The 115,343-nt window shown below is 35.5% G+C and carries 96 protein-coding genes (1 of these 96 running past the window's edge); 56 read left to right on the top strand and 40 right to left on the bottom strand.

The window, feature by feature from the left end; all coding sequences use genetic code 11:
* The 3 genes from ULVI_RS12850 to ULVI_RS12840 form a co-directional block, all read left to right on the top strand.
* On the top strand, positions 1 to 1,275 hold the 3' portion of the coding sequence (locus tag ULVI_RS12850; protein WP_068593202.1) for a helix-turn-helix domain-containing protein. 279 nt of this gene lie to the left of the window's left edge; 1,275 of the gene's 1,554 nt are visible here — the last part of the coding sequence; its start codon lies beyond the left edge, outside the window; its stop codon occupies positions 1,273 to 1,275.
* Positions 1,276 to 1,296: 21 nt separating this feature from the next.
* Positions 1,297 to 2,454, top strand: coding sequence for a tetratricopeptide repeat protein (locus ULVI_RS12845; RefSeq protein ID WP_068593201.1), 1,158 nt, complete (start codon positions 1,297 to 1,299; stop codon positions 2,452 to 2,454).
* Between the two features lie 152 nt (positions 2,455 to 2,606).
* Entirely contained in the window at positions 2,607 to 6,506 is a 3,900-nt protein-coding gene (locus ULVI_RS12840; RefSeq protein ID WP_068593200.1) for a fibronectin type III domain-containing protein, read from the top strand.
* A 75-nt stretch (positions 6,507 to 6,581) separates the two neighbouring features.
* Here the strand turns inward: ULVI_RS12840 and ULVI_RS12835 are convergent, their stop codons facing one another.
* The 6 genes from ULVI_RS12835 to ULVI_RS12815 all read right to left on the bottom strand — a co-directional run bounded on the left by ULVI_RS12835 (position 6,582) and on the right by ULVI_RS12815 (position 10,695).
* The gene (locus ULVI_RS12835) at positions 6,582 to 7,070 is read right to left on the bottom strand and encodes a nuclear transport factor 2 family protein (RefSeq protein ID WP_068593199.1); all 489 of its coding nucleotides are present in this window, start codon (positions 7,068 to 7,070) and stop codon (positions 6,582 to 6,584) included.
* Between the two features lie 79 nt (positions 7,071 to 7,149).
* The gene (locus ULVI_RS12830; RefSeq protein ID WP_068593198.1) at positions 7,150 to 7,875 is read right to left on the bottom strand and encodes a head GIN domain-containing protein; all 726 of its coding nucleotides are present in this window, start codon (positions 7,873 to 7,875) and stop codon (positions 7,150 to 7,152) included.
* Between the two features lie 36 nt (positions 7,876 to 7,911).
* On the bottom strand, positions 7,912 to 9,672 hold the full coding sequence (locus tag ULVI_RS12825; protein ID WP_068593197.1) for a PspC domain-containing protein: 1,761 nt from the start codon (positions 9,670 to 9,672) through the stop codon (positions 7,912 to 7,914).
* Positions 9,669 to 10,007 carry a PadR family transcriptional regulator gene (locus tag ULVI_RS12820; RefSeq protein ID WP_068593196.1) on the bottom strand — a complete coding sequence of 113 codons (339 nt, stop codon included), beginning with the start codon at positions 10,005 to 10,007 and terminating at the stop codon, positions 9,669 to 9,671. The genes ULVI_RS12825 and ULVI_RS12820 overlap by 4 nt, the downstream gene beginning before the upstream one ends.
* Before the next feature lie 15 nt (positions 10,008 to 10,022).
* On the bottom strand, positions 10,023 to 10,196 hold the full coding sequence (locus ULVI_RS15455; RefSeq protein ID WP_157632628.1) for a hypothetical protein: 174 nt from the start codon (positions 10,194 to 10,196) through the stop codon (positions 10,023 to 10,025).
* Entirely contained in the window at positions 10,180 to 10,695 is a 516-nt protein-coding gene (locus tag ULVI_RS12815; protein WP_068593195.1) for a DUF4870 domain-containing protein, read from the bottom strand. The genes ULVI_RS15455 and ULVI_RS12815 overlap by 17 nt, the downstream gene beginning before the upstream one ends.
* Before the next feature lie 255 nt (positions 10,696 to 10,950).
* On the opposite strand from ULVI_RS12815, the gene ULVI_RS12810 reads away from it, so the two are divergent.
* The 4 genes from ULVI_RS12810 (at position 10,951) to ULVI_RS15695 (ending at position 13,252) form a co-directional block, all read left to right on the top strand.
* Positions 10,951 to 11,412 (top strand): DUF4442 domain-containing protein, encoded by a 462-nt coding sequence (locus tag ULVI_RS12810; RefSeq protein ID WP_068593194.1) that lies wholly within the window; start codon positions 10,951 to 10,953, stop codon positions 11,410 to 11,412.
* 74 nt (positions 11,413 to 11,486) lie between these two features.
* Positions 11,487 to 12,074, top strand: a complete 588-nt coding sequence (locus ULVI_RS12805) for a hypothetical protein (RefSeq protein ID WP_068593193.1) — start codon at positions 11,487 to 11,489, stop codon at positions 12,072 to 12,074.
* Between the two features lie 55 nt (positions 12,075 to 12,129).
* Positions 12,130 to 12,930, top strand: coding sequence for a TIGR00266 family protein (locus tag ULVI_RS12800; protein WP_068593192.1), 801 nt, complete (start codon positions 12,130 to 12,132; stop codon positions 12,928 to 12,930).
* Between the two features lie 124 nt (positions 12,931 to 13,054).
* Positions 13,055 to 13,252: a hypothetical protein gene (locus ULVI_RS15695; RefSeq protein WP_068593191.1), complete on the top strand. Its 198-nt coding sequence runs from the start codon at positions 13,055 to 13,057 to the stop codon at positions 13,250 to 13,252.
* A 43-nt stretch (positions 13,253 to 13,295) separates the two neighbouring features.
* Here ULVI_RS15695 and ULVI_RS12790 read toward each other — a convergent pair whose 3' ends face one another.
* The 8 genes from ULVI_RS12790 to ULVI_RS12755 form a co-directional block, all read right to left on the bottom strand.
* Positions 13,296 to 14,237: a hydrogen peroxide-inducible genes activator gene (locus tag ULVI_RS12790; RefSeq protein WP_068593190.1), complete on the bottom strand. Its 942-nt coding sequence runs from the start codon at positions 14,235 to 14,237 to the stop codon at positions 13,296 to 13,298.
* A 140-nt stretch (positions 14,238 to 14,377) separates the two neighbouring features.
* Positions 14,378 to 14,794, bottom strand: coding sequence for a DUF2141 domain-containing protein (locus ULVI_RS12785; protein ID WP_068593189.1), 417 nt, complete (start codon positions 14,792 to 14,794; stop codon positions 14,378 to 14,380).
* Between the two features lie 481 nt (positions 14,795 to 15,275).
* A complete protein-coding gene (locus ULVI_RS12780; RefSeq protein ID WP_068593188.1) occupies positions 15,276 to 16,610 on the bottom strand; it encodes a DUF58 domain-containing protein in 1,335 nt (444 codons plus the stop codon).
* Positions 16,611 to 16,684: 74 nt separating this feature from the next.
* Positions 16,685 to 17,731, bottom strand: a complete 1,047-nt coding sequence (locus ULVI_RS12775) for an AAA family ATPase (protein ID WP_068593187.1) — start codon at positions 17,729 to 17,731, stop codon at positions 16,685 to 16,687.
* Positions 17,732 to 17,733: 2 nt separating this feature from the next.
* A complete protein-coding gene (locus ULVI_RS12770) occupies positions 17,734 to 18,921 on the bottom strand; it encodes a DUF4350 domain-containing protein (protein WP_068593186.1) in 1,188 nt (395 codons plus the stop codon).
* The gene (locus ULVI_RS12765; protein WP_068593185.1) at positions 18,911 to 19,642 is read right to left on the bottom strand and encodes a hypothetical protein; all 732 of its coding nucleotides are present in this window, start codon (positions 19,640 to 19,642) and stop codon (positions 18,911 to 18,913) included. The genes ULVI_RS12770 and ULVI_RS12765 overlap by 11 nt, the downstream gene beginning before the upstream one ends.
* Complete coding sequence (locus ULVI_RS12760; protein ID WP_068593184.1) at positions 19,632 to 20,558, bottom strand: hypothetical protein; 927 nt, start codon at positions 20,556 to 20,558, stop codon at positions 19,632 to 19,634. Before ULVI_RS12760 ends, ULVI_RS12765 begins: the two co-directional genes overlap by 11 nt.
* Positions 20,548 to 21,507, bottom strand: coding sequence for a stage II sporulation protein M (locus ULVI_RS12755; protein ID WP_068593183.1), 960 nt, complete (start codon positions 21,505 to 21,507; stop codon positions 20,548 to 20,550). The genes ULVI_RS12760 and ULVI_RS12755 overlap by 11 nt, the downstream gene beginning before the upstream one ends.
* A gap of 35 nt (positions 21,508 to 21,542) precedes the next feature.
* Here ULVI_RS12755 and ULVI_RS12750 point away from each other — a divergent pair, with 35 nt between their 5' ends.
* Complete coding sequence (locus ULVI_RS12750) at positions 21,543 to 22,268, top strand: RDD family protein (RefSeq protein WP_068593182.1); 726 nt, start codon at positions 21,543 to 21,545, stop codon at positions 22,266 to 22,268.
* Positions 22,265 to 22,888 (top strand): trimeric intracellular cation channel family protein, encoded by a 624-nt coding sequence (locus ULVI_RS12745; RefSeq protein ID WP_068593181.1) that lies wholly within the window; start codon positions 22,265 to 22,267, stop codon positions 22,886 to 22,888. Before ULVI_RS12750 ends, ULVI_RS12745 begins: the two co-directional genes overlap by 4 nt.
* Positions 22,889 to 23,394: 506 nt before the next feature.
* Here ULVI_RS12745 and ULVI_RS12735 read toward each other — a convergent pair.
* Positions 23,395 to 24,126, bottom strand: a complete 732-nt coding sequence (locus tag ULVI_RS12735) for a peptidylprolyl isomerase (protein ID WP_068593179.1) — start codon at positions 24,124 to 24,126, stop codon at positions 23,395 to 23,397.
* Positions 24,127 to 24,128: 2 nt separating this feature from the next.
* Here ULVI_RS12735 and ULVI_RS12730 point away from each other — a divergent pair, with 2 nt between their 5' ends.
* Both ULVI_RS12730 and ULVI_RS12725 read left to right on the top strand, forming a co-directional pair.
* On the top strand, positions 24,129 to 24,770 hold the full coding sequence (locus tag ULVI_RS12730) for an NUDIX hydrolase (RefSeq protein ID WP_068593178.1): 642 nt from the start codon (positions 24,129 to 24,131) through the stop codon (positions 24,768 to 24,770).
* Between the two features lie 104 nt (positions 24,771 to 24,874).
* Complete coding sequence (locus tag ULVI_RS12725) at positions 24,875 to 25,678, top strand: lysophospholipid acyltransferase family protein (protein WP_068593214.1); 804 nt, start codon at positions 24,875 to 24,877, stop codon at positions 25,676 to 25,678.
* 33 nt (positions 25,679 to 25,711) lie between these two features.
* Here the strand turns inward: ULVI_RS12725 and ULVI_RS12720 are convergent, their stop codons facing one another.
* Positions 25,712 to 26,590 carry a lysophospholipid acyltransferase family protein gene (locus tag ULVI_RS12720; protein WP_068593213.1) on the bottom strand — a complete coding sequence of 293 codons (879 nt, stop codon included), beginning with the start codon at positions 26,588 to 26,590 and terminating at the stop codon, positions 25,712 to 25,714.
* A 54-nt stretch (positions 26,591 to 26,644) separates the two neighbouring features.
* Here ULVI_RS12720 and ULVI_RS12715 point away from each other — a divergent pair, with 54 nt between their 5' ends.
* Together ULVI_RS12715 and ULVI_RS12710 are read left to right on the top strand one after the other, a co-directional pair.
* Positions 26,645 to 27,292, top strand: a complete 648-nt coding sequence (locus tag ULVI_RS12715; protein WP_068593177.1) for a rhomboid family intramembrane serine protease — start codon at positions 26,645 to 26,647, stop codon at positions 27,290 to 27,292.
* Positions 27,293 to 27,303: 11 nt separating this feature from the next.
* Positions 27,304 to 27,993 carry an SIMPL domain-containing protein gene (locus tag ULVI_RS12710; RefSeq protein WP_068593176.1) on the top strand — a complete coding sequence of 230 codons (690 nt, stop codon included), beginning with the start codon at positions 27,304 to 27,306 and terminating at the stop codon, positions 27,991 to 27,993.
* On the opposite strand, the gene ULVI_RS12705 is transcribed toward ULVI_RS12710, so the two are convergent.
* Positions 27,994 to 29,106: a TlpA disulfide reductase family protein gene (locus ULVI_RS12705; protein ID WP_068593175.1), complete on the bottom strand. Its 1,113-nt coding sequence runs from the start codon at positions 29,104 to 29,106 to the stop codon at positions 27,994 to 27,996. It lies immediately after the preceding gene.
* A 136-nt stretch (positions 29,107 to 29,242) separates the two neighbouring features.
* Here ULVI_RS12705 and ULVI_RS12700 point away from each other — a divergent pair, with 136 nt between their 5' ends.
* On the top strand, positions 29,243 to 31,609 hold the full coding sequence (locus tag ULVI_RS12700; RefSeq protein ID WP_068593174.1) for a cell surface protein: 2,367 nt from the start codon (positions 29,243 to 29,245) through the stop codon (positions 31,607 to 31,609).
* Here ULVI_RS12700 and ULVI_RS12695 read toward each other — a convergent pair.
* On the bottom strand, positions 31,606 to 32,835 hold the full coding sequence (locus ULVI_RS12695) for a Pycsar system effector family protein (RefSeq protein WP_068593212.1): 1,230 nt from the start codon (positions 32,833 to 32,835) through the stop codon (positions 31,606 to 31,608). The two genes, ULVI_RS12700 and ULVI_RS12695, sit on opposite strands and share 4 nt — an antisense overlap.
* A 127-nt stretch (positions 32,836 to 32,962) precedes the next feature.
* Between ULVI_RS12695 and ULVI_RS12690 the strand changes: the two genes are divergently transcribed.
* Together ULVI_RS12690 and ULVI_RS12685 are read left to right on the top strand one after the other, a co-directional pair.
* A complete protein-coding gene (locus ULVI_RS12690) occupies positions 32,963 to 36,673 on the top strand; it encodes a metallophosphoesterase (protein ID WP_068593173.1) in 3,711 nt (1,236 codons plus the stop codon).
* Positions 36,674 to 36,749: 76 nt separating this feature from the next.
* Complete coding sequence (locus tag ULVI_RS12685; protein WP_068593172.1) at positions 36,750 to 40,427, top strand: metallophosphoesterase; 3,678 nt, start codon at positions 36,750 to 36,752, stop codon at positions 40,425 to 40,427.
* Here the strand turns inward: ULVI_RS12685 and ULVI_RS12680 are convergent.
* Positions 40,417 to 41,277 (bottom strand): hypothetical protein, encoded by an 861-nt coding sequence (locus ULVI_RS12680; RefSeq protein ID WP_068593171.1) that lies wholly within the window; start codon positions 41,275 to 41,277, stop codon positions 40,417 to 40,419. The two genes, ULVI_RS12685 and ULVI_RS12680, sit on opposite strands and share 11 nt — an antisense overlap.
* A gap of 43 nt (positions 41,278 to 41,320) precedes the next feature.
* A complete protein-coding gene (locus tag ULVI_RS12675; protein ID WP_068593170.1) occupies positions 41,321 to 41,812 on the bottom strand; it encodes a Dps family protein in 492 nt (163 codons plus the stop codon).
* 231 nt (positions 41,813 to 42,043) lie between these two features.
* Between ULVI_RS12675 and ULVI_RS12670 the strand changes: the two genes are divergently transcribed.
* From ULVI_RS12670 to ULVI_RS12525, 30 genes are all read left to right on the top strand, one after another.
* Complete coding sequence (locus ULVI_RS12670) at positions 42,044 to 44,479, top strand: SLBB domain-containing protein (protein ID WP_082830872.1); 2,436 nt, start codon at positions 42,044 to 42,046, stop codon at positions 44,477 to 44,479.
* Between the two features lie 8 nt (positions 44,480 to 44,487).
* Positions 44,488 to 45,582 (top strand): Wzz/FepE/Etk N-terminal domain-containing protein, encoded by a 1,095-nt coding sequence (locus ULVI_RS12665; RefSeq protein ID WP_068593168.1) that lies wholly within the window; start codon positions 44,488 to 44,490, stop codon positions 45,580 to 45,582.
* A gap of 47 nt (positions 45,583 to 45,629) precedes the next feature.
* Entirely contained in the window at positions 45,630 to 46,424 is a 795-nt protein-coding gene (gene cysQ, locus ULVI_RS12660; protein ID WP_068593167.1) for a 3'(2'),5'-bisphosphate nucleotidase CysQ, read from the top strand.
* Between the two features lie 6 nt (positions 46,425 to 46,430).
* Entirely contained in the window at positions 46,431 to 46,886 is a 456-nt protein-coding gene (locus tag ULVI_RS12655; protein ID WP_068593166.1) for a DUF2061 domain-containing protein, read from the top strand.
* A 5-nt stretch (positions 46,887 to 46,891) separates the two neighbouring features.
* Entirely contained in the window at positions 46,892 to 47,488 is a 597-nt protein-coding gene (gene cysC / locus ULVI_RS12650; RefSeq protein ID WP_068593165.1) for an adenylyl-sulfate kinase, read from the top strand.
* A gap of 3 nt (positions 47,489 to 47,491) precedes the next feature.
* Positions 47,492 to 48,397: a sulfate adenylyltransferase subunit CysD gene (cysD, locus tag ULVI_RS12645; RefSeq protein WP_068593164.1), complete on the top strand. Its 906-nt coding sequence runs from the start codon at positions 47,492 to 47,494 to the stop codon at positions 48,395 to 48,397.
* 13 nt (positions 48,398 to 48,410) lie between these two features.
* The gene (locus ULVI_RS12640; protein ID WP_068593163.1) at positions 48,411 to 49,667 is read left to right on the top strand and encodes a sulfate adenylyltransferase subunit 1; all 1,257 of its coding nucleotides are present in this window, start codon (positions 48,411 to 48,413) and stop codon (positions 49,665 to 49,667) included.
* 99 nt (positions 49,668 to 49,766) lie between these two features.
* Complete coding sequence (locus ULVI_RS12635; protein WP_068593162.1) at positions 49,767 to 51,101, top strand: MATE family efflux transporter; 1,335 nt, start codon at positions 49,767 to 49,769, stop codon at positions 51,099 to 51,101.
* Positions 51,088 to 52,230, top strand: a complete 1,143-nt coding sequence (locus ULVI_RS12630; RefSeq protein ID WP_068593161.1) for a polysaccharide pyruvyl transferase family protein — start codon at positions 51,088 to 51,090, stop codon at positions 52,228 to 52,230. Before ULVI_RS12635 ends, ULVI_RS12630 begins: the two co-directional genes overlap by 14 nt.
* A gap of 52 nt (positions 52,231 to 52,282) precedes the next feature.
* The gene (locus tag ULVI_RS12625; RefSeq protein ID WP_068593160.1) at positions 52,283 to 53,413 is read left to right on the top strand and encodes an O-antigen ligase family protein; all 1,131 of its coding nucleotides are present in this window, start codon (positions 52,283 to 52,285) and stop codon (positions 53,411 to 53,413) included.
* A gap of 8 nt (positions 53,414 to 53,421) precedes the next feature.
* Positions 53,422 to 54,372 (top strand): GNAT family N-acetyltransferase, encoded by a 951-nt coding sequence (locus ULVI_RS12620; protein ID WP_068593159.1) that lies wholly within the window; start codon positions 53,422 to 53,424, stop codon positions 54,370 to 54,372.
* Between the two features lie 2 nt (positions 54,373 to 54,374).
* Entirely contained in the window at positions 54,375 to 55,151 is a 777-nt protein-coding gene (locus tag ULVI_RS12615; RefSeq protein WP_157632625.1) for a polysaccharide deacetylase family protein, read from the top strand.
* Positions 55,142 to 56,149, top strand: a complete 1,008-nt coding sequence (locus ULVI_RS12610; protein ID WP_068593157.1) for a glycosyltransferase — start codon at positions 55,142 to 55,144, stop codon at positions 56,147 to 56,149. Before ULVI_RS12615 ends, ULVI_RS12610 begins: the two co-directional genes overlap by 10 nt.
* A 71-nt stretch (positions 56,150 to 56,220) precedes the next feature.
* Positions 56,221 to 56,976: a hypothetical protein gene (locus ULVI_RS12605; RefSeq protein ID WP_068593156.1), complete on the top strand. Its 756-nt coding sequence runs from the start codon at positions 56,221 to 56,223 to the stop codon at positions 56,974 to 56,976.
* Positions 56,966 to 57,607: a hypothetical protein gene (locus ULVI_RS12600; RefSeq protein ID WP_068593155.1), complete on the top strand. Its 642-nt coding sequence runs from the start codon at positions 56,966 to 56,968 to the stop codon at positions 57,605 to 57,607. The genes ULVI_RS12605 and ULVI_RS12600 overlap by 11 nt, the downstream gene beginning before the upstream one ends.
* Positions 57,604 to 58,311 carry a sulfotransferase family 2 domain-containing protein gene (locus ULVI_RS12595; protein ID WP_068593154.1) on the top strand — a complete coding sequence of 236 codons (708 nt, stop codon included), beginning with the start codon at positions 57,604 to 57,606 and terminating at the stop codon, positions 58,309 to 58,311. The genes ULVI_RS12600 and ULVI_RS12595 overlap by 4 nt, the downstream gene beginning before the upstream one ends.
* A gap of 9 nt (positions 58,312 to 58,320) precedes the next feature.
* Entirely contained in the window at positions 58,321 to 59,007 is a 687-nt protein-coding gene (locus ULVI_RS12590; RefSeq protein ID WP_068593153.1) for a hypothetical protein, read from the top strand.
* 32 nt (positions 59,008 to 59,039) lie between these two features.
* Positions 59,040 to 60,539, top strand: a complete 1,500-nt coding sequence (locus tag ULVI_RS12585) for a polysaccharide biosynthesis protein (protein WP_068593152.1) — start codon at positions 59,040 to 59,042, stop codon at positions 60,537 to 60,539.
* Positions 60,540 to 61,556 carry a glycosyltransferase gene (locus ULVI_RS12580; protein ID WP_068593151.1) on the top strand — a complete coding sequence of 339 codons (1,017 nt, stop codon included), beginning with the start codon at positions 60,540 to 60,542 and terminating at the stop codon, positions 61,554 to 61,556.
* 42 nt (positions 61,557 to 61,598) lie between these two features.
* Complete coding sequence (locus tag ULVI_RS12575; RefSeq protein ID WP_068593150.1) at positions 61,599 to 62,693, top strand: glycosyltransferase; 1,095 nt, start codon at positions 61,599 to 61,601, stop codon at positions 62,691 to 62,693.
* Complete coding sequence (locus tag ULVI_RS12570) at positions 62,690 to 63,700, top strand: polysaccharide biosynthesis protein (protein WP_068593149.1); 1,011 nt, start codon at positions 62,690 to 62,692, stop codon at positions 63,698 to 63,700. Before ULVI_RS12575 ends, ULVI_RS12570 begins: the two co-directional genes overlap by 4 nt.
* Before the next feature lie 85 nt (positions 63,701 to 63,785).
* A complete protein-coding gene (locus ULVI_RS12565) occupies positions 63,786 to 64,139 on the top strand; it encodes a cupin domain-containing protein (protein WP_157632624.1) in 354 nt (117 codons plus the stop codon).
* Positions 64,132 to 65,253 (top strand): polysaccharide biosynthesis C-terminal domain-containing protein, encoded by a 1,122-nt coding sequence (locus ULVI_RS12560; RefSeq protein WP_068593147.1) that lies wholly within the window; start codon positions 64,132 to 64,134, stop codon positions 65,251 to 65,253. The genes ULVI_RS12565 and ULVI_RS12560 overlap by 8 nt, the downstream gene beginning before the upstream one ends.
* A 60-nt stretch (positions 65,254 to 65,313) precedes the next feature.
* On the top strand, positions 65,314 to 66,450 hold the full coding sequence (gene wecB / locus ULVI_RS12555; protein ID WP_068593146.1) for a non-hydrolyzing UDP-N-acetylglucosamine 2-epimerase: 1,137 nt from the start codon (positions 65,314 to 65,316) through the stop codon (positions 66,448 to 66,450).
* A 1-nt stretch (position 66,451) separates the two neighbouring features.
* On the top strand, positions 66,452 to 67,675 hold the full coding sequence (locus ULVI_RS12550; protein WP_068593145.1) for a glycosyltransferase family 4 protein: 1,224 nt from the start codon (positions 66,452 to 66,454) through the stop codon (positions 67,673 to 67,675).
* Positions 67,672 to 68,538, top strand: coding sequence for a sulfotransferase family protein (locus tag ULVI_RS12545; RefSeq protein WP_068593144.1), 867 nt, complete (start codon positions 67,672 to 67,674; stop codon positions 68,536 to 68,538). Before ULVI_RS12550 ends, ULVI_RS12545 begins: the two co-directional genes overlap by 4 nt.
* A gap of 13 nt (positions 68,539 to 68,551) precedes the next feature.
* Positions 68,552 to 69,124 (top strand): sugar transferase, encoded by a 573-nt coding sequence (locus tag ULVI_RS12540; protein ID WP_317039843.1) that lies wholly within the window; start codon positions 68,552 to 68,554, stop codon positions 69,122 to 69,124.
* Between the two features lie 2 nt (positions 69,125 to 69,126).
* The gene (locus ULVI_RS12535) at positions 69,127 to 70,260 is read left to right on the top strand and encodes a DegT/DnrJ/EryC1/StrS family aminotransferase (RefSeq protein ID WP_068593143.1); all 1,134 of its coding nucleotides are present in this window, start codon (positions 69,127 to 69,129) and stop codon (positions 70,258 to 70,260) included.
* A 27-nt stretch (positions 70,261 to 70,287) separates the two neighbouring features.
* A complete protein-coding gene (locus ULVI_RS12530; protein WP_068593142.1) occupies positions 70,288 to 72,321 on the top strand; it encodes a polysaccharide biosynthesis protein in 2,034 nt (677 codons plus the stop codon).
* A 52-nt stretch (positions 72,322 to 72,373) separates the two neighbouring features.
* A complete protein-coding gene (locus tag ULVI_RS12525; RefSeq protein WP_157632622.1) occupies positions 72,374 to 73,684 on the top strand; it encodes a capsule assembly Wzi family protein in 1,311 nt (436 codons plus the stop codon).
* Between the two features lie 8 nt (positions 73,685 to 73,692).
* Here the strand turns inward: ULVI_RS12525 and rfbA are convergent, their stop codons facing one another.
* From rfbA to ULVI_RS12500, 5 genes are all read right to left on the bottom strand, one after another.
* Positions 73,693 to 74,565: a glucose-1-phosphate thymidylyltransferase RfbA gene (gene rfbA / locus ULVI_RS12520; RefSeq protein ID WP_068593140.1), complete on the bottom strand. Its 873-nt coding sequence runs from the start codon at positions 74,563 to 74,565 to the stop codon at positions 73,693 to 73,695.
* Positions 74,566 to 74,584: 19 nt separating this feature from the next.
* On the bottom strand, positions 74,585 to 75,661 hold the full coding sequence (gene rfbB, locus ULVI_RS12515) for a dTDP-glucose 4,6-dehydratase (protein WP_241780991.1): 1,077 nt from the start codon (positions 75,659 to 75,661) through the stop codon (positions 74,585 to 74,587).
* A 46-nt stretch (positions 75,662 to 75,707) separates the two neighbouring features.
* The gene (locus ULVI_RS12510; RefSeq protein WP_068593138.1) at positions 75,708 to 76,997 is read right to left on the bottom strand and encodes a nucleotide sugar dehydrogenase; all 1,290 of its coding nucleotides are present in this window, start codon (positions 76,995 to 76,997) and stop codon (positions 75,708 to 75,710) included.
* 16 nt (positions 76,998 to 77,013) lie between these two features.
* Positions 77,014 to 77,985, bottom strand: a complete 972-nt coding sequence (locus ULVI_RS12505; protein WP_068593137.1) for an SDR family oxidoreductase — start codon at positions 77,983 to 77,985, stop codon at positions 77,014 to 77,016.
* A gap of 205 nt (positions 77,986 to 78,190) precedes the next feature.
* Positions 78,191 to 78,619 (bottom strand): FKBP-type peptidyl-prolyl cis-trans isomerase, encoded by a 429-nt coding sequence (locus ULVI_RS12500; RefSeq protein WP_068593136.1) that lies wholly within the window; start codon positions 78,617 to 78,619, stop codon positions 78,191 to 78,193.
* A gap of 209 nt (positions 78,620 to 78,828) precedes the next feature.
* Between ULVI_RS12500 and ULVI_RS12495 the strand changes: the two genes are divergently transcribed.
* The 3 genes from ULVI_RS12495 (at position 78,829) to ULVI_RS12485 (ending at position 83,600) form a co-directional block, all read left to right on the top strand.
* Positions 78,829 to 80,394, top strand: a complete 1,566-nt coding sequence (locus ULVI_RS12495; protein WP_068593135.1) for an NAD(P)/FAD-dependent oxidoreductase — start codon at positions 78,829 to 78,831, stop codon at positions 80,392 to 80,394.
* A gap of 103 nt (positions 80,395 to 80,497) precedes the next feature.
* On the top strand, positions 80,498 to 81,697 hold the full coding sequence (locus tag ULVI_RS12490; RefSeq protein WP_068593134.1) for a sensor histidine kinase: 1,200 nt from the start codon (positions 80,498 to 80,500) through the stop codon (positions 81,695 to 81,697).
* A gap of 337 nt (positions 81,698 to 82,034) precedes the next feature.
* Positions 82,035 to 83,600, top strand: a complete 1,566-nt coding sequence (locus tag ULVI_RS12485) for a hypothetical protein (protein WP_068593133.1) — start codon at positions 82,035 to 82,037, stop codon at positions 83,598 to 83,600.
* A gap of 47 nt (positions 83,601 to 83,647) precedes the next feature.
* Here the strand turns inward: ULVI_RS12485 and ULVI_RS15595 are convergent, their stop codons facing one another.
* Both ULVI_RS15595 and mnmE read right to left on the bottom strand, forming a co-directional pair.
* Positions 83,648 to 83,800 (bottom strand): hypothetical protein, encoded by a 153-nt coding sequence (locus ULVI_RS15595; protein WP_197463513.1) that lies wholly within the window; start codon positions 83,798 to 83,800, stop codon positions 83,648 to 83,650.
* A gap of 1 nt (position 83,801) precedes the next feature.
* Complete coding sequence (gene mnmE, locus ULVI_RS12480) at positions 83,802 to 85,199, bottom strand: tRNA uridine-5-carboxymethylaminomethyl(34) synthesis GTPase MnmE (protein WP_068593132.1); 1,398 nt, start codon at positions 85,197 to 85,199, stop codon at positions 83,802 to 83,804.
* Positions 85,200 to 85,289: 90 nt separating this feature from the next.
* Here mnmE and ULVI_RS15745 point away from each other — a divergent pair, with 90 nt between their 5' ends.
* Positions 85,290 to 85,412, top strand: a complete 123-nt coding sequence (locus ULVI_RS15745; RefSeq protein ID WP_262485583.1) for a hypothetical protein — start codon at positions 85,290 to 85,292, stop codon at positions 85,410 to 85,412.
* A gap of 53 nt (positions 85,413 to 85,465) precedes the next feature.
* Here the strand turns inward: ULVI_RS15745 and ULVI_RS12475 are convergent, their stop codons facing one another.
* Positions 85,466 to 87,976 carry a LamG-like jellyroll fold domain-containing protein gene (locus tag ULVI_RS12475; protein ID WP_068593131.1) on the bottom strand — a complete coding sequence of 837 codons (2,511 nt, stop codon included), beginning with the start codon at positions 87,974 to 87,976 and terminating at the stop codon, positions 85,466 to 85,468.
* Between the two features lie 220 nt (positions 87,977 to 88,196).
* Here ULVI_RS12475 and ULVI_RS12470 point away from each other — a divergent pair, with 220 nt between their 5' ends.
* Positions 88,197 to 88,565, top strand: coding sequence for a DUF4870 domain-containing protein (locus ULVI_RS12470; protein WP_068593130.1), 369 nt, complete (start codon positions 88,197 to 88,199; stop codon positions 88,563 to 88,565).
* A 69-nt stretch (positions 88,566 to 88,634) separates the two neighbouring features.
* On the opposite strand, the gene dnaN is transcribed toward ULVI_RS12470, so the two are convergent.
* From dnaN to ULVI_RS12440, 6 genes are all read right to left on the bottom strand, one after another.
* Entirely contained in the window at positions 88,635 to 89,753 is a 1,119-nt protein-coding gene (dnaN, locus tag ULVI_RS12465; protein WP_068593129.1) for a DNA polymerase III subunit beta, read from the bottom strand.
* 142 nt (positions 89,754 to 89,895) lie between these two features.
* Positions 89,896 to 91,575: a gliding motility-associated ABC transporter substrate-binding protein GldG gene (gene gldG / locus ULVI_RS12460; protein ID WP_068593128.1), complete on the bottom strand. Its 1,680-nt coding sequence runs from the start codon at positions 91,573 to 91,575 to the stop codon at positions 89,896 to 89,898.
* Between the two features lie 5 nt (positions 91,576 to 91,580).
* Complete coding sequence (locus ULVI_RS12455) at positions 91,581 to 92,228, bottom strand: hypothetical protein (RefSeq protein ID WP_068593127.1); 648 nt, start codon at positions 92,226 to 92,228, stop codon at positions 91,581 to 91,583.
* A complete protein-coding gene (gene gldF, locus ULVI_RS12450; RefSeq protein ID WP_068593126.1) occupies positions 92,225 to 92,938 on the bottom strand; it encodes a gliding motility-associated ABC transporter permease subunit GldF in 714 nt (237 codons plus the stop codon). The genes ULVI_RS12455 and gldF overlap by 4 nt, the downstream gene beginning before the upstream one ends.
* Positions 92,939 to 92,987: 49 nt before the next feature.
* A complete protein-coding gene (locus ULVI_RS12445; RefSeq protein WP_068593125.1) occupies positions 92,988 to 93,284 on the bottom strand; it encodes a putative quinol monooxygenase in 297 nt (98 codons plus the stop codon).
* Positions 93,285 to 93,299: 15 nt separating this feature from the next.
* Positions 93,300 to 94,130 carry an SAM hydrolase/SAM-dependent halogenase family protein gene (locus ULVI_RS12440; RefSeq protein WP_068593124.1) on the bottom strand — a complete coding sequence of 277 codons (831 nt, stop codon included), beginning with the start codon at positions 94,128 to 94,130 and terminating at the stop codon, positions 93,300 to 93,302.
* A 122-nt stretch (positions 94,131 to 94,252) separates the two neighbouring features.
* Here ULVI_RS12440 and ULVI_RS12435 point away from each other — a divergent pair, with 122 nt between their 5' ends.
* The 3 genes from ULVI_RS12435 to ULVI_RS12425 all read left to right on the top strand — a co-directional run bounded on the left by ULVI_RS12435 (position 94,253) and on the right by ULVI_RS12425 (position 104,939).
* A complete protein-coding gene (locus tag ULVI_RS12435; protein ID WP_068593123.1) occupies positions 94,253 to 95,206 on the top strand; it encodes a PhoH family protein in 954 nt (317 codons plus the stop codon).
* 65 nt (positions 95,207 to 95,271) lie between these two features.
* Positions 95,272 to 96,222 carry a phosphoribosylaminoimidazolesuccinocarboxamide synthase gene (locus tag ULVI_RS12430; RefSeq protein ID WP_068593122.1) on the top strand — a complete coding sequence of 317 codons (951 nt, stop codon included), beginning with the start codon at positions 95,272 to 95,274 and terminating at the stop codon, positions 96,220 to 96,222.
* Between the two features lie 401 nt (positions 96,223 to 96,623).
* The gene (locus tag ULVI_RS12425) at positions 96,624 to 104,939 is read left to right on the top strand and encodes a T9SS type A sorting domain-containing protein (RefSeq protein ID WP_068593121.1); all 8,316 of its coding nucleotides are present in this window, start codon (positions 96,624 to 96,626) and stop codon (positions 104,937 to 104,939) included.
* A 50-nt stretch (positions 104,940 to 104,989) separates the two neighbouring features.
* Here the strand turns inward: ULVI_RS12425 and ULVI_RS12420 are convergent, their stop codons facing one another.
* Positions 104,990 to 106,261, bottom strand: coding sequence for an acyloxyacyl hydrolase (locus ULVI_RS12420; protein ID WP_068593120.1), 1,272 nt, complete (start codon positions 106,259 to 106,261; stop codon positions 104,990 to 104,992).
* A gap of 108 nt (positions 106,262 to 106,369) precedes the next feature.
* Between ULVI_RS12420 and ULVI_RS12415 the strand changes: the two genes are divergently transcribed.
* The gene (locus ULVI_RS12415) at positions 106,370 to 107,725 is read left to right on the top strand and encodes an alanine/glycine:cation symporter family protein (RefSeq protein WP_394330942.1); all 1,356 of its coding nucleotides are present in this window, start codon (positions 106,370 to 106,372) and stop codon (positions 107,723 to 107,725) included.
* On the opposite strand, the gene ULVI_RS12410 is transcribed toward ULVI_RS12415, so the two are convergent.
* The 5 genes from ULVI_RS12410 to ULVI_RS12390 all read right to left on the bottom strand — a co-directional run bounded on the left by ULVI_RS12410 (position 107,722) and on the right by ULVI_RS12390 (position 114,136).
* Positions 107,722 to 108,624: a hypothetical protein gene (locus tag ULVI_RS12410; protein ID WP_068593119.1), complete on the bottom strand. Its 903-nt coding sequence runs from the start codon at positions 108,622 to 108,624 to the stop codon at positions 107,722 to 107,724. The two genes, ULVI_RS12415 and ULVI_RS12410, sit on opposite strands and share 4 nt — an antisense overlap.
* Positions 108,625 to 108,658: 34 nt before the next feature.
* Positions 108,659 to 110,092 carry an MBOAT family O-acyltransferase gene (locus tag ULVI_RS12405; protein WP_068593118.1) on the bottom strand — a complete coding sequence of 478 codons (1,434 nt, stop codon included), beginning with the start codon at positions 110,090 to 110,092 and terminating at the stop codon, positions 108,659 to 108,661.
* Between the two features lie 130 nt (positions 110,093 to 110,222).
* On the bottom strand, positions 110,223 to 111,692 hold the full coding sequence (locus tag ULVI_RS12400; protein ID WP_068593117.1) for a hypothetical protein: 1,470 nt from the start codon (positions 111,690 to 111,692) through the stop codon (positions 110,223 to 110,225).
* 75 nt (positions 111,693 to 111,767) lie between these two features.
* Positions 111,768 to 112,841 carry a DNA topoisomerase IB gene (locus ULVI_RS12395; protein ID WP_068593116.1) on the bottom strand — a complete coding sequence of 358 codons (1,074 nt, stop codon included), beginning with the start codon at positions 112,839 to 112,841 and terminating at the stop codon, positions 111,768 to 111,770.
* A 209-nt stretch (positions 112,842 to 113,050) separates the two neighbouring features.
* Complete coding sequence (locus tag ULVI_RS12390; protein ID WP_068593115.1) at positions 113,051 to 114,136, bottom strand: M42 family metallopeptidase; 1,086 nt, start codon at positions 114,134 to 114,136, stop codon at positions 113,051 to 113,053.
* A 169-nt stretch (positions 114,137 to 114,305) separates the two neighbouring features.
* Here ULVI_RS12390 and ULVI_RS12385 point away from each other — a divergent pair, with 169 nt between their 5' ends.
* Complete coding sequence (locus ULVI_RS12385; RefSeq protein WP_241780994.1) at positions 114,306 to 114,938, top strand: DUF4294 domain-containing protein; 633 nt, start codon at positions 114,306 to 114,308, stop codon at positions 114,936 to 114,938.
* Positions 114,939 to 115,343 lie beyond the last annotated feature (405 nt).

The raw sequence follows: 115,343 nt of genomic DNA, 5'->3' as shown, positions 1-115,343 counted from the left end.
GCTTCTGAAGCTGCCTATGTAAAAGCTCTTATTTCAATCTCGATTGCTACATATTGCCGCAATTCTGGAATGAATGATCTTTCTGAAGAATACCTTTCTGAAGCAAAAAGGTCTGTACCTAATATCACCAACATAGACGAACAGAAAATAATCAATGCAAAGCTATTAAACGAAAAAGCAATACGGCTGAAGCACCTTGAAACGGTAGAAAAAGCACTTCCTTATACAAACAAAGCTAGAAGATTATTAGAGGGACTTAACAATCCGATTCCAAGATTGTTAGTAGGACAATACAATAAAGTAGGGGAGCAGTACCTCAATACTTCCAAAAAGGATAGTGCCCGTTTTTTTTATTCCGAAGCAATGATCTTATTACAGAAAAGTAATCTTCAAAATTCTGCGTTAGAAGCAGAAACCCTATTAGGATTAGGGACACTTGCCGTTGCGAACGACACTACCGATGGGGCGAAAAAAATAATTCTTCAGGCACTAAACATGCCTGTGGTTGAGCCTTCCGTAAAAGTATCGCTTTTCGAAACACTTTCAGTAATAGCACAACAGGAAGAAGATAGTAGCACAGGGCAATGGTCTAAAAATGAGCAGACTCGTTTAAATGCAACCATGGTTGCTTCAGAACGAAATGTTAGAAATACCATCATTTCTCATATTGAAGAAACACAACAACAGAAAACACACCAAGAAGAAAATAAGTACTATTATATTGGCGGCATTCTGTTTGGAGTGTTAGTTTGTGCATTGTTTGTGTATTATTTGTACAATAAAAAACTAGACCGAGAATATGAAAAATTTGAAAAGATAATTCGGGATATTGAAAATGAGAAAAGGCTAAAGACGAACCATTCGGTACAAGAAGTAAGTACCGTATCCCGAGGAATTTCTATTCCTGCCGAAACGGAAGCAACGATCCTAACTAAATTAAATGCCTTCGAAAATTCGACCAAGTATACCAAAGAGAACATGTCGTTGGCGTTATTGGCAAAGCAAATGGATACTAATACGAAATATGTTTCAGAAATTATCCATCGACATAAGAGCAAAAATTTTAATACGTACATTAACGAATTACGAGTAAATTACATCATTCAATTGCTAAAAAACGATCCTAAATACCTTTCGTATAAAGTAAGTTATCTTGCTGAAACCTGTGGATTTTCTTCGCATAGTGCTTTTACAGTGGTGTTTAAATCGATCACAGGTATTACGCCTAAACAATTTATTTCTTTTTTAAAGAAAAGTGAAAAAGTAGCTTCCTGATCTTTTTGTATCTTCCCCGAAATGATCAAAGTGTTTCAGTATAAAAAAATACCGGTTTTACTAATTTTCCTAGCGGTGCTGTCATCTGTAAGTCACCTTTCAGCACAAACCAGAACCCAATTAGAGTCGCTTCTAAAGGAGGCGAATGTAAGTACGTACAACGATCCTAAAAACGCCATCGCTAAAGGACATGAACTCTATAAACTTGCTGAACACAACTCAGATTTTCAAGTAGGGGCATTGCTTACCATTGCGAATGCGTACGCTGTTTTAAAAGATCACGAAAAAGTATTTCATTATGCATTAAAAGCCGATTCTATTGCGGAGCAGCATAAAAACTATACCGACCAGATAAAAGTACTTGGTTTTATAGGCGGACAATACCAACGCTTAAAACTAGGAAGTCGTGCCCTCAATTACCTGGATCGTGCCTACGAATTGTCTGTGGCACACCCCTTGCCAGATTCCATTCAGTACCTTAAGGGAAATATTGCGTTCGTAAAAGGGCTTATACAGCGTGATAACTTGGGGTGTGGTTATGCATTACCAAATTTTGAAGAAGCTGTTGAAGTATTTAAGAAAAGCTTAGAAAAACCCTCTCTTAATGCAAGTGTGGCCATCGCATTAAATAGAGTAGGGGATTGTAATTTTGAGCTAAAGAATTTTAAAGCAGCTCAAACAAGTTACTCAGATGCCATTACATATGCTTCCCGAATTAACTCGAAACTAACAATCGCATATTCTAAATTAGGACTTGCCAAATTACATTTTGAAAATAAAGAGCATACAGAAGCGATTGGTATTCTGAAAGAAGCGGTGGAGATTGTTTCAGAAATGAATGATGTGGGAATTAACAGTCAGTTATATGAAGCTATCGCAAAAAATTATTTTGAGTTGAACGATATTGAAAATTACAATACATACAATGCACTTTACTTTTCGGAAGAAGAAAAATTGGTTTCAGAAGAAAAAAAATCATTAAATATTGTTGCTAAAGAAATGGCTTCAGAAAGCAGGAAAAAGCGAGAAGAAAAAAGGAATACCTATACCTATCTTTTTTTGTGTTTAGGAATTTTTTCTGTGTTAATAATCCTATTTATTGCTCTAAAATTAATTAGGAAACGCAGAAAATTGAATGAAAAAAAGCGAAATGCAGAAAAAGCTTCTAAATTAAAATAAATCTTCATATAATATTAATAATCAGAGTTTTATGTAAATTTTTATATTTTTAAATATCGTGAATATTCACGATATTTAAAAATATAGTCCTTTATAATAAGGTAAATGTTGTTTAGGTTTACCATCGAGATAAAAATTTAAAACCTGTTACGATGAAACAATTAATTACATTATTTTTTGCCATTTGTGTCTCCTCATTCGGAACTTTCGCGCAATGCGATATTTCTGAATTTTTTGACACCTATGAAAATAACGAGGTTCCAGTAGACTGGACCATGGTAAACAATACCGATGGAACATCTGCCTACGGGAGGGTGACCTCAAACCCAGCAGCACCAAGTCCGGGTAAGTATTTTAGAATGTACAGCGGAAATGCCACGACTGGAGATCTTATATTTATTTCTCCCATGGAAGCCACCACTGCCGATGGAAACCACCGCGTAAAGTTTTATTCGCAGGGAACTACCGACTCTAGTTTAATCGTTGGGACGACTAGTGCAGGAGATGGTAGTGGAACCTTTACACCTATTGAAACAATTGTTTTATTAGGCGTAAGTAACGACGATTGGGAGTTACAGGAAATAATTATTCCTGCAGGAACCGATCAATATTTGTTTTTTCAGCATAATTTAGGGTCTACTTTCGATCAAGTAAATATCGATAGTGTGTGTTTAGAAACCATTCCAACTTGTCTTGAAGTTGATAATGTTACTGTTACAAATCCGACACAAACAACCATCGATCTTTCTTGGGAAGAAAGTGGTACAGGAGAAGACAACTGGGAATATGTGGTGCAGGAAGCCGAAACAGGCATTCCTACCGGAAATGGTACACCGTATACCTCTACAAATACCAATCCTTCAGTAACTGTAACAGATCTGGACTCTAATACACAATACGAAGCCTATATACGTTCCGATTGCGGAGAAGGTGATTATGGCGCTTGGATACTTTCAGAAACAACCATACGCACCTCATGTGCTCCCTTAACCGCTAATTTCTGCGAAGATTGGGCTGGTTTGCCAGAAAATGAAGTACCACTTTGTTGGACTGCGGTAGATGATCCTAATACCAGCGGACATGTGTACATCGATTACGAATTTTCAGGGTACAATAAAAACATGCTTGAATTGTATGCTGTAAGTTTAACCCAAGGAGACCTTATCGCGATCTCTCCAGAGGTGTCTGCTTTTGCGACCGATGGAGCCCATCGACTAAAATTTACTGCTGGATCTTCTACCGATGCTCCCGATATCCTTGAAGTAGGAACGATCGATGGCGACGGAAACTTTGTAGAGATTACTTCATTAACCCTTACCACTAACAGAGATACCGAATATGTGGTAACCCTTCCCGATAACGGTCACGAGAATTTCGCATTTAAACATAGCGGACAGATTAATAAATTTTTATGGATCAACACGGTATGTGTTGAAGACTTACCTTCTTGTCTGGAAGTTGTAGAAGTTACTGCATCGAATGTCGATTTTGACTCGGCTGATATTTCTTGGACCGCCAGTGAGTCTGCCGAAACTAGCTGGGAATATATCGTTCAGGAAGCTGCATTGCCGGCACCAGATGCTGCTACTAGTGGTATCGAAACAGACGTTACTTCGGTAAATGTGGATTTAGCGCAGAACACCGCCTATATTGCCTACGTTCGTGCCAAATGTACTGCAGATGATTTTGGAGCGTGGATTGCTTCTAATGAGTTTACATCTTCATGTGCCAGTTTTATAGCTGAATATCAATTTGGTTTTGAAGGCCCCAATGTTTCAGGTGAAGATGTTAAACCATGTTGGTCAATCTATGATACTAGCGTGGGTGATTTTAAAACTTACGGAAATTCTTTCGACATCGACCCGTACGATGGCGATCTTATGGTACGCATGTTCTTTGCAAGTACAGCAGATCCAGAAGGGCTAGCATTGATAACTCCTGAGTTTTCAGATCTGAGTACCGACAAGCAGATTCGTTTCAGAATGAATAACAGAGCCAATAATGAAGCCGATTTTAATATTATAGTGGGTACGGTCGCAGACCCTTCAGACCTGTCTACTTTTGAAGTATTGGACGATACTAGTTTGAATCAATCAACCATTGTAGCAGCTACTTGGACCGAATTTACAATCGATCTTTCTGGATACGACACTACATTAAATCATAGATACATTGCATTTAAACCGCAGCACTCTGGGACAGGGCCATGGCAGTATGTATTTTTAGACGATTTTAATTATGAGTACGCGGTCCCTTCGGGATTAAATGACGAACCTGAAACTGCTGCGATACTCACCGCTTCCGATGATTACACATGTGCTAATGCAATTACTGGAAATTATGAAGGAGCAACCCAATCTGAAGAGTATGTATGTACCGCACCAGATTATAGTGATTATAACGATCTTTGGTATCGTTTTACTCCAGAAACTTCTGGGTTATACGCTTTTCGCTTAGATGCTCCAAATGCTGATGAAATGAATATGTTTGTGTTCGAAGGTTCTACGGTAGAGCTCACTCCGATTTCCTCAGGATGTTCTACACGATATACCGCAAGAGAATTAAATGCCGGAGAAACCTATTTTGTAGCGATTGCTAGCAACGAACCCTTAGCAGAATTTTCACTATGTGTGTCTAAATTCCCTGAAGTTCCTGCGAATGATGAAATTACAAATGCTTTGGTATTACTGGAGTCAGATGATGATACCTGTAACAATGCAGTTTCAGGATATACGGCTTCTGCTACCTATTCAGACGATTCAAATTGTACCGACAGTAATGTGGATGTATGGTATACTTTTGTCCCAGAACAAACTGGAGAATATACCTTTAGAAGAAGATTTTTAAACGGAGCGAATCCTACCAGAGTAAGTGTTTACGAAGGAACTCCAGGCAACTTAACACCTTTAACGGAGGGCTGTGGAGAATTGAGAGTGCTGGCCGATCTTGTTGCGGGAGAACAGTATTATGTAGCTGTATCAAGTGCGGGATCATCCATTCCAATTTATTTTACCTTATGTGGTTATAAATCACCACCAGCGCCAGAAAATGATTCTTGTGACACTCCTATGGAGCTAAACGTAGGAACAACGTTCGAAGAGAACGAAATGGTGGCAACCATCACTTCTGGAACGACCGATTTAGATACTACCCCATTTCCTTCATGTGGAACGTTAGAATTTGATATCTACGGTCGCGATGTTTGGTTCTCTGTAGTTGTACCGCCATCAGGTAATTTTACAGTAGAGACCCGTTTTCAAGATGATTCATTGCTTTCAGATACCGTTATGGAAGGATTTACGGGTGAATGTGGAATCGATACATTAGAAGACGTTCTTTACGATCTGCCTCCTAATGGCATGCTACATTGTAGCGATCAATTTGTAATTGGAAGCAATCAATTTGCTGGAATTCGATACACAAATTTACAGCCTGGTGAAACCATTAAAATTCGAGTATGGGGATGGGCACGTCAGTTTGGTGATTTTAAAATTTCAGCATACGACACTACTCCTGAATGTAATTCTCCAGACGATGTTACCATTACAGATGTAACAGAAACTACAGCAACTGTAAGTTGGACCGAGCCAACTCCTGAGCCAATAGGCGGATACGAGTATATTGTACAAGCAGTAGACACTGGATACCCTGGAGCTGCATCAGGAATTACAACTGGAGGAACCGAAGTTTTCCTAACCGACCTCACTCCCGAAACTGCGTATGAAGTATATGTAAAATCGAACTGCGACACCAACGGAAGTGCGTGGGCAGGACCTTTTACGTTTACTACCGATGTTGAATTAGGAATTTCAGAATTCGATACGACAGTTGTCACTTTCTATCCGAATCCAGTCACCGATGTTCTTAATTTCTCTAGTGAGAAAACCATCGATCGTATTGAAGTGTATTCATTAACGGGACAAAAAGTGTTTGCCACAACTATAAATGCAACCTCTGGGAGGATCAATTTATCTGATCTTAGTAGCGGGTTGTATTTACTGCAAGCCACAGGTAACGGTACTACACAAACGGTAAAGCTAGTCGTGCAATAAAATTGTTCGTATACTATTTAAAAAAACCACCTCATTAATGTTGAGGTGGTTTTTTATTTTGAAAGAACAGCTATTTTAGTTATTCGCTGCTTTATGGTCGAAACTATAGACTCGTTTTAATTTCCAATCGCCCTCTTTAAGAATCCAAAGGCTCGAAAATTTTGCGTAGCCAGTTTTATGATTTTCTTCGGAAGGAGTTTCCCTGTAAAACCAATGTTCCCCACGTTGCAAAGCACCATAGATTTCATTATTCATTTTCAACGGAAAGACCTCTAAACTACCAACCTTCAGTTTTCGGGTTATCTTATTTTCTGAATCTCCACAGATGTTTTTAGCAATCGCCTTTAAAAACTCTTCTTTATTCTGAATACCTCCTATATCGTGATAAAACTCCAGATCTTCGGAAGTAATTTCCTCTAATACTTTATTATTGCACTGATTGAAACCTACTTCAAATAGCATACTGTCTTGTTTCTGAAGCTGAATAAACAGCTCTGAAGTTTGAGAAATTTGTGTGAACCCCATTATGGGTAGCAGGTAGATAAAAATGATATATGATTTCATAAAGTAAGAAAATTAAAAAATCCGCTTTATACCGGTCGATAGCAAGTGGTATAAAACGGATTTAGGGTTGGTTAGCAATTTATTGCATTTTTCGAATTCGATCTGCAGATCGATCACTTTGAGCGATAATCTTCGGCTCTCCATAATAATTTATATCGGCTCCACTAGTAGCTTTCACTTCGAGGGTTTCTTTTACGTGAACTGTAACATCAGACCCACTAGAAGCTTCCGCATTGCAGGAAACAACAAAGAGATCTTTAGCATCCAGTTCACTTCCACTAGATGCATCTGCCTGAAGATTGACTGCTTTTCCAGAAAGAACAAGGTCTGCACCACTACTTGTTTCTGCAACAACTTCTTTGGCAAAAATTTCTACTTGTAGGTTAGATCCACTACTCGCATCAAAGGTGAGGTAGTCATTCTCTAATACAGAATTTACAATAACATCGGCACCACTACTAGAAGCAACCTTTGAGAGTTTAACATAAGTAACATGCACTTTTTTCGATTTTGAATGACCAATATTTCGGCTTGAGGTCACATGCAGTTTGCCATTTGTTACTTCTGTTTCAATAAATTCTAACAGGTTTTCATCAGCTTCTACCACGATTTTATTTTCGGTTCCTTCCGTAAGTAAAACATCTAATCCGGCACTTCCTTTTACTTCATCGAAATTTGATGTTACGGTTCGTTCTTCAGTAATAACATTTCCATTTCCATTCTCTTGACCTAGATTAATATCGAATTGGCAGGAGGTTGTTAGTGCCACTAGGACCACTACGAGGGTTATTTTTATTGTTTTCATAATTATAGAGATATGTGGTTGTTTTTCTTTTATCTATTAGTTCACACTATCGGTAATGATCACGTTATACTCTTCATCTGGTTCCATTGGGGTGGGAGGTGTAGGTGTTGTGTCATCATTAAATTGTGCATTAACTTCTTGTTTCCAGTTTTCATTTTCAGAAGCGTCATCCTCTTCAAAATTAAATGTATCGTCGTCCATTTCATTAAAGTCTGAGTCTGGACAATCAAGGCACTCTGTTTTATCTTTCAGAATACGTACATAATATCCTTCGTCGTTATTGTTTAAAATATCGTTGTACCGGGAGTCATTCCTATGAAAAGAATACGTGTTTTCATCGGCTTGTAATATGGTCCCGATAGGAAGGTATAAAATCACCTCTACTTCCTGATCGCGATATTTATGGATGGGATCTGTGACTAGGAACCCGTCAAGTAACAAGGTATTATTTTCTAATGAGTAGTTGTATTCGATCGCTTCAGCCCGGGTGCGAGCCGTTTTAATGCTAATACCTTCTGCGCTTTTACGAATAATAAGTTTCCCCGTAGAATCATTCGTAGAACGAACTATTAATCGCACATCGTTGCTGTAAAGTACTCTTTGGTCGGCATTGTTGTATTTCAACTCAAAGTCTCCGTGTCGGTGTACATCATACTCATATTGCGTATCAGCTCTCATTGCTAATTTTAGGGTATCACCCGTTTTAATTGGGATTAGAGCTTCAGAAATTACATCGCCATTATACGCTGTTGAGGTGGCTTGCTTTACTCCCCATATTCCGAGTCCGATTAGTGAGAAGATCCAAACAACAAATAATACAATTTTAGCCGTTCTTCCTATAGATTTTAAATTGCTTACTAATAATTTCATTCCAAGAATGAATAATACGAAGAAAGGAATTCCTACAGCGAAAAGGACCAATAGCGAGAATAGCCAAACTGGCATACCCGTTGTATCGTACAGTGTGATATAATCCATCATGTCACCACTTCCCCAAAGATCGATAGACCCAAAAGTGAATAGTCCAATAATAAGACCTATAAGTGTTGAAAGAGATGTAATAACTAAAATCACTCCAATAAACTTGACAAATATTTTTAATAAAGTAAGAAGGATACTACCAAGCGTTTCGAAAAAACCGGATGCACCGCTTTTTACTTTTTGCCCGTATTTGTCGTAATCTGCGTTTTTTATATTATCCGCAACAGATTCATATCCTTCTTTGAACTTTTTTTCAATATTGGAAATATTAATGGGTTGCCCAGTCATTTTCAACTTGTCAGATGTAGTAACTGCTGCAGGTACAAGGATCCAGAACAGGATGTAAACCAAGATAAAGAAACCACTAGTAGCGATCGTTAATAAGATCCAGATGAGACGAATCCATATAGCATCGATACCTACATAATGTGCCATTCCCGACGATACTCCACTAATAAATTTGGTGTCGATGTCACGGAACAATTGTTTGTGTCCGGCATTGGATTTCGATTTTCGGTAGGAAGGTGGTACGGTATCTTCAAAAAGTTCTTCGTCTACGGCGTAGTCTTCGGGCTGTCCCATAACGGCAATAACCTCGTCTAGTTCTTTTAAAGATATTACTTGAGAATTTGTTTCTATTTTTTCTGAAAACAATTCGGCAATACGCGCTTCGATATCACGAATAATTTCTTCACTTCCCTGTGGTTCTGTAAGGGATCTTTTTATGGCGTCAAGATAGCGTTGTAATTTTCCGAAGGCATCTTCATCGATGTGGAAAAAAGTTCCGGCTAAATTAATATTGATTGTCTTTTTCATTTCTTGGTTGTTGAGGTGGTTACTTTATTCACAGCTTGTTGCAGTTCGCTCCAGGTAGTGTTTAATTCTTTTAAAAATAACATACCTGTTTCGGTAAGTTCATAGTACTTGCGTGGGGGTCCGCTGGTGGATTCTTCCCATCGATAGGAAAGCAGTCCTGCGTTTTTTAAACGTGTTAATAGTGGGTAAATGGTCCCTTCAACGACAAGCATTTTTGCGTCTTTTAAGGTTTCAAGAATATCACTCGTATAGGCCTCTCCACTTTCAAGGATAGAAAGGATGCAATATTCAAGAACCCCTTTTCGCATTTGCGCTTTTGTGTTTTCGATTTTCATGTGGTTTCTATTATATTATTTTACTTGAGATGCCTGTACGATATAAGTGGTTTGGAAGCATTCTGATTGGGGAATGTCCTGCACTATCTGGCGTGTCTCGTTTTTAGAGATGAGTGTATCGTTTTCTTTTAAGTCTCCACCTAAAATACTCACAACCACGGCTAAAAGTAATTCAATTAGTGTGCTCATTTTTTGATTGATTTAGTTCCGAAGGTACTTCGGGATTGGTTTTGATGAATGGTATGCTTAATGGGTATTTATATATTTCTCCTTTTGCGGCATGCATGGTTGCAGATATTACTGCGTATAGTTCTAGAACAAAAAGTCCGAAAAGCAAGGTAACAACAGTACAGAATAGGATGATGTAACCAGTAAGGTTCTCTATTTCATTAAAGGTACTTTCTTCCCAATGGTGGTCTATGGATTCTATTAAAGCAATAAAATCTGAAGCAAATAGTAGAAAGAAGGGGAGACATAACAATCCAATTATAAGCGTATATAATAAAACACTTAACTGAAAGTTGATTGCTTGTTTTCCATGAACATCGACAAAAGGTTTTTCTTTATTTGTTGACCATAATAATAATGGAGCAAAAAAATTGGCGAATGGAAAAAAGTACTTTAAAAAGGTCGACACATGTATAAATGCGCTGAGTGTTTTTTGATTTTCTGAAACAGTAGTGTCCATAGTTTATTAATTTCTTATACAAATATATGTCTTAAAAAAGGTAGTATGTTACGCATAGTACTATAATTAACATTTTTTTAACAAATTGAACCGTTCATAAAATGAAGCGTTTCCAGTTAAAATTGCAAGAGGGATAGAAGCAAGCTACCGTGTAGCGCGGATAGCCCGACCTGTTGTAACGAGAGTGAAAACAGGTCTTGCCCTAAATATCTTTATTATAATTTAGATTTAATTATCTTCGTTGAAAAAATAAACATGGCGTTGTCTCCTAGTAATATCAATACATTCTTATTGTTTAAATTACCTTCTGCGTTTTTTACTGGTGTTCGAGTAAAATCTATTTCTGAAACTGCTTGCGTTACTTCTGTGAAGCATCGATGGATTAATCAGAATCCCTTTAAATCGATGTTTTGGGCGGTTCAAGGGATGGCGGCAGAACTAAGTACTGGAGCTATGGTAATGGCAAAAATTAAAGAGAGTAATGAGCGTATCTCTATGTTGGTTGCTAATAATAAGGCCACATTCACCAAGAAGGCAACAGGACGAATTACATTTACGTGTAATGATGGACACCTAGTTTCTGAAGCGATATCAAAAACGGTTGCTACAGGAGAAGGACAAACGATTTGGATGAAAGCTATTGGAGTAAATTCTGATGGTGTGACGGTATCACAGTTTGATTTTGAATGGACTATTAAGAAAAAAGGGAATAAATAGTCTTTAATAATTAATAGGTTTATTAATTCGTTTTTATAAATTTTAAGCAGGATTCCTCTTATTAAAATGCAATTATGAAAGTTATTTTAAATTTTTATCTATTCCTTTTTATAAGTGCATTCATGCATGCTCAAAATTCTAATTTGAGTTTGGAAGTAAGTTACCCACTTCCTGTAGACGATAATTTTGTAGGACGAAATTACAATGGAATTGCCAATCTTGGTGTGAAATATATTTTTGCAGATGCTCGTTCTTTCGACTTTGGTGCTTCTTTAGATCTTGGTGCGTTGACAAGTTCTAAAGAACGTCGCGTTCAGGGTTTTAATGTGTTTGCTTTATTTATACAACCACGTGTTTTTGTCGCGTTAGATTCTGAAGCTATACCAAAATTTCATCCGGCTTTGGGTATTGGGTATAGCATTCTCGTTTTTCATGTAGCTAGAAATGAATTCACAGATCCTAATTTTCCTGAACCGATAGATACTACCCAATCTAATGAGGGTGTAAATGTGAATGCTTCTTTAGCGTATGATATAACCGATAGGTTCTATGCTCAGATTCAGTACGATTTTTTGAAAGTTTCCTACGACGGAAACCTTCCCGATTTAAAATATAACAGAAACGTCAACCTTTTTAAGATAGGGGTAGGATATCGACTGTAACATTTTTTGTATTTCTTCAACCTATAAGCAAGTAACCTTATAAAATTTTTTGAAAATGAATGCACACGAAATAGATTATGTTATCTACGGAGAGGAAATGCAATACGTAGAAATTGAACTGGATCCGAATGAAGGAGTAATAGCGGAAGCTGGTAGTTTTATGATGATGGACAATGGTATTAAAATGGAAACAATCTTCGGAGATGGTTCTGCGAAAGACACCAGTGTTATGGGTAAGATATTTGGAGCTGGAAAACGATTGCTTACCGGAGAAAGTTTATTTATGACGATGTTCTATAACACAATACCTGGTAAAAAGCGAGTAAGTTTTGCGGCTCCTTATCCTGGGAAAATTATTGCGATCGATCTTACCCGTTTCAACGGAAAATTTGTGTGTCAAAAAGATGCCTTTCTCTGTGCGGCGAAAGGAGTATCTATTGGAATTGAATTTTCAAAAAAACTGGGTAGAGGTTTATTTGGAGGTGAGGGATTTATTATGCAAAAGCTGGAAGGTAATGGAATGGCGTTTGTTCATGCAGGAGGAACCACAGCTGTAAAAGAACTGGCGCCTGGAGAAACCATGAAAGTAGACACTGGTTGTATAATTGGATTCGATCACAGCGTACATTACGACATTGAATTTATTGGAGGAATAAAAAATACGCTCTTTGGTGGTGAAGGTTTTTTCTATGCAACACTCACTGGACCCGGAACAGTATATATTCAATCATTACCGTTTAGTAGATTGGCAAAAAGAGTATGGGCAGCAGCACCAAAAGGAGGAGGAAAAGATAAAGGCGAAGGCAGTATTCTAGGTGGGTTAGGAGACCTATTAGATGGCGATAATAGATTTTAACATATAAAATAAACTGTTTGTCGATAAAATGTCAAAATATTTCGTTATTTTTAAAGAACTTAATTTTTAAAAGACACGCGTATAGAAGAAAGCTACTTAACTAATAATTAAATTCAATTTAACTATGGCTAGAGCGATGTTTGATTACACGAAAGCCGTGCTATCTAAAGTAAGCTTCGATGTAAACTTATTTTGTAAAGAGTTAAAAAAAGCACTTACTCGACTCCTTCCTTACGAAATAGAGGAATTAAAGATTTGGGTTGATCTACTTATTAAAAAACACCCACAATTAAACCAATGTCTAATTTACCTTAAAACATAAAAAAAATGCCTCCTTTAAAGAGGCATTTTTTAATTTTAGATTTTTACTTCGCTTTTACGGGGCTTATTATTTTTACATCTTGAAAGGCGATTGCGCCTCGCACAACGCTGGCGATAGTATCGTACAGCGCATTAATAATTTGTAATTTTAATTCACTTTTACTATAAATAATACTTACTTCACGTGCTGGAGAAGGTTCATTAAAATAGCGTAGATTCTTATTTTGATGTTCTTTTACATCTAATGTATGCAGGTAAGGCAGTAGTGTCATGCCCAAACCTTCGTCAGAAAGTTTTATAAGGGTCTCGAAACTTCCACTTTCTAATTGAAATTTATCATCTACACTTAATTTAGATGCTTTGCATAGATTTACCACTCCATCTCTAAAACAATGTCCGTCTTCTAACAATAAAATATCTTCAATTTCTAAATCTACACTGTCTATTTTTTTCTTTTCTGCCAAACGATGTGTTGCTGGAATATAACCTACAAAAGGCTCATAATATAAAACACGCTCTTTAATTTTATCTTGATATAGAGGTGTCGCTGCAATGGCAGCATCCAAATGCCCTTCATTAATTTTAGTGATAATATCGTCTGTATTGAGTTCTTCGATCTTTAGATGTACTTTCGGAAACTTTGTAGTGAAAGTTTTTAGAAACATTGGTAATAATGTTGGGGTAATTGTAGGGATAATTCCTAATTTAAATTCACCACCAATAAAACCCTTGTCTTGATCTACCACATCTTGCATGCGGTCGGCTTCATTTACAATATGATGGGCTTGTTCTACAATCTTTTTTCCGATGGAAGTAAGTTCGATCGGTTTTTTGCTTCGATCGAAGATCTGAATATCCAACTCATCTTCCAATTTCTGAATCTGCATACTTAAAGTAGGCTGCGTAACAAAGGTTTTTTGAGCGGCTTTTGTAAAATTTTGATGCTCGGCTACAGCAAGCACATATTTTAATTGTGTAATAGTCATAAAGAACACTAATTTGAACGACCAAAGATACAAAATTCAATCAGTATAACTTATAGTAGACTACTTTAATAAAGATTTTATCGATCTAAAAACGATGCAGCTTTTAGACATACTGCATCGTTTTAAATTGGTTTTAAAATTTACATTCTAATTTCAAGTTCTAATGCTTTTTTTCCTACTTCAAATTTAGCGGTTTCCCATTGCGGAGGACCGAAACTCATAACATTGTTAGAAACTCCATAAGGTTCTTTAGGCATTCCATTGGGCTCAAAGTCCATTTGTTTGTTGCTGTTTTTGTCGTGGAATAAAGTAATTCCATAAGTACCTTCAAGAACATTTGTAAATGTGGCAGTTGCTTTTCCATTTTTTATAATTCCTTCTACAGTTTGCTGGGGTTTTTTTAGAAAATTCTCTTGAGAATCATAGAGTCCGATTAGAACACTTCCCTTAGAGCTTTGAATAGGAACCATTACTGTAATTGTAGTTCCTTCAGAAGTGACTTGCGCTTTCATAATAAATGTAGTAATAAGTAATGCGAGTGTGATGATTGTTTTCATATCTGTTGTTTTTAAGAAGTTATTTATTTCTGAAACAAATATGCCACAGAAAATGTTTCCGAAGTAATACAACTAACCCAATCGTTGAATTCGTAGAGTGAAATGTAAAATAATGACTAATGATTAATGAATAATGAATAAGGAGTAAGGAATAAGAGAGAAGAAATAATAGAAAAAGCCAACTAGATTGATGCTGTCACACTGAGCCTGTCGAAGTGGGTATGAAAATGTAATGAACAATGAGCATTGAATATGGAATAATGAATAAGCAATAAGAGATAAGGAAGAAGAAATAATAGAAAAAGCCAACTAAATTGATGCTGTCACACTGAGCCTGTCGAAGTGCAAATGAAGATGTAAAAATATAAAATAAGGAATAAGGAATATAATGCAATACGATACTTAAAGGTAATGAGAGGGTACCAGAAACCCTATGAGTAGCAATTAGAACAAGTGTTCCCCGATAGATGAGAATTATAAGTTATAAAAGTCCTCTTGCTTTTATCTCTAAATATTTATTAATGGTATTTACAGTAAGGTTTTCGGGAGCAGTTAAAATGGTTTGAATACCGTATTTATGTAATTCGTTTACAATAAGTTTTTTTTCGAAAACAAATTTCTCTGCGATGGTTTTTTCAAAAATGCCGTGGGTGTCTTTGGCAGGTTTCGATAAGAATGTTTGTAATTCGGTATTTTCAAAAAGAATCACCACTAACAAATGAATTTTATTAATAGCTTGTAAATACGCCAATTGGCGGTGCAGTGCATCCATCGTTTCAAAATTGGTGTAGAGTAAAAACAGACTGCGTTGCTTTATTTGACGCTTAATATCGATATACAAACGAGAGAAATCACTTTCAGAAAAATCGGTTTCTACATTGTATAGTGTTTCCAAAATAAGATGCATTTGTGCTTTTCTTCGTTTGGCCACGACACGATCCTCAACCTTTCGAGAAAAGGTAAACATACCAGCTTTGTCGTGTTTTTTTAGTACAATATTCGAAATAACAAGCGTGGCATTAATGGCATAATCTAATAAACTCAGCTGGTGAAACGGCATTTTCATTACACGACCCTTATCGATCACCGAATAAACTGGTTGTGATTTTTCGTCTTGAAACTGATTCACCATCACCTCATTTCGCTTTGCGGTGGCTTTCCAATTAATATTTCGCACATCATCTCCTGGAATGTATTCTTTTATCTGTTCGAACTCCATTGTGTGCCCAATGCGCCGAATTTTTTTAAGTCCGAATAACCTCAATTTATTGGTAAAGGCGATAAAATCGTATTTTTTTAATTGCAGAAACGACGGATAGTTAGGCACCATCGCTTCGGCAGAAAATTGCTGTCTTCTTGCGACCAAGCCTAAAAGTGATGATGAAAAGATATTGAGGTTCCCAAAGTGATATTCACCGCGTTCGGTAGGGCGTACGGTATAGGTAAATTTCTTTGCTTCGGAAGGCTTTAAAACTGAATGAATAGTGAAATCCCTTTGTTGCCATTGTACCGGAAGTTCATCTATAATTTTGAGTGATACTGGGAACTGAAACCGATTGGTTGCTGTTAGTTCGATCGTATTATCATCTCCATTAGATAATTTTTCTGGTAGTATTCTATTTGCTTGAATACCAATTTCGTTGCGATACAACAACAGCACATCGAAGGCGAGCAGTGCCATGAGAATTCCGAAGAAAATTTTTGTGATTCCGAAAATGTTTTCAAAAAAGTAAGCAAATACGAATAGTACCGCAATACCGAAGAAGGCGATAAAAAAGCGTTTTTGCAGATAGATACTTTTAAGAAAGGGTTTCATTTATTAAAATTAGGGATTAGAGATTAATGATTAGGATGAATATTTCTTATTAATTCTGCGGTTCAATCTTCATGTTATCTAGGAATTTCGATCGCTTCTAGAATTTGCTGTACTACTTTATCGGTTGTGGTGCCTTCCATTTCTCGTTCTGGAGTAAGCATCATTCGGTGGCGCAATATCGACGGAGTTACTTTTTTAATATCGTCTGGTGTAACAAAATCACGTCCGTTGATTGCTGCTGCAGCTTTCGATGCATTCATAATTGCTAAAGAAGCCCGAGGTGAAGCTCCTAAGTACAGATTTGCATTGGAGCGAGTATTGTCAACGATTGAAGCAATATAGCGCAACAGATTGTCTTCGATTATAATTTTTTTAATAGTTCTTTGGTATTCGGCAATTTGCGCTGCAGTTAGTACGGGTTGAATTGTGTCTAATACCAGTTTGTTTTCTCGGTGGTGTTCGTTTTCTAAGATTTTAATTTCTTCTTCTAAAGAAGGATAGTCTACATTAATTTTAAATAGGAAACGATCTAATTGTGCTTCGGGTAGGGCATATGTTCCTTCTTGTTCGATGGGGTTTTGTGTGGCAAAAACCAAAAACGGAGCTTCCATTTTATATTTGGTACCATCCATCGTGATTTGGCGTTCTTCCATAACTTCAAATAATGCCGCTTGCGTTTTTGCTGGAGCACGATTGATCTCATCGATAAGAATAATGTTCGAAAAAACGGGTCCTTTCTTATATTCAAACTCGCTACTTTTTACATTGAATATGGAAGTTCCTAAAATGTCGCTCGGCATGAGGTCTGGTGTAAATTGTATTCTACTAAAACCCACATCCATTGTACGTGCCAATAATTTAGCGGTTACTGTTTTGGCGACTCCCGGAACACCTTCAATCAAGGAATGTCCATCACTTAATATCGAAATGATAAGCATTTCAAGCATTTGATGTTGCCCTACAATCACTTTACCAAGTTCACCTTTAATTTTTTCGACCGCATCTTGTAGCGCAGTTAAATCGATTCTCGACTTGAATTCCTGTGCGGAAGTTTCATTAGGGGTAATTGGAGTCTCTGGTGTCGTTTTGTTTTCTTCTGAATTGTCGTGTAGTTCTTCCATCGTTATAGTTTGAAGTCTTCAATGAGTTTATTAAGCCTAATGAGGTCCTGCTCGTTATGAAGCGATTTCTCTTTTAGATACTTTATTTGTTTAATTAATTTTTCGGTTTCCTCTTTATTATTTCCACTTTTTAGGGCGAGACGTTTAATAAATGTTTCGTCCAGTTCGTCGGTGTTAAGATAATAGCGGGATCGTATGGTTTCTAAGAAATAAGTAATTTTTTTAGCGATGATGTTTCCGTAGTCTTTATGTTGAAAATAAAGGTCCCCAATAGTTTTGGTAAATTCTATCGAAGTGTTCTGCAGTGGTTCCACGACTTCAATAATACGTTGCTCTCTCTTTCCACGAAAAATCACGAACAATAGCAGTCCTGCCATGAGTACATAGTAACTCCAAGTAAGTACTTTTTGATTAAAAATAAAACGCATTTTTGAAGTCACTACTTTTCGTCCCGATTTTAAGTAACCGTCCCAATAAATATGGTCGGCTTTAATGTAAGAGGCTACAGCTGCTGTATAAGTTTCATTCCCGTGAAGTAGGTAGTAATTCGAAAATGTCTCGGGCAGAGTATGTAATAAGAAAGTTCCTTTTCCGTAAGGCAATCGAATAAAGTTAAGCTCTTGTAGGGTAGGGGCATCTGTTTTAAAATAACCCAACGCTTCTGTTTTTAAAGTATCTAGTACGGTAAATACCGATTTATACACTCCTTTTTTATAGGTTACCGAATCTTTCTTTTTCTCTGAAGTATTAAAAAATGTTGGTTGTAAGCTTTCTTCGATAAGTTTGTAATTGGCTTCGGTACGAATATTTAGGGAGTCTTCGAAGACATACCCAAAATCCCGCGCCGAGATAAAAACGGTGTTTCCAGCATCGACATAAATTTTTAATTCTTCCAGTTGTTTATCGTCGATATACAGGTTGTCGTTGATAAAAATATAGGCAGAATTATCAACGTAGGTGCGTTGTTTCAGAAATTCGAAAGGGTCTTTTTCTATGCGTTCTATTGGGACATCTTGAAATAGCGCAGTTAGTTCTTCAAAGAAAATATGGCTTCCGAAGGGAATTTTATCTTCCGAAGTAAAACTAGGGTTCCAATTAATTGGTTTTGGTCGCGACACTTCTATAAAGAAGACCGATAATATGGCAATTCCAAAAAGGACTAATATGTTACGGGACCGTTTATCCAGCATTCGAAAGTCCTTTAGTAAGTTGATCGAAGTCTTTTTCTACCACATGAAATCTACTTTTATCTATTTCGAATTCACCATACCACACGTAATCGTATACATGCGATACTCTTTTAAATGAGTTTTTTAGCGTTTCATTTTCGATTTCTTGGTAATAATCGGAATTGGTTTTATCGAAATGCCAGTGTATTATATTGTGTAGCGACAATTGTTTTAAAGACCGAAGGTACATATAACGAATGGCAAGGCGATAGTTTTTTGTAGCTAGTGCTTCTTGAATATAGCGATCTAGATCTATGTTGTCTATATGTTCTTCTTGAATGTTTAATGGAGCTACGAGCTTTTTTTTATTTCTGAAAAATGACGTGGCATCGTTTCCTACCAATACGCGAACTAAAATATAGATTACAAGTGCAATGAGCAGTGCGTATACGATGATTTCTAAGACAGCAAGGGTTTCGGGACTAAGTTGTATTCCGAATAGGTCTGCAATCCAGCTAAAAAAACCGTTTAGCAATCGCACGAGTAGGTTCTCTGCTTCTCCTTCCATCTTGTCATAATCGAAATCGTTCCCTTTGTACCGTTCTTTTAAGGATACCGGAAACTGTTTCAGTCCCACTTGAGAGCTATCGATCTTTATTTGCAAAGAATCCTGTACTGCTGCGTGTACCGAGAATCCTTTCAGAACAAATAAACCTAGTATATATGAAATTTTATTCTTCAATGCCGATCTGATCTATTTTAGTACGCAGATTTTGATTGTAAGTCTCTTCATGTAACGAGAAATATAAAACCCCATTTACGAATTGCGAAAGTGACTGATTGAAGCAATATACGATCATAAATATCGATAAAGCGAGTGTCCATACTACAGTTGCAAATGGAGATTCTGCTAGTTCTATTCCCGATTCGATAGAATGAAAAGCATAGATTCCAATTAGTATGCCGGGAACCATAAGGACAACTCCCATTAGTGCAAAGAGCAATAAGGTAACTACTAGATTAACGAGTACGCTTTTCCAGAAGTACCGAGTTACTTGTCTCCAGCCTTCTCCAAAGGCATCGGTCACACTTAGTTTTTGATAGAACATTGCCATAAAAGAAACACCCATCCATGCGGTAAAGCCCAACATAAGTCCGTAATAAACAAGTGATCCAATAAACGGAATGATCGAAATAATTACGCCAGCAATAAAAACCCCCAAATACATAAGTCCCATGAGAAGCATAAATAAAAGGATTTTTCCGAGATTTTCAACCACAATCGAAAAGACTTGTCTTTTATCGATTTCCACGGTTTTTTTTTCTTGATATTTTATCATGTATACGGCAGCAAGACTATAATTGAGTAGCGCGGTAACAATAAGCAATAAGACAAATCCAATAGCCCCGAACCCGATGTACATCATGTCGTTAAAATTTTCTTCTACTAGCCCGGGGGAACTGCTAGCTCGAAAATTACCAACGAATCCAGTGACCATTAAATAGCTCACTCCTAGAAAACCGAAGATAAATATTCCGTTGTATCGAATAAATATATTTAGGAAACTTTTTAAGTTGAGTTTAAAGAAATCGAAATACACCGAAATTAATTCTCCGATGTCTCTTACCTCTTTTAGTTCTATAAATTTAAGACGCATATTTTCTATTCAAAATTATGGGGTATACGATATAGTAAAAAACAATGAGTGCTAGAGAGCATCCTATTATCGTCATTGCTAGCCAAACAGGCATGTTACTGTATCGCGTAATAAAACCTTCTATAAACCCTGCAATAATAAAAAAAGGAATGGTACTAATTAAAATTTTTAGCCCGTCTTTTGCTCCTTTTACAAAAGAAACTCTTCTTGAAAATGTTTTTGGAAACAAGATGCTGTTTCCCATTACCATTCCTGCACATCCCGCAATTACAATAACCGATATCTCTATGGTGCCATGCAACCAAATTGTTTTAGAAGCTTCAAACAACAAGTCACGATTATAGAAAAAAGTAAAGAAAGCCCCTAACATCACTCCGTTGCTAAATAAAATATATCCGGTTCCAATAGAGGTAACAACGCCAGCGGCATAAGCGAACATAGCAACACGAATATTATTTACGGTGATCCCTATAAAGGTTCCAAATTCGCCTCCGCTTTTATAAATAGCTGTAGGATCTCCATTGTCGATGTTATTTATAGTTTCGTTCACATAATTATCTCCTAGAATAAGGCGTACGAATGAGTCGTCGTTTACGGTAGAGATCACCCCGATCGCCGTAGCAATAGCAAAGAGAAGGAAAGAATAAAATAACATTCCTTGATGTTGTCTAAAAAACAAGGGAAACTCATATTTCCAGAAAGATACAATTCGATTTTTCGATTCTTTTCGGTTGCGATATATCTGTTGATGCGCTTGTGAAGCAAGGGAATTTAAGTACAGTAAGGTCTTACTTTCAGGATAATACGTTTGTGCGTATGCAAGGTCGTTAGTAAGTTGAATATAATAATCGGCTAAGTGATCGGGATTTATTTGCGAATTAAGTGTGATTGCCTTTTCAAAAGCAATCCATTTTTCCTTATTTTGCCTAACGAATGCTGCTTCCCGCATAGAAATTTTTGATAAATATAAACACTTGCTTTCAAATGGCAAACTTAGCAATTAATACCACGCAAAATGTAAACCTTGATTATAAGGTTGTGACAGTTGGAGAACGCATTCTTGCATTTTTAATCGATCTTTTTTTATTTTTTGTTTATCTCTATGTGGTTGAATTAATTACCACCACTTTGGGGTATACGTTTACAGACGATTGGACTATTCTAGGATTCCGACAATTGCTCATGCTACCTATATTTTTCTATTCGTTGTACATGCATATTTTATTTAATGGGCGTACCGTTGGAAAAATGTTTTTAAAAACCAAAGTGGTTAAATTAGATGGAAGCCCTGTGCAGTGGTCGAATTACCTTACCTTATGGATGCTTCGTCTTATCGATATCTGGATGTTCATGGGGTCTATAGGGTTGCTATTCATTTTATTTTCTGAACGGAAACAACGGTTGGGAGACATGGCAGCTGGTACAGTGGTAATTAGCACTAAAAACAAAGTAAAGATCACTCACACAATGCTCGAAGACATTTCTGAAGATTACCAACCAACCTTCATGAATGTCACACAGCTCACCGATAAAGACGCACGCTTAATAAAAGAGGCCTATCTCACATCATTAAAAACAAGTGATTATAAAACATTAACCACCCTTCGAAATAAGATTGAATCTGTTTTGGACGTATCTTCGCCGTTGTATGATAAACAATTTATCGATACCATTTTAAAAGATTATAATCACTTTACACGAAACATGTGAGTTTATTTGTATTCATCGACATTCTTGGAACCGTTGCCTTTTCTATTTCGGGAGTTTTAATAGCACTAAAAAAGCGAATGGATCCATTCGGAATATTAATTATTGCTTTTGTTACTGCGGTAGGTGGGGGAACATTACGCGATGTACTTATCGATGCGAATGTTGCGTGGATGCGTAATCTTACCTATGTATATGTAATTTTTGCATCTTCAGTAGTTGCTGTAATTTTTAGAAAAAAGTTAGGATACATTCGTAGATCCCTGTTTCTATTCGATACAATCGGGATTGCCTTGTACACCATCGTGGGAGTTGAGAAAGGAGTTGCTTCGGGGTTTCCTCCACTTATCTGTATTGCATTAGGAACAATGACAGCGTGTTTTGGAGGTGTGATACGAGATATTTTGTGTAATGAAATTCCAATAATTTTTAGAAAAAATATTTATGCAACAGCATGTATATTGGGAGGGCTTACTTATTTTCTACTCATGAAAACGTCTCTATCACAAAATCTTATCGTAATTCTTTCGGGTTCTGTAGTAATTACAATTCGTTTGTTAGCAGTTACGTTCGATTGGTCACTCCCGAGTATTTATGGAAAAAAAGAAATGGAAGAACAATAATTATATGCCCAGAATCAAGATGCACGAGGTATTATTGTTGCAGCCTCTTTAATTTTCTAAATTCTTTATTTTTTACCTTGAGATAAGATTGATTTCTGTCACAAAGTCCCGTTATAAGATCTGACGCGTTTTTTGTTTGTGAAGAAAAGTGTGATGATCGTCGTGTATATACTAAATACGATTTTCCCATTTCAAACATATAACCACAACTTTCTCCATGAGCTCTAGAGAAAACTTGAATGGTCTTTGCTTCAGCGGCAATTTTATATGTGTTACTAATTTCGAAAGTATATAGTATCAAATCCCCAGAAGAGTGATTTTTCCTAGTATTTAATGGTTTAATGGCAATTACTTTTCCTGCAAAAATAGCATCAGAGGTATTAAATGATGTCGCAATTTTTTTTCGCTAATGATTCTTTTTCTGAAGTGCAGGTACAGGCTACAGAGGTTACTATTGGAAGAAGTAGTGCGATGGTTAATAGTACCTTTGTAATGTTCATAGTATTTTAATTTAATACTTCTACTTCAATAAATACGTTTACTAAGGGCCATTCCCCGTCGTCTTGTTTTAAATTAGCAATTTTTTCGACCACATCCATTCCTTGAGTTACTTTTCCGAAGACCGTATAATTACCGTCGAGATGACTGGTAGACGTTTGGGGACCCAAAAAAATAAAAAATTCGAAAGGCATGGATTTTTTATCCGGATTTTCGCGGTATTCTTTAGCTCCCGATATGCTTCCGTAGGTATGATTGTATTTAATTTCTGAAGGGATAAGATAGTCGTTTCCTATCGCATTTCGTTTTCTCGGCACCGAAACATCATCACTATTTCCCCCTTGAATAATAAAATTAGGGACAACTCTATGAAATTGAGTTTCCGTAAAATAACCCTGTTTTATGAGATATATAAAATTAGCTCGATGCAGCGGAGTATCTTTATAAAGTTCTAATGTTATTTCTCCCAGTCGAGTAGTTAGTTTCACCTTAGTTTCTGGATGATCGTTACCATATTTGGTGAGAAATTCACTCACATTCTCATTCGTAATTTTTTCGTACGAATCATTATTAATTATTTTTTCTTCGGAATTTTTTTCTTCTGAAATCACTTCGTTGGAAGAAGCATCTTTTTTTACTTCTGAAGCTGTATGCTCTTTTTCGGCAGTAGCCTTTTTCTTATCTTCACAGCTTGTTGTACTAAGAAGAGCTACCATTAATATGAAAGTCAAAAATCGCATAGATGGAATTTAATGAATTTAAAAGTCGGATTGTAAAAATAGCAAAAATGGAGCTTCCGGGCGAAATCGTACAACATAAAATGGCTCCTATTGAACGTATCCAAGAACTTAAAAATCAAGCGAGATTAAAACAGACGGCACGAAAAGCAGGAGTGATGGCGTTGTTTTACCCTAACAATGATGGAGAAACATTTCTTATTTTAATTCTTAGAAAGACCTATAAAGGCGTTCATTCTGCTCAAGTAGGTTTTCCCGGTGGTAAAGTAGAACTAGAAGATACCGATATAGAACAAACCGCCTTACGAGAAACGGAAGAAGAAGTAGGAGTGCCACAAAATGCAATTGCTGTAGTAAAAAAATTAACAGAGATATTCATACCTCCCAGTAATTTTTTTGTGCAACCATTTATTGGGATCACAGAAGCAACACCAAAGTTTATTCCGCAGGAAGAGGAGGTAGAAGCTCTTATAGAAGTTCCGTTACAACATTTTATGGATGATAATATTTTAATCACTAAAAAAATTACGACATCCTATGCGGTTGATATAGAAGTTCCTGCATACTTATTAAACGAGCATGTTGTTTGGGGAGCTACCGCAATGATGTTGAATGAAGTTCGTGAAATGCTAAAAGAGGTGCTGTAAGGCGTTAAATTTGTATCTTTGAATTTCGGCTTTATTGCAACCTCACCATTTTACGGAATATGCTGCATGACGCCGATCGAATTTTGATCACAGAAAAACAGTATATGGGGCTCTTCAAGAAAAATCCATTTGGACATATTCTTTTTTTAAAATTATGGTTAATCCGCATTTTAGGGGCATTAACGCATCGGCGGTTTAAAGGTTTTAATAAACTGGAAATTGATGGCAGTGAAATTATTAAAAACCTTCCCGACACCAATGTATTATTTGTATCGAATCATCAAACGTATTTTGCAGATGTGGTTGCTATGTTTCATGTATTTAATGCGAGTCTAAGCGGAAGACAGGATAGTATAAAAAATATTGGGTACCTCTGGAGGCCAAAACTAAACATGTACTTTGTAGCTGCAAAAGAAACAATGCAGTCTGGATTATTACCTAAAATCATGGCATATGCAGGTTCTGTAAGTATTGAAAGAACTTGGAGAGCGAAAGGAGAAGATGTTAATAGACAGGTGAAATTAAGTGATGTGAGCAACATTACAAAGGCATTAAATGATGGGTGGGTAATTACCTTTCCGCAAGGAACTACGAAACCGTGGAAACCAATAAGAAGAGGAACCGCACATATTATAAAAAAGAACAAACCCATTGTTGTCCCCATTGTAATCGATGGTTTTAGACGCTCGTTCGATAGAAAAGGCTTGCGTATAAAGAAGCGTGGAATTTTGCAATCAATGGAGATTAAAGAACCGTTAGATATCGATTACGAAAACGATACCGTTCAACAAATCGTAGAAAAATTAGAATACGCTATCGAGCAGCATCCTTCATTTTTAAAAGTAATCCCGCAAGAGACATTGCAATCTGAGGAAGAGCTTAACAAAGAACGACAATGGCGTTACTAGAATAGGTAAACTAAGCGAACACTAAAAAAGGGGCTAATTTTCGGTTTTGCGGTATTTCCAACGTCTATGCGACCAAAGATAATATTCAGGATGTTTACGAATTTGAGCTTCTAATTCATTTAAAAAAAGTCTCGTAATCTCAAAATCTTCTTTCGTGTTAGGATCTTCCGCTAATGGAATAAACCGGACAGAGTAAAAACCACGTTTCACTTTTTCTACTTTAAAATAAACAGTTGCGAAATCTAACTTTTTCGCTAACGATTCGGTCCCTGTATATACGGGTACATCGATGCCCATAAATAGATCTCGGTGACCATTTGCATCGGGTCGTGGCGATTGGTCTGATATAATTAAGGTTACAGATAAAATATCTTTTTTTACACTTCGGTATAATGCTGGAATAACATGTTTACTTTTTATAAGTGTAGCGCCAAACCGTTCTCGTAGATTTTTTACAAACGAATCAAAATATGGATTTTCAATTTTCTTATAAACAGCATAATTTTTATAACTATTTTGATTATTTAAAACACCACTCCATTCCCAATTAGCGTAATGACCACTCATTAATAAGACGCTCTTTTGTTTTTTATGTAGCTCTTTAAGTACTTCGAGATTTTCGAATGTATATCTTTTACCAAGTTCTTTTTCTGTAATAGTCATCCCTTTAATAGCTTCAAAAATAAGGTCGCAGAGATGTTTGTAGAATTTTTTACATATTAGGTTTCGTTCAGCTTCTAATTTCTCGGGAAAGGCTAGTTGTAAGTTTTGCTTAATTACCTTCTTTCGATATCCTACTATATAGTAAAGTAAGAAGTAAAGCATGTCAGATTTTAAGTACAATAACCAAAATGGCATTTTTGAAATAAGCCAGATAATTGGATACACTAAAAGATAAAGTTGCCGTTGCATGGGTAAATTTACGGCAAATCTACCTAAATTTATTCCTAAAATAATTGATCTGTTATGCCCAACATACATATTGCCGTTATCATTATTATTGCTGCCAACGTAATTATCTCACTAAAAGGAATTAACGACTATGCTTTTTTCGAAAAGTACAAGTTTAACATTGCTGGCATTCGTCGAGGAGAACAGGTCCGCATGTTCACTTCAGGGTTTTTACACGTAGATTACAATCATTTATTATTTAATATGCTTACGCTGTATTTTTTCGCTGGAGTAGTGATTCATTATGTAGGCGTAACCAAATTCGTAATTATATACTTGGCTAGCTTATTGGTTGGAAACTTGGTATCCTTCTTTTTTCATAAAGATGAATATCACTACAGTGCTGTAGGAGCTAGTGGAGCTGTGATGGGGATTTTATACGCAGCGATCCTTTTTATTCCCGATCAGAATTTATATTTATTCTTTGCAATTCCTATTCCTGCTTGGTTATTTGGTTTGGCGTACTTATTGTATTCTATCTACGGAATGAAAAAAAGAATAGGAAATATCGGACATGACGCGCACATTGGAGGAGCTATCGCCGGCTATGCACTAACTCTGTTGTTTGTACCTTCACTACTGCAAACCAGCCTTTGGATTGTCGCTTTATTGGCGGTTCCTATTATCATACTAGTGATTTTAACGCAACTAGGAAAACTTTAAATTTAATTACTATGAAAAAAACAGCTTTAGTACTAATACTTTTAATAACAACAATTATGAATGCACAAACCCCTAATCCAACTTCCACGGTTGACGTAAGCGGAGAAGGAGTAGTCAATGTCACCCCCGATGAAGTAACTATTCGTGTTCGTGTTGAAAATACTGGGAAAAATACGACCGTTGTTAAACAACAAAACGATCGAACTGTAAATGATGTTTTAGCTTTTTTAAGATCTATGGGAATAGAAAACAAAGATGTACAAACACAGTATGTAAATCTTCAGAAGAATTACGAATACAATACGAAGACCTATAACTACGCTGCCAATCAGTCTATTTCTATAAAAGTTCGAAACTTAAGTAAATACGAAGATATAATGAATGGTTTGCTTGAAAGTGGGATTAATAGAGTAGATGGTGTTTCGTTTTCTTCATCAGAAAAAACCAGGTTAGAATCTCAAGCACGTAAAAAAGCAATGCTCGATGCCAAACAGAAGGCTACAGAATATGCCTCTGCTCTAGATCAAGAAATTGGGAAAGCTGCTTCAATAAGTGAGTTTCAACAAATAAACAACGGTCCTCAACCTATGTTTAGAACTTCAATGATGGTAGAATCTGATGCTTCTGGAGGGCAACAAACGCTAGCTCCTGGCGAAATGGAAATCAAAGTTCGTGTAAATGTGAGCTTCTACTTATATTAATTACTGTCCAAGCAAAGAAGCGATTTTTGCTTCCAAGGCAGGACCCCTTAAGTCTTTATCTATGATCTTTCCGGTTTCATCTAATAAAAAGGTGGCCGGAATAGATCGTATGTTATATTGTCTTGCAATAGGACCTTGCCAAAATTGAAGATTAGAAACGTGATACCAATCCATATTATCGTCTTCGATAGCTTTTAACCACTTGTCTTTTTGCCCCGGACGATCTAGAGAAACACTTATAATGTTAAGTCCTTTATCGTGGTATTTTTCGTAAACACGAACAACATTAGGATTCTCGATACGACACGGCTTACACCATGAAGCCCAAAAGTCGATAATGGTATATTTTCCCAGTGCATCCTTAAGAGCAAGAGTTTCGCCATTAGGAGTGGGCGCACTAAAATCTGGAGCCATACCCCCAACATCGGTTAATGCTAATCCATCAAGAACTTCTTTTACTTTAGAAGCTAATGGAGTTGCCGCTATTCTCGGTGTAAAATTATCTACAATTTCGTTAGCTTCGGAAGGAGTTATTTCCTTACGATTTAGCATTTCTGAAAGTAGCATTACTGAAAACAATGAATTGTTATTTTCCTCTAAAAATTTCTTTTTAAATGCTTTGTCTTCGTTTACTAACTGAAGGTTTTCTTGTTGAATTGCGGCTATCTGCTCGTTGTCTTGATTCGATCTTGCATTTTTAAAACGCTCTACGTTGGCTTGACGTTTTTTATTAAGTTCGAGTGCTTCTTGAGAAAAATTACGAAATCCTTCATTTTGCATTCCTCCAGTTACGTAAGAAGCATTTACACTATCTTTATACACAGTAGCTTTCATGTCTACATTTTCGGGGAAGTAGAGCACAGTAGCTTGTGTTCCTTCAGGACGTAAAAAATGAATGGCTAACGTTTCAGATTTTGGATATGTACCAGAAAAAGAACCTTCTGTTACCGAAAGTGTATCAATAACTTCCGTCTTATTATCAGTCACTTTAAAGACCATGATGTTGGTTCCATCTTCATAACCTTCCGCAGTACCATTAAGCGAAAAGCTGTCAGATTCAGAATTACATGAGATGAGTGCAATAGCAGTAAGAAGTAAGAGTAACCGTTTCATATTTGTTAATTTTTATGCAAAAATACAGGTATTTAGTTTTCAAAAAAATTAGCATTCTCAAATTATTGTTAATTCTTTTAATGGCACCCGACAAATAAAGGTATAATGAGTATTTTTACTAAATAATTACCTCGCAATGAATACAAATAAAGGGGACTTCCCTCTGGACATCGTAGTAAGTTTCAATAAACTTTTTGGACTCTATAGGGCTCATTTAAAGTCGGACAATCCTGTATTGGTCTCAAGAGCCGAAGCGATGCTGACTATTGCGGAAAAATATCCTATACTTTCTGAAGGCTTAAAAACAAGGAAGGATATCGATCAGTATAGAGAACAGATCGATATTATTTTAGAAGATGTTTTTAGTTCGGTACTTTCTTCTAACGAAATTAAGATTGCTAGTCTTCCCTACAATGAATATATTTTTAAAGCCTCTGCACGTTACAACAAAATTATCGCAGCTGCAGGAAAAGATTTTCAATTAGAACTAAATAATTTTTCTGAAGACGAATATTTTGTACTTGGATGTAGTATTATTCTAGGGATTTACTACGGAAAAATTATAGACTTTAAAAGACCTTTTTATTACAGCATACCCGATGAAAATGGAATAAATAAGAGTTATCGTGTTCTTTATAATGCTGACTTTGTTGAAGTTGAAAAGACAAGTAAAGCGATCGATATTACGGAAGAAGATATAGATGAATTGCTTGAAAATTTTGATAATGTTGCTCTTTGGAAAGAAAAATTCCCTCCCGGGAGCTGGATTTTTAAAGGATTTGTAATAGCAAATATGTTCGATGTAACGATGGATGTGTCATTGTCCGACTTTAAAGCGAATTTATTACGAAGAGAAGTTCATGGAGGTACTTTAAATAAAGAGTTTGAACGTATTTTTAGAGCCATATTCAACCTTCCAGAATTACGTATTGGATTTTCAGACTTTAATAGTGAAGATGAGACTTTCGAGCGCATGTTGTATAAAGACATTGATAGTTTTATTTTAAAAGGACAGCGCAGTCAACATACTAAAGATGCGTTATGCGATGCCTCTTATTATACGCTCTTTAAACAGCATGATTTTTACTGTATTACCGATACCGAGCGATATCACAAGTTATATCCTAAAAATATTCTGTATAAGAAACTATTAGATCAAGGAGTTCGGAGTGCGATTTTGGCTTCTATCGTAGAAAATGAAGAAGTTGTAGGAGTTTTAGAATTAGTGTCGCCAAACGCAAATGAGCTAAATACAATCAACGCTAATAAGTTAAAAGATGTAATGCCTTATTTAGAAGATTCGGTAATACGATCTAAAGAGCGTCTTGATAACGATTTGGAACTTATCATTCAAGAAGAGTGTACAGCCATTCATTCAAGTGTGCATTGGAAATTTAGAAAAGAAGCGAAACGTTATTTAAATTCGATAGCGAATAACAATCCGTCGTTTTTTCGTGAAATTGTTTTCGATGATGTATATCCGTTATATGGACAGATCGATATTAAAGGCTCTTCCGAAGCAAGGAATGTGGCCACAGTAAAAGATCTTATTCTTCAATTAGAACATATTCAGACAATAGTAAAAAGCATCTTTCAAGTTGAAGGATTTCCTATATACGAACAACTTGAATTTAGAGTTGAAAAATACCTCAAAGAATTAAATGAAGACTTTCAAGTTGATAGTGAACGACAGGTTTTAAAGTTTTTAAATACAGAGATCATTCCTTTATTTAAGCATCTTTCTAAAAAGAGTGAAACTCTAAAAGGATTAATCGATGAATACAATGAGAAAGTAGATAACCAAAGCGGTTTTATTTACCAACATCGTAAAGACTACGATGAGTCTGTAATGCTTATCAACAAGCGAATGGCTTCTATTTTAGATAGAAAGCAAGTGGATGCTCAAGCCATGTATCCACATTATTTTGAACGTTTTAAAACCGATGGAGTAGAGCACAACCTGTATATTGGAGAGTCGATTACCAAGAAAAAATCATTCCATAAAATTTATCTTTATAACCTTAGATTGTGGCAATTACAAGCTATGTGCGAAATGGAGAATAGTTACTATAAATTAAAGGAACGCCTCGCTATACCATTAGATGTTGCATCTATGATCTTAGCATTTAATAGTCCGTTGTCACTGCGTTTTCGTATGGATGAGAAACGATTTGATGTGGATGGCACTTACAATGCGCGTTATGAAGTAGTTAAAAAACGAGTAGATAAAGCTAATATTAAAGGGACAGATGAGCGTGTAACACAAGCTGGAAAGATCTCGATAATTTATTCACAGAAGGAAGATGAAAAAGAGTATTTAAAATACATTTCATTTTTACAATCTAAAAAACAACTTCTAGATGACGAAGAAATTGTTGAGTTAGAAGATCTACAAGGCGTTACTGGTTTAAAAGCAATTAGAGTAAGTGTTCTTTACACACGTGGAAAAGACGCGAAAGAATACTATACTTATGAAGATTTAATCGCCCAGTTAGAAGCTTAATTAGTTGGTTTCTCTATAATTTGCTGGACTTCTGCTACCGTAAGATCGGCAAATGCAAACGAAACTCCAAAGGCAAGAATAGACACTACAATTCCAACCACGAAAGTAGTATACGTAAGGCGTAGAATTCTGTATTTTCTATCTAGTACTTTTCCCAGAAAGTAAAGATCTTTTGTAAGAGATTTGTAAATATAATCTCGGTCTTTTAAGAGTTCATCGATCGCCCATTGGTATTGAGATAATTCCATTTTATGAAAATTACCAAAAAAGGTAAGATTCACACTTTTATTTTCAACGTCCTCTTTAGTGAATTCTCCTCGGGTCACATTTGGGCGGGTTGCAATAACAGCGAGAATCATTGTAATGGTACTAGATACAATAAAAATAGTAGTAGGCCACAGCAAATAAGGGTTGGTGTCGAATTTAGAAAATAAATTACCAATAGTCACCGAAATTATAATCGCATTTACCGATAACAAAATGTTCGCTTTGGTATCTGCAATATCACTTAACTTAATGTGGTTTCTTAAAGCAGTTCTATAAAAGGTCTGAATTCCCCGATCTGGGCTTGCATCTTTGTACTTTACTTTTAACTGCGCTTTTAATTCTTCTTTTTTTAATTTCTTTTTATACTTCTTTTTGGCCTCCATAAGTGTCGCAAGATTTTCTTGCTTCACGGGTTGCCAATTATTTAATGCATAATCGGTATAAAATTTATGTTTTTCAACGAACATTTTAATATTTTCATTACGCCATTGGCGTCCTGTAAAATCTTTCACACCTTGAAACTGATACTCTTGTCTTAAAAACTCACTAGCTTCTTCGAAATAATCTTTTCCAAGATGTGAAGAATCCGCATCACGAATCATTTCTTCCAACTCATTTGTGGGAACGGTATCTTTAAATTTTGTGGCAAGAATACATTTTTCAACACCTTCAATAATGTCTTTTTCTACATTCTTAGAAGAGAGAAATTCTCGCGCTATTTTTGCACTTTCTTCTTCATGTCCTTCTCGTTTCACAATGTACCCTGTGTCGTGCAATAAAGCCGCTAGTTGTAGGATTGTAGCATCTTTAACATTAATTTGTGAATGTTCAATAATTTCATTTATACTTTTATAAACGCGTTTAGAATGGGTATAATTATGGTATACAAAGGTACTAGGCAACTTTTCCTTAAAGAGTTGTTGAATGTATTGGTCGGTTGCTTCAATAATTTCGCTCATAAATGCATTTTTGAGAAACCAAATTACAAAAAATAAGAGTGCTATTCTATCGCTGTCAAAAATTAACATCAATATAACTTTTTTGAATGTTGCCCGATATGCCTCAAATGTATAGTTGATATTATTTATGCTTCAGAAGAAAATTCTCTACGGAATACTTATTGTCTTATTACTTAATGCCTGCGCTGCCTATGAACCTCAATATCGCGAATCGGATAGAGCAGAAACATTCCCTTCTGAAAAAGAAATTGAAAAAACATTTTATCTTGTAGGGGATGCTGGACTTTCTCCTTTAGCAGGAATGAGTGAAGGTCTTACTGTTTTCAACGAGTACATGAAAACACAAGAAGTTCCGGGAAATTACACCATTTTCTTGGGAGATAATATTTATCCCGATGGAATGCCCCCTAAGGAAGAAGCAGGTCGTTCCATCGCAGAATATTATATTGATGCACAATTAAAAACAATCGAGAATTATGATGGAGAGTTTTTCTTTATTCCAGGTAATCACGAATGGTATAATGGTGGTTTGCCAGGGGTAAAACGAGAAGAAGATTACATTAAAGTAAAATCGGGAAACTTGAATGCCTTTCAACCTGAAAATGGGTGTCCATTAAAGAGTATCTCGGTGTCAGACAACATACAGTTGATCATGATCGATTCGCAATGGTATTTAGAAGACTGGAATGCCAATCCCACAATCAATGAAAATTGTGATATTAAAAGTAGAGAAAAACTTTTTATAGAGATTGCTCTGGAAGTTGAGAAAAATAAAAACAAAACCATTTTATTTGCCATGCATCACCCCATGTTCACCAATGGAACTCACGGTGGTTTCTTCGGTCTAAAAAAACATTTGTATCCTACTCAAAGTAAACTTCCTCTACCTGTATTATCTTCATTAGTTGTTCAAATACGGTCTCAAGGAGGAGTTTCTGTTCAAGATAGATATAACGAATTGTACAATGACCTTATGAATCGCTTGGCTACAATTGCAAAAAAACACGACAAATTTGTTTTTGCTTCTGGTCACGAACATACCTTACAGCATTTTGAAAGTGATGGGTTGGTCCAGATCTTATCAGGTTCAGGAGCAAAAGCATCACAAGCATCGTTAGGAAAAGATGCCTTATTCGTCACAGGAGCACAAGGATTCGCAGTAATGGATGTGTTTAAAGATGGATCAACTTGGGTTCGTTATTATATAGCAGATGCTCAAAAAAAACCAAAATTAGTCTTTGAAAAAGAAGTTTTTCCTCCTTCAAAAGTTTTCGAGGTAGCTCAGCTTCCCAATGAATTTCCTCAAACCATAGAAACATCTGTATACCGAAAAGATACCATTAGGGAGTCTTTGTTTTTTAGAACGATCTACGGGAAAAAATACGAAAAAGCTTATACTACACCAGTCACGGCTAAGGTAGTAGATCTTGATACACTTTACGGCGGACTTACACCAATTCGACAGGGAGGGAGAAGTGAGTATGACGAACTAAAGTTAAAAGATGCGAACGGAAATCTTTATACCATGCGTGCATTGGCAAAAAACGCATTGGAGGTTTCTCGACAAGTTCCTATCGAAGAAGCAACGAAGGCAGGAGAAACAGATACAAATTCAGAAGTAATAAATACATCAGGCTTTAATCAAGACTTCTATACTACGTCGCATCCGTATGCCGTGATGGCAATTCCCAGAATGGCAGATGCCGTAAATATTTTCTATACAAAGCCCGAATTATATTACGTACCCAAGCAGAAAGCACTTCAAAATTACAATGAAAAATTTGGTGACGAATTGTATTTAATAAGTGTCGAGCCAAGTGTAGAAAGTGATAACGATAGTACATTTGCATACCCTAACGATATAGAAACTACAGACGATATCTTAATCAAGCTCCGCGAAAATGATGACATTCTCGTTGACGAAGAAAACTATTTAACATCACGACTTTTCGATATGTTGATCGGAGATTGGGACCGCGAAGATGATCATTGGCGTTGGGCAGAATATTTTAGAGCGGGTAAAAATTTATATGTTCCCATTCCCAAAAATCGAGACGATGCTTTTTCGAGTTTCGATGGTAATATTCTAGATGTGGCACGTTCTTTATTTAGTGGAACTAGAGAAGCCCATATTTATCGCCCAAATCTTACTAATCACGAATGGTTTAATAAAGAAGGTGTTATTTTAGACCGCGCCATATTAGAACGCTCTGGTAGAAGTCAATGGACCTTTACAGCAAAAACAATGCAAGCAAATCTGCTTGACGAAGTGATCGATGATGCTTTTAAAGATCTTCCGGTCTCAGTGCAGGAAGAAACTCTCGAAGAATTAAAGAATATTTTAAAAGAACGCAGAGATAACCTAGTTGATATTGCAAATGGTTATTTCGATTACCTGTCCAAATTACAAACACTAACGGGTACCGATCAAGATGATTATATCGAAATTACACGACTTCCAGAAGGAAAAACTAATGTAAAACTATACGATACCAAAGCGGGAGAAAAAGGAGATATAATTGTTAATCGAACTTTCGACCACGCAAATACTCGTGAGGTCTGGATCTACGGTCTGGGAGGAAACGACATAGTAAAAACGAGTGGAAAAGATAATGACCTTATTTACATGCGGTTTATTGGTGGAAAAGGAACCGATTCTTTCGACATTACAGATGGAAGAAGAATTAAATTTTACGATCACAAAAGTAGACCCAGTAAAGTGATTAAAAATGATGGAGGAAGTCTGGTTTTCTCAGATCTTTATGATTTAAATACCTACGATTATCGAAAACAGTTAGAAGTCACCAAGCGAGTGGCCCCAGGATTTGGCTATAATCCCGATGACGGACTTAAAGTTGGAGTTGAATTTATTTATACAGTGAATAGTTTTAAAAGAAATCCGTTTTCTAAACGTCATATTCTTGGTGCAGGATATTATTTTGAAACATCAAGTTTCGATTTTGATTATAGTGGTGAATTCGCGAACACTATAGGCGATCTTAACCTAAGTGTTGGAGCACATATTTCTAGTCCTAATTACACTGTAAATTATTTTGGCTTCGGAAATGAATCTCGAAATGCTGAAGATGAATTGGGGTACGATTACAACCGCATCGAACTGCAGAAAAATTCGATCGATGTTGGATTGCTCCGAAATTCTAATTTTGGTAGTATTTTTAGATTACAAACACGTTTTGAAGCTATTCGATTAAACGAAAGTTTTAATGATCTCTATTTAGATAAAGGAATCACTCAATTAGAAAACACACAATATTTCGGATCATTAGAAGCTGTATATACCTATCGAAGTTTCGACGATGCCGCAAATCCTTCTCGAGCGATGTTGTTCGATCTTACTGTAGGAGCAACAGAAAGTTTATCGAATACTAGCCAATACTTTGGGTACATTCGCTCCAGAATAGGATTTTACAATGCACTTATACCAAGTGAAAAGTTAGTGTTAAAAACTAATATTCAATCTAAATTTAACATTGGAAACCGTTTCGAATTTTACCAAGGAGCCATTTTAGGAGGAAACTCAGGGTTACGCGGATTTCGGGAAGAACGTTTCGTGGGACGGTCTTCGTTAGTGGGAAGTGCCGATGTTCGTTTTAGTTTTAACGAATTTAAGATTGAACTGTTTCCCCTTCAAGTGGGGGTTTTTGCAGGAGGAGATCTCGGTCGTGTCTGGACTCCGACAGAAGATTCAGACCAATGGCATACTTCGTACGGAGGTGGGCTTTGGGCAAACGGTCCCGGAGGTATAGGGGGCACCTTTTCTCTTTTTAATTCTATAGAAGGAACACGATTTACTTTTGGAGTTGGACTTAGCTTTTAATCTGTCCTTTTCTACGGCATTGCTCACAAATTTTTATGCAAAATAGAACCTTTAAAAATTAATGTATATTAACCGCATGAACTACCCCAAATTAATTTTATTTTCAATTGTACTAACAGTACTTACTTCCTGTGCTACTTCCGGGATTTCTATCGACGAGGATCACAAAACGGGAAGTTTTTCCGAAGAAGAAAAAAGGAGTGAACGGTTTTACATTATAGGAAATGCCTCAAACTCTCAGGGAGATAAAGTACCCATACTCGAAACCCTTCAGAAAGAAATAAAAAAAGACACACTACCAGCGCATGTAGTGTTTATAGGAGATAATGTAGAGGGCAAAGCTAAAAATGAAGCTACTATTAAAAAACAATTAGACCAGCAACTAGAGGTGGTAAAGAGTACTGGAGCAACACCGTATTTCATTCCTGGAAATTACGATTGGAATTTTAATAAAACGAAAGGGCTGGAAACGATCGAGGATTACCTTGAAGACCGCATGAATGCTGAAGATATTCTTACCCCCAATAACGGATGTCCTTTAGAAAGTATTGAGATTTCCAAAGACGTTCAGTTAGTAATTGTAGATAGTCAGTGGTACATTGAATACTGGTATTTACACCCACAAATGAATGATAAGTGTGAGATTAAAACCCGGGAAAAATTGTTGGCTGAAATTGAAGGTGAGTTTAAAAAGAATGCAAATAAAACCATCATTTTTGCAATTCACCACCCCGTTTTTACGAATGGATTTCATGGTGGAAGGTTTTCGTTTCGGGATCATATATTTCCATTACAGGGAAATATTCCAGTGCCATTTCTTGGAAGCCTAATAGCCCAAATACGGGCACAGGGAGGAATTTCTATTCAGGATCGTTTCAATAAAAAGTACAATGAGTTGATGTCGAAATTACTACCAATGCTGGATACAGATAAGCAGCGTATCATTGTAGTTTCGGGACACGAACAGAACCTACAATATATAGAACAAGGAGCAATAAAACAAGTAATTAGCGGTGCTGGAGGAGAATCGAAGCCAGTAACTTTAAGTGATAATGGAGTTTTTTCGTACGGTAAGAACGGTTTCGCTTCCTTAGAAGTATTTAAAAATGGTCGTGTTGCGGCTCATTTCTTCGGAAGAAATACAGACAACACCCCTGCGCTTCTGTACAGTACTAAAGTTTTTGGCCCGACCAAACTACCCGACACCGATGATCTTGCCACAACATTTCCTGAAACGTTTACTGCTTCGGTGTATGATCTTTCGAAAGTTGAAAAATCAGATTTTTTTAAATCCTTTTGGGGTGCCCATTATCGGGAAGCCTACGGAGCAAAAGTCACAGCAAAAACGGCATTTTTAGACACCCTTTATGGAGGGTTAGAAGTGGTGCGTCCCGGCGGTGGCCACCAAACAGAATCACTGCGTCTAGTTACTAAAGATGGCAAAGAATACAACATGCGCGCTTTAAAGAAAAGTGCAGTTCAGTTTTTAGAGACCACAACCTTTAAGGGTATTAATGGGGATGCCTATTTTTCGAACACGTTGCCCGAAGAGCTTATTCTCGATTTTTTTACAGCCGCCCATCCCTATGGAGCATTTGCAATACCAACTTTGGCAAAAGCTGCCGGAGTGTATTACACCACTCCCGAATTGTTTTATGTACCTAAACAAAAAGCTTTAGAAAAGTACAATGAAGAATATGGAGATCAGTTGTATATGATTGTAGAGCGTCCTGCAGAAGAATATAAAACTCGAAAGAGTTTTGGATATCCAGATGATATCGAGAGTACCGATGATCTTTTAAAGAAATTACGGGAAGATGAAGCGTATGTTTTAGACGAACAGGCGTACATACGTGCCCGTATTTTCGATATGTTGATTGGTGATTGGGACCGTCATAGTGACCAGTGGCGATGGGCAGAATTTGAAGGAGCGAACGATTCTAAAACGTTTGTACCTATTCCTAGAGATCGCGACCAAGTATTCGCCAATTTCGATGGCTCTTTTTTAAATACAATGCGTTCACTTATTGGTGCTGTGAATCAGTTTGGAGTGTACGGTAATGATATTGTCGATGTTAAATGGTTTAATGAAGCTGGAGCTAAGTTGGACCGTGCGCTTGTAAAGAGAAGCGCCAAACAAGAATGGATAGCTCAGGCGCAAGCAATTCAGGAATCGATAGATGAATCTATTTTAGAGGAAGCCTTCAGTGCTCTTCCTAACGCTGTACAGGATGAAACAATTTCGGAAATTAAAAAGCATTTTTTAGGAAGGAAGAAAAATCTTGTTGAAATCGTAGAACGGTATTATGAAGAATTTATTAAGTTTCAAATGCTCACAGGGACCGATAAAGATGATTTGTTCGAAATTGAACGCCTTCCGAAAGGGGAAACCCGTATAAGAGCATTCCGTATTAAAGATGGAGAAAAAGGAGATGAATTGTTCGATAGAACTTTCCGAAGTAATGAAACTGAAGAGATCTGGTTATATGGTCTGGACGATGACGATAAGTTTGTTGTAAGCGGAACGCCAGAAGATCCCATGCTTATTAGAATTATTGGTGGGCAGGATGAAGACTCTTTTTCGGTAGCTAATGGTAAAAAAATTGAGATTTACGACAACCGTACAGAACAAAATACAGTGAAAGAGCAGGGAGGAGCAAAAGTACGCTTCACTAAATTTTATACGCCGAACCTTTACGATTATACCCGGAAAAAAACTACCAGTGGAAAAATTGGATTAGGTGTAAATTACAACCCAGATACTGGAGCATCGATACACGCAAAATATTTAAAAAATAAGAATGAGTTTCTTCTTAATCCCTATAGCAAACGAACAGAAATTACAATAGACTATCAGTTCTTAACCCAAGGATTAGATATTCATTTTAATAAAGGGTTTGCTTCCATTTTTTCCGATTTTAATTTTATAACGACCACACGTTTTACTTCAAAAAATTATACAGAAAATTTTTTCGGCTTTGGAAATAATTCAAAGAATCTAGATGAGGTTTTTAGTTTTGATTACAATCGTGTTAATATGAGTGTGTATCATGGAGGAATTGGGGTAGAACGAGCATCACAATATGGAAGTTTTTTTCAAGTAAAATTAGATGTCGATGCTGTAGAATTAGTAAGAAATGGGGCAAATTTTATTGCTGAAAACCGTTCTTCTGAATTAGAGGATAGAAGTTACTTTTTCATCCCGAACACGACCTATCAGTATAAAAATTATGATGCAGAAGCATTTCCTACTAAAGGAATGCTTTTTAAAATAAAAGGAGGGTATATCGATGACCTAGGTGGAACAATAGGGACTGGTTTTGCTGAAGCCGACTTGGTGTTTTATAATGCGCTATCTAATAATCGCAATTTTGTTTTAAAGACAGGGGTCTCTACATATCTAACAGTGGGTGATGCTCCTCGGTTTTATCAACAGGCAAGAATTGGAGCCAACAACGGTTTACGTGGATTTCGAAACGATCGCTTTACTGGAGACCATAGTCTTACTGGAACAGCAGAACTATCGTATAGTTTCGAACCCATAAAAACTTTTTTCTTTCCACTTAATTTTAGTGTTTATACCGGATTTGATACGGGGAGGGTATGGGTTGCAAATAATACTTCTAATAGATGGCACCATTCTTTAGGTGGTGGATTTATGGTTCAATGGACCGAAGCCTTGCATTTCGATTTAAGTGTTTTTAATAGTGATGAAGGAAGTAGGTTTGGTGTTGGATTTCAGTTTAGTTATTAAGCTTCATTTCGTATAAATTGCCTCCAACAATATTTGTTAATTCATCTACGATAAATACCGTGTCTGAATTTTTAAATGAAATACTTTCTTTTTGTGAAGGATACTGTAGAGGTATATGCTTAACCGTTCCTTCGAAAAAACGGTCGTTTTCGAAATTTGAAAACGCCCATACATTAGAATAACTTAACAATACAAGGGTGTTTGTTTCCAGATCATAATCTGCACTAGTTACTGCGCACTCTTGCTTTTGAGTACAGGTAATATAGGAAGCAATTCGTTTTGCCTTAAAACTCCCTTCTTTGGCGGGAAGTCTGTAAACAGATGTCGTTCCGTCGAAATGTTTAGAGCGATTTCGTGTAAATAAGTAAAAATAATCGTTTAAAAATATAAAACCTTCAACATCAAAATTTCGGTTTTTCTTTTTAGGGGGAAATTGCACTTGATCTTCAAAAGAAAAGGAGGTTTTGGTAGCTTCAGTTTCTTTTTCTGAAATGCTTCCTACGCGTTCAACCTTGTAAATGGAAAGATCGTTTCGTTTGTTATGGTTGTTTCCGAAGTCACCTATATAAAGGTTTCCGTCTAGGTCTGAAGCTAAATCCTCCCAATCTGTATTTTTTGCATTTGTGATTGTAATGGTCTGGGCAACCAATTTCTTTTGAATATCATAACCATAAATAGTAGGGGCATTGCCAGAATCTTCGATCATCCATAGTAGCGGTGAATTTATTACTTTTTCTATTCCACTAACCTCCGACATGGAAAGAGAGGCAATTATATCTAAGCGTCCAAAATTGTAATTACAACTAGTCGTACAAAGATATAAGCAAGTAAGTGCGAGATAAAATTTCATAAAAAAAGTCCGCTAAATGCGGACTTGTAATTTTGTGTTGAAACTACGCTTCGGGGTGATTTGCTGAAGCACTCATAGACCAAGCGTCGAGCATCCAACTAATTTTTTCGAGACCTCCAATGTAAGCTCCAATCATATCGATAGTTCCTTCATCTCCCGCTGCATCGGCCTTTTCGATAACAATTCTCATTTGTTTGAGGAGTATTCCATGGTCTTTAAGCAAAATTTTAACCATTTCTACATCTTTTGTTTCTGAAGGGGATTCTTTAAGGTTCGATTTTTTTAAGTAATCTGAATAATTACTTACAGGTTGAAATCGTAAAGTGAGAATCCGTTCGGCTATTTCGTCTACCTTCAATTTTGCATCGTCGTACATTTCTTCAAATTTTTCATGAAGATCGAAAAAGTTTTTTCCAACAATGTTCCAGTGAAAATTGCGTAATTTTTGATAATAAAGGTGGTAATCGGCAAGCAGCGTATTTAATTCTTTAGCTGTTTCTGTGATTTTATCTTTGTTTAAGTTTAAATAGCTCATTGTTTTTTGGTTTTTAACAAAGTTACAGACAGATTCGTATGACACCAATTATTATAGGAGGTTTAATTTTTTTTTAACTATACGAAACGTCACATTTAATCTAAATTGTTAGTTAATTTAGCGTATAAAGTCTGGATAGTTAAATCGTCTTGCTAACAAAGAATTAGTATATTTGCGAATTCATTTTAAATTACGCATTTATAATCGCGTACCACTTATTATTAAAAATTAATGATGAAATTTTTAAGTTCACGCAATGTTTTTTTTGTTTGCTTTTTCATTCTATTCTGTAATTCAATAAAAGTAATCGCTCAAGTTACCCCAGACATTGATATAAGCAATATAGAAAACCTGTCTGATGATCAACTTCAAGAATATTGGCAAAAAGCGAAAGCACAAGGATATACTATGGCTCAAGTTAAGGCTCTTGCTGAGACGAAGGGGCTATCTCCAATTAAAATTGCAGAATTGGAACGGCGTTTAAGTCAATCTGGAATGATTTCAACTGGATCTGAAACTAGTGAGATTGAAAATTCGTTAACTATAGACTCATTACCATCTCAAGGATTTACAGGTAATGAGGGAATAGAAACTATTCCCAAAGATCCAATATTTGGTTATGATTTTTTTAATAATCGTAATATTACTTTTACTCCAAATTTAAATTTAGCCACCCCTTCTAATTATGAGCTTGGACCAGGGGATGAAATTTCTATCAACTTATGGGGTGCAGCCGAGAATAATTATACAATCGCCGTTGATCGAGAAGGAGCTGTTCGTCTTTCAAACATTGGTCCTGTTTATGTAAGTGGTTTAACGATGGAACAGGCCTCTGCTAAGATAGAAAGCAAATTAAAAAATATTTATGCTGGTATAAATGCTCCCGACAATAGTCCATATAAAGTTTTCTTGAGTATTTCGCTAGTTAATGTTCGTACCGTTCAAGTTAATATAATAGGAGAGGTTAAAGTGCCAGGTACATATTCCTTAAGTGCTTTATCAACATTGCTAAATGCACTTTACGCAAGTGGTGGACCAACTAAAGAAGGAACTTTTAGAGAAATTAAATTAGTACGGAATGGTGTAGATGTTACATATTTTGATATTTATGATTATCTAGTAAATGGGTCTCAAGTTGGTAATAAAACCTTACGTGATCAAGATGTAATAATAGTTTCTCCATATATCTCAAGAGTTTCAATTTCGGGAAGTGTAAAACGGCCAGGAGTTTATGAATTAAAACCCAATGAGACTTTAGATAATTTATTAGAATTTGTTGGTGGATTTACCTCCCAAGCTTATAAGGATAGAATTATCTTGGAAAGAATTGAAGGTGATCGTAAAATCATCAAGGAGATATTAGTCTCGAATTCGGGAGTAACTTCTTTGGAAGATGGAGATGTGTTATCGGTTAATAAAATATTAGATAAATTTAAAAATGAAATTAGTATTAAAGGCGCAGTTTTAAGGCCTGGAAGATATGAGTACTCTGAAAATATTACAGTGAAAGATCTTATAGAAAAAGCTGCAGGAATTAATGAAAAGGCTTTTTTACAAAGAGGGTTAATTTTTAGAACAGAAGACGGTGTTAGAGAATCTGTAATCCCTTTTTCGGTTTCCGAGGTAATGTCTAACTTAAAGAATATTAAGTTAATGCCGAATGATCGTATAGAAATATTTAATAAATATAATCTTAGTGAAAACTATACATTACAAATAGATGGAGCTGTTAATAATCCAATTACTATTCCATACGTTGAAAATTTGACAGTGGAAGATCTAGTTCTTTTAGGAGGTGGTTTTCAAGATGGAGCGAATGAAAATAAGATTGATATTTATCGTCGAATAGATGATGACTCCTACGAAACTTTAAGTAAGAATTTTAAAGTTTCTGCCAATGGAAAACTTACAATTTCTGATGGAACACCATTTTTCTTGGAACCAAATGATCGAGTTTCTGTTCGTTTTTTAAGAGGTTATTCGGAACAAATAAAGGTTTCGGTCAATGGTGAGGCTAACTATCCAGGAAATTATACAATTGAAAATAAAGATGAAAAAATTTCCGATCTTTTAATTAAGGCTGGGGGGTTATCACCCTATGCTTTTACAAATGGAGCAACTTTAATTAGGCTAAATCCTTTCTATAAAGAACAAAGTCAACAAGCAACATTGAGTACATTATCTGAGAAAGAAGAAATCACAGGTTCTGAAGATGAAAAAATTAAAAACAGAAAAGAATTTAGGGTTGGAATTAACCTTCAAAATATTATGGATGATCCTGAATCTAAGTATAATTTAATTTTGAAAAATGGGGATAGATTAATAATTCCATCTGTAAAGCAAACTGTTAAGGTAGAGGGAGAGGTTTTAGTGCCTTCTTTAGTACGTTTCGATGATTCTAGAAGTTTAAGAGATTACATTAGCATGTCTGGTGGTTTTTCTACTGACGCGAAAAAAGGTAAGATTTATGTTGTTTATCCCAACGGAGATATAGCTTCCACAAAGCATTTCCTGTTTTTTAGAAGTTACCCAAAATTAAAGCCAGGTGCCGCCATACTTGTTCCTTCAAAACCTGAAAATAAAAATAAACTTTCAGCACAAGAAGTAATAGGGATTGGTTCTGGTTTGGCTACGTTTGGGTTGTTGATTGATAGAATATTTCAATAATTGTAATTATGAAATCAAATAATAGTAAACTTTCAGACATTACACTAAAAGAGATAATTTATAGAATCTTAGATTCTTGGAGGTTCGTAGCTGTTTTTGTCATTATTTTTTTAGTTTTTGGTTTTTTTATAGCCCAACTCACTCCTAAAGAATATACTTCGTCAACGACAATTTTACCACAACTAGGGAACAATAGAGGAATAGGCAAAAAATTTAGTGGTATTGCTCAGTTAGTCGGACTAAAGTTAGGTGATGACGATGCAAATTTAATTATACCTACTTTGTATCCTATCATAGTAAACAGTACACCCTATCAAACTGCATTGTTAGAAACTCCATTGAAGTTTAGTGAAGAGGATAGTTTGGTCTCACTGTCTTATTATCTCTCAGAAATTTATGATAAAGGCTTGTTGCATAAAATAAAATCGAATACAATTGGGCTTCCTTCAAAAATTGTTCGGAGTTTTAAAAATTCTTCTAAAGAAGAAAAACACTTTATAATGACTGACTCTTCAATTTATTCTTTAAGTGAAGAACAAATTGAACAAAAACAGTTTCTAGAATCAAGTTTATCTATAGAGTTTAATGATGTAGATGGTTATTTAGAAATTAAAGCGACAATGCCAGAACCTCTTGCGGCTGCTCAAATCACTAAACGTGCTCAAGAATTATTACAAAAATTTCTTATTGATTACAACATTCAAAAATCGAAAGATGAATTAAAATATATAGAAGAAAGATTTAATGAAGCTAAATCTGAATATGTTGAACGACGAGCAGCTCTAGGGAATTTTAGAGATAGGAATAAAAACATTATAAGTTCATATACTTCTAATAGAGAAGAGCAGCTCCAATCCGAGTACGATCTTGCTTATGCGATGTATTCTCAGCTTGCTACCCAGATGGAGTCTTCAAAATTGCAGGTAAGTAAGGATACCCCGATTTTTACTGTGCTTCGTCCTGTTACTGTTCCAAATGAGCCTTCAGCCCCAAATAAAATTCTTATTTTATTTTATGCTGCATTCTTAGGTTTTGCAATAAGTGTAATAATTATTCTATATAAATCATATTTTTCAATTATCAAGAAACACTTTCAGAGATAAATATTTAACCTAATCCTATTAGCAGATCCTTAATCTCTGCACTAACTATGAAAAATTTCCTCGAAATTGCGATTAAAGCATCGATAGAAGCTGGAATTGAAATACTGAATGTGTATGATTCAGAATTTTCAGTTCAAGTAAAATCTGATCAATCTCCATTAACTATTGCTGACGAAAATGCAAATAAAATTATAAATAGGTATCTTAAAACTACAAATGTTCCGATAATTAGTGAGGAAAATATAGAAATTGATTATAAAGTTAGGTCGAAGTGGAAGCATTGTTGGATAGTAGACCCTTTAGATGGCACTAAAGAGTTTATAAAGCGAAATGGAGAGTTTACAGTAAATATTGCCTATGTGTCTGGTGGTGACCCTGTATTGGGTGTGATTTTTGTTCCAGTAACAAAGACATTATATTATGCTGATGTCGCAGGTAAAAAAGCTTTTAAATGTGTGCTAGAAAATTTTGATTTTTCTATGGAAAGTATATCCAAACTTTCTACAGAAATTATGCCTTCTAATGATGAGAATTTAAAGCGTATTGTTGGAAGTAGGTCTCATCTTAGTATTGAAACGAAAGAGTTTATAGATCAAATTTCTCAAGAAAATAGTGTTGAGATCGTATCTAAAGGAAGCTCTTTAAAGTTCTGTTTAATAGCAGAAGGAAAGGCAGACCTTTATCCGCGTTACGCCCCCACTATGGAGTGGGACACAGCTGCAGGGCAGGCTATTTGTATGGCTGTAGGAGTTACAGTAAATGCACTTCCTAATAACACACCTTTAAAGTATAATAAAGAAAATTTATTGAATCCATGGTTTTTGGTTTCTAACCGAAACTAAAGTAATATGGCCATTTACAAGCAAGAATCGCATTACAGAAGTATTATAAAAGGCATTTCCTGGCGCTTTATCGCTACGGCAGATACTATTATTGTAGTGCTTCTAATTACCTGTATTTCTGGACAATGTAGTTTAGAAAATGCGTTGAAAATCGGTTTTTTTGAATTTCTTATAAAATTGGCGATTTATTATATACATGAAAGGATATGGCAAAGATTATTATTTGGAAAAGAAGTTCATCCCCGCCAGACTTTATATAAAACAATTTCTTGGCGAATTATAGCTACCACTGGAACCTTTATTATCTCTGGTTTAATTTTAAATTCTTTTGATGAAATTGCTCTTTATATAGCGCTTACGGAATTAGTCACTAAATTTATCTTGTATTATTTCCATGAACGTTTATGGTTGCGATTACCACTGGGTAAAATTCGAGATCTTTTTTTAAGAGATAAAAAATAATTAGCATGCAAGAAAATATAATTCCACACAATTTCATTATAACTAAAAAGGAAAGAACCAATTTAAAAAAACACAATTCGTTATTACTTTGGTTTACAGGCTTATCTGGATCGGGGAAATCAACAATTGCCAATGCTGTTGAACAAGAGCTTTATAAGCAAAAAATTCACACCTACACTTTAGACGGTGATAATGTTCGTAAAGGGCTTAATAACGATTTAACTTTTTCACCAGACGATCGAAAAGAAAATATTCGCAGGATTGCAGAAACGGCAGCGCTTTTTATCGATGCTGGAGTTGTAGTGTTAGCGGCTTTCGTATCTCCCTATAAAAAGGATCGTGAATTGATTAAAAAAACGGTTAAAGATGTTAACTTTGTCGAGATTTTTGTCGATACACCGATAGAAGAATGTGAACGTAGAGACGTTAAAGGATTATACGCCAAGGCTAGAAAAGGGCTTATTAAAGATTTTACAGGGATAAATGCACCCTACGAAGCCCCCGATAATCCTGATGTACGTATTGATACATCTAAAGAGGCCATCGAAGAATCTGTTGCCCTTATTATGAAGGCTATAAAAATTAAATTAGAATTGAAATAGGTTATGAGCAAGTATTACTTAAATTATCTGGACGAATTGGAGTCTGAAGCCATCTACATCTTACGGGAAGTATGGGCTCAGTTTGAAAACCCCGTAATTCTTTTTTCTGGAGGAAAAGATTCTATCTTAGTAACCCACTTGGCAAAAAAAGCCTTTTATCCTTCTAAGATCCCATTTCCGTTTATGCACGTAGATACAGGGCATAACTTTCCCGAAACCATTCAGTTTCGAGATGATCTTATAAAAGACCTGGATGCACAACTTATTGTAGGTTCGGTTCAAGAAGCAATCGATACAGGACGTGTAGCCGAAGAGAAAGGGAAGAGTGCAACTCGTAACTCACTTCAAATAACAACCTTGCTAGATGCTATTGAAAATAACAAAGTAGATTGCGCTATTGGTGGCGGGCGTCGTGACGAAGAAAAAGCACGTGCGAAAGAACGTTTCTTTTCACATCGTGATGATTTCGGTCAATGGGATCCAAAAAATCAACGTCCAGAATTATGGAACATTTTAAACGGAAAGCACTTCGAAGGAGAGCATTTCCGTGCATTCCCGATTAGTAACTGGACCGAAATGGATGTATGGAACTATATTAAAAAAGAAAATATTGCCATTCCATCATTATACTATGCCCATGACCGTGAAGTTGTATGGAGAAATGATTCATGGATACCTGTTTCCGATTTCTTAAAGCTGGAAGATGGAGAAAAAGTAGAAACTAAAAAAATACGTTTTAGAACGTTGGGAGATATTACCATTACCGGAGGAATAGAATCGGATGCAGATACTCTTGAAAAGATTGCTATGGAAGTTTCAGCAATGAAAAAAACAGAGCGAGGTGATCGTACCGATGATAAGCGTAGTGAATCATCAATGGAAGACAGAAAAAGACAGGGATACTTTTAAAATAGGCAACACAATGGAATTAGATAACAATCAATTATTACGTTTTACAACTGCAGGAAGTGTTGATGATGGAAAAAGCACACTTATTGGCCGTTTGCTTTATGATTCTAAATCGATCTTTGAAGATCAATTAGCAGCAGTAGAAACCACGAGTAAAAGAAAAGGTCACGATGGAGTAGATCTTGCTTTATTTACTGATGGTTTAAAAGACGAAAGAGAACAAGGAATCACAATCGATGTTGCGTACCGATATTTTACAACACCTAAGCGAAAGTTTATCATTGCTGATACGCCAGGGCACATACAGTATACTAGAAATATGGTTACTGGAGCCTCTACAGCAAATGCGGCATTGATTCTAATCGATGCGCGTCATGGAGTGATTGAGCAAACAAAACGCCACGCTTTTATTGCTTCCTTACTTCAAATCCCTCACTTGATCGTTTGTATTAATAAAATGGATCTTGTTGAGTTTTCAGAAGAAAGATATAACGAGATCATCTCTCAATTTGAAGAGTTTTCATCAAAACTTTATGTAAAAGATGTCCGTTTTCTCCCGATTAGTGCACTTTTAGGCGATAACGTAGTAAACCGTTCAGAAAATATGAAATGGTATCAAGGAGCTCCGCTACTTCATACCTTAGAAACCATGCACATTAGTAGTGATATCAATAAAATTGATGCTCGTTTTCCTGTGCAGACTGTATTGCGCCCGCAACGTGAAGGATTCATCGATTATAGAGGATATGCAGGACGGGTAGCGAGTGGAATCTTTCGCCCAAATGATGAGGTAACGGTGATGCCTTCTGGATTTACGTCAAAAATAAAATCTATCGATACCGATAAAGGTGAATTAGCAGAAGCTTTTGCTCCTATGTCTGTGTCTATTACGCTAGAAGATGATATCGATGTAAGTCGTGGTGATATGATCGTTAAAACAGCTAACAAGCCAGAAGCTTCACAAGAATTCACTGCCATGATATGTTGGTTGCATAATGATGCTGCAAAGCCTAGAGCTAAATACACTATTTTGCATACTTCCAACGAACCAAAGGCGATGATCAAAGAGGTTCTTTATAAAATTGATATCAATACCTATGGTAGAGATGAAGAAAATAAAGATCTAAAAATGAATGAGATTGCTAAAGTTAAGGTTAAAACCACACGTCCTGTCATGATCGATGAATACCGAGACAACAGAATTACTGGTAGTTTTACCTTGGTAGATGATGCCACTCATGAAACTGTGGCTGCAGGGATGATTGTATAGTTTCCATTAAGAAAACATCAAATTTATTAATTGTTAAACTCATTTTGTAATTGAGTGAAATTCTTAAAATAGAAAGGAAGCTAGCATTTCTTTATTATCATGGTATATAAAAAATTAGAAGCATATTTTATTAATAATCCTATCTTTAAACAATCAGCTCTAGGAATAATATTTAATGTTTTTAGTGTTTTTTTTTCTATTGTTACCATTTCCCTTTTATTAGAATACTTAGGCAAAAACGATTATGGTATTTGGCTTACTATTTTTTCAATCTGTAATTGGATTAATTTTTTAGATGGAGGGTTGGGTAATGGACTACGAAATGAACTTACTAAAAGTTTAGTTAAAAAGGATGTGTATGGTGCAACTTCAATAATTTCAACAGGTTATATATCAATATCTTTCTTTTTAATCTCTCTTTTTATTTTACTATGTGGGGTTAATGCGCTAATAGATTGGAATTCCATTGTGTCTTCAGATAAAATTAATTTTAATCTTTTGGCCATATTTGTATTTGGTTTTTTCTTATTGCAAATGATTCTCAAATTGATTAGTAAAATTTACTTTTCATTTGATAGATCTTCCTTTAGTTTTTTTATTCCTTTAGCTACAAATTTCATCATCTTGATAGCTATCTATCTTATTTCATATTTCGATTTACCTAATAAAATATGGAATGTAGCTTTAATTTATTCTTTTTTACCCTTGGTTGTTTTGTCTCTACTAACATTCCATTTCTTTTATATCATTAAGCCAACTTATAAACCAAATTATACTTATTATAATAAAAAATATGTTACTTTAATTTTAAAAAACGGCATTTTGTTTTTTTTAATACAAATGAGCTCTGGAATTTTACAAGCTATAACTCCTTTTTTTATTACACTATGGTTTTCTCCACTCAGCACTGCAGATTATCAAATTTCAATTAAATATTATAGCTTTCTTCTAATTCTTTTAAATATTGTATTGCAGACAATGTGGACGACGATTACTGCAAGTTATATTCAAAAAGATTTTCTGAAATTAAAGGGGTTAATTAAGAAAAAAGTTATTCTAGCATTAGGTTTATTAGTGACATTGCTAATTATGTATTTTAGTTCCGAATTTATATATAGGATTTGGCTTGGGGATAATGTAGTAATTTCTGAAATCATTAATACCGCATCAGTACTTTTTGTTGCAACGGTGATTGTATCGAAAATATTTACTAATTTTTTAAATGCGACAAATAATATTAAAATTCAGTCCAACCTTTCTATCACAATAATTATCTTGTATTTTCCTGTCGTATATTTCCTTGTGAAAGTTTTACATTTAGGAATCACAGCATTAATAATGGCACCTGCTATATTTTTTCTAATTCAAATGTGCGTTGCTATATATGAATTAAAAAGGATAATGTATAAAAAAACAACTAATGAAATTCATTAAATATTCAAGAACTTCTAAAATAAATATAGGTGATTATGCTATTTCTGAGGCAATTAAATACTTAAGCCAAAAGATATGCAATAAAAATGTTGAAAGTTTTGATATCCTTTTTGAAGATTTTGATGTCGATAAAAGAGTTGAAGCCTCCAAAGAGATTTCTACATTTTATAAAGTTGTAAGGAGAAATAAATTTAAAAGTCGTTTTGTATTAGAGTTAAAAAAAATATTATTCTTAATTAAAGATAAGAAAAAAATTCAACAACAAATTGATGCAGCAGATTGCGTTATCGTGGGAGGTGGGAATTTGTTTTCAGAAAAAAATGGTTCTGATATGTTTCATAGGGCATATCAAATTATTAAAATGGCTAAAAATAGCAATAAGAAAATATATGTCTATGCAGTAGGAGTAGGGCCATTCCAATTTAATTATAAAAAACGGTTACATACGATGATCGAATTTTGTAATCAATTTTATGTAAGAGATATTTCTTCTAAATTGATATGTGATAATTCATTTAAAAAAAATACTCAAAAAATAAAAATTACCATAGACCCTGCCTTCATTTTATCGGATATGTATCCCGAAAGTATACGCAGAGATAAATATATTGGAATTAACTTTATGAATTTTGGTAATATTGTACCCAACTCTACATTCGATATAGATAAGATTATTTCAAATTTAAAAAATTTATACGCTTTTTATAAAAAACCTTTTAAAATTATTAATACATCTTTTGGTGAAGATTTATCATTGTCACTCTTAATATCTAAAGCTCTCAATGATGCCCATATAGATAATCACATTATTAATATTAAAAGTATGAAAGACATTCCAATTGCATTTTCAGATCTTGACTTTTTTATCGCCTCACGAATGCATTCTTCAATATTTGCAATGTCTTATAATGTGCCCACTATAATATATCCTTGGCATCAAAAAATAATAGCATTGAACGAGTTCTTATTTGAAGACAAGAAAGAAATGGTATTATTAAAATCAGAAAATTTTGATGCTGATGAAATTCTAACTAAAATCAAGAATTATAAAGATTCAATTAATTTAGCCGAAATTATTTTGGACAAAAAATCTTTAATCTATAGAGACTATGAAGCCCTTGTTAAATAGTTCCTTCATTGTTAATAGTGTTTTTTTTCTATTTCTGTTTCTACCAAACAACATGTTTGGATCATTGATTCAAGTTATACTTACAGTTTTCATAATTTTAATTAATCCTAATAAATCTGTAGGTTTTAAAAATTTTTCTTTTCAGTTATCTAAACTGTTATTTTTTTTCGCTATTAGTTTAGCATTTTTGCACACTTTTTTGGGAAATTATGGGTTTTTTTTTCAATCTGTTTTCAAACTATTTTATTTAATATTTCTAGTTGTTTTTTTCCCCATAGCGAGCCGTTCTGAAATTAGCGATAAATTAATATTTTTAGCTTCTTTTTTCATTTTTTTTACCCAAATAGCATATATAATAGGTTTAACCTCTATTGTCAACTTTATTGATACATATTATACTTCGGAAGGTTACTTTAATAGTTCTGAGATACAAGCCACGTCTACAGAAATTGTCGATTTGTTCAATCTAAGATTCGGAGGAATTTATCGTAACTCTAATCAGGCAGGTAGAATTATATCATTACTTTTCTTAATATTAATATTAAATCGAAGAAAAAAACCTTGGGGGAAAATAGCTTTTGCATCAATAGGTACGATGATGATTTCTTTATTACTTACAGGGAGCAGAACGGCTTTTCTAGTAGTAATTTTTATATTGCTTTATTACCTAGTTTTTATTTTAAAGAAAAGGATTATTGGTTTTATTGCGATTGCAGTCATTGCAATAATTCCCTTTGTAAATTTAGGAAATCGTATTCTCGATTTTTCTGAGCTATCTGGAAAAAAAGATTCTGGAAGCTTTACTTCAAAAAAAGAATTTCTTTTTAGTTACGTATCTGAAGCGATTGAAAAACGTCCCGGAGATTTGGTGTTTGGAAGATTTAATATAGATAATATCTACAAAAACTATGGACAGAGAATTACTACTTTTGACTCCGAAATAGGATATTTGCTACATTCTGTGGGACTTCTAGGAATCTTATCAATTTTATTCTTTTACTTAGTTATTTTTCAAAAAGCTTCTTTAAATACACGCATGATTTTTGTGATGCTCTTATGGAGTATAACTAGTACAGTATTAACAAATTTTCGATTTTCTTTGCTGTTTATTTTTGTTTTAAGTTTGTACTATGAATTTAAGGAATCCAGATCAATTATAACCTCTACAAAACATCTTAATTAAATAATTTTATGGCTTACTTTCTATTTAATTATGATGACCATCACCATCTTATACCTAGTTTTTTAGAAGCTGCTGCGAATGCATACGGTAACCCCGTTTTATGTAAAGAATGGTTTTCTTGGAAATATACTGCAAATCCGTATGGTGATCCTATAATCTATTGCGCAGTTGATAATGATGAAATTGTTGGATGGGTCTCCTATGGTCGTCAAAATTTTTTAATTAATAAGAAAGTATATCATGGAGCGATGTCTTTCGATACTTTTGTGGCGCCATCACATCAAGGGCAAGGTATTTTCAGTAAATTAGTAAAACTTGTAGAAGCAGAATTAAAAGAGCAAAATATTGCTTTTGCAATAAATTTTCCTAATAGTAATAGTTTACCTGGCTTTCTAAAAAGAAATTGGAAACAACTGGATATTGTTGAATACTGGGTAAAACCAAAAAATATCGTGGCAATGCCTAAGATTGTAAAGAACATTCGAAATACTTTTGTTCCGCTCTCTTCAAACTATGAAGAAATTAAGAAAGCGATCCCTTCTAATTTTAACCAGAATCCCGTTGGTACGCTAGAATCTCAAGTGACTTACGATTATTTAAAATGGCGCTTTTTCACACATCCTAACGCAGCGTATATAGTTATAGATAATGAATATTTATTTTCAATTGCAAGAATTGGAAAACGAGGAGCTATGCAGGAAATTCAGATAATTTTAGTTCACTGGAAATTAAATGAGAAAAGTATTTCTAGGCTTATACGGGATTATAAGAAGAAAGTTGCTTTCGATTTAATTGGATTTTCCATTTCTAAAAACAATCCTCTAAGAAAAGAATTAAAAAAACAACTATTCATTAAAGTACCAACACAGGTGAACGTTTGCTATAAAATTTTTAATGAATCTCTAAACATTGATGTTTCAACTATTAGTTTATCAGCCATTAATTATCATACGTATTAATTTTGAGAGCAATTCTAAGAAATATTTTTTTAAACACGATGGGTTCTATAAAGAAGCCGGAACCAGGAGTTCATATAATTAATAGTCATTACGTAACTCCAAATTTAGTTGGTCATGATGATTACCAGATATTCGAAAATTTTTTGAAACATCTTGACGCTTCCTGTACACTGATCTCACTTGAAGAAGCAACTCAAATGATAGTCGATAAGATCCCTGCAAAGAAAACCTCTTATGTGGCTTTTACTTTCGATGATGGATTTGAAGAATGCTATCATGTAATCGCTCCACTTCTTGAAAAATACAATACCACTGGCGCATTTTTTATCAATGCTAATTTTGTAGAATCTGATGATGTTTACAGAACCGCTTTTAACGATCGCATTCGAATCGACACCAAAACCCCGATGAATTGGAGTCAAATAAAAGAACTTCACGAAAGAGGGCATGTTATAGGTTCTCATACTATGGATCATTACAATCTAGCAGATTTAAATGAAGAAGAGTTGCATTTTCAAATCCAAGAAAATAAAAGCATCTTAGAAAAAAAGCTAGAATATTCTTGTGATTATTTTGCTTGGACATATGGAAAATTAATTCATTTCCCACAGCATGCCTTAGATATCGCACAAAAATTTCATCCTTATATTTTTAGTGGAACCAATTACAAAAAGTATTTCTCGTATGGTACTAGCGTAATTAATCGCAGGCATCTCGAGCCATATTGGCCTAAAAATCATCTTAATTATTTTCTCTCAATAAAAAAAACATGGTCTTAATAGATTCGCTATTTATAAATACCAGTGGAGGTAAAATCTTATTAGATTATCTGGTTCGGCAAATTGAAGAAGCAGAGATCGATTGTTTTTATTTATTTGACGCTAGATGCAAGGACTCTTATACGAATGTACCACCCAATCGAAAAATCTATCTAAAAGCTTCTATGCTCAACCGATACCGATTTTACAAAAAGAGGAAAGGTTCTTTTACAAAAATATTATGCTTCGGAAATTTACCGCCGATTACAAAACAAAAAGCAATCACATACACTTATTTTCATCAGTTTTTATTTATCGAATTGCCAACCTCAATTACGGGTGTTGCCCGCGCCAAATTTCTTCTAAAAAAGAAGGTCTTTAAACTTTTAATAAAAAACACAGACTTTTTTGTATTGCAAACCGATTTTATAAAAAATAAATTTATAAATGAGTTTAATGTAACCGAGGATGAAGTAAAGTTACTTCCTTTTTACCCACCTCTCCCTAATGGAACTAACGTTGCCAAAGAAGCACATACCTATATCTATGTAAGTGGGGGAGCGGTTCATAAAAACCACCAAATTTTAATTAACGCCTTTTCTGAATTTTATGAAAAAAGAAATGTTGGTAAGCTTGTCCTAACTGTTGCTCCTTCCTACCAAAAAGTGTATTCGCAAATTGCAAGGGCGCAGTCTAAAGGAATTCCCATAATAAATTTAGGATATGTCTCTCGTGAGGAATTAGTAGAAGAGTACTTACGTGCTACTTATTTAATATTTCCATCGTTAAAAGAAAGCTTTGGTCTGGGATTAATTGAGGGAATTGAAAAGGATTGTAAAATAATTGCAGCAGACCTTCCATATACTTATGAAGTGTGTGAACCTTCTTTAGTATTCGATCCATATTCTCAAGAAAGCCTTCTTCATGCATTAGAAAAAAGTCTTGACGAAAATATAAAGCAGACACAGCCTTTAATTTCAAATGAAATACATAAATTGATTTCGATACTTTCAGAATAAAATTAACTTCTTGCTTAGTTTATTTATAACTGAACCTCTACATTTGAGATAGAATTTTTCAAATACGAAGAATGAAGAAGTACTTACTAACATCTATTGGCCGAACCGCCACTTTAAGTTTAGCTACTTATCTTGATAGTCTCGATGGAGTACAAAGCTTTCATGAAAAGGAGAAAAGTGATGTTCCCATTCTATTTCTTTCTCAGTTATCGGAATACTCATTGTTCGTTACTAATTATTTTACACAACGAAATGCTTCTATAGAAAATAAAGAAAACTCAGTTTATATTGAAGTGAATCCATATTTTCGATTTTTAAGCCCATCTTTACTGGAACCCCTAGATTGGCAGAAAATCTTTTTAATACGTCATCCAAAAACTTATCTTGAAAGTGTTTTTCAAAGAAAACTTTATACTGAAAATGACGTATTATTAAACCAAATACCCAACAATACTGACCCTGCAATAAAAAACTGGCCTCACTGGACACGGTTTCAAAAACTTTGCTGGTATTATATGAAAGTTCATGATCATATTTTAAGCTCGAACACTAAGTTTTTTAAATTTGAAGAGATCACGACAGATTCAACTTCCTTAAAGCAACTTCTTCAAGCTCTTTCCATAGATGTTACTAGTGTCACAAATTTCACACTCCCCAAAGTAAATAAGGCTGCTGACAACGCCATAAAAAATAAACTTAGAGAAGCAGTAAAAGGTAATTTTAAGTCATCTAAAAAGTTAGTTTGGAGTGATTTATCGAAGGAAGAACTTGCTACCTATGAAAATCTTTGTAAACCCATCGCAGAAAAAATAGGGTATGTTTTATAGCAAATGGTGGATCTATACTAATATATATTTAAAATGGGTTCGTAAACAACAACTCGAAAAGTACCTGCAACAAATAAAAGATGGAGAGAAACCTCTGTTTATACATATTAACCGTACCGCGGGATCGTCTATTGCAAATGCATTGCAAATTACTGAGGCACATTATACGCTAGCTGAATATGAAACTTTGTATAAAAATAAATTTAAAACTTCACTACCTTTAGATATCGAACTTATTTCGAGTATAAGAAACCCATACGATAAAGTTGTTTCTGAATATTTTTATAGAAAAAAAACAAATCAAAATAATATAAATACACTGTCATTTGCAGATTGGGTAGTAGAGGCATATCAAAAAAAAAATCCAAAATATAGAGATCGAGAAATTATGTTTCTACCTCAAGTATTTTGGCTTCGAGGTTATGAGAAATACAATTTGAAATTAATTAGGTATGAAAATCTTGAATATGATTACAAAAAGCTCATTTTACCCAACAGTAGAAGAAAGCTACCATGGAAAAAGAAAACAGAAAGAAAACCTATAAAAGAGTATTATACAAAAGAGATTAAAGCGATTATCTATAATGAATTTCGAAAGGATTTTGATATTTTTAAATACCCCAAAGAATGATCATAAAAGAATACAAAGCACTATTTGTTCACGTGCCCAAAACTGCAGGTCAAAGTATTGAAGATTTTTTTTTATCATCTTTAGGGCATAATAGAAAAGAACATGGGGCATCGTATTTATTGCGTCCGAAAACAAAATTTGAAGAAGGCCCTAAGCGTTTAGCACACCTTACAATAAACCAATATGTTGACTATTCTTATATCACTGAGAAGGCATTTGGCACCTATTTTACTTTTGCTATAGTAAGAAATCCGTGGGATCGAATCATCTCGTTTTATAAATATCGAGGTTTTGCCAATTTGGTGTCATTCGAAAAATTTGTGATTTCATATCTTCCTCTTTATATAAAAAATGAACATTGGTTTTTTAGGCCTCAAGCCGATTTTATTTTTAATGAACAAAATGAACTTCGCATTGATTATATGGGCCGCTTTGAAAAGCTTGAATTCGCTTTAAGTGTGATTGCCTCTAAAATAAACATTGATTTTAAAGAATTACCTAGAAGTAATAGTTCAAAAACGGAAAGTATATTGTCAAGTAAAAGTGTTCACTTATTAAGGAAACACCCTGAGGTTTTGTTCCAAATTAATAGAAAAGATTCTAAAAATAAAATAAGCTATCGTGATTATTACTCTAAAAAAAGTAAAGCAATCATAGACAACATTTATAAGCGTGATATAGATCTTTTAGAATACACTTTTTAATGAATATACATGATAATTTCCTTTAAACATAAATTTATATACATTAAAACTCGTAAAACGGCAGGTACTTCAATTGAAATTGCTCTTAGCAGTATTTGCGGTGATTCAGATATAATTACTCCTTTAAATGATGAAGATGAGCAATTACGCTTAAGAGCTACGGGGCGATCTGCTCAGAATTTTAAAGTATCATTAATAAGTTATTCCTTTAAAGATATCATTAGATCTTTAAAATATTTAAAACGAAAAGTATTTTATAATCATATGCCCGCATCAGAAATAAAAAGACACGTAGATGCTGTGACTTGGAATACTTTTTATAAGTTCGGATTTGAACGTGACCCAATTTTTAAGGCTATCTCACATTATTCGTATAGAAATGGAAAAATAAAGTACACTAATTTTGAAGATTATTTAAACTCAGGAGACATTAATAAGATAAAAGGGACTTTCTTTTATACAAATGTAAATGGTGAAATTCTAGTAGATAAAATATACAAATTAGAAGAATTAGAATTAGCTTTCCAAGATTTAGCAGATTGTTTTTCATTAACTGATGGGCAACTAAAATCTCCTACTATTCACGCTAAAAAAGGAAACTGGGAAAGAGAAATTATTCCTGAAGAAATTAGAAAAACATATGGTGACAAAATAAAGGAGATATTTGCGTTTGAATACAGCCATTTATACCGCTAATTAATTATTTGGGATCCATTAACTAAAACTAAGTGCTTAAAAAATTATATAAATCATATAGATATAAGGCGTTACAAATAATAGTACTTTTATTACACTCTTTATTTTTAATCCCATTACTTTTAAATTTTTGGGATTTGAAAGTTTATGGAAAATGGATTGCAATCTACTCTTTTTTTAATATAATTCAAGTATTTGAATTTAGTCATGCTCAGTTTGTAGGCAATGAGTTTAATCGTCTGGCTCATGTAAATAGAGTGAGAGCAAAAGAAGTTCTGGGCTCTGCGATTCGTGTAAATTTAGTAATTCAGATTTTACAGTTAGCCCTAGTATTATTATTTCTATATACAGGCTTGTTAGGTTTCTTTTTCGACGACAATATTGGTGTTGGTAACGTAGCAATTATTCTTATCATTTTATTTTTTTATCGATTTATTATTGGCTCATTTCGTGGAATAATTGTAAAAATTTTAAATCCATTTGGTCTAATTTATAAATCATTCCAATTTGCATTGGTTGAAAAGGTTTTAGAATTTTTTATACTTGTTATTGCTGCAGCCTCTGGAATATCCCTAATAGAGTTAGCAATTTTTTGGGTATGCGTAAAATCGGTATATTCAGCTATTATTATTTATCAACTCAAAACAATCATTCCCCAGTATTTTCCTTGGTGGAAACATGGTTCTTTCAAAGAGGGAGTTCTAAATATTTTAAAAGCATCTTATTTGGTAGGAAGTAATTTCTCAGACCGAATTATGAATGATGGTTTAAATTTAATAGTTTCTGCGTTCGTCGGAACTACATTTTTGCCGCTTTTCTCTGCAACAAAAACGATTGTAAACTTTGGTTTAAAAGTATCAGAATTTATTTTAGGACCTATTGAGCCTGAGATGATTGGTTTGTCCATTAAAAAGAGAGCTGTTAAAATATTAGACATATTTAAGGCATATTGGTTGATTACAGGTTCTATATTGATTGTTTTTTATACCATTGGATTGTTTTTGCTAGATGATTTTTTTATGATTTGGACTAATGGAAAATTAGTTTTTAATGAATTGTTGTTCGGAGCTCTTTCAATCATTTTTCTAATTCACAATTTTGCTGAAGTAATTATTAGATATTTTGTTGCTATGAACAAATTAAAAATTGTGCTGTCAACATCATTATTGAGAATAGGTATACTTGTGACAGTGCTTTATTTTAGTGATAAAAACCTTTCAAGCATATTATTAGCTTTAATTTTATCCGAATTTATAATTGCTTCCTTATATATTCCATATAAAATATTCAACGATTTTCATTTTCAAACAAGAGATAAAATAACTGTTTATATAAATTTATTCAGTATTATTTGGCTTAGTATTATGTTTTATTTTAAGCAAGAGGGTAAGCCCCTTTGGATACTTCTTATATTATTTATACCAGTAGTTATAATATTGCGTTGGCAGTACCTTTCTATTTCTAAGAACACGAAAAATCTATTTTTACGTGGTTTTAGAAAGTTGACTATCTTTGGTCTGAAACTAAAGTAGATGCGTGAATACAACTTGTTATATATCTATAGAAAGCGGAATCCGGGAAATTATAGCATTGAGCGTATTTATAATAAAATATCGCAGCAATTAGAAACAGCGGAGCGTTTCCCTTTTAATTTGAAGCGCTATACGCTAAGGAAACAATTTGATTTTGGTAGTTTTTTATATCATTTTTTAACATCCCTTTTTTCAAAAAAAAAAGTAGTACATATTACAGGTGCCTCTAACTATATGGTGATGGCATTTCCTTTTCAAACTCGAGTTTTTACATTACATGATCTAATTCGTTACAAAAAAATAAAGGGAATAAGAGGGTATTTATACGACTTGTTTTTTGTAAAGCTTCCAATAAAATATAGCCATTATATAATAGTCGTTTCTAAAAAAACAAGAGAGGAATTACTAAAGAATTTTCCAAATAGTGAGCGTAAAATAGACTTGATCTATAACCCTTTAATTATTCCGAAACAAATAATTAAACGAACCCCAAGAGAGATCACAAAAAACAATCCATTTAAAATTCTCCAAATCGGACAAAAAAACAACAAGAATTTTGAAAGGTTAATTTTAGCTACAAAATCGTTAGATGTTGAATATACATTTATACATTCAAATCCCGATAAAATTACCGCTTTATGTCATAAATATGAAATTATAAACCGGTCTGTAATCTTAACTAATATAAACGATGAAGAATTGTACAAGCAATACGCATTTCATGACGTTCTATATTTCGCATCTACGGCTGAGGGTTTTGGAATGCCTATAATTGAAGCTCAAGCACACGGCTTACCTGTAATTACCTCAAATTGCTCGCCAATGGACGAAATAGGAAAAGGGGCAATTTTAGTAGATCCATTAAATGTTGAAAGTATTACTGAAGGATTTATAAAATTATACAATCCCGTACTTGTAAGGAAAGTTGTCGCAACAGGTTTAGAAAATAGCAGAAACTTTAATGTCGATAAAATTGTAAGCATTTATATTTCCTTTTATAGCAAACTAATAAGGTAATCTCATCGTAAATTTGTAACATTGCGCCACTAATATCCAACTTTGATTGTAATTCTTGCGCCATATTTTTTACCTGCAGTTGAGCCAGGAGGACCTATAAAATCTATTTCTGGTGTTAGCGAAATTCTTCGTGATAATTTTAGGCATCAAATTATTACTAGAAATACAGATTTTAGCGGACAATTATTAGATAAAAATACATTAGAAAAAGGGGTGTCCTACGTTTCATACGTTTCTCCCTTTCAACTTTACAGAGAATTTAAAAAGGCCAAATTAATTTGGCTGAACTCCCTTTACAGCATTCCATTTTCATTTTTGCCAATTCTTGTGCTTTGTCTTTTCAGAAATAAAAAAGTACTTATATCTCCAAGAGGACAATTGTTAAAGGGGGCTATTTCTCCTTTTAAGAAAAAATATTTATGGGTTTATAAGTTTATTATTCTTAGCGCAAGAAATAATGTTACTATCCATTATACACATGAAGATGAAAAAACAAATTCTGACTCAATTTTTAAAAATTTTAATAGCCAGGTTTTTTTAAATCCAATAACTGAAATTTTTAAATTAAAACCTAAAATTCATAGAAGCGCTTCTAAAGACTTTACAATTGGTTTTTTCGGCCGCGTGGTGAAAAAAAAGAATATTTCATTTATTATTTCATTGTTGCCATTCTTAACTAAGAACACAACTTTTCATGTTCATGGATTTATAGAAGATAAAAAATATTGGAAGCATTGTGAAAAATTAATCCAAGAATTAAAACTTACTGAACGAGTTATTTTCTTCGGAACCTATAGTAGAGCAGATTTTAATAAAAAAGTAGATGATGTAGATTTGGTTGTTATACCTTCTTTTTCTGAAAATTTTTGTCATGTTTTTTTTGAAGCAATCAGCATGATGAGAATAGTAGTGTCCAGTGATGGGCTGCCTTGGAAAGATGTAAACAAAATAGTTCCAAATACGTTACTACCGTTAGAGGAACAGCTTTGGGTTAAACGGATTAAACAAATTCAAAATATGACTGTGGCAGATTATGCTTCAGAAGTGGATGAATTACAAAAGTACTGTAGTAAAACGAAACAATATGTTTCAGAAGATATTTTAGTTAATTTTAAAGATTTAATGAGGGAGCAATGAAAATTAAAGACAAAACATTACTTATCACAGGAGGAACTGGTTCTTTTGGAGGAGCTGTATTAAATAGATTCTTAAACTCCGATCACTTTAAGGAGATTCGTATCTTTTCTAGAGATGAAAAAAAGCAGGACGATATGCGCACCAGCCTTAAAAATGATAAACTTCGATTTTATATTGGAGATGTGCGTGATTTTGATAGCATTAACCGGGCTATGAGAGGTGTAGATTACGTGTTTCATGCTGCTGCATTAAAACAAGTTCCTTCATGCGAATTTTTTCCTTTAGAAGCTACAAGAACCAACGTATTTGGTACGCAGAATGTAATCGATGCCGCAGCAAACAATCATGTGAAAAAAGTAATTTGTTTAAGTACCGATAAAGCAGCGTATCCCATAAATGCAATGGGAATTTCTAAAGCACTTATGGAGAAAGTGGCTGTTGCTGCTTCTCGAAACCTTAATGAAACTACCGTTTGTCTTACGCGATATGGAAACGTAATGGCTTCCAGAGGATCTGTAATTCCTTTGTTTTTAAATCAGATTAATAACAAAGAAGCACTTACTGTTACAGATCCAAACATGACACGTTTTTTAATGTCTTTGGAAGATGCTGTCGAACTTGTATTGTTTGCTTTTGAAAACGGAAATTCAGGTGATCTGTTTGTAAATAAAGCACCTGCAGGAACTATTGGAGATCTTGCTCAAGCACTGCTGGAACTTTCAAAAGCAGATAATGAAATCAAGGTAATTGGTACACGACATGGTGAAAAGCTTTATGAAACGCTCTGTACAAGAGAAGAAATGATAAAAGCGGAAGATATGGGGGAGTTCTATAGAATTCCTGCCGATAACCGCGATTTGAATTATGCTCAGTATTTTTCTGAAGGAGAAGTTGATATGAGCACTATTGAAGATTACCATTCGCACAATACAGAACAGTTGGGAGTAGAAGGAATGAAGAAATTACTGTTAGGACTTCCTATCGTACAGGAACATATTAAAGGATAGCGTTATTTTACTACAACCCCGAATTATTGAAGGTGGTATCCATATCGATGAACGTGGAAGTTTACGGTATATAAATAGTTTCGATATGTCTTCTGTTAAAAGGATGTATGTAACTACCAATAAAACGACCGAACAGGTAAGAGCATGGATGGCACATCGGGTTGAATCACGGTGGTTATCCTGCAGCTTTGGTGCTTTTGAAGTTCAAATAATACCGGTGATAGACTGGGAGAAACCTGTAGCTTCAGAAAGACGTTTAACATTTACATTAACTTTCGAAACGCCTCAAGTATTGTATATTCCGCCAGGATATGCCATTGGTTTTAAAGCTTCCGTAGAAAAATCCATAATGCTTATTTTTTCTGATTACAGCATGGGAGAAATTGAAGATAATTACAAATTTAGTGTTGAAAATTTTAAAGATTGGAAATATGATTAAAGTAGGAATTACAGGACAGTCGGGATTTATGGGGATGCATTTGTACAATTATTTGGGAACAAAATCCGAAGAAATTGAAAGAATTCCTTTCGACAAGGCGTACTTTACTGAAACTGAACTGTTAGAGAGTTTTGTGGTTTCTTGTGATGTGATCGTTCATATAGCTGCCATGAACAGACATAAAGATGAACAGGTTATTTACGATACGAATACACACCTTGTTGAGCAATTAATAACTGCCTGCGAGAAAACTGGAGCAACCCCTAAAATTATATTTTCATCGTCTACACAAGAAGCGCGTGATAATTTATATGGTAAATCGAAGCGTGATGGGAGAAAAGCCCTTGAACAATGGGCAGCAAAGAGTAATGCAAGTGTTATTTCTTTGCTTATACCTAATGTGTTCGGTCCTTTTGGTAAGCCTTATTATAATTCGGTGGTAGCAACTTTTTGCCATCAACTTAATCATGATGAAACTCCGGAAATTCATAACGATGGAACTGTTAATTTAATTTATATTAACGAACTTTCCGAAGTAATTTATAACCATATAGTTGCTACCGATAGTTCAAAAACAGAACTTATCTCTGTAGAATATACTGCTTCTAAAAAAGTCTCAGAAATTCTAAATTTATTAGTTAATTTTAAAGCTAACTATGTAGATAACGGAGTAGTGCCGGATCTTTCCGATAAATTTGAGAAAAGTCTATTCAATACGTTTACCAGTTACATTCCTAAAGATTATTTTCCCAGAAAATTTACTAAACATACCGATGACCGTGGTGCTTTTGTAGAAATTATGCGTGCCAATACCGCCGGACAATCATCTTTCTCAACAACGGTTCCCGGAATTACCAGAGGGAATCATTACCATACCCGAAAAGTAGAACGATTTGCTGTAATTAGCGGGAAGGCGAAAATACAATTGCGAAAGATCAATACCAGTGAAGTCTTTGAGTACGACCTGGATGGCGATGAACCAGCTTACGTAGATATGCCGATCTGGTATACACATAACATTAAAAACACAGGAGATACCGAACTTATTACTTTATTTTGGATCAATGAACCCTTTGATTCCGAAGATCCTGATACCTATTTCGAAGTGGTATAAATACCATTATGATTTGCCACTTTAAAACATTACTTTTGCAGCCTTAAACAGAAGGTTCTTATGAAAAAACTTAAAGTGGTTACGGTTGTAGGTACACGACCTGAAATTATTCGCTTGGCTTGTGTTATGCAAGCATTAGACAAAAATGAAGCCATCGAACATGTTTTGGTTCATACGGGTCAAAACTATGACTACGAACTTAATGAGATCTTTTTCGATGACCTTGAGATTCGTAAACCTGATTTTTTCTTAGAGGCAGCAGGTAAAAATGCTACCGAGACTGTAGGAAACATTTTAATTAAGATAGATCCTATTTTAGAATCTGAAAATCCTGATGCTTTTTTAGTGCTAGGAGATACAAATTCTTGTTTATGTGCCATTCCTGCGAAAAAAAGAAAAATTCCTATCTTTCATATGGAGGCAGGAAACCGTTGTTTTGATCAACGTGTACCCGAAGAAACTAATAGAAAGATTGTAGATCATATTTCCGACATCAATTTAACATATAGCACTATTGCGCGCGAGTATTTGCTTCGAGAAGGCTTATCACCAGACCGAGTGATTAAAACGGGAAGTCCGATGTTTGAAGTACTAAATAAATTCATGCATAAGATTGAAGGTTCCGATGTATTATCCAGATTGGGACTTAAAAAGCATAAATATTTTGTAGTTTCTGCACACAGGGAAGAAAATATTAGTAGCGATGCCAATTTTGAAGGGCTTATCGATTCTTTAAATGAGATAGCCAACAAGTATGAGTATCCTGTGATTGTTTCCACGCATCCTAGAACACGTAATATGCTGGATGCGAAAAAAGTACAGGTGCATAAAAACATTCAGTTTTTGAAACCCCTTGGTTTTTCAGATTATAATGCACTGCAAATGCATTCGTACGCAGTACTTTCTGATAGTGGTACTATCTCAGAAGAATCATCTATTCTTAATTTTTGGGCATTAAATATTAGAGACGCACATGAACGCCCTGAGGCCATGGAAGAAGCTTCAGTAATGATGACCGGACTTAAGCCAGAACGTATCATGCAGGCATTATCAGCCTTAAAAATGCAACAAAGAAACCCGGAAAGAAATTTCAGACCAGTGTACGATTACAGCATGCCAAATGTTTCAGAAAAAATGGTGCGTATTATACTTTCGTATACAGATTATGTGAATCGAGTAGTTTGGTCAAAACACTAACATGAAGATACTACTTGTAAAACAACTATTTAATCCCGAACCAACGGCGAAAAGCCTTGATTTTGCTAAAGAATTGCAAAGAAGAGGGCATGAAGTAGAGGTGCTCACAGGGTTTCCGTCGTATCCATTAGGACGCATTTACGATGGTTATAAACAACAGCTTTATAAAAGAGAGGTCATGGATGGGGTTTCATTAATTCGTGTTCCTATTTATCCAGACCATAGTGCCTCGGGTTTTAAACGGTTTTTGCATTATTTTTCATATGGTATATCTGCTTCATTCATTGGACTGTGGTTAGTTAAGAAACCCGATGTATGTTTTGTTTACCAAGGAGCAATTCCGGCAGCTATCCCTGCCATTATTCTTAAAAAGCTGAGAGGAATTCCTTTCTTATACGATATAAATGATCTTTGGCCAGAAACTGTTGCCACTTCTGGAATGTTGAAGAATAAATGGGCACTAAAATTAATCAATGCTTGGTGTCATTTTAACTATCGAAATGCGGCTTTTATTACCGTAGCAACCCCTGGCTTTAAGAAGAATCTTTTAGCAAAAGGAGTACCTTCAGAAAAAATGGAAATTGTTTCTAACTGGAGCCGTGATGTAATTTCTGAAGCTGTTCTAGACAAAACTAGTAGCGACAGCTATTTCAAAGAAAATAAGATTAATATTTTGTACGCCGGAAATTTGGGAATTGTACAGTCACTAACCACGATTTTAACGACTGCGAAAATTCTTCAAGAAGAAGGAAATACAAGAATTCAATTTATATTTTTAGGTGGTGGGGCCGATGAAGAGAGACTAAAACAAGCTGCGATAGATTGGAACTTACATAATGTATCGTTTATTCCAAGAGTAGTATCGAGTGAGGTTACTAAGTACTTAAATGCAGCCGATTTTCTATTGGTGCATCTAAAAAAGGATGACCTTTTTAAAATTACCATTCCCTCAAAGATCCTTGCTTATCTAAAATCTGGAAAACCCATATTAATGGGACTAGAAGGAGACTCGAAGGCAATTCTCGATGAAGCCAGAGCTGGATATACGTTCGAACCAGATAATCCTGAAGCTCTTAAAAGAGTAGTACAAGAAATGAGTGCTTTATCGAAAGAAGAAATTGCAAATATGGGTATAAATGGTAAAAGATATTATACAGATAACCTTTCGTTAATTTCTAGCGTAGATAAGCTCGAAAAGAATTTTATAAAGATTAAGAAGAAATGATGAAAAACACACCAATTATTATAATTGGATCGGGACGTTCTGGTACAAATATGCTTCGAGATATTATTACTTCTATCGATGGATTTGAGACTTGGGATTGCGATGAGATCAATCCTATTTGGCGTTATGGAAATCGTGAATATCCTACCGATGAACTGCCTGTTGAAAATGCAACTCCACGAGTCAAAAAATTTATAAGAAGTAAATTTGAGCAATTACAAAAAAACACTAAAGCTGAATATGTTGTTGAAAAGACCTGCGCTAATTCACTAAGATTAAATTATGTATATGAGATTTTTCCAGATGCTAAATACGTGATTATAAATAGAGATGGTCGCGATGTGGTTCCTAGTGCTATGAAACGTTGGGTGTCTAGTTTCGAGTTGTCTTATACATTGAAGAAGTTACGATATGTTCCACTAAAAGACCTATTCTATTACGTGAGCCGCTTTGGAATGAATCGTGTAAAAAAGATTTTTTCGAAAGAAGCGAGTCTTTCTTTTTGGGGACCTTTATATCAAGGTATAGATAAGGATGTTGCATCCCTGACTTTGATGGAAGTGTGTGCAAACCAGTGGAAACATTGTGCTGAAAATACGTTACAACATCGGAAAATGATTTCGAAAGATCAGATCTTTGACATTACTTATGAATCTTTTGTGGCGCGTCCTGAAGAAGAAATGAAACGTTTATTAGGCTTTTTTGGTACGTCACTTTCAGAAGATAAAATTAAAGAATTGGTGACTAATGTTTCCACTAAAAGTGTGGGGTCTCATAAAAAGAAATTTTCAGAAGAAGAATTAGCAACCTTAGAGCAAATTACGTTACCAACCCTTAAAAAACTTGGATACCAAGGTGAGTAGTTCTAATAAAATATTGAAACGTGCGTTTGACGTTGTAGTATCTTTTATCGGATTGCTTTGTACAGGCTGGATTATTATTATAACAGCCATACTTGCGAGGATGGATACAAAACTTAGCGGATTTTTTAAACAGAAAAGAGTGGGACAACATGGTGCCATTTTTGAAGTTTATAAACTACGAAGTATGAAACATGTTGAAGGAGTAACTACTACAGTCTCAACAGATAATGATCCAAGAATAACACGGTTAGGTAGATTTTGGCGAAAATCTAAATTAGATGAATTGCCACAATTAATTAATGTATTTATGGGGGACATGAGTTTTGTTGGACCTAGACCCGACGTACCTGGGTTTGCAGATAGGTTAGAAGGGGAGGATAGAATTTTATTAACTATTAAACCGGGAATTACTGGACCTGCTTCTATATATTTTAAAGATGAAGAAGCATTATTAGCTGCACAGAATAATCCGGAACGTTATAACAGAGAAGTAATTTGGCCTAAAAAGGTTGAGTTGAACAAAGCATATATTAACAATTACAGCATTTTTAAGGATATAGAATATATTTTTAAAACAATTTTTTAGACATGAACGAAAAAATCTGGTTGTCATCACCCCATATGGGAGGTACAGAACAAAAATATGTTAACGAAGCTTTTGATACGAATTGGGTTGCTCCTTTAGGGCCCAATGTAAATGGTTTTGAAAAAGACTTAGAAACCTATCTTGGTCATGATTCTCATGTTGCCTGTGTTACAACCGGTACCGCTGCGATACATTTGGCACTCATAATTGCTGGTGTTGAAAGAGGAGATGATGTACTTTGCCAAACCTTTACTTTTTGTGGGTCGGCCAATCCCATAGCATATGTAGGCGCTACTCCTGTTTTTATTGATAGTGAAGAAGACACTTGGAATATGTCACCGGAATTATTAGAAGAGGCCATTTTAAGTGGTATTGCTAATGGTAAAAAGCCAAAAGCGGTATTAGCAGTTCATTTATATGGGATGCCCGCTCGAATAGCTGAAATTGAAGCAATTTGTAAAAAACATGGTGTTTTTTTAATTGAAGATGCAGCTGAAGCACTTGGCTCTACTTACAAAGGAAAGAAATGCGGTACTTTTGGAGATCTTTCAATACTTTCATTTAACGGAAATAAGATCATTACCACTTCTGGCGGAGGTGCTTTAGTGTGTCGTGATGCGGAAACAAAATCGAGGGCTATTTTTCTAGCTACTCAAGCAAGGGACGAAGCACCACACTATCAGCATTCAGAAATTGGACATAATTACAGGATGAGCAATATTGTTGCGGGTATTGGTAGAGGACAAATGGAAGTGTTGGATGCGCATGTCGCACTTCGTCAAAAAAATAATGATTTTTACAAAGAAGTTTTCTCAACAATCGAAGAAGTTTCTATTTTTGAAGAACCTAATTCAGACTTTATTAGCAATCATTGGTTATCGGCAATCACATTTAATTCTGAAAATATGAACCGAAACAGAGAAAAATTACGTATATTCCTACTAAATTTGAACATTGAAAGTAGGCCCTTGTGGAAACCGATGCATATGCAGCCGGTTTTTTCTGGTGCAAAAACCTTTGGTGGCACGGTTTCTGAATCTCTTTTTGAAAGAGGTCTTTGTCTGCCTTCAGGTTCTAATTTAACAACTTCACAAAAAAGTAGTATCGAAAAAGCCATTAAGAACTATTTTAGTTAAGATCCCCTCTTGTTAACTATTTGAAGTATGAAAGAAAAAATTAAACAAGCTTTGAAAATTATCTTATCGTCGAACGATAATGAATTAGACATAAGAAATGTAAAGTATCTTCCTAGATGGAGTGTGCTTTTAATAGATACATTCTTATTGATCTGCTCTATTGTGCTCACCGTATTAATTTTAAATGATCTTAATATAAAGTATTTAAAGCTGTTAAATATAACACAGCAAGTATTATTAGTTATTGGTGTTAATTTTACTTTTATGATTCTGTATAAGACGTATGCAGGGTTAATTCGACATTCTTCATTCATGGATGCCTTCAAGCTTTTGCTAGCATCTGTAAGCACTGTTACGGTTCTTTTCGTAATTAATTACAGTATGCTTTATGTAAAAGGGGAAAAAATATATCTTAATTCTTCTCTTATCCTTTATCTTTTTATTTCGTTTACGTTCTTATTTCTGTTTCGTCTTGCAGTAAAACAATTATACGAATATTTTAAAGTTTCTCAACGTACGGAAACTTATGAAAATGCAGTGATAATTGGCGTTGACGATGCAGCTATATCAATTGCTGCTGCCTTGGATATGGAGCACCCCCAGCGATTTAAAATTAAAGGGTTTGCTTCAAGAAATTCTTCTGCAAAGCGATTGCAAATTTTAGGGAAGCCTATTATAAAAGTAGGAGATAAAATCTCAGATGAGCTTAAAAGACTTAATGCAAATGCTGTTATACTTTCTGGGAACAGTCTTTCTGCAAAAGTAAAATTCAACATTGTTGAGGATTGCTTAGAAAATAATATTAAAGTATATAATTCACCTTTAGTGCTAGATTGGAGTGAAAATGTTTCGGTGGCAAAACAGGTGAAGAATCTTCAAATTGAAGATTTATTAGAACGAGAGCCTATTGTATTACACAATAAAGAAAAGTCGAAACAATTAAATGGAAAAGTAATTTTAGTTACGGGTGCTGCAGGATCAATAGGTAGTGAAATTGTAAGACAACTCGCTAATTATAATCCTGAATTATTGCTTATTTTAGATCAAGCTGAAACTCCGTTGCATAATCTTCAGTTAGAGTTAAGAGCGAATTTTCCTGACCTGAACTTTAAATGTATTATTTGTGATGTCGCTAATAGAAATCGATTAGGAACCTTTTTTCAGAAATACCCAATCGAGGTAGTGTATCATGCTGCAGCATATAAACATGTACCGTTAATGGAAGATAACTGTGCTGAAGCAGTCATCACAAATATTTATGGAACAAAAAATCTTGCTGATCTCGCAGTACTAAATAAAGTATCCAGATTTGTGATGGTTTCTACAGACAAAGCCGTAAATCCAAGTAATGTGATGGGAGCTTCGAAAAGAGCTGCAGAAATGTATGTGCAATCCCGTAGTTTTCATAAAAATAGTGTAGGAGTACTTTCTAAAACAAAATTTATAACTACACGGTTTGGAAATGTTTTAGGATCCAATGGAAGTGTTGTCCCATTGTTTAAAAAACAAATAGAAAAAGGAGGTCCTATAACCATTACACACCCAGATATTATTCGTTATTTTATGACGATACCCGAAGCTTGTCAATTGGTGTTAGAGGCTGGCGCCATGGGGAAAGGTGGTGAGATTTATATTTTCGACATGGGTGAGCCTGTTCGTATTATGGACTTAGCGGTAAAAATGATTAAATTGGCAGGGTATATTCCCAACGAAGAGATTGACATTAAAATTACAGGATTACGTCCTGGAGAGAAATTATACGAAGAACTTATTAGTGACAGTAGCCGTGCACTTCCCACGCATCATGAAAAGATCATGATTAGTAAAGATTATATCGAAGACTTTGATCTAGTAAGTAAAGGCATTAACAAACTCATTGAAGCAGCCTTAAAATTTGATGAAAATAAAGTTGTTACCCGTTTAAAAAATCTTGTTCCCGAATTTATTAGTAAGAACTCAGAGTTTGAATCTTTAGATACTGACGAGGAAATTATTGAAGCGCCCGAAAAAGATTTAACAGTACCCGTTAAAAATAAAGCCGTTGAACACCATAGTAAGTAATTCCCCTTCAATACATTTCAAGGTTTTTTGTAGCGTTGCAATAGCAATTTTAATGGGACTAACATCTCATATTGTAAATGCGCAAAATTTCGATATTGAAACTACAGTTTCTGGAGGTGGTTTTGTTAGTAACGATAACGAATTACCTTTCTGGATTGTAGCAAATTCTTATGGCGCTATATTTTCTGAAACAGATTACCTTGGTACAGTCCAATCGAAAGCGACGTACAAACTCTCTAAAAGCTCAAGTATTGAAGTAGGTGCAGGAGCATTTCTTCGGAACGGTACAAGCGATGAAGTACAACGAGATGAACTGTATCTGGAATTTCGTAATAGCTGGCTAAAAGCTACACTGGGAAGCAAACGGGTCGTAGATAAATTTGGAGGACTGTCTGTCGTTGCAAATAATTTTTTTCGATCTGGAAATACACGAGCATTACCGGGACTTATTTTAGAAGCTTCAGAACCTTTAAAATTGTCCGATAAATTTGAGATAGATTGGGCTATAGCGCATTACAGTTTAAATGATGATCGGTATGTAGATGACACCCGACTTCACTACAAGAAATTTCATTTAATTTGGAATTTAAACAATAAAAGCTTTCTAAAAGGAGGAATCACCCATTATGCACAATGGGGTGGATTTTCGCCAGAAGATGGTCAACAACCAGACGATTTCAGTGCTTTCATTGATATTTTTCTTGCCAAAAAAGGAGGTGGTGAAGCGGCACAAACAGATCAAGATAATGTTTTGGGAAATCACTTAGGAAGTTACGATCTAGAATATACATATACTCCTTCAACGGGAAGTTATTCTCTATACCATCAACACCCTTTTGAAGATGGATCTGGAACACGTTTAAAAAACTTTCCTGATGGAATTTGGGGATTTAGTTTTATGCCAAACGCTAAAGATTATACACCTTTTGTGAAAGCACTTATTATAGAATACATACAAACTACAGATCAAAGTGGTTCTGGAGGCGTAAGTGGTAGTGATAATTATTTTAATAGTGGTTTTTATCGTTCCGGTTTTTCGTATGAAGGAAGAAGTATTGGTTTGCCATTTATTTATTTTAATCAAGACCTAACCAGAACCGCTAACAGTAGGGTTAGAGGAATTCATTTCGGTATTTCGGCAAGTCGAAAAAAATGGGCGTACTTTTTAAAAACCAGTTTGATAAATAATTTGGGAACTTATGGAGCTCCTATTCTTCCAAAGGAACATACAATTTACAACAGTTTTAAAATTTCATATACGATGGAAACCTACGGAACGTTTTCTATGAATCTTGGATATGATTATAGTGATAGACGTGAGGATGTCTATGGGGGGCAAATGCAATACAGTTATTCTTTCTGAAGCAAAAATCATTCAGCAATTTTCTGAAGGTATTTTTGATAACTACTTTTAGAAGTGCCACTAGCAAGTTTTTGAAGTTGTTCTTTCGAAATAAATTTCATCGCATAGGCTATTTCTTCTAAACAAGCAATCTTCAAACCAGTACGGTGTTCTACAGCTTTTACGAATTCGGTAGCTTCTGTTAACGATTCGTGAGTTCCGGTATCTAACCAGGCAAAACCACGACTCATAATTTGAAGTTTTAAATGATCCTTTTGCATATACTGTTGATTTACAGTAGTGATTTCAAGCTCTCCACGATTAGAAGGCTTTACTTGTTTTGCAATATTAATAACAGAATTTGGATAAAAATACAAGCCAACTACCGCAAAATTAGATTTTGGTTCTTCAGGTTTTTCCTCTATACTTTTTACGTTGTTATTTTCATCAAACTCAACAACGCCATATCGCTTTGCATTATGCACATAGTTTCCGAAGATCACAGCTTTATTCTCAGTATCAACCGTTTCTACCGCATTCATTAATAGTTGCTTTAAACCTGCTCCATAAAAAATATTATCTCCTAATACAAGACATACAGAATCACCACCAATAAATTCTTCTCCTAAAATAAATGCCTGCGCTAATCCGTCGGGAGAGGGTTGAACTTTATAACTAAATTCCATACCAAGATCGTGCCCGTTTCCTAACAAACGTTCAAATCCAGAAATATCATTTGGCGTTGAGATAATAAGTACTTCTCTTATACCTGCCAACATAAGTACAGACAAAGGATAATATATCATTGGCTTATCGTAAATAGGAAGTAACTGTTTACTTACTCCCAATGTTAATGGGTGTAATCTTGTTCCTGACCCCCCTGCCAAAATAATTCCTTTCATAGCTTTGATGTTCTTTTATTTAATCTTGAAGATATTGATTTTTATAATATTCTTGATATGCGCCAGAAGTAACATGTTCTAACCACTCTGTATTATCAAGATACCAATCTATAGTCTTTCTAAGCCCTTCTTCGAAAGTAACGCTAGGAGACCAACCTAATTGCGTGTTCAACTTAGAAGCATCAATAGCATATCGTAAATCGTGGCCTGGGCGATCTTTAACAAAGGTGATTAGTTTTTCACTACTTCCAGATTCTCGTTCCAGTTTTTCATCCATAATAGAACATAATAATTTGACAAGGTCTATATTCTTCCATTCATTAAATCCACCTATATTATATGTTTCATTTTTCTTTCCAGCATGAAAAATAAGATCTATAGCGTGAACGTGATCTAAAACGTACAACCAGTCCCGCGTGTAATTCCCATCGCCATAAACAGGTAGTTCTTTTTCTTGAATAATATTATTGATGAATAATGGAATTAACTTTTCAGGAAAATGATTTGGACCATAATTATTTGAACAATTAGAAATAACATACGGCAATTTATAAGTTTCTCCATAAGCTCTTACAAAATGATCTGAGCTCGCTTTACTAGCAGAATAAGGAGAGTTAGGGTCGTAAGAAGTTGTTTCTGTAAAAAGCCCCGTAGAACCTAAGCTTCCATAGACCTCATCTGTACTAACGTGATAAAAAAGCTTATTTGAAAATGTTTCTTTCCAATGCGCTTTTGCTGCTTCAAGAAGGGTAAGTGTACCTATTACATTTGTTTTTACAAAAGCCAGAGGGTCTGCAATAGAGCGATCTACATGCGACTCTGCCGCTAAATGAATTACCGCCTCAATATCGTGTTCGATAAACACTTTCCGAATAAATTTCGAATCATTTATATTTCCTTTCAGAAAGGTATAGTTGGCTTCATTCTCAATATCTTTTAAATTCTCTAAATTACCTGCATACGTTAGGTCGTCGAGATTAAAAATGGAATATTGGGGGTATTTGGTTACAAAATAACGAACTAAATGAGAACCTATAAATCCAGCTCCTCCAGTGATTAAAATGTTCTTCTTTTCTTTCATGATAATGTTTTTCATGAGGATTTTTAAAAGGTTCTATTGCTCAATACACAATATAAATTAGTTATAATTTTGCGTTGGCCTTCTCTCCAAAAATCCCTTTTACATCATAAACAACTGTATTCTTAGTTTTAAATTGCTCTAAATTCAAGGTTAAAAATTCGTTGTGAGCTACTGCTAGAATAATCGTATCAAATTTTTCTTTTGGACATTCTTTAAGGGTTGTAATTCCGTATTCTTGATATACATCGGCTGGATTTGCCCAAGGATCGTATATAGTTACATTCGTTTCAAAATCGGTAAGGTGCTTAATCACTTCAACGACTTTCGTATTTCTTACATCTGGACAGTTTTCTTTAAAAGTTATTCCGAGTACTAAAACTTTAGAATTTTTAATCTTAAGATCGTTCTTTACCATAAGTTTAATAACTTCACTGGTAACATACTGCCCCATGCTATCGTTCATTCTGCGTCCAGCAAGAATTATCTCTGGATGATAGCCTATTTCTTGTGCTTTTTGAGCTAAGTAATAAGGATCAACTCCTATACAATGACCTCCAACTAAGCCTGGTTTAAAAGGTAGAAAATTCCATTTTGTACCTGCTGCTGCTAACACGTCATGCGTATTGATATGCATCATATTAAAAATCTTGGCTAATTCATTAACAAATGCTATGTTAATGTCTCGTTGAGAGTTTTCTATAACCTTCGCAGCTTCTGCAACTTTTATACTGGGTGCTAGATGCGTTCCGGCAGTAATAACCGAAGCATACAAAGCATCTATTTTCTTTCCAATTTCTGGAGTAGATCCAGAGGTAACTTTAAGAATTTTTTCTATAGTATGTTCTTTATCTCCAGGGTTAATTCGTTCTGGTGAGTAACCCGCATAAAAGTCGGCATTGTAAGTTAGACCAGAAATTTTTTCAAGTATAGGAATACATTCTTCCTCTGTTGCCCCTGGGTAGACGGTCGATTCGTAAATTACAATATTGTCTTTTTTTAAGACAGCTCCTACTGTTTCACTCGCTTTTATTAGTGGTGTTAATACAGGTCGGTTGTTTTTGTCTACGGGGGTAGGTACTGTTATAATATAGTAATCACACGTTTCAATATCTGAAAGACTACTAGAACAAAATAATCCATTTATTTGATTCTCTCCTAGGGTCGTATTTTTTTTAGAAAGCACGTCTTGCAAAATCTGGTCTGAAACCTCTAATGTACTATCATGACCTCTCATAAGTTCACTAATTCGTTCTTGATTTATATCAAACCCTACCACACGATATTTAGTTGCAAAAAGTCTGGCAAGTGGCAGCCCTACATACCCTAATCCAATTATTGCAATTTTATTCATGTGTTATTAATGAAAGTTAAAGATTTTTCCAATACCATTTTATGGCTTCTTCAATGCCTTTTTGGAAAGAATGGCTTGGGATATAATTTAGTTTTTTGGTCGCTTTTTCGATAGATGCCAAAGAATGTGGAACGTCTCCTTTTCGAACTTCACCATAGTTAATTTTAATCGCAGCTATAGAGGTATCGTAATGAGAAAGGGTAGAACGTATAACCTCTGCCATTTCTTTAATAGTGACCCTATCGCCAACAGCAGTGTTATAGACTTGATTCAATGCATCTATGTTTTGCGTTGTGATCGCAAGATAGTTCATTTGTATCACATTGTCAATATAAGTAAAGTCTCGAGAATAGCTACCATCACCATTAATAACAGGGGATTGGTGGTCGATAAATTGTTTTACAAATTTTGGAATTACAGCTGCGTACGCCCCATTAGGATCCTGTCTTCTTCCAAAGACATTAAAATAACGCAACCCTATAGTGTCTAGACCATAGGTCTGTTTAAAATTGGCAGCGTACAATTCGTTCACATATTTGGTGATAGCATAGGGAGAAAGAGGTTTGCCAATATTTGCTTCAACTTTTGGAAGACTTTCAGAATCTCCGTATGTTGAAGAACTTGCAGCATACACAAAACGTTGTACATTATTATCCCGTGCTGCAACTAACATGTTTAAAAAACCAGAAACATTTACATCATTACTAGTTATCGGATCATTAATAGAGCGAGGTACCGACCCCAATGCTGCTTGGTGAAGAACAAAAGCAACATTTTTACATGCCGATTGACAGGTTTTTAGATCTCGTATATCCCCTTCAATAAGGGTAAAATTAGTATGATCTAAAAAAGATTGAATATTTTTTTTATGCCCTGTAGCGAAATTATCAAGACATGTTACCTCATAATCTTTCGATAAAAAATACTCACATAAATTAGAGCCAATAAAGCCAGCTCCTCCAGTAATAAGTATTTTTTTTTCGTTCATTTTTATGGCCTTATGCGACAATTACTCCACATATCAAAATTGTGGAAATTACAGTTTTCAGTTGCAAATATACAATTGTAACTATCTAATGAATTAGAAGTGTAAATATAATATCATTTATAGGGAAACGGTAGGGTTACAAACAAAAAAAACACCAGATTTCTCATCTGGTATTTTTTGTAATATTGTTAAATGATACTGAGTTTTATTGAATAGACATCAACTCTAATTCAAAAGTTAGATCTTGCCCAGCGAGAGGATGATTAGCATCAACAACAATATGATCCTCATTAACTTCGGCAACGCGTAACTGGCGCTCAGACCCATCAGGATTTTTAGCCATAAGCCCCATACCTACTTCGGGTTTGATATCTTGTGGCAATTCTTCTTTACTGATAGGTTGAAATAGTTCTTTTTTCACCTCACCATAAGCCTCTTCTTTCGGAATACTTACCGTTTTCTTTTCATTAACTTCCATATCTAGAATACCATTTTCGAAGCCAGGAATTAACATGCCCTCACCTAATGTGATTTCTAATGGATCACGTTCTAGCGAACTGTCAAAAACTTGGCCATTACTTAGTTTTCCAGTGTAATGTACTTTTACGGTATCGTTCTTCTTTACTTTACTCATAATCTACTGACTTAAAATTCAATTAATTTTGAAGCGCAAATCTATATAGTCGCCAATGGAAGACATGGCTCTTTCTACTTTATTCGTCTTATTTAGGAAAACCTTAACGATTAACAGGTTTTAAATGTTAAAGGAAGCACTAAAGATTACTTACAACGTTTAAAAATTCCTTTTAAAAAGCATTTTCTTTTGAAGTATCTTTGAAGCAGATGAGCACATTGGTACAAATTTTAGTATTTCCACGACAACAAGACGATCTCGATTTTGTATTGGAAACAGCATTAGAAAAGGCAAAACTTCGGAAAGCAAACATTAGTGATTGGCGTATTCGGAAACGTTCTATCGATGCTCGAAGAAAGCCGGTTAAAATTAACCTTCAAATAGAATTTTGGGGAAAAGAAGAGAAACGATCTTCACAAAAAAGTTTTCAACCCTTACTATCTGCTGAATCATTATCACAGCAAGAAAAAGTTTATATTATCGGAGCAGGACCAGCAGGTTTATTTGCAGCACTTCGCGCGATTGAAGCTGGATTACAACCAATCGTATACGAACGAGGAAAAAATGTTCGTGAACGTCGTCGTGATTTGGCAGCCATTAATAAAGATCATATCGTAGATCCCGATTCAAATTATTGCTTTGGAGAAGGAGGCGCAGGAACTTATTCTGACGGAAAATTATATACGCGTTCTAAAAAAAGAGGTAATGTGCTAAAATCATTAGAGTGGTTTGTACATTTCGGTGCCGATGAAACCATTTTAGTGGATGCGCATCCACATATAGGTACTAATAAGCTTCCAAAGATCATTACGAGCATGAGGGAAACAATTATCGAGGCTGGGGGAGAAGTTCATTTCAATTCTAAGTTAACCGATATTAATGTTGATGCAGACCGTATTACCGGTATTAAAATTAATGATGGCAACTGGATTTCTGCTACTCATGTAATCTTGGCTACAGGGCATTCGGCTCGCGACATATTTTATTTATTACATGAGAGAAATATTTCCATCGAAGCAAAGCCTTTCGCTATTGGTGTTCGCATAGAGCACCAACAAGAATTAATCGATAGAATCCAGTATCATGGCGATGATGAGAACCCGTATTTACCACCTGCTTCTTATGCATTGGTAGAACAAGTAGATGGAATGGGAGTATATAGCTTTTGTATGTGTCCTGGAGGAATCATTGCTCCTTGCGCTACGGCTCAAGACGAAGTAGTAACCAATGGATGGAGTCCGAGTAAACGAAACAATCCGTATGCAAATTCAGGAATTGTAGTAAGTGTATCCCCAGAAGATCTACCAAATTACACTCCAGAAGATCCATTCGTTTGCCTAAACTTTCAGAAAAAGGTAGAACATGATTGCTGGAAGGCCGCAGGTAGCACTCAAAAAGTCCCTGCGCAGCGGATGATCGATTTTGTGGAAGGTGTAGTTTCCGAAGACTTTCCGAAGACATCCTACCAACCAGGTATTATTTCGGTAGATCTTAATACTATTCTACCAGATTTACTTACCCGAAGATTACGAATCGCTTTTAAAACTTTCGGAAGAAAAATGAAAGGCTATTACACCAATCAGGCTGTTTTACATGCCCCTGAAAGTAGAACATCGTCTCCAGTCTCTATTCCTCGTAATCCAGAAACATTAGAGCATATTCAAGTTAGTGGATTGTATCCCTGTGGAGAAGGGGCAGGGTATGCTGGCGGAATTATTTCTGCTGCAATAGATGGTATAAATTGTGTAGATGCTATAGCCGCCAAACTTTCTTAAATTATTTCTATTCTGTATGAATGCATATAGATTAAAAAATGTACTTTAAGTTAGAGTATCTTTACGAGCTTAAAAAATTAATACAATTTCAGAAGTACATGTAATGAATGATAAAATTGAAATTTTAGAAAAAGATAGATTGGATTTTATTAATTCATTAGAATTACTAGATACCCTTCCTGAAGGAGAGTTCGATACCCTTACGAAGTTGGCATCCAAATTTTTAAAAGCACCTGTGTCCCTTTTTAGTATTGTGGATGAGAACAGACAGTGGTTTAAATCTCGTGTTGGTTTTGAGGCGTGTGAAACGCCGAGAGATGTTTCATTTTGTGCGCATGCCATTACACAACCTGAAATTTTTATTGTTGAAGATGCCGACTCAGATCCGCTTTTTTCGAATAATCCATTAGTGACAGCTAAAACAAAACCAGTAAAGTTTTATTCTGGGGTTCCAATAATTATCGATGGAAAATACCCTATTGGAACCTTATGTATTATCGATCACAAGCCAAGGGTATTATCTAATGAAGAAAAAGAAATTTTAATAGGTCTAGGCAAACAGGTTGAAAAACTAATAGAACTGAGAATTACAAATTTAAAAGTTGAAAAACAACAAGACGAATTGTTGAAACAACATTCCCGATTACAAGAATTTGCGGGAGTAATCTCTCATGATATGAAAATGCCACTTGCTAATTTGATCATTACAAGTGATATTTTAAAGAAAAAGTATGCACACTTATTAGATAAAGAGGGCTTTAAATATTTAGACTATCTAAAAAGTAGTTCTCTTACTTTAAGTGATTACATAGGGAACATTTTAAAATATTATGAAACAGAAGGGATCACCGGACAAGAAAAAACAACCTTCGATGTGTATGAATTATTAGAAGAAATTATCGAATTACTGCAACATACCGAAAAAACTAATATAGCACTACCAGAAGATAACTTAATACTACATTCAAATAAAGCAGCGCTAGAACAAGTTTTTCTTAACTTAATTACCAATGCACTTAAATATAACGATAAAGAGGTTTCTGAAATTGAAATTGAATGTGACGAGGATGAAACCTACTACCACTTTTCTGTGACCGATAATGGCATGGGCATCGACAAAAAGAATATTGCACTAATATTCGACCTTTATGAAAATTTAGGCAATGTAGATAACAAGGGAAACAAAGGACACGGAATAGGCTTATCCATGATTAAAAAAATATGCGTAAAACTTGGCGGAGATATCAAAGTTTCAAGTGAACCTGGAATAGGTACTCAATTTAAATTTTGGATCGAAAAATAAGCATTTTTTTCAGAAATTATATTGTCCATATTATAACAACTATTGTGACTCAATGTGACATTGAAGATATATGTTACTCTTAACGAAATTAATATTTATCTCTTTTTTGACCATTTAATTGATAAAATTAGTGTTAAAAAAACCATTTGCAAAAAGCAAAAAAGCGTATTTAATCGATGATATATGTTTTTTTGTCGAAAAAATAAACAGTAAGGGGAGGTTGATTAAAAATATAGTGAATTATACTTGTAGGAAAGCACTTATAGAGAGTACTTTTGCCGAAAATTACGCCCTATTATTTTAACCTAATTCTGAAAAGAAATTTTCCCCTTATGTTATGATTAGATTGACTCTACTTATTTTTCTTATTTCATTTTCTTGTTTTTCTCAAGTAGGTATTAATACCATTACCCCATCTGCAGATGCTATTTTAGATATTGAAAGTTCAGATAAAGGAATGTTAGTACCTCGTGTAGCCATTCCTAATCTAAATTCAATTGCGCCAATTACTGGTGGAAGTTCAGAAAGTTTATTAGTGTACAACACAAACGCTACAACTGGAAAAGGTTTTTACTATTGGAGTGGATCTCAATGGGTATCATTGAGAACAGCAGAAAAAAATATTTATACCGATAACGGAAGTTTAAATTCAAACAGAGAAGTATCTCAAAATGCGAACACGCTACAATTTACGGGTAATGTTGGTCGCAATGCATTGACTATTAAAAGAACCTCAAATACTACAGAAGCGGGTCTGGCCTTTAGAAATTCAGGTAATTTTTATGATGCTTCTATTTATATGGAAGCGAATCCTGGCTCAGGTCTGGTAATTGCAACAGGTACAAATCAAGGGATAGTTGATGATGTAGTGCCAACTGTTATCTTTAATGATGACACTTCGTCGTCTTTTAGTAATGAAGTTAGAATCTATGAAGGAACTGCCAACGCTCCCGGGGAGGATGTAACAACTCGAGTATATTCAAATGGTGACGACGGAGTTATAGCGGTGAACCAGAACGGAGCAACAAACCATCAAATACATGGAAATAACACAACTTATTTTAACGATCAACAACTTGATGTAGATTTTCGTGTAGCAACACATAATAATGCAAATACCATCTTTGTAGACGGTGACAAAGATAATGTAGGTATCGGTACTGGAGCACCACATCCAGGAGCAGCCTTGCATATTAGCAATAACAATAAAGGCTTTTTAGCACCACAGGTTAGTTTAACAGGGATTACCGATAACACGACCATTCAGCCTTCTAACACCGAAGGGATGATGGTTTATAATATTGCAGATACAGGGTCAACTTTTAATGATGTAAGCCCAGGTTATTATTATTGGACTGGATCAATATGGAATAGGTTAAGTGACCGAGGTTATAGTATGAAGTATAAACAAACAGCAGCAGTAAGAGCTAGTGCTAACAGTTCAACCTATAGAACGTTAACGGGATTAGATAAAACCATTACAGTGCCCGTATCTGGAACTTATCAAATTCTTGTTAATGCCTATTATGCTATAGAACAACCAACAGGGACTACAAACACTGGAGGAACAGTACAGCATCACAATTCTGCAGGCCAAGGATCTATTCGTCTTCGTATGAATAACACAAAAACCTTAGAAGAAAAATATGTAGCATCGTATGGTATGGCATTTCCCGACGGACAAAAATTCTATGCCCATGGGCAATCTGTAACTATGATTATAAACATAGATTTAATCGCTGGACAAAATTATCAATTTGCTGTACAGGGGAGAGAATGGTCAAAGTTTAACAGTACAACAGAGGGTGTTTTTGGATGGAATACCGCCTCTCATATTGGGAGTAATGGAGTAGGAGAAGCTCAATATGGAGATATGACCATCACCTTGATAAATCAATACTAAAAAGACATAAATAGCGTTTTTTAGTGCCCATTGCATAGCGATGGGCACTATTTTTTTTGAGCATTAATTTTTTTATTTAATTCTTTAAGTCGCGCTTCTCTGTCTGCTTTTTTTTTGGCTTCTTTGTTCTTTTTTTGAGCCATTAATTTTGCATGCTTCGCCTTATTTTTGGTGTTTTTCGCACTTCCTTTTTTCGACATATCACTTTCCAATACAAAAGTTAGCAAAAATATTTCCTAGTAATTCATCGTTCGAGATCTCTCCAGTAATCTCCCCAAAATGATACAACGCTTGGCGAATGTCGATGGCTAGAAGATCACCCGATAACCCTGCATCAATTCCTTCTTGAACTTTAATAATTTCTTCTAAAGCCTTCAGTAACGAATCATAATGCCGGGTATTTGTTACAATGGTATCATTGTTCCGAAGTGCTCCTGTATTTACAAAATTTAATAGTGCAGACTGTAATGCTTCAACACCTTGTCCGGTTTTAGCAGAAAGAAAAGTAAGATCCGAAATTTTGTTCTTATAATTTAAAATAGTTTCTTCTGAAAGTTGATCGGCTTTATTGGCAATAATCACTAATTGCTTCTGCGGAAACCGATTTCTAATTTTTTCTATTTCATTTTTTAATTTCTGAAGCTTTTCATCCGAATTTTCAATTAAAGAAGCATCAAATAAATAGATCACTACTTGAGCGGCTTCCATTTTTTCGAACGTTCGTTTTATTCCCATTCCTTCCACCACATCGACTGTCTCTCTAATTCCAGCGGTATCTATAAACCGAAAACCAATTCCACCAATTGTAATCTCATCTTCTATGGTGTCTCGTGTGGTTCCTGCGATATCACTTACAATGGCGCGTTCTTCATTTAAAAGTGCATTAAGTAAGGTCGATTTCCCCACATTAGGTTCTCCTACAATAGCAACGGGAATTCCATTTTTCAAGACGTTTCCAGTGGCGAACGAATCGATAAGCCGCTTCAATACCAATGTAATTTTTGAAATTAATTTCTGAAACGCTTCCCGATCGGCAAATTCTACATCTTCTTCAGCAAAATCTAATTCCAATTCAATTAATGAAGCAAAATTTAATAGTTCCTCCCGAAGTACTTTTATTTCAGAAGAAAACCCACCTCGCATTTGTTGTATCGCCAGCTGATGACTCGCAGCACTGTCTGAAGAAATAAGGTCTGCCACAGCTTCCGCTTGACTCAAATCCATTTTTCCATTTAAAAAAGCACGCAAGGTAAACTCACCAGCTGTCGCCATTCTGCATCCCTTCCGAAGACATAATTGTATAATTTCCTGTTGTATAAAAGCACTCCCATGACAGGATATTTCAACCACATCTTCACCCGTATAGCTATTCGGGTTTTTAAATACCGTGGCTAGTACTTCATCAATAATTTTATGCCCGTCTTTAATGTGCCCTAGGTGTACTGTATGCGTTTTTTGTTTGGAAAGTTTCTTTTTAGAAATTGATATAAAAATAGAGGAGGCGATAGTAATAGCCTCTGCTCCCGAAAGTCGAATAACAGCAATGGCTCCTGCGCCAGAAGGTGTAGCGAGTGCTACTATAGTATCGTGATGTTCCATGAAGTGCAAAGGTATTAAATAGGAAGCATATCATTTCTTTAATTGTGAAGGAATACAGTATCTTTGAAACCTTCTTATAAATTTAAAAATATGACACAGAAGCCAGATAACAATGGAATGAAAAATGTAGTTATTTCGTTGTTAATTTTTATAGGGGTAGCCTTGGTAGCATACCTTATAACTACTGGACTTATCTCGTATTTTAAAGGATAAAAAAAGAAGGAACACATTGGTTCCTTCTTTTAAATTATGCATACTTACATGTATTATTCGATAATAATCTTTTTTGTTCCAACAGTTTCAGAATTATTCTGAAGGCTCACTAGATAAACACCCGTAGCATTTCCTTGTAAATTTACCTTCACATTAGTAGCACCCGATTCCACAGCTACTGTTTTAATAATGCGACCCAAATAATCGTGAATTTGTACTGAAGTAATTGTAGTTCTCTCATCTATATCCACAAAGAAAATTCCCGTCGACGGATTGGGGTACATGCTAAAATTTGAAGCAATAACATCATCCTGTCCAAGGGTTACGTCTGTTGGAGAATTTCCATAAGAAATGAGATACGATGATACGATGAGGTGGGGGTTAAATCCGTCATTGCAATTCGGGCAGGTAGTTCCGCTTTCACAATCGGGGTTGTTTGGGTGGCAAAGATCTCTGTAACTTTCATCGAACACATACCGCAGGGTAATCGGATCACCTTGTACATACGGTTGCATATCAAAATCGAAAAATTGAGCGATCGATCCTGGACACCAACCAGCTCGATCAAAATACCAAGTACCGCTTTGGGGGCTACATCCATCGGGATTAGGGTTACAATCTACCCAGTTGTATTGTTCGAAAGCGGGGTTTCCATCGACTGTTATTTGATGTGTGTTCGCTTGAAACTCTGCAGCATTTCCAGTATTATTGTCTCCCCATCCATGTCCTGATGACACTAGTTTAACTTTTGCAGTTTCAGTATTTTCCGAAAAAGTAACCCCAAGATGTTCGGTGGGTTGTAAATTAGCCATGTCACCAAATTGATACGTTTGGTACCATAATTTTTCTACGTTGCTGTAGGCATATTCGGGAACCCCAGCTGTGTAAGTGAGTAACAGTGTGTATTCAAATCCGTTGCCCTGAGTACCAAGATTTACCCGAAACTTGGTTTTCCCCAATAATAAAGATGCAAAGTCAGTTAGATCGATATCACTTTGGCAAGCGACACCGTAAGGCGTTAAATACCGAATAATCTCATACCATTCTCCGTTCTTACCTTGTGCTTCCACAGAAGAAACCCGATCCCATGGATCACAACCACCCTCGGGGCAGTCGATAACAAGTGTTCCGCTAATTTGATCGAATGCACCTATAGAACTTGGTAGTTCTGCTTCAACAGTAAGTGTGGGCACATTTCCATTGACCCATACATGATCGGTTGCCATTGTAGTGGTGTTTGAGGCCTGTTCTACAATAGTGATGGTTTCAATCTGTTCGTTTAATTCGCCATAGTTATTGGTAGCGCCTAAAATAATATCAAAACTTTGATACCCAGTTGGAGCCCACCATCCGGTGTAATGTCCATTTCCGTGATCGGTTAATTCCACAAATCCTCCATCTATTTCCACGGTAATTTCATCTATTGAAAAAAGTTCTGGATACGCAATGTCCGCACGTATAGCAACTTGTAAAGGAATAAGTGAAGAAGCAAATACATCTCCATATAATGGGTGTAGTATTTCTGCTTCCACAAGAACTTCAGCAGGATCTAAGACTTGAAAACTAACAAATACATCTTCAGCAGGATCCCAAGTATCGTCTCCTGGCTGACTTGCTTTAACAGTAACTTCTCCTGCTTCTCCAGTTAACGTAACCATATTTCCGCTAACAGTAGCTGGACCTGAAACGATTTCAAAAGTAATAGGTAAATTAGAATTCACAGATGCTTCTAATTCAAAAGAAGGATCACTAATTAATTTGTTCGGAACAGGAAGAAAATCGATCGCTTGAAATCCGTCTTCTAAGTCACCACCAAAATTGGAAGTTTCGCCAATTAAAGCGAAGTTTCGTAATTCTGAATTTTTTTCTGAAACACCACTTTGATCTAGTAATTGTGTGATTGTTGTATTATTACCACCAGGTGTTCCTTGGTTAAATTTGTAATAGACTTGAAGGTCTGTTTCATCACCTACCAATTCGTTTTCCATCATGTCTTGTATTTCACTTACGGTAAGTGCTTTACTCCATAACGATACTTCGTCTGCGCGTCCTTTAAAAACGAAGTTGAATCCAGGTTGAATACATTTTCCAATAGAGAAGGGACGAGTAGTACCTTCAAACATTCCTGAGGCGGGACTACTTCCTATAGAAACACCGTCTACAAATAATTCAACCGTATCTTGATCGAATATCCATGTGATATGTTGCCATACACCAGCCTGTATTGTTCCTTCAGGAGCGACAACCTGATGCAGCCCCGTAGTAGTTATTACACGACATTCTACAGTTCCGTTATTCAACTGTATAAGATACATTTCTCCAGACCCAGTTCCTCCTCCGCGAATGCTCATCATACCTTGTCCGTATGTAAGGGCGTCTGTATAAAACCAACCTGCCATACTAATGGTATTAGAGTTGGTAACGTATTGTGCACCGTTTTCGAGTTCTGTATAGTCATCAACTCCATCAAAATGAAGATATTGATTAGATTGGGCATGTAGAGATATGTTTCCCACAATAAGAAAAAACAGAAAAACGATACTTTTAAAATAAAGGTGTTTCATAATAGTAGTTAATTAAAAAAATGAAGAGAATGAGTTTTTTTGTACTTCCGTAAAGCTACAAAAATATGTTGTACTCTTTTAATTAGCATTTATATATTCCTGTGGGACCTAGTTAGATATAGGGTTTTTTATTCGTGGCTATATGAATTATAGAAATTAATCTGTAACAAAAAACAAATTTTTACCACCTATTATATGTAACCAATTAAAATCAATTAACATGGAAGTAATCAACCACACTCATACAGGAAAAAGAACAGACACACAATTACTTGTCGTTACACAGCTTTCACAATTGCTTACTTATATTACTGGATTTGGAGGTCTGGTAGTTCCATTAATTATTTGGCTTGTTAAGAAAGATGAGGTTTCAGGTATGGATATTCATGGAAAGCAAATTGTAAATTTTCAATTAAGCATGATCTTATTTGCTTTAATAAGCATCCCATTAATTTTTGCTTTTGGCTTAGGTGTTTTAACTCTTATACTTGTAGGAATAGTTTCTTTTATCATGCCGATTGTAAATGCAGTAAAAGCCAGTAATAGTGAAGCTCCCAATGAATTTATGACGATTCGGTTTATTTCTTAAAATAGTACTTTTATGTATAAAAAAAGCCCACTTAAAAAGTGGGCTTTTTTATTGTCTTAAAAATAAAGTTTAACTATTCAACATCACTGGCATTACAAGCATGGTTACTTGTTCACCTTCATCAAGCCCATCTACCGGAGTTAAAATACCAGCACGATTAGGAAGTGACATTTCTAACGAAACTTCGTCGCTAGTAAGATTGTTCAGCATTTCGGTAAGGAAACGTGAATTGAAACCAATCTGCATATCGTCTCCTTGATAATCACAGGTAAGACGTTCTTCCGCTTTGTTACTGTAATCGATATCTTCCGCAGAAATATTTAATTCAGCTCCCGCAATTTTTAAACGAATTTGATGTGTCGTTTTGTTCGAGAAGATCGAAACACGTCGTACACTGTTCAAAAACTGATTGCGTTCTATCGATAATTTATTCGGGTTTTCCTTCGGGATCACTGCTTCGTAATTAGGATATTTCCCATCGATCAAGCGACATACCATTTCGGTATTTTCGAACATGAATTTTGCATTGCTCTCATTATACTCGATAGTTACATCTTCTTCACTTCCGGCAAGAATACTCTTTAATAAATTTAGAGGTTTCTTTGGCATAATGAATTCTGCCGTTTGCGATGCTTGTACATCTGCGCGCGTATATTTCACCAACTTATGTGCATCGGTTGCTACGAAGGTTAAACTTTCCGTAGAAAACTGAAAGAAAACACCACTCATTACTGGACGAAGGTCATCATTTCCACTTGCAAAGATTGTTTTAGCAATTGCTGTAGCAAGAATATCACCTTGGATAATTGTTGCCGAAGGATCGTTTAATTCAACAGGGGTGGGAAACTCCTCCCCATCGGCATACGCTAATGCATATTTACCGTGATTCGAGCTAATCTCTACAGTGTTATTGTCTTCAATTGTAAAAGTTAGCGGTTGCTCAGGAAACGTTTTTAAAGTATCTAAAAGCAATCGTGCAGGAATACATACCTTCCCTTTTTCACTACTCTCCACATCTAATTTAGAGGAAATGGTAGTTTCTAAATCTGAAGCAGATACGGTAAGTGAATTTCCATCCAGATCGAATAAAAAGTTGTCTAATATGGGTAGTGTATTATTACTGTTAATAATACCTCCAAGCACCTGGAGTTGTTTCAATAAATATGAACTCGATACAATGAATTTCATGTAAGGTTATTTTCTAAATTAATTTCCGCCGTTCGTTGCTTTTAACGATTTGGTTTGTCGTGTCTCACGCCCATAAAAGGATAGGCGTACAAGTACAAATATATCCCAATTCGCACGTTTGTAAAAACTAACTTATTAACAACTAGCGTTGGTATTTGCGCCTTCTAAGGTAACTGAAAATAAATCCGAACATCGCCAGCAATCCTAACGGTAACAATAGATTAAGCAATTGCCATTGGGAGCGTTCTGCTGCGGTTTTTTGCGGATCTAGAAAAGGAACCGAGATTTCCTTGGTACGAATGTTTATAAGTCCGCTGTCGTCCAGTAAATAATTCACGGTATTGAGTAAAAATTCTTTGTTTCCGTAGAACGTTTGTGTGTATTTATCGAACCCTAATTCCAACGGGCGGTTGCGATCGATCTGATTTTTAATCACATCACCATCGCTAATTACGACCATTTTAGTAGGGGTGGAAAGCTCTTTTTCTTCGGAAAGTTGAAACGGTTTTATTCTGTTTTTAAATGCTGATGTAAATTCGCCCTCCAATAAAACTGCAAGCGGTGTTTCCCCAGCGTTAAATTCTGAAGGATTTGGACCTTCATTTACAATTTTTAAATTCTTCGGAATTTCTTTATCAAGATCGATAGGAGCGGGGAGTCCCACAATTTTAGTAATGGGCGAGGTACTAAGAAGTACGGTCTTCTGAAGCGCATTCGGTAAGGTGTCGATCGCACTCGCGTACTCAAATTTTACAGCTTCAATATTGGTTACGATAGGGTGCGTATTATTGCTTGCACTCAACGGATTATAAAACCAAGGATATCTGTTGTATTGCGAATCATTTTCACTTCCGGAAGCCAGCACGATAGGAGCAGAGTAAACATCGTTCACCAAATTCGGATTAATACGGATCCCATATTTAAAGAAGAAATCGTTTATGTTGAGTTCTTTTCCAATGGCAAATGTATTTCCACTATTGGTATCTACTACATTTTCCGTAGCATCCACAAGCCATAGCGAGGCACCGCCCTGCATAGTATATTGATCTAAAATGTATTTCTCACTATCGCTGAATGCTTCGGTAGGTTTGGCAATAACGATGAGGTCGAAACCACTAAGTTGCTCGTAAGTTCGTTGCGGAGCTACAGCAGCAGAATCGAGCGTAAACGGTGCGATATAATAATAGTCTTTGAGAGTTTTAAAAAAGTCGGCTACATATTTATCTTCTAGTTCTCCATTTCCTTTTAAGACGGCAACTTTACGTCGTTTCGGTTGCGTTAGCTGGCTAAATGCATCGGCAAAAGCGTATTCCAGATTTTGAACAGAACTATACACCCGCTCTTCGGAAGTGGCACCTAATTGATTTTTTAGTAATGGAACGACCACCGTTTTATCGTTATAGTAAACCAGTGCCCACGGATAGACCAGTTCGGTGCTAACTTTTCCATTTTCCTGCACTTCTACCTGAGCAGGCTTAATGCCAAGTTGGAATAATTGCTGCTGAATGGCTTCAGGATCGTTTTCTCCTTCTAACGGATTTAGAAAATTGTAAATTATATTAGGATTGTAGGCTCTAAACTCCTCTAGAAGTTGTGTTGTTTCTGTCTGAAGGCGTTTGAATTCTGGAGGAAAATTTCCATCCAAAAACACTTCGATCACAAGCGGTGAATCTACTGTCGCAATGGTTTCTTTTGCAGCTTCAGATAGCGTATATCGCTTATCCTGGGTGAGGTCGAAGCGATGGTATACAAATCCGGCTAGAAAATTAATTCCTATAAACAGAATTAACAGAATCGCTATGTAGGTTGCTTTTTTATTCAAAATAATTAGCTTCCGCAGAACTGATTATAGAATTCTACGATATTTTTTAAATCTTTGTATTTCCATTCCCGACTATCGGTGTACTCAATGATTTCAGGACAATCTGCAAACCACTTTCTGGCTTCTTTCCGAAACTTGAATTGTATATCTTCTACTACTTGTACTTTATCCCTGCGACCTAAAAAGAACCGATCGAACTTTTCAAATAGACTATCAATTCCAGGGCCGGAACCAAATTGACCAGTTCCATGATTATAAGTTGTAACAGTTGATTTTAACTTGTCAAGTGTGGCTCTTTCATAGGAATCTAAAGTAATTTGATCATTAAAATCATACTTCCATCTTACAAATAAAGATATAGGTCCCTCTACAATTTTCTGAGCTAACTTATACTTGTCGTTGAGTACTACATACTCGAAAGTATTATACGGCTCAATATCAAACGTAATAAGTTTCAGTAAATATTCATCAAGTTCTTCTATCGTAGCCTCTTCATCAATTTTAAATTCAACATGTTCTTTCCCATTAAATCGTGCTAGCCCTGAAAATTCATCACCATCATGTAAAGTTATTGTTGCCGGATGAAAAATTTTCTCTGCATACACCGTTAGGCTAACTGAAAATAGAAATAGAATTACAAAAATTTTTTTCATTTTCTTTTTAATTTTAACATGGTAAAAAAGTAGAACAAGGCAGCAATACTCAAAAAATAAACAAGGTCTCGAGTATCTAAAACCCCTCGTGCTACACTATCAAAATGTGCTTTCATTCCGAAATATTCTAACGACAATGAAGGAATCATAGTTGCAACTCCTTCAAACCCGTAATACAATACAAAACAGATAAAAACGGCAGTAATAAATGCTACAATCTGATTTTCAGAAAGCGTAGAAGTAAAGATGCCGATGGCGGTGTAACTTATAATTAAAAATAATAAACCGATATACGAACCAATCGTGCTTCCTACATCCCAGTTTCCGGGTGGGTTTCCCAATTCAGAAATAGTAAACACATATAATAATGTTGGGGTAAGAGCAATTAGAATTAACAAAAAAGCTCCAAAAAACTTACCCAATACGATGTTTGGAAGCCCAATGGGTTTGGTGAGTAAAAGTTCTAAGGTACCCATTTTTAGTTCGTCACTAAAGGCACGCATGGTTACGGCAGGAATAAGAAAGAGCAACACCCAAGGAGCTAGCTGAAAGAATGCAGAAAGGTCTGCAAATCCCGCATCGAGAATATTAAAATCGCCATTAAAAACCCACAGAAATAATCCGTTAATTGTTAGAAAGATTCCAATTACCAAATACCCGATCGGGCTGGCAAAAAAACTATTAATTTCTTTCTTTATTATTGCAAACATATTTTTTAGACTAAAAATTCTCTTTAGCTAAGGATTTGTTATTAAAAACTTATACTAAACTAGCCAACGTATCTACGCTCCATGCCTGAGCTTTTTCTTTAAACATAGGTTTTGTTTTTGCCCATACCCCTTTAAACAATTCACTGTGTCTGTAATTTTCTAGGTCTTGCTCTTCTTTCCAACGACTGTAGGTAAAAAAGATTGTAGGATTATTTTTGTCGTGGTACAATTCTAAAAACAAACAACCCGGATAGTTTCGGATTTTTTGTTTTACGGTTTCAAAATTAGCTAAAAATTCAGGAATCTTTATTTCGTCGAATTCCATTTTTACAATTCGGGTAAACATAATTTGTTTTATTTTTTATTCAAAATTAACCGTGATCGTATCTCTGTATTTAAGTCCGAATAAGGATGAGGCACTACCAACGGTGCTGGGATTGCTTTTGTAGATTGATAGTTCTAAATACCCAGAAGAATTCCATAGAGCTAATTTTTTGCCGTCCTCTTCTCTTTTTTCTTTGGCGATTTCGAAATTAATTGCATCACTATATCTGTTGTAAATTGTGCTAAATACGGCCGTTCGGGCTGTGATTTTAAAATTTCTTCCCTTTCCGATATCATCAAAAAGTGTTTTAGAAATATTACAGATCACATTTCCGTAGTTATCGATATAAATTACATTTCCAATAATTTGATTGGTTTCTCCATTTACCACCGGATTGATTCCTGTTAATTCTTTGATTTCAGTAATAGATTTACCAATCACTTCAAGGGTTCCACCACGCGCAATGTGACATGCTACTTTTACAAATACGTCCAGGACTGGAAAATTAGTTGTTATGCGATCGTGAATGTTAATCTCGACAATTTTTTCAGGATTTATTTCATTGGTAAGCATGGAGATAATTCCGTTGTTAGCACAAATAAAGTAATGGCCATCAAGCAAAACAGCAATATGTTTATTCTCAGGGTTTAACTCACTGTCGATCCCTATTATATGAATGGTTCCTTGTGGAAAGCTTCGGTATGCATTCTGAATTATATAAGCAGCTTCTGTAAGATGAAAAGGAGAAATGGAGTGCGAGATATCAACAATTCTAACGGTATCTAATTCAGTATAGATAGCGCCCTTCACAGCCCCTGCAAAGTGGTCTTTCTCTCCAAAGTCGGTTGTAAGGGTGATAATCGGCATAGGCAGATTGTTGATATTTTGTTGATTCAATTACCACAAAAATAAGGTACTTTTAGTATTGGAAAAACTATATTTACACATAGTATAAAATCTTATAAACAATACGATAAATCCCGCTGCTTTTGAACGAACTTATCATCGAATTAACCGAAATTAGTCCACGAGATTTCTTTGGACTTCAGAATACCAACATAGATACTCTAAAGAAGTATTTTCCAAAATTAAAGATTGTTGCTCGCGGTAGTAAGATAAAAGTATACGGCGATGAAGAAGAATTAGAAGAGTTCGATCGTAGAATTACTATGTTACTGGATCATTTTGCGAAGTATAATAAAATTGATGAAAATATCATCGAACGCGTCTTATTAAGTCGAAGCAAAGAAGATTATGAAACTTCAGCGAGTAGCGGTGAAGTCTTAGTGCATGGTGTGAGTGGTAAATTAATTAAAGCACAAACTGCCAATCAGCGTAAGCTTGTAGAACTTATGAGTAAGAACGATATGGTTTTTGCCGTTGGCCCTGCCGGAACTGGAAAAACTTATACAGGAGTTGCATTGGCGGTAAAGGCATTAAAAGATAAAGAGGTGAAACGGATCATACTAACACGTCCGGCCGTCGAAGCTGGAGAGAATCTTGGTTTTCTTCCTGGTGATCTTAAAGAAAAACTCGATCCGTATATGCAACCTTTATATGATGCATTGCGTGATATGATTCCACATGAAAAATTAGAATCGTATATCGAAAAAGGAGTTATACAAATCGCACCCATGGCATTTATGCGTGGACGTACCTTAGACAATGCTTTTGTAATTTTAGACGAAGCACAAAATACAACGCATGCACAAATGAAAATGTTTTTAACGCGAATGGGGAAACATGCCAAGTTTATGATTACTGGAGATCCCGGGCAGATCGATCTTCCCAGAAGAGTTATATCTGGATTAAAAGAAGCATTGCTTGTTTTAAAAGATGTTAAAGGGGTAGGAATGATTTTTCTAGATGACAAAGACGTAATTCGTCACAGACTTGTAAAAGAAGTAATTTCCGCATACCGGGCAATCGAGAATGTTGACTAAAATTAAAACAAATTAAATACAAACTGTAGCTTGCTATATTTTCTAAATTAAAAATAGGTTTCCAAATGAGCAATACCATTACCAAAACAAATTTTAATTTTCCAGGACAGAAAGACGTTTACCACGGAAAAGTTAGAGAAGTATACACACTAGAAAATGATGTGTTGGTAATGATAGCTACCGATCGGTTAAGTGCGTTCGATGTGGTTATGCCAAAAGGAATTCCCTATAAAGGGCAAATTTTAAATCAGATTGCTACAAAGATGATGCGAGACACAGAGGACCTAGTGCCAAACTGGTTAACTGCCACGCCTGATCCTAATGTTGCAGTCGGTATCGCATGTGAGCCATTTAAAGTCGAAATGGTAATTCGGGGCTATATGAGCGGTCACGCTGCAAGGGAATATAAGGCTGGTAAGCGAATACTGTGTGGAGTCGCAATGCCAGAGGGTATGAAAGAGAATGACGCTTTTCCAGAGCCTATTATTACTCCTGCTACCAAAGCTGAAATGGGCGATCACGATGAAGATATTTCTAGAGAGGATATTTTAAAAAGAGGAATTGTTTCTGAAAGTGACTACCTTCAGTTGGAAGAGTATACCAAAAAATTGTTTCAACGAGGTTCTGAAATTGCAGCAAAGCGAGGCCTTATTCTCGTGGATACTAAATATGAATTCGGAAAAACAAAAGAAGGAAAAATTGTTCTTATAGATGAAATTCATACCCCTGATTCTTCACGTTATTTTTATTCTGAAGGATATTCAGAAAGACAACAAAAAGGAGCACCACAAAAGCAACTTTCTAAGGAGTTTGTTCGCCAGTGGTTAATAGAAAATAATTTTCAAGGACTTGAAGGACAAAAAGTTCCAGAAATGACCGATGCGTACGTTGCATCTGTATCAGAACGTTATATTGAACTTTATGAGAATATTACTGGAGAAATATTTAGAAAAGCTGACGTTTCTAATGTATTAGGACGAATTGAAAAAAACGTTGTTGAATTTCTCAACGAGTAACACAAAATGCTATTTGAAAAAAACTTATTCTAGACAGACTACTATAGAGAAAATCACATTACTTTCCACTTTCATATAGAATAATTTTACTCCATCGTACTACTTTTACATTTCTTAAATATTGCTTAATAAACACTAAAATTTTCTTAACAGTCTAAGATTGATGTTTAATATTTAGTAATATTATAACAACTAACAAACTTTTGCTTTTTTACACTCAAATTGTTAAAATTTAAGAAAGCATTTTTATAACTCAACTGTTTGATTATTAATTTTTTGATAATTTAACAAAACCATTCTTTCTATTTCTCCGTATGTTTTATATAGTTACTCTGAATTTGTGACTATTAGAATTATCCCTACAATTATAAAATCTAACTATTAATTAAACCATAAACCCTATGAGAAGAACAACTACTCGAAACCTTTTATTTCTGGTTTCTATTTTTTTAATTTCTACAACAATTTCCTTCGGGCAATTTGTTGTTACGAATAATAACGATACTGGTCCCGGATCTTTGCGGGAAGCTGTTCAATTAGCAAATACGACAGCAGGGCCAAATACTATTTCTTTTGATAATGATTATACAGTCAACTTAACAAGTGGTCTCATTTTAATATCTGATGACCTTATTATTACTGGAACAGGTATTGGAAATACAATATTAGATGGAAGTGCGAACGCTGCTAGAATATTTGCAGCAGTAGGCTTTTCATCTTTAAGTATTGAAGAAATTACTTTTCAGAATGCTACAGCAACTGGTGATGCCGGAGCTGTCGGGATTCAGAACGTTGCAAATGCATTAGTTCTCAATTGTGAATTTACTGGGAATACAACTAACGGTATGAACGGAGCTGGAGCACTTGGGGCAGATGGGTCTAATTTAATTATCGACGGATGCTCATTTACCAATAATACAGCGACCAATACTACTGCAAGTAGTGGTGGAGCTGTTGGTAACATTAATTCTGGTACTTTAACAGTTCTAAATTCAACGTTTACAAATAACATTACTAACCGTGCAGGTGGTGCGATTGAAGTTAAATCACCCGATTTACTTACAATCACAAATACCTTTTTTGATGGAAATGTAGCTTTAGGCCCTCCAGGAAATGGTGGAGCTTTACATATTACTGGTGGAGCAAATTCTGTAATTACCGGAGGTGTAGTTAGCAATAATACTGCTGTAGAAGGTGGAGGTTTTTGGAATGGAAGCGGATTAATGACAATTAACAGCGTAAGTTTCGATAATAACGAAGCTATTGGTGGTACAACCGGTGGTGGTGGTGTTTATTCAGTGGGAGGTCCACTTAATATTTTAGATACAAATTTTAATGCAAATTTAGCTGTTAACGGAAGTGCTTCCGGAGGAGCTATTTTTGCTGCACCTAATACAATTGTTGATATTGATGGAGCTCCAACAGGAGGATTCTTTCAAGGTAATGAAGCAAATCGTGCTGGTGGTGCAATCGAAATGTCTGCTGGTGGAACATTAACAGTAGCAAATAGTGATTTAGGAAATAATGTAGCTAACGGAGCACCTGGAAATGGTGGAGCAATTCACTTAACCGGAGATGCAAGTTTAATAATTACAGATTCTAACGTTGCTGCAAATACTGCTGCCTTAGAAGGTGGAGGTCTTTGGAATGGAATTGGGACAATGACTGTAACCAATACTACGGTAAATGCAAATGAAGCTCAAGGAGCTGGAGCAGACGATGGTGGTGGTGGAATTTTCAATAATGGAGGTACACTCATTATAAACGGAACAAGTACTGTAGACGGAAATTCAGCGACAGGAACGTCAGGTTCTGGTGGAGGTATTTTAAGTACTGCTGGAGATGTAACAATTTCTGGAGTTGATACATCTGTATCTAATAATAGTGCGTATCGCGCAGGGGGAGGTATCGAAATTATAGATGGTACATTAACCACGACCGATATTAATATGAATCAGAACAATGCAGGTTCAGATTTACCTAACCCTGGTAATGGAGGTTTCCTTCATGTTTCTGGAGTTGCAACTGTTTCAATCATTGGAGGAAATATTAATGACAATTTTGCCGCTCGAGAAGGTGGTGGTGTTTGGAATCAAGTAGGGAGTACAATGACCTTAGACAATCCAAACATGAACTCAAACATTGCAAGTGGAGATGCTGCAGACGATGGAGGAGGAGCAATCTTTAATAATGGAGGAGATTTAATTCTTCTTAATTCAGTTCTTGACGGAAATGTTGCAAATGGTGAGAACGGATCTGGAGGTGCAATTTTTAATGCTACTCCCGGAACTTTGACATTAACCAATGTAACCCTTCAGAATAATACAGCAAATAGAGCTGGTGGAGGAATTGAACTTCTTACTACTTCTGGTGAATCATATACATTTGATGAACTTAATTTAGATAACAATACTGCTACTGGAGCAGGAGCTGCTGCCGGTAACGGAGGTGGACTTCATGTTTCAGGACCTGCAGATGTTACTTTTAATGGAGGTATTGTAAGTAATAATACCGCTGTAGAAGGTGGTGGATTATGGAATGGTTTAGGACTAATGACGATAAATGGCGTTAGTCTAGATAATAATGAAGCTATCGGTGGTACAACTGGTGGTGGAGGTGTTTATTCTGTAGGAGGACCATTAACTATAATCTCAACAAATTTCAATGCGAATCTAGCTGTTAACGGAAGTGCTTCTGGAGGAGCTATTTTTGCTGCACCTAATACAATTGTTGATATTGAAGGACTTCCAACAGGAGGATTCTTTCAAGGTAATGAAGCAAATCGTGCTGGTGGTGCAATCGAAATGTCTGCTGGTGGAACATTAACAGTAGCAAATAGTGATTTAGGAAATAATGTAGCTAACGGAGCACCTGGAAATGGTGGAGCAATTCACTTAACCGGAGATGCAAGTTTAATAATTACAGATTCTAACGTTGCTGCAAATACTGCTGCCTTAGAAGGTGGAGGTCTTTGGAATGGAATTGGGACAATGACTGTAACCAATACTACGGTAAATGCAAATGAAGCTCAAGGAGCTGGAGCAGACGATGGTGGTGGTGGAATTTTCAATAATGGAGGTACACTCATTATAAATGGAACAAGTACTGTAGATGGAAATTTAGCGACAGGAACGTCAGGTTCTGGTGGAGGTATTTTAAGTACTGCTGGAGATGTAACAATTTCTGGAGCTGATACATCTGTATCTAATAATAGTGCGTATCGCGCAGGGGGAGGTATCGAAATTATAGATGGTACATTAACCACGACCGATATTAATATGAATCAGAACAATGCAGGTTCAGATGCCCCTAACCCTGGTAATGGAGGTTTCCTTCATGTTTCTGGAGTTGCAACTGTTTCAATCATTGGAGGAAATATTAATGACAATTTTGCCGCTCGAGAAGGTGGTGGTGTTTGGAATCAAGTAGGGAGTACAATGACTTTAGACAATCCAAACATGAATTCAAACATTGCAAGTGGAGATGCTGCAGACGATGGAGGAGGAGCAATCTTTAATAATGGAGGAGATTTAATTCTTCTTAATTCAGTTCTTGACGGAAATGTTGCAAATGGAGAGAACGGATCTGGAGGTGCAATTTTTAATGCTACTCCTGGAACTTTAACATTAACCAATGTTACCCTTCAAAATAATACAGCAAACAGAGCTGGTGGTGCTATCGAAATTTTAGGTGTTTCTGGTGAAGTTTACACATTCGATGGTCTTATTTTAGACAACAATACTGCTACTGGAGCAGGAGCTGCTGCCGGTAACGGAGGTGGACTTCATGTTACGGGACCTGCAGATGTTATTTACAATGGTGGATCTGTTACAAACAATATCGCTGTTGAAGGTGGTGGACTTTGGAATAATGCTGGAACAATGACAGTAAATGGAGTTTCAATCACAGGAAATACCGCAAATGGTAATGCTACTGGTGGTGGTGGACTCTTTAATAATGGAGGTACACTTATCGTTGATGCTGCTACAACTCTTACGCAAAATATTGCTGCAGGAGAAGATGTTGGTGGACGTGGAGGTGCAATTTTTAATAATACCGACGGTGTACTTACTATTGCATCTGGATCTGTAATTAACGGAAACTATGCGAGTAGAGCAGGTGGAGCCATTGAAGATAATTCTGGTGGAACGCTTCTTCTTAATGGAGTTACCTTAAGTGGTAATGCGGCAGGTGTAGACATCGGATTAGGAAATACAATTACTCCGAATCCAGGAAATGGTGGAGCACTTCACTTATCAGGTACTACAAATGCAACAGTAGATCAATTTTCTACAATTTCAAATAATTTAGCAGCTTCTGAAGGTGGTGGATTATGGAATAATACAGGAACTTTAACAGTAAATACTCCTATCATCGACGGAAACATTGCCAGTGGTGATGACGCAACAAATGGTGGTGGAGCTGTTTTTAACAACGGAGGTACTTTAGTACTTGCAGGTGGAGTTTACTCTAATAACTTGGCTGATGGAGAATCAGGTTCTGGTGGTGCAGTAATGAGTACCGACGGAAACGTAACAATTACAGATGTTGTTATGAGTTTTAATACATCCCTTCGTGCTGGTGGTGCCATAGAATTGATCGATGGAACTCTAGAAGTAGGAGGAAACTTTAACTTAAGTGATAACAATGCTGGGACAAATCCTGGTAATGGTGGTGCAGTTCACATTAGTGGAACAGCAGACGCAACTTTTACAGGAGGAACTGTACAAAATAATACTGCAGCCCGAGAAGGGGGTGGTCTTTGGAATAGTACAGGACTTATGACTGTTAGCGGAACTGTTATTGATGCAAACACAGCAAGTGGACCTGCTGGAGATGATGGTGGTGGAGGTATCTTTAATAATGGAGGTACTTTAACTGTGACTACAGGAACAGCAATTACAAATAATACAGCTGACGGAGCTTCTGGTTCTGGAGGAGGTGTAATGAGTGTTGGAGGAGATGTAACTCTTACAGGAACAACAGTAACAAACAATCAATCGAACCGCGCAGGTGGTGGAATTGAAGTTGCTGCAGGAACTCTTACGTTAAACGATGTTACCTTAGATATGAATGATACGGGTGTTGCTTCTGAAGCTCCTGCTCCTGGAAACGGTGGTGGACTTCACGTAGGAGGAACCGCAAATTCAACGATCAACGGTGGTACAGTAAATGGAAACGTTGCTGCTGCTGAAGGTGGTGGACTATGGAACAGCACAGGGACAATGGATGTTGTTGGTGTGACTGTAACAAATAATATCGCAAGCGGTGCTTTAGCTGAAAATGGTGGTGGAGGAATCTACAACGATGGTGGAACATTGAATGTGGATGCGACTACATTAATAGATAGCAATATCGCTGACGGAACTGCCGGATCAGGTGGTGGTGTTTTAAGTACTGGAGGAGATGTAACTCTTACAGGAACAACAGTAACAAACAATCAATCGAACCGCGCAGGTGGTGGAATTGAAGTTGCTGCAGGAACTCTTACGTTAAACGATGTTACCTTAGATATGAATGATACGGGTGTTGCTTCTGAAGCTCCTGCTCCTGGAAACGGTGGTGGACTTCACGTAGGAGGAACCGCAAATTCAACGATCAACGGTGGTACAGTAAATGGAAACGTTGCTGCTGCTGAAGGTGGTGGACTATGGAACAGTACAGGAACAATGGATGTTGTTGGTGTGACTGTAACAAATAATATCGCAAGCGGTGTTTTAGCTGAAAATGGTGGTGGAGGAATCTACAACGATGGCGGAACATTGAATGTGGATGCGACAACATTAATAGATAGCAATATCGCTGACGGAACTGCCGGATCAGGTGGTGGTGTTTTAAGTACTGGTGGAGATGTAACTCTTACAGGAACAACAGTAACAAACAATCAATCGAACCGCGCAGGTGGTGGAATTGAAGTTGCTGCAGGAACCCTTACGTTAAACGATGTTACCTTAGATATGAATGATACGGGTGTTGCTTCTGAAGCTCCTGCTCCTGGAAACGGTGGTGGACTTCACGTAGGAGGAACCGCAAATTCAACGATCAACGGTGGTACAGTAAACGGAAACGTTGCTGCTGCTGAAGGTGGTGGACTATGGAACAGTACAGGAACAATGGATGTTGTTGGTGTGACTGTAACAAATAATATTGCAAGCGGTGTTTTAGCTGAAAATGGTGGTGGAGGAATCTACAACGATGGCGGAACATTGAATGTGGATGCGACAACATTAATAGATAGCAATATCGCTGACGGAACTGCCGGATCAGGTGGTGGTGTTTTAAGTACTGGAGGAGATGTAACTCTTACGGGAACAACGGTAACAAACAATCAATCGAACCGCGCAGGTGGTGGAATTGAAGTTGCTGCAGGAACCCTTACGTTAAACGATGTTACCTTAGATATGAATGATACGGGTGTTGCTTCTGAAGCTCCTGCTCCTGGAAACGGTGGTGGACTTCACGTAGGTGGAACCGCAAATTCAACGATCAACGGTGGTACAGTAAATGGAAACGTTGCTGCTGCTGAAGGTGGTGGATTATGGAACGGAGCTGGAAGTATGACTGTAGACGGAACAACCGTTGATGGAAATACGGCTAGCGGAGCAGATTCTGACCAAGGTGGTGGAGGAATTTACAACCTAAGTGGAACCCTTACCGTTCAAAACGGAGCCACGATCACAGGAAATATCGCTGATGGAGCCGCTGGTTCTGGAGGTGGAATTTTAAATGATGCTGGAGCTACCTTGGTAGTAACTGGATCAACGATTAGTGGAAACACTGCGATGAGAGCTGGTGGTGGAATTGAAGATAACTCTGGAGCAGATTCGGATGTTACTTTAACCGATACTAACTTAGATATGAACACGACTGCAGCTGCCCCAGGTAATGGTGGTGGATTGCACGTAACAGGAGCTGGAAATGTATCGGTTACTGGAGGTACAGTAAATGGAAACGTTGCTGCTGCTGAAGGTGGTGGATTATGGAACGGAGCTGGAAGTATGACTGTAGATGGAACAACTGTCGATGGAAATACGGCTAGCGGAGCTGAATCGGATCAAGGTGGTGGAGGAATCTACAACCTAAGTGGAACCCTTACCGTTCAAAACGGAGCCATGATCACAGGAAATATCGCTGATGGAGCCGCTGGTTCTGGAGGTGGAATTTTAAATGATGCTGGAGCTACCTTGGTAGTAACTGGATCAACGATTAGTGGAAACACTGCGATGAGAGCTGGTGGTGGAATTGAAGATAATTCTGGAGCCGACTCAACCATAGCATTGACCGATGTTACATTAGACTCCAATGAAACCTTTACATCTCCAGGTAATGGAGGAGGACTTCATATTACAGGTCCTGGTGTTGCGACAATAACTGGAGGAACCGTGAACGATAACGTTGCTGGATCTGAAGGTGGTGGACTATGGAATGGTTCAGGTACGATGACTGTAGATGCTGTAACAATTAGCGGAAACACTGCAACCGGTGCGGATGCTGATAATGGTGGAGCAGGGGTCTTCAATAATGGAGGTACTTTAAATATCGTAAATGGTTCTGTGATAAGTGGAAACCTTGCAACTGGAGCTTCAGGTTCTGGTGGAGGTTTATTAAGCACAGATGGTGCTGTAACAGTAACGAATTCAGTATTTACTGATAATGCTGCAAACCGCGCAGGTGGAGCTATCGAATTAATCGATGGTACATTGATAATTACAGATTCAGAAATAATGACGAACACATTGAATGGTGATGCGGGTACTCCTGCCCCAGGAAATGGTGCTGGATTACACGTAACAGGTACTGCTAGTACGATCGATATCGTTGGAAGTACAATTGTTGGTAATACTGCTGCTAATGATGGTGGTGGATTATGGAATCAAAATGGAAGTACGATGAATGTACTAACTTCTACTTTAAGCGAGAATACTGCTGCTGAAGGAGGAGGATTCTATAACAATACTGGTGCGATCACTACCATTACAAGAAGTACTATTTCCGGAAACTCGGCAACGATCTCTGGTGGTGGAATTTCTAACAATGGTGCAAGTTTAGACCTTAACGCGGTAACTGTTGCAATGAATACTGCTGCAGGTAACGGTGGAGGTATCGAAAGTCTTACAACTACATCGTTAACCAATACGATAGTAGCTTTAAACACTGCATCTGCAGGTATGGATGTAACTGGGACTTTTGTTTCTAACGACTTTAACTTGATTGGAACAGATGATCAGGATGCATTTCCTGAACAAGCCAATGATCTTGAAGAAGTGGACCCAATGTTAGGACCTTTAGCAGATAATGGAGGGACTACTTTTACACATGAATTATTAGAAGGTTCTGTTGCATATAATGCAGGAAACCCAGAAGATAATTTTAATGATCAAATAGATCAATCTGTGTTTGGTGGACGTCGTGACATTGGAGCTTTCGAATCACAGGAAGTACTACTTGCTGTTGAAGATATCGCATCTAATGATGAAGGTGTAATATTGTATCCAAACCCTTCAAACGGTTTAGTTACCTTAAGAATACCACAAACATTTGGTACCAATGCTGAAATTACGATTATTGAATTAGGTTCAGGTAAAATTGTTCAAACATCACGTACTTCGGTAAGTGAAACTGAACTGAATCTTAATTCTTATGCGAATGGTGTATACATCGTTCGAATCGTTTCAGAAAACGCAACATCAGTACAACGACTGATCTTAGCGAAATAATTCTAAATTATAAATACCTGAAAACGCCTCCCATATTTGGGGGGCGTTTTTTATTTAAAGGAAAAGGAATGTACATATCCAAGGCTTAATTCAGAAAAATCGGCTTGCCCAAGATTTCCATTGATATGTGCGCCCAAATAAAAGTTATGAAGAGGTTTCAAAGCTGTTCCGAAGAGGTAATATTTTAATCCAAGTCGACTTGAAACACGTTTTTTTAATTTATATTTTGTGCTCTCCAAATCGCCTAATTCTACAAAAGTGATCGGGCCATTTCCATAATCTTCAGTATAGGTAAAACCTTCATTTAGCTGCCAGTCGAAATCGTACGCTGGTTTGTGAAAATTATATCCTAAATTTACTTCAATCCCAATATGATTCAGAAGTAATTCTCCCGAGACAAAAGCACCAAAATTGGTAGCGTATTGAAATGGATGTTGTACATATTCAGAATAAAATTCAGGAATTAGTCCTTCATTTGCTTTGATATAATCGTAGTAATGTTCGTAAAAACGGTAGTAAAGTCCGAAGCCAATTTTATAGGTGGAATTAATCACTTTCCCTGTCGATAGCGCTATAGAATACACTTCACGCTTGTCGTTTAGTTCTTCTGAAAGTACATTTTGACCCACACCTGTTCTAAGAGAAATAAAATAATTAGAGCTTTTAACATAGGGTTCTTCGGAAGATAAAAAAGGAGTAGTGCTCGACGGAAGCTTTTTCGCATATCGAAATTGAGCAGAAGCACTTAACAAAAAAGAATTAAACCCTTGATTGGGTAATTTGGTATGTCCATTACTATGATGAAAATATCCACCACCTAATCTCCAATGAATGCGTTCTTTCTTTAACACATCGAAATATAAAAACATACGAAATGACCAAGTGATCTTAGTGGTAACTCCTTGATTAAACGGATTTGTAACAGAATCAAACCGCTTATTGAAATAAGAAGCTCCCATTCCAACCTGTAAATGAAGGTCTTTTTTTCTTTTTCGAAAAAGGTTGAATTCAACAAAAGGAAGTACAGAGAATACATAGCCAACTTTTTCAGTATTTCCAAAATCATTAACTCCTAAAGTAATTCCCGTCCTTGGTTTATTCAAGCGATACGTCCATTCTTCAGTCGTGTCTTGAAATTTTCCGAAGCTTAGTAGGAATCCTTTCTGTGGTTTAGTTTCAGGAAAGTCTGTATTTGCAGGAATAAGGTTTCCGTAGAGAATTTCAGGAGTAATAAAATGACTGGAACTTTGGGTGTCTTGTGTATTTTGTCCCCAAAGCGTAGTATAAATAATTAGAGTTAAAAGCGGTAGTTTTTTCTTCATTGAAGATTGCAAGTAACAATTTCTAGACTTATTTTAAAAATTAAAGTATACTTTCGTGAAGAATCAAACAAAAAAATCTTGAAAGAACTCGATTTAATTATTGGAAAAATGGCCTCTTATGCTTGGGGACTCCCTCTTTTAATACTCCTTATTGGAGGTGGCTTATATTTATTATTTCGCATTCGGTTTTTACCTTTTCGATATTTAGGACATGCAATCGCAGTACTTCGAGGTAAGTATGACTCTGAAAGTGATGCAGGTGAAATTACACATTTCCAAGCCTTAACCACCGCATTATCTGCCACTGTCGGTATGGGGAATATCGCAGGAGTAGCTGTTGCAATTGCGGTAGGTGGTCCAGGAGCTGTTTTTTGGATGTGGGTGAGTGCGGTAATTGGTATGTCGACAAAGTTTTTCACGGCGACAACGGCCATTATGTATCGTGGAAAAGATAGCGAAGGAAAAATACAAGGCGGACCTATGTATTTTATTGTAGAAGGATTAGGAAAAAAATGGAAACCGTTAGCCATACTTTTTAGTATTTCTGGTCTTGTTGGGGCGCTGCCCGTGTTTAATGTTAATCAGTTAAAGCAAGCATTAAACGATATTTTACTGAAACCAGCGGGATTATATCATGGGTTTTCTTCCGATATGTTAATTGGAATTGTGCTGGCAATCATTACTTCGCTCGTGATTTTAGGAGGGATTTCAAGAATAAGTAAAACAGCTTCAAAACTAGTTCCAGCAATGGTGCTTTTATATTTTGTAATGGTATTGTTTATTTTAGGAGCCTATATAGAACAGGTTCCTGTGTATTTAAAATTAATTTTTACTGAAGCATTTTCAGCCTCTTTATTTCAAGGAGATACATTTTTAGGTGGTGCATTGGGAGGGCTTATTCTTCTTGGAATAAGACGAGGAGCATTTTCGAATGAAGCTGGAATTGGTACGGCGCCGATGGCACACGGAGCGGCAAAAACGAATGAACCTATTAGGGAGGGATTAGTAGCGATGTTGGGGCCAGCTATCGATACCTTAATTATATGTACGTTAACGGCACTTGCAATATTAGTAACAGGCGTTTGGGAATCGAGCGACGCCAATGGTGTAAGCTTAACTGCCACTGCTTTTGAAAATGGCATTCCTCAAATTGGTAAGTATGCGTTATTACTTTGTATCGCCGTATTTAGTATTTCTTCGCTATTTTCTTATTCATATTACGGTTCGAAATGTATGTCGTTTTTGTTCGGGGCAAAATATAAATCGTATTACATCTATTTTTATATAGCAAGTATCCTTATTGGAGCAACAACTAGTTTAAGTATGATGATTAATTTAATAGATACTTTTTTTGCGCTTATGGCTATTCCTACTATGATTGCTACTATACTACTCGCCCCAAAAGTTATTATTGAAGCCAAACGTTATTTTAGTAACTTAAACGCAACAAAGAAGATAGATTAATTTATTTTAGTAAGTAGTACGTTAAGCTTTTCTGTAAATACTTTGGCTCCATCAGGGTTAAGGTGATTTTCATTTCTAAAATGTTTTACAGTAAAGTCAGTATCCTCTTCAGCATTTAAAAAGTAAATATTTTGATATTTTTCTTTAACAATTTCAAGAATGCTATCGCGTCTATGAAGCACATCTGGGTATCTTTTATCATTATAATTTAAAAATGTAGGGGGACTCATAATAACAACTTTTAAATTTTTTTCTTTGCAAAAATCTAGCATGTTGAAGAAATACGGTACATTATATTTAAAGGCAATTCTATCAATCCGAACATCTTTTTTAATAGTTGATTTTAGAATTTCAGAAGTATTATAGTTTAATTTCTTAAACTTACCGGCATAATTCCCTCTATCGAAACCATAAATATTATAATCGTATTTATAATTTTTCTTTATGTAATAGCTTTCTAAAAGTTTAGCAAAAAAACCGGTCCTTGTAGTAGTTAAAAATCGATCCTTAAAATACGTAGTTCGTTGAAATGTATTTACATCATAGTATTTTAAATAGAGGTTGTTTTTCCAAAAGTATTTTGAATTATGTGGAATTTCAAAGTGACCGTATGAAACTTCAAACGCAACTATTTCTAGTTTTGGAAGCCTATCAAGTGTTTGTTTTAGTATTTCGAAATCGCTATTATGATGTTGGGAGGTAGAGCTGAAGCTAATAGAAGGTAAATCAATATACTCTGGATTAACACTATTTTGTATTTGTGATGAGCCAAATATGGCTATTTTTATTGTATCTCCATTTGTTTTTAGTACATCACTAATTAGGGCATAATTAGTTGGGATTTTTGTTACTGCATATTCAAAACAAAAGAATACGACAATAACTGGAATAAAAAACAAGATGCACCTTGCCGCAAAACTTTTTTGTTGCCTGCTAAAATTGGAAATAGATAAATTCTTCTTTGGGTCCGGCATATCGGAAAATTAGAAATATAAATATATAATAAATAAGCCATCTCACGGGTCTGGAAAAAATCTTTTCAAGATGCTCAAAAGGATAGTTTTTATAGCGAGTAAGTACCTCAATAAATATTAAAAAAGGGATCACCAAAATTCTCCATCCAATAATAAAATTAAAAGGGTCACTTGGTACCCCGCTTAGAATTCTCTCAATTATGGTAAATGACATTGTAAGATCTTGTGATCTAAAAAAAATACACGAGGTCATAATTAAAGTAAAACTATATATAATGGTAAGTCCTAAAGGTATTTTAGTGAGATAGGCAATAAGACTCACATTTCGACTTCCTATTTTTAGCGGGATTCTTTCAATGGAAATTGTAATGGCCTGAAATAAACCAAATGCAACAAAAGTCCATTGTGCACCATGCCAAAATCCAATGAGCGTCATTGTTACAAAAAGAGCGGTAGTTTTAGCGGCGTAACTTCTTTTTTTATTTTTAATAAGTGGTGCATATACATAATCTGTGAACCACTTGGTGAGTGTAATATGCCAGCGTTGCCAGAATTCTGATACACTTCTTGATAGATACGGAATGTTAAAGTTTTTAGATAGTTTAAACCCAAATAACTTTGCAGTACCAATTGCGATGTCACTATATCCGGAAAAATCACAATAGATTTGAAAAAAGAACAATGCTGAACCGTACAATAATGATAAACTACCATATTCATTAGGCGCTATGTAGATAGCATTTACAGCAATAGCAACAGTATCTGCGACTACCATTTTTTTGAATAATCCCCATAGAATTTGCCGTAATCCTTCTTTTGTTTGTTTTAGATTAAAATGTCTTTCTTTTTGAAACTGAGGAAGTAAATTTTTAGCACGTTCTATTGGGCCTGCGACTAATTGGGGGAAAAAGCTCACGAAACAAAGAAATTCCATGAGATTGTGGGTTGGTTTGATTCTTTTTCGATACACATCGATACTGTAGCTCATAGTTTGAAACGTATAAAAGCTTAAACCTACAGGAATAATTACATTCCAAAAATAATAGGATGTTTCAAAAGTGTCAATTGAAAATAATGAAGTGAAATTATCTAAGAAAAAATTAAAATATTTAAATGTAAACAGAACCCCCAAATTCCAAAGCAAACTACCCCATAAAAATATTTTCCTATTTCGAATACTTTTAGAGTGCCCCATTCCTATGGCAGCATAATAATCTACAATAGAACTTAAAAATATTAATGATAAAAACCGCCAATCCCACAAACCGTAGAACAAATAACTAGCAAGTAGTAAAAGTATGTTTTGAGCGGCTCTTTTTTTTACGCCGAGTGTCCAATATATTGTATATACAATGACGAGGAAAAGTCCGAAATCAAAAGAATTGAATAACAATGTACTGGTTTTTATATGGAGCAAATATAGGAAAAACAAAAGTTGCTCAAAGCTATTTTACAACCATAAAAACGAGGCATAAAAAAACCCAGAAACTTTCGTTTCCGGGTTTTAAAAAAGAATATATTTACTAATATCCTCTTATAAGAATATTATCAATTGCAATATCTTCATCACCTGCGTTTAAATTAATCGCAATTCTAATAGCAACTGTTCCTGATGCAGTAGGATTATTAGCTACATTATTATTAAACGCTACACGGAAATCTTGAAAAGTCTCGGTAATAATCACACCATCACCTACACCGTCAAAATCAGTATCAATTTGTGGAGCAGAGTTAAATTGAGAACCATCATTTGTAATAGCTAAAATTGGTGTCCAATTAGTACCATCAAAAGAATATTCCATTATTACATTATCAGTATTATCCCAATCTTCGTCATTATTAGATGCATCATCTTCCGCAAAAGAAGCATCTACATAAACAGTACTAAAAGAAGCTATGTTAATATTTTCGAACATGATATAGGCTGGAATCCCAATTTGACTATCTACATCTTGAGCTGCGAAATATCCATTTCCTATTAAGTTAGAAAAATTATTAAAAGAAGCTCCGATATTAGAACCATCTGTTCTGGTAAAATAATCGTCATTACCACTTGTGAATTCTGGTTCACTTGTAGTATACATTAATGTGTCATCTTCAAAATTCTCGAAAGCCAATCTAGTAAAACAATTAGGAGATTCTGGGTTCATAGCATCTGTTTTGAAAGTCCCAGATTTTTGACCCTCCAATCCTCTTTTAAAATACCAAAAACCAACTTGACTCGAACAGTCTGGAGCGCTATTGCTATATCCCATTTGTCCTTCCCATTCAACTGCATTAGAACCTACCATAAATCCTACATTACTTCCTGCATCTCCACTTCTTGAAGTGCAAAAAGTAATATCTGAATTAGTTCCGTCAACAACACAATTTTCTTGTAATCCTTGACCTCCAGAGTATGTATTTCCATTAAATTCAACCTGTGTTGCATATGTTTGATCTCCAGTGGCATCTCCACTTATTACAACATTCCAAGTTCTTGGCTCGGAGTTTCCACACTGAAAACATTGGTAAGTACCTGTAAAAGTGGTTACAGGAGCAAAAGAGGTATTCTTAGCAACTAAAATATCACCCTTGAGATTTTTATAATTTACATCTGTAATTATTGGACTTGTTCCATCATCGTTCACAGAAAATTTAAAAGACATTTCCGAACCAGAAAACTCTAATTTTGTAATTTCTTCACCTAGAGAAATATTTCTATTTGCAGTGGCAACAAAAGATTTTCCATTTTGTAAAGAAACTAACGCTGTTGGATAAGACTTTTGTTTAGTAGTATTTTCTGAATTGAAATATGGCACATCAATTTCTACAGTTGCTCGGTAGTCAGAATTATTTGTAGTAAAAACACCTTTATAGTTCCCTAAACTAGAGGCATCTAATGTAGAAGCATCATAGGCTAAATCTGCATTGCTTTCTGAAGTTTCAGGTTGGTCTACACTACACGAAGCTAGAATTAAGCCCGAAACAAATAAATAAAGTAATTTTTTCATTGTTAAATATTATGAGGTTATAAAAAACAAAAATATCATTTTATCCGAGATAGCACATTATCCTTGTATTAAATCTTACAAATTGATTTTGAACTCTTTTAGAACCTTAAGAAGAATTTTTTCTGAAGATGATAAGTACTTTGTTTTAGAAACATTTTTATCTAAAAGATCGAATTCTTTCTGAAGACTTCCATCAATATATTTTTCTGAAAGAATTGGGTGTACATAGTATTTTCTACAAACATTCCGGGTGTTTCCTAATCCACTAGCTGCAGCATCGAATGCTTTTAGAATATTTGAAGCAGCTTCCTTTTTTGATGGAGCAATTCCGAAGTTATATAAAGTTTCAAAAAAGATTTTACTTGCCGCCCAAGTTCTAAAATCTTTTGCTGAAAAAAGATCTCCACTCAATTCTTGAATGTAATCGTTAACCATACCACTATCAATACAATGATGTGTACCATCTTCATCGTAATACTGAAACAGTTCCCATCCAGGAATTTCTTTGCTTTGAATAACCAAGCGTTGTAGTTTCTTGTTCTTTAAGGTTACCGAATGTTTTTTGCCTTTTTTACCAACAAATTCAAACTTCAATTTATTCTTCTTTATATCAAGGTGCTTTGTTCGCAATGTGGAAAGACCATAAGTTTTATTTTTCTTGGCATAATACTCGTTGCCAATACGAATATGGGTTTCTTCCATAAGACGCAACACCAATGCCAAACATTTTCTTTTGCTCATACGCTTCAGTCTTAGATCTTTTTCAATCTGAGCACGCATCTCAGGAAGAACATTTCCGAAGGAAGCCATTTTAAAATATTTTGTCTGATTCCTTATTTTAGACCAATGTGGATGATACCGATATTGTTTTCGATTTTTTTCATCTCTACCAACGACTTGAAGATGGCCATTTTTAAGATGAGTTATATATACATCGTTCCAAGCGGGAGGAATAACCAAATCTTTAAAACGCTTTAAAGACGGTTTGTCTACAATTTTTTCACCTTGTGAAGTGTAATAAAATCCTTTTCCGTGTCGGTGCCGTCGAATCGTTAATTTGTTATCAGTGACATAAATCAGGTTAGCAAGCTCTGCTGCCTTTATAGGGTTCTTTAAAACCTTTTCTACCTGGGGTGCTTTTAATACCATGATCTAAAAATAGACCAAAACAGATTTACTTTGTCTTAAAGAAAAGACAAAAGATTAAACAAAAGCGATTTAAATTTAATGTAGTATTTGTTGAGAGCAAAATTAACGATGCATTTTTTTATGGTAATTGTATTAAGGTAAAACTAAAAACATGCTACAGAAGTACTGTAGCATGTTTTAAGATAACCTAAAAAATATGTTTTTATCGTTTAGTCAAAATAACTAAATGTCTCTCCATTTTTAATTTTTAAGAGAGATTCGTAAATAAGTTTAATTACATTTTCAACATCATCACGATGTACCATTTCTACGGTCGTGTGCATGTATCGCAAGGGTAACGAAATTAAAGCACTAGCGACTCCACTATTGCTGTACGCAAATGCATCGGTATCGGTCCCTGTAGCTCGGGATAGTGCAGCGCGTTGAAAAGGAATTTTATTTTCGGTAGCAGTAGCAACAATAAGATCGCGTAACTTTTGCTGCACAGCAGGTGCATAAGCAATTACTGGGCCTTTTCCAATTTCAGCCAGCCCTTGCTTTTTCTTATCGATCATTGGGGTAGTGGTGTCGTGCGTAACATCGGTAACTATGGCGACATTCGGTTTAATGCGTTCTGCGATCATTTGTGCACCTCGCAAGCCAATCTCTTCCTGTACCGAATTAGTAATATAAAGACCGAAAGGTAGTTCCTTTTTATTTTCATGAAGGAGTCGTGCTACTTCAGCAATCATAAACCCACCCATTCTGTTATCGAGCGCACGACATACAAATTTATCTTTATTTAGAATGTGAAATGTATCTGGATATGTAATTACACATCCAACATGAATGCCCATTTTCTCAACTTCTTCTTTATCTTTTGCTCCTACATCGACAAAAATGTTGTCAGGTTTTGGAGCTTCTTCCTTAGACTTATTTCGTGTATGGATAGCGGGCCAACCAAATACCCCTTTAATAATCTCTTTTTCAGTGTGAATATTCACAATTTTAGAAGGAGCAATTTGGTGATCACTTCCGCCATTTCGTATCACATAAAGAAGTCCGTCGTCACTAATATAGTTTACATACCAAGAAATTTCATCAGCATGCCCTTCAATAACCACTTTAAATTCGGCATCAGGATTAATAACGGCAACAGCAGTTCCATAGGTATCTGTAAAGAATTCGTCTACGTAAGGCTTCAGGTACTCCATCCATATTTTTTGACCATCCCATTCATATCCAGTAGGGGCGGCATTATTTAGGTAAGACTCTAAGAAAGTAAGTGATTTTTTATTCAATACAGAACGTGCCATAAGTGTGTTTTTTTTTAGAAGCATCAAAATTAGCAATTAATTAATAAGTGCGCCGACTCATTTTGTTTAATTTTGGAATGATTTTAGTAACCCTGTTATCAAAATTGCCCGAATGAAAATGTATGTACCGTTCTTCTTTAGTATTTGTATGCTGGTTTGTAGTTCGATCATGGCGCAAACTCCTCAATCTTTTATAGAAAAGAACAAAGATTCCACCGAAACCTTTTATTATATTATCGAGGGAGACACAATTCCTAGAGAATATATCGATTTAGAGGAAGTAGTATTACTTAATAAAATTGAATTCAACTCTAAACAAGATCGCCGCAGGTACCTAATCCTTCGTCGTAAAACTAAAAAAGTATACCCTTATGCAAAGTTAGCTGCAGAAAGACTTACAACAATGAGTGATCGCTTAAAGAATATTGAGAATAAAAGGGATCGAAAAAAATATACAAAGCGCGTACAAAAATACATCGAAGAAGAATTTTCAGAAAAGCTTAAAAAATTAACGCATACCGAAGGGCAGATTCTGGTTAAACTTATTCATAGACAAACCGGAAGAACAGCCTTCGAGCTTGTTAAAGAGCTAAGAACTGGTTGGCGAGCTTTTTGGTATAACACCACCGCAAATTTGTTCGACATCTCCTTAAAAGAAGAATACCAACCTTTTAAAGAAAAAGAAGACTATCTCATCGAAGATATTCTCGAACGCTCATTTCAATCAAATCTTCTAGAACGCCAAAAACCAGCTTTCGAAATAGATTACCTAGATCTTACAGCACATTGGAATTCTAAATAAAAACAAAATAGTTGTTTATTTATTTGGAAATTAGCATCTTACTGTGTAGTTTAGTAATTCGCCTTTTTTTGTAAACTTAAATAATTACGTTCTTTTTACGCTAAAAATTTTTGGCGTTCCCACTAGGATTTTCAATTTTAAGTATTGATTTTATTTGCAGGTTGTTTTTTCATAGTGCTTTTTATGGCTTAATTTGAGAAGTGGTCGGGCCATCCGCACTCGCTTTTTTGGGGAGAATGCGATTCCCCAAAAAGAGCTCAGACAGTTGCTTTTGCCCCTAACGCAGTTTTCCGGGTCGTATTGGTACTAATATATAGGTATAAAAGGTTTATTTGCGAGGTGTTTTTTTTAAAACGAGGTGTTTCAGAGGTTTAAGAAAAAAGTGCAAAAAAGTTTTAAAAAAGG

Source organism: Cochleicola gelatinilyticus, assembly GCF_001637325.1.
Lineage (GTDB): Bacteria > Bacteroidota > Bacteroidia > Flavobacteriales > Flavobacteriaceae > Cochleicola > Cochleicola gelatinilyticus.
The sequence above is the reverse complement of the archived record's forward strand: the minus strand, read 5'-3'. Positions and strand labels throughout refer to the sequence as shown.

Excerpts from the sequence above, each read along its gene's own strand:
- ULVI_RS12845 (WP_068593201.1), top strand. The coding sequence starts at position 1,297 with ATGATCAAAGTGTTTCAGTATAAAAAAATACCGGTTTTACTAATTTTC.
- ULVI_RS12840 (WP_068593200.1), top strand. The coding sequence starts at position 2,607 with ATGAAACAATTAATTACATTATTTTTTGCCATTTGTGTCTCCTCATTC.
- ULVI_RS12835 (WP_068593199.1), bottom strand. The coding sequence starts at position 7,070 with ATGAAATCATATATCATTTTTATCTACCTGCTACCCATAATGGGGTTC.
- ULVI_RS12830 (WP_068593198.1), bottom strand. The coding sequence starts at position 7,875 with ATGAAAACAATAAAAATAACCCTCGTAGTGGTCCTAGTGGCACTAACA.
- ULVI_RS12825 (WP_068593197.1), bottom strand. The coding sequence starts at position 9,672 with ATGAAAAAGACAATCAATATTAATTTAGCCGGAACTTTTTTCCACATC.
- ULVI_RS12820 (WP_068593196.1), bottom strand. The coding sequence starts at position 10,007 with ATGAAAATCGAAAACACAAAAGCGCAAATGCGAAAAGGGGTTCTTGAA.
- ULVI_RS15455 (WP_157632628.1), bottom strand. The coding sequence starts at position 10,196 with ATGAGCACACTAATTGAATTACTTTTAGCCGTGGTTGTGAGTATTTTA.
- ULVI_RS12815 (WP_068593195.1), bottom strand. The coding sequence starts at position 10,695 with ATGGACACTACTGTTTCAGAAAATCAAAAAACACTCAGCGCATTTATA.
- ULVI_RS12810 (WP_068593194.1), top strand. The coding sequence starts at position 10,951 with ATGGCGTTGTCTCCTAGTAATATCAATACATTCTTATTGTTTAAATTA.
- ULVI_RS12805 (WP_068593193.1), top strand. The coding sequence starts at position 11,487 with ATGAAAGTTATTTTAAATTTTTATCTATTCCTTTTTATAAGTGCATTC.
- ULVI_RS12800 (WP_068593192.1), top strand. The coding sequence starts at position 12,130 with ATGAATGCACACGAAATAGATTATGTTATCTACGGAGAGGAAATGCAA.
- ULVI_RS15695 (WP_068593191.1), top strand. The coding sequence starts at position 13,055 with ATGGCTAGAGCGATGTTTGATTACACGAAAGCCGTGCTATCTAAAGTA.
- ULVI_RS12790 (WP_068593190.1), bottom strand. The coding sequence starts at position 14,237 with ATGACTATTACACAATTAAAATATGTGCTTGCTGTAGCCGAGCATCAA.
- ULVI_RS12785 (WP_068593189.1), bottom strand. The coding sequence starts at position 14,794 with ATGAAAACAATCATCACACTCGCATTACTTATTACTACATTTATTATG.
- ULVI_RS12780 (WP_068593188.1), bottom strand. The coding sequence starts at position 16,610 with ATGAAACCCTTTCTTAAAAGTATCTATCTGCAAAAACGCTTTTTTATC.
- ULVI_RS12775 (WP_068593187.1), bottom strand. The coding sequence starts at position 17,731 with ATGGAAGAACTACACGACAATTCAGAAGAAAACAAAACGACACCAGAG.
- ULVI_RS12770 (WP_068593186.1), bottom strand. The coding sequence starts at position 18,921 with ATGCTGGATAAACGGTCCCGTAACATATTAGTCCTTTTTGGAATTGCC.
- ULVI_RS12760 (WP_068593184.1), bottom strand. The coding sequence starts at position 20,558 with ATGCGTCTTAAATTTATAGAACTAAAAGAGGTAAGAGACATCGGAGAA.
- ULVI_RS12755 (WP_068593183.1), bottom strand. The coding sequence starts at position 21,507 with ATGCGGGAAGCAGCATTCGTTAGGCAAAATAAGGAAAAATGGATTGCT.
- ULVI_RS12750 (WP_068593182.1), top strand. The coding sequence starts at position 21,543 with ATGGCAAACTTAGCAATTAATACCACGCAAAATGTAAACCTTGATTAT.
- ULVI_RS12735 (WP_068593179.1), bottom strand. The coding sequence starts at position 24,126 with ATGCGATTTTTGACTTTCATATTAATGGTAGCTCTTCTTAGTACAACA.
- ULVI_RS12730 (WP_068593178.1), top strand. The coding sequence starts at position 24,129 with ATGGAATTTAATGAATTTAAAAGTCGGATTGTAAAAATAGCAAAAATG.
- ULVI_RS12725 (WP_068593214.1), top strand. The coding sequence starts at position 24,875 with ATGGGGCTCTTCAAGAAAAATCCATTTGGACATATTCTTTTTTTAAAA.
- ULVI_RS12720 (WP_068593213.1), bottom strand. The coding sequence starts at position 26,590 with ATGCAACGGCAACTTTATCTTTTAGTGTATCCAATTATCTGGCTTATT.
- ULVI_RS12715 (WP_068593177.1), top strand. The coding sequence starts at position 26,645 with ATGCCCAACATACATATTGCCGTTATCATTATTATTGCTGCCAACGTA.
- ULVI_RS12710 (WP_068593176.1), top strand. The coding sequence starts at position 27,304 with ATGAAAAAAACAGCTTTAGTACTAATACTTTTAATAACAACAATTATG.
- ULVI_RS12705 (WP_068593175.1), bottom strand. The coding sequence starts at position 29,106 with ATGAAACGGTTACTCTTACTTCTTACTGCTATTGCACTCATCTCATGT.
- ULVI_RS12700 (WP_068593174.1), top strand. The coding sequence starts at position 29,243 with ATGAATACAAATAAAGGGGACTTCCCTCTGGACATCGTAGTAAGTTTC.
- ULVI_RS12695 (WP_068593212.1), bottom strand. The coding sequence starts at position 32,835 with ATGAGCGAAATTATTGAAGCAACCGACCAATACATTCAACAACTCTTT.
- ULVI_RS12690 (WP_068593173.1), top strand. The coding sequence starts at position 32,963 with ATGCTTCAGAAGAAAATTCTCTACGGAATACTTATTGTCTTATTACTT.
- ULVI_RS12685 (WP_068593172.1), top strand. The coding sequence starts at position 36,750 with ATGAACTACCCCAAATTAATTTTATTTTCAATTGTACTAACAGTACTT.
- ULVI_RS12680 (WP_068593171.1), bottom strand. The coding sequence starts at position 41,277 with ATGAAATTTTATCTCGCACTTACTTGCTTATATCTTTGTACGACTAGT.
- ULVI_RS12675 (WP_068593170.1), bottom strand. The coding sequence starts at position 41,812 with ATGAGCTATTTAAACTTAAACAAAGATAAAATCACAGAAACAGCTAAA.
- ULVI_RS12670 (WP_082830872.1), top strand. The coding sequence starts at position 42,044 with ATGATGAAATTTTTAAGTTCACGCAATGTTTTTTTTGTTTGCTTTTTC.
- ULVI_RS12665 (WP_068593168.1), top strand. The coding sequence starts at position 44,488 with ATGAAATCAAATAATAGTAAACTTTCAGACATTACACTAAAAGAGATA.
- cysQ (WP_068593167.1), top strand. The coding sequence starts at position 45,630 with ATGAAAAATTTCCTCGAAATTGCGATTAAAGCATCGATAGAAGCTGGA.
- ULVI_RS12655 (WP_068593166.1), top strand. The coding sequence starts at position 46,431 with ATGGCCATTTACAAGCAAGAATCGCATTACAGAAGTATTATAAAAGGC.
- cysC (WP_068593165.1), top strand. The coding sequence starts at position 46,892 with ATGCAAGAAAATATAATTCCACACAATTTCATTATAACTAAAAAGGAA.
- cysD (WP_068593164.1), top strand. The coding sequence starts at position 47,492 with ATGAGCAAGTATTACTTAAATTATCTGGACGAATTGGAGTCTGAAGCC.
- ULVI_RS12640 (WP_068593163.1), top strand. The coding sequence starts at position 48,411 with ATGGAATTAGATAACAATCAATTATTACGTTTTACAACTGCAGGAAGT.
- ULVI_RS12635 (WP_068593162.1), top strand. The coding sequence starts at position 49,767 with ATGGTATATAAAAAATTAGAAGCATATTTTATTAATAATCCTATCTTT.
- ULVI_RS12630 (WP_068593161.1), top strand. The coding sequence starts at position 51,088 with ATGAAATTCATTAAATATTCAAGAACTTCTAAAATAAATATAGGTGAT.
- ULVI_RS12625 (WP_068593160.1), top strand. The coding sequence starts at position 52,283 with ATGTTTGGATCATTGATTCAAGTTATACTTACAGTTTTCATAATTTTA.
- ULVI_RS12620 (WP_068593159.1), top strand. The coding sequence starts at position 53,422 with ATGGCTTACTTTCTATTTAATTATGATGACCATCACCATCTTATACCT.
- ULVI_RS12610 (WP_068593157.1), top strand. The coding sequence starts at position 55,142 with ATGGTCTTAATAGATTCGCTATTTATAAATACCAGTGGAGGTAAAATC.
- ULVI_RS12605 (WP_068593156.1), top strand. The coding sequence starts at position 56,221 with ATGAAGAAGTACTTACTAACATCTATTGGCCGAACCGCCACTTTAAGT.
- ULVI_RS12600 (WP_068593155.1), top strand. The coding sequence starts at position 56,966 with ATGTTTTATAGCAAATGGTGGATCTATACTAATATATATTTAAAATGG.
- ULVI_RS12595 (WP_068593154.1), top strand. The coding sequence starts at position 57,604 with ATGATCATAAAAGAATACAAAGCACTATTTGTTCACGTGCCCAAAACT.
- ULVI_RS12590 (WP_068593153.1), top strand. The coding sequence starts at position 58,321 with ATGATAATTTCCTTTAAACATAAATTTATATACATTAAAACTCGTAAA.
- ULVI_RS12580 (WP_068593151.1), top strand. The coding sequence starts at position 60,540 with ATGCGTGAATACAACTTGTTATATATCTATAGAAAGCGGAATCCGGGA.
- ULVI_RS12570 (WP_068593149.1), top strand. The coding sequence starts at position 62,690 with ATGAAAATTAAAGACAAAACATTACTTATCACAGGAGGAACTGGTTCT.
- ULVI_RS12565 (WP_157632624.1), top strand. The coding sequence starts at position 63,786 with ATGTCTTCTGTTAAAAGGATGTATGTAACTACCAATAAAACGACCGAA.
- ULVI_RS12560 (WP_068593147.1), top strand. The coding sequence starts at position 64,132 with ATGATTAAAGTAGGAATTACAGGACAGTCGGGATTTATGGGGATGCAT.
- wecB (WP_068593146.1), top strand. The coding sequence starts at position 65,314 with ATGAAAAAACTTAAAGTGGTTACGGTTGTAGGTACACGACCTGAAATT.
- ULVI_RS12550 (WP_068593145.1), top strand. The coding sequence starts at position 66,452 with ATGAAGATACTACTTGTAAAACAACTATTTAATCCCGAACCAACGGCG.
- ULVI_RS12545 (WP_068593144.1), top strand. The coding sequence starts at position 67,672 with ATGATGAAAAACACACCAATTATTATAATTGGATCGGGACGTTCTGGT.
- ULVI_RS12535 (WP_068593143.1), top strand. The coding sequence starts at position 69,127 with ATGAACGAAAAAATCTGGTTGTCATCACCCCATATGGGAGGTACAGAA.
- ULVI_RS12530 (WP_068593142.1), top strand. The coding sequence starts at position 70,288 with ATGAAAGAAAAAATTAAACAAGCTTTGAAAATTATCTTATCGTCGAAC.
- ULVI_RS12525 (WP_157632622.1), top strand. The coding sequence starts at position 72,374 with ATGGGACTAACATCTCATATTGTAAATGCGCAAAATTTCGATATTGAA.
- rfbA (WP_068593140.1), bottom strand. The coding sequence starts at position 74,565 with ATGAAAGGAATTATTTTGGCAGGGGGGTCAGGAACAAGATTACACCCA.
- rfbB (WP_241780991.1), bottom strand. The coding sequence starts at position 75,661 with ATGAAAAACATTATCATGAAAGAAAAGAAGAACATTTTAATCACTGGA.
- ULVI_RS12510 (WP_068593138.1), bottom strand. The coding sequence starts at position 76,997 with ATGAATAAAATTGCAATAATTGGATTAGGGTATGTAGGGCTGCCACTT.
- ULVI_RS12505 (WP_068593137.1), bottom strand. The coding sequence starts at position 77,985 with ATGAACGAAAAAAAAATACTTATTACTGGAGGAGCTGGCTTTATTGGC.
- ULVI_RS12500 (WP_068593136.1), bottom strand. The coding sequence starts at position 78,619 with ATGAGTAAAGTAAAGAAGAACGATACCGTAAAAGTACATTACACTGGA.
- ULVI_RS12495 (WP_068593135.1), top strand. The coding sequence starts at position 78,829 with ATGAGCACATTGGTACAAATTTTAGTATTTCCACGACAACAAGACGAT.
- ULVI_RS12490 (WP_068593134.1), top strand. The coding sequence starts at position 80,498 with ATGAATGATAAAATTGAAATTTTAGAAAAAGATAGATTGGATTTTATT.
- ULVI_RS12485 (WP_068593133.1), top strand. The coding sequence starts at position 82,035 with ATGATTAGATTGACTCTACTTATTTTTCTTATTTCATTTTCTTGTTTT.
- ULVI_RS15595 (WP_197463513.1), bottom strand. The coding sequence starts at position 83,800 with ATGTCGAAAAAAGGAAGTGCGAAAAACACCAAAAATAAGGCGAAGCAT.
- mnmE (WP_068593132.1), bottom strand. The coding sequence starts at position 85,199 with ATGGAACATCACGATACTATAGTAGCACTCGCTACACCTTCTGGCGCA.
- ULVI_RS15745 (WP_262485583.1), top strand. The coding sequence starts at position 85,290 with ATGACACAGAAGCCAGATAACAATGGAATGAAAAATGTAGTTATTTCG.
- ULVI_RS12475 (WP_068593131.1), bottom strand. The coding sequence starts at position 87,976 with ATGAAACACCTTTATTTTAAAAGTATCGTTTTTCTGTTTTTTCTTATT.
- ULVI_RS12470 (WP_068593130.1), top strand. The coding sequence starts at position 88,197 with ATGGAAGTAATCAACCACACTCATACAGGAAAAAGAACAGACACACAA.
- dnaN (WP_068593129.1), bottom strand. The coding sequence starts at position 89,753 with ATGAAATTCATTGTATCGAGTTCATATTTATTGAAACAACTCCAGGTG.
- ULVI_RS12455 (WP_068593127.1), bottom strand. The coding sequence starts at position 92,228 with ATGAAAAAAATTTTTGTAATTCTATTTCTATTTTCAGTTAGCCTAACG.
- gldF (WP_068593126.1), bottom strand. The coding sequence starts at position 92,938 with ATGTTTGCAATAATAAAGAAAGAAATTAATAGTTTTTTTGCCAGCCCG.
- ULVI_RS12445 (WP_068593125.1), bottom strand. The coding sequence starts at position 93,284 with ATGTTTACCCGAATTGTAAAAATGGAATTCGACGAAATAAAGATTCCT.
- ULVI_RS12440 (WP_068593124.1), bottom strand. The coding sequence starts at position 94,130 with ATGCCGATTATCACCCTTACAACCGACTTTGGAGAGAAAGACCACTTT.
- ULVI_RS12430 (WP_068593122.1), top strand. The coding sequence starts at position 95,272 with ATGAGCAATACCATTACCAAAACAAATTTTAATTTTCCAGGACAGAAA.
- ULVI_RS12425 (WP_068593121.1), top strand. The coding sequence starts at position 96,624 with ATGAGAAGAACAACTACTCGAAACCTTTTATTTCTGGTTTCTATTTTT.
- ULVI_RS12420 (WP_068593120.1), bottom strand. The coding sequence starts at position 106,261 with ATGAAGAAAAAACTACCGCTTTTAACTCTAATTATTTATACTACGCTT.
- ULVI_RS12415 (WP_394330942.1), top strand. The coding sequence starts at position 106,370 with ATGGCCTCTTATGCTTGGGGACTCCCTCTTTTAATACTCCTTATTGGA.
- ULVI_RS12400 (WP_068593117.1), bottom strand. The coding sequence starts at position 111,692 with ATGAAAAAATTACTTTATTTATTTGTTTCGGGCTTAATTCTAGCTTCG.
- ULVI_RS12395 (WP_068593116.1), bottom strand. The coding sequence starts at position 112,841 with ATGGTATTAAAAGCACCCCAGGTAGAAAAGGTTTTAAAGAACCCTATA.
- ULVI_RS12390 (WP_068593115.1), bottom strand. The coding sequence starts at position 114,136 with ATGGCACGTTCTGTATTGAATAAAAAATCACTTACTTTCTTAGAGTCT.
- ULVI_RS12385 (WP_241780994.1), top strand. The coding sequence starts at position 114,306 with ATGGCGCAAACTCCTCAATCTTTTATAGAAAAGAACAAAGATTCCACC.